We start from the raw sequence: 110,213 nt of genomic DNA, 5'->3' as shown, positions 1-110,213 counted from the left end.
CCGCGCGACGGCGGGCGTCGTGCCGTAGGCGAGGAAGATCAGCAGGCCGACCACCGTCGAGAGCACCGCGACGCCGATGCCGACGCCGGCGAGCTGCTCGGCGCCGAGGTGCCCGACGAGCGCCGTGTCGACCAGCAGGAAGGCCGGCTCGGCGATGAGAGCGCCCAGCGCCGGGACGGCGAGCCCGAGGATCTCCCGATCCAGCGCATCCGCCCGCTTCCGCACCCGCCAACGCTAGCGGCCCGGCGCGCCCTAGGCTGGCGGCATGACGACCCTCCCGTCCGGACTGCCCGTCGACGACTTCAGCGACCGCATCCGGCCACAGGACGACCTGTTCATGCACGTGCACGAGCGCTGGCTCGAGCGAACCGAGATCCCCGATGACCGAGCGCGGTGGGGCTCGTTCGCCGTGCTCGCCGAGGAGGCGGAGCGCGCGGTGCGCGAGATCGTCGCCGAGATGCAGGAGGCGGAGCCGGGCACGGATGCGCGCAAGGTCGGCGACCTGTACGCGTCGTTCCTCGACGAGGGTGCCGCCGACGCGAAGGGCATCGACCCCATCCGGCCGCTGCTCGAGCGCGTCGAGCAGGTGACCGACGTCGACGGCCTGCTGGCGCTCGTCGGTGAGCTCGAGGCGATCGGCGGCCCGAGCATCGCCGGCCAGTGGGTCGACACCGACCCGGGCGACCCGACGCGGTACATCGTGCAGATGGGCCAGGGCGGCCTCGGGATGCCCGACGAGTCGTACTACCGAGAGGACGGCTTCGCGGAGGTGCGCGAGGCCTACCTCGAGCACCTGACGACCATGTTCGGCCACCTCGGCTCGGATCGGGCGGAGGCCGAGGCGGTGACGGTGTTCGCGCTCGAGACCGAGATCGCGACGCACCACTGGGATCGCGTCAGCTCCCGGGACGACGAGAAGACGTACAACCTCCAGCGGCCCGTCGACGCGCACCCGCGGCTCCAGCCGTGGCTGCGCGCCATCCACGCGCCGGAGGGCACCTTCGACGAGGTCGTCGTGCGACAGCCCAGCTACTTCGAGGGGCTCGCGACGATGCTCGTCGACGAGCGGCTCGACGAGTGGAAGGCGTGGCTGCGCATGAGCATCCTGCATGCCTTCGCCCCGTACCTCGCGACCGGCATCTCCCGCGACCAGTTCGCCTTCTACGGCACCGTGCTGACGGGCGCGACGGTGCAGCGCGAGCGCTGGAAGCGCGGCATCGCGCTCGTCGAGGGCATGCTGGGCGATGCGGTGGGGAAGATCTACGTCGAGCGGCACTTCCCGCCGGAGGCGAAGGCCGCGATGGACGTCCTGATCGACCACCTCGTCGCCGCCTACCGGGAGTCGATCTCGCAGCTCGAGTGGATGACCGAGGGCACGCGCAAGCGCGCGCTCGAGAAGCTCGAGCAGTTCACGCCCAAGATCGGCTACCCCGTGCGGTGGCGCGACTACGCCTCGCTCGACATCGGCGCCGACCTCGTCTCGAACGTGCAGGCGGCGACGCGGTTCGAGCACGATCGCGAGCTCGCCAAGATCGGCAAGCCGATCGACCGCGACGAGTGGTTCATGAACCCGCAGACGGTCAACGCCTACTACAACCCGGGCTTCAACGAGATCGTCTTCCCGGCCGCCATCCTGCAGCCGCCCTTCTTCGACGCGACGCGCGACGCCGCATCGAACTTCGGCGCGATCGGCGCGGTGATCGGGCATGAGATCGGCCACGGCTTCGACGATCAGGGATCGAAGTACGACGGCGAGGGACGCCTCATCGACTGGTGGACCGACGAGGACCGCGCCGCGTTCGAGGAGCGCACGGGCTCGCTCATCGCGCAGTACGACGCGCTCGAGCCGGCAGCCGCGCCGGGCTACAAGGTGAACGGCGCGCTCACGATCGGCGAGAACATCGGCGATCTCGGCGGCCTCGGCATCGCGTGGAAGGCCTACGTCGAGTCGCTCGGCGGCGAGGAGCCGCCGGTCATCGACGGGTACACCGGCGCCCAGCGCTTCTTCCTGTCCTGGGCGTTCGCGTGGCAGCTGAAGATCCGTCCCGAGGAGGCCATCCGCCTCGTGTCGCTCGACCCGCACTCCCCGAACGAGCACCGCACCAATCAGGTGGTGAAGAACCTCGACGCGTTCACGGAGGCGTTCGACGTGCGTCCCGGGGACGGGCTGTGGCTCGATCCGGAGGCCCGCGTCACGATCTGGTGACTGCTGCGGTCGGTCAGACCCGCGCGGGCGCTCGGAGCACGGCGCTGAGGTCGTCGAGCGCGCCCGGCACCACCCGGTAGTACGCCCAGCGCCCGCGCTGCTCGCGCTCGAGCAGGCCGGCGGCGACGAGCACCTTCGCGTGGTGGGATGCGGTGGGCTGCGAGACGTCGATCGCGTCGGCCAGATCGCACACGCAGATGTCGCCGTCGGTGGCGGCGAGCATCGAGAGCATGAGCAGCCGGGAGGGGTCCGCGACCGCCTTGAGGCGCGCGGCGATGGCCTCCGCCTCGGCGCGCTCGAGGGCGGGCTCTCCTGGAGTGCAGCAGACGGTCGTGCGCATGTGGCCATCCTGCCACATCGACGTCCATCGATGTGATACACATTGATCGTCATCGATAGGAGAGGAGGTGCGCGATGGACGAGCAGATCCTTCAGGAGGCTCGCCGCGAGTGCTGCGGCGACGGCTGCTGCTGAGCGGTGCGGCGCGAGCGGCGCCGGGCGCGCGCGGCCCCCGGCCGAACTGGGGGCCCACCCGGGCGGGCCCCCGCGGGGGGCGGGGGGGTCGGTGTGGGCGCGACTTCCAGCACGGCTGGACATCCAATGGCAGGAGCGAACATGCGCGGCAGGATCCTCTTCGTGGTCGGTCTCGGCGCGGGCTACGTGCTCGGCGCGAAGGCCGGACGTCAGCGGTACGAGCAGATCGCGAGTGCGGCCGACAAGGTCTGGAACTCGCCCTCGGTGGCGAAGCAGCGCCACGAGGTGCAGCACTTCGTCGAGACGAAGGCGCCGAAGCTCGTCGAGACGGCGAAGGATGCGGCCGGAGATGCGGTGAGCAAGGTCAAGAGCCGCAAGGACGGACGCCGCGGCGGGCACTCCTCCGAGGTCGCGCGCCCCGAGGACGTCTGATGCTGCAGCGGAAGTCGCTCGGCGATCTCCTGGCGGAGACGCCGCAGATGATCGTCGATCTCGCGAAGGCCGAGGTCGAGCACCTCAAGGAGGAGTTCGCGGGCAAGGCGAAGGGCCTCGGCGTGGGCGCCGCACTGCTGGCTGCTGCCGGCTTCTTCGCCATCTTCCTCTTCGCCTGGCTGCTCATCGCCGCCTTCGAGGGGCTCAACGTCGCGCTCCCGCCGTGGCTGTCGGCGCTCATCATCTGCGCCCTGCTGCTCGTGATCGTCGCGATCCTGGCGCTGATCGGCCTCGGCTCGATCAAGAAGAACAAGGACCTCGCCGACCTCGAGGCCGTGGACAGCATCAAGGACGACGTCAACATGGTGCGCGGCCTCGGCCACGCGGCCGATGGCACCGACCCCCTCGATGACCTGCCGGCGCCGACAGGGTCTGGTGCGACCGTCGCCGCGCCGAGGACGCCGGGCGCCACCGCAGCGCGGAGCACGCCGGGCGCCACCGCAGCGCAGAGCACGAACGGAGACATGCGATGACCGAGCAGCGCGAGATCGACCGCAAGCGCGAGGAGCTGCGCCAGCACCTCAACGAGATCGAGGATCGCGTCAACCCGAAGAAGGTCGCGAACCGCTTCGTGGGCAGGGCCCAGGACTCCTACAACGACGACCCGACCCCGTGGATCGCCGGCGCGGCCGGGGTCGCCGTGCTCATCGTCGGCGGCATCGCGCTCGCCATCTTCGGCCGCAAGTAGCCCGGGCGGCTCGGTGCCGAGCGGCGCGACGCAGGCGCGCTCACCGCTCGAGCACGACCGCCAGCCCCTGCCCGACGCCGATGCAGATGGCCGCGACGGCCACGCCGCTCCCACGCCGCGCGAGCTCGTGCGCAGCGTGGCCGATGATCCGGCCGCCCGAGGCGCCGAGTGGATGGCCCATCGCGAGCGCGCCGCCGTGGATGTTGAGCTTCGCGGGATCGAGGTCCGGCCAGCCCTGCAGGTCGCCGAGCGCCTGCGAGGCGAACGCCTCGTTCAGCTCGACGAAGTCGACGTCGGCCCACGTCCTGCCCGCGCGGGCGAGCGCCTTGTTGGCCGCCTCGATCGGCGCGAGCGGGAAGTCGTCCGGGTCGACGCCGTGCGACGCTCGTCCCGCGATCCGCGCGAGCGGCTCCCGGTCGAGCGCTCCTTCGGCGCCGACGAGCACCGCGGCGGCGCCGTCGTTGATCGACGACGAGTTGCCCGCGGTGACGGAGCCGTCCTCCGCGAACAGCGGCCGCAGTCCCGCGAGCTTCTCGATCGACGTGTCGGATCGGATCCCCTCGTCGCGCGCGAGCTCGGCGCCGGGGACCTGGACGATCTCGCTGTCGAAGACGCCCGCCTCCCACGCCTCCGCGGCGAGGCGATGCGACCGCACCGCGAACGCGTCCTGCGCCTCGCGCGAGATCCCGAGCTCGCGAGCCACCTTCTCTGCCGACTCGCCGTTGCTGATCGTCCAGTGCATCGGGAGTGCGCGGTTCACCATGCGCCAGCCGATCGCGGTGTTCCACATGGTCGGGTTGCCGGTCGCGGGCCACGGCTTCGGCGACTTCTCGACCACGAACGGCGCTCGGCTCATCGACTCGACGCCGCCGGCGAGGACGATGTCGGCATCGCCGGCCTCGACGGCACGCGCGGCCTGCACGACGGCCTCGACCGAGGAGGCGCACAGGCGATTGACCGTCACGCCGGTCACCGAGGTGGGGAATCCTGCGAGCAGCGCACCGAAGCGCGCGACGTTGCGATTGTCCTCGCCGGCCTGGTTCGCGTCGCCGAAGATGACATCGGCGATGCGCGCCGGATCGAGCCCGGTGCGCTCGACGGTCGTGCGCATGACGAGCGCTGCGAGGTCGTCGGGACGGACGCCCGCGAGTGCTCCGCCGGCGCGGCCGAAGGGGGTGCGGACGGCGTCGTAGACGAAGGATGCGGTCATCTCACGCCTCCTGCTGCACCGGCTCGGCCACCGGCTCGAGCGGCAGGCCGATGAGCTCGGACAGCGAGGCGAGCGTGTTCTCGCCGAACGCCTCACGGAGCGCGAAGCCGTCGGCCGTGACGTCGAAGACCGCGTGGTCCGTGTAGACGCGGGTGACGCAGCCGACGCCAGTGAGCGGGTAGCTGCACGCGGCGACGAGCTTCGGCTCGCCCTGCTTCGTGAGCAGATCCGTCATGACGTAGACGTCCCTGGCGCCGATCGCCAGGTCCATCGCCCCGCCCACCGCGGGGATCGCGCCGGGCGCACCGGTCGACCAGTTGGCGAGGTCGCCGTGCTGCGAGACCTGGAAGGCGCCCAGCACGCAGACGTCGAGGTGCCCGCCGCGCATCATCGCGAAGGAGTCGGCCTGATGGAAGAAGGCCGCGCCCGGCAGCGCCGTGACGGGCTGCTTGCCGGCGTTGATGAGATCCGGGTCGATCAGGCCAGCTTCGGGCGCGGCTCCCATGCCGAGCAGGCCGTTCTCGGTGTGCAGGATGATCTCCTGATCGGTGGGCAGGAAGTTCGCCACGAGCGTCGGCGCACCGATGCCGAGGTTCACGTACGACCCCTCGGGGATGTCTGCGGCGATGCGCTGGGCGAGCTCGTCGCGGCTGATGCGCGTGGTCACTGGTCCACCTCCACAGGAGCGGGGGCGCCGACGAGCGGTCGCCCTTCGATGTCGACGCCGCCGACGAAGGCGCCGTCACGCAGCCAGGCGCGCCCGCCGACCTCGACGACGCGGTCGACGAAGATGCCGGGGGTCACGACCGCCTCGGGGTCGAGGGCGCCGAGCGGCACGATCTCGTCGACCTGCGCGACGGTGGTCGTCGCCGCGGTCGCCATCAGCGGGCCGAAGTTGCGGGCGGTCTCGCGGAACACCAGGTTGCCCCAACGGTCGCCGCGCAGCGCCGAGATGAGCGCGATGTCGGCGCGGATGGGGTACTCGAGCACGTAGGTGCGCCCGTCGATGACGCGCGACTCCTTGCCGGCGGCGAGCTCGGTGCCGACGCCGGTGGGGGAGAAGAACGCGCCGACGCCGGCTCCGGCGGCTCGGATGCGCTCCGCGAGGTCGCCCTGCGGCACCAGCTCGAGCTCGATCCGACCGGCTCGGTACAGCTCGTCGAAGACGAACGAGTCGTGCTGGCGCGGGAAGGAGCAGATGATCTTCCGCACCCGACCGGTCGCCAGGAGCGCGGCGAGGCCCGTGTCGCCGTTGCCGGCGTTGTTGTTGACGATCGTCAGATCGGTCGCGCGGTGCTCGATGAGCGCGTCGATCAGCTCGACGGGCTGGCCGGCGCGGCCGAACCCGCCGATCATGACGGTCGCGCCATCCGTGATGCCCGCGACGGCCTCATGGACGTCAGGCACGGTCTTGTCGATCAACGCTGGCCCCTTGGTGTTCGCTCTACGAACAGGTGTTCGCAGTACGACACTACCGGTTCGGCGGATGCGGCGCCAGCGTCACGCCTCGTCGCGCAGCACCTCGTTCGCGAGGCGGAAGGCCGTGTTGGCGGCAGGCACCCCGCAGTAGACGGCGGACTGCAGGATGACCTCCTTGATCGCGTCGGGGGTCAGCCCGTTGCGCAGCGCGGCGCGCACGTGCATGACGAACTCCTCGTGATGGCCGAGCGCGATCATCGCGGTGAGCACCGCGACCGACCGCGAACGCCGATCGAGTCCCGGGCGCGACCACACGTCGCCCCACGCGACGCGGGTGATGAAGTCCTGGAAGTCGCCGGTGAACTCGGTTGTGCTCGCGATCGACCGATCGACGTGCGCATCGGAGAGCACCTCCCGCCGCACGACCATGCCCTGCTCGTAGCGCTCCGCGTCGCTGAGGCCCTCGCCCATGGGCCTCTCACCCTTGCGCCCGGTCATCGCGCGCTCCCGTCGAAGAAGTCCCGCAGCAGGCGCGCGGTCGCGTCCGGCTGCTCGGCCGGAGGCAGGTGCGCCGCATCGGCGACCATCGCGGCGGTGCCGTGCCGCACGCCCGATGCCAGCTCGTCGGCCTTGGGCGCGGGCGCGACGGCGTCGTGCTCGCCCCAGATCGCCACGACCGGCCGATCGATCTCGCCGAGCCTGTCTCGCACGTCGAAGCCGGCCAGTGCCTCGCAGCAGTGCGCGTACGACCCGTCGTCGGCGCCCTGCAGCGCGTGCAGCAGTCGGCCGGTGAGCTCGGGCTCGCGCTCGATCGACCCCGGGGCGAACCACCGCTCGGCCGAGCCGCTGATCAGCGACGATGTCGACTGCGCACGCACCTGCGCCGCCCGGTCGTGCCACGCCTGCGGGTCGCCCAGCTGCGCGCCCGACGCGATGATCGCGGCGCGCTCGACCAGCTCGGGGTGCCGCAGCAGCAGCTCGAGCCCGGTCGCGCCGCCGAGCGACACACCCGCGTATCGGATGCGGTCGGTCCCGTCCTCACGCACGGCGTGCGCCACGGCATCCGCGAGCTCTGCGACGGTGAACGGCGCCTGCGACGCGGGGGATGCGCCGTGGCCCGGCAGATCCCACGCGAGCAGGCGGTAGCGCTCGCCGAGCGTCTGGACGGTGTGCTCCCACAGGATCGTGGACGTGCCGAGCGACGGGCCGAGCACGAGCACGGGAGCGTCGTGGGCACCGCCGAGGTGCGTGAGCGTGAGCGTGGGGACGGTCATGGGGCCTCCGTGTCGCCGGGGTCGGTCGCGGTCGCAGCAGCGCCGGCGATCGCATCGTCGACGAGCTCGCCGGCGAGCCCGGTGTAGTCGCGCGGGTCGATGAGGCGCTCGACGTCCACGCCCTCGATCCCGGCGTCGGCGAGCGCCAGTCGGACGGCCTGGGCGAGGTCCGCTCCGTCGCTGACCGACGTGACGATGGCCCGGACGCCGTCCGGGCCGACGAGCGGGCCGAGGACGACCGAGAGCCGCTCGGCGATGATCAGGCCGCGCGTCGCGCCGAGGTTGCGGTCGACCGCATCCGCGTCGACGCGCAGCCCGGCGGCGAGCGCCGCGGCGTGCGCCGCAGCTCCGAGCGCGAGGCGCAGCAGCTCGCGCAGGGTCGGCCACTCGGCGTGCCACGCTCCGTCAGGGCGCTCGTCGCCCGCGAGCCCCGACGCGATGTGGAGCGTCGCCCCCAGCTGCGGTGCGCGGATCGCAGCGGAGCGGATGAGCACCGATGCCGCGGGGTTCCGCTTCTGCGGCATCGCCGACGATCCGCCGCCGGATCCTTCGGCGATCTCGCCGATCTCGGTGCGGCTGAGCGTGGCGACGTCGGTCGCGAGCTTGCCGACGGCGTCGACGGCCTGGACGAGCGCGTCGCCGAGCTCGGTGATCGGCCAGCGCGTGACGTGCCACGGCGCATCCGGCACCGCGAGGCCGACGGCCTCGGCGAACGCGGCGACGAGGTCCCGGACGGTGTCGGCGGCGTCGGCATCGCTCGGCTGCGCGCTGCGCGGGCGCTCGAGACCGCCGGCGAGCTCGGCGAATGCGGCGAGCGTGCCGCCCGCTCCGCCGAGCTGGGCGGGGAGCGCGTCCCTGGTGGTGCCGAGGCGGTCGGCCGCCCGCCGCACGCCGCGGAGCCAGGTGGCGGCGCGCAGGCCCATGGTCGTCGGGACCGCGTGCTGGGTGAGCGTGCGCGCGGCGGCGACGTGGTCGCGGTGCGCGTGAGCCAGCGACCCGAGCGCCGCCTCGGTCGAGCGCAGCGCCCCCAGCACCTCGCCGGTGGCGTGGCGGGCGATGATCATGAGGGCGGTGTCGAGGATGTCCTGGCTCGTCGCGCCGCGGTGCACCCACGTGCGCGCCGGCTCGGGGACCTCGGCGCGCAGCGATGCCACGAGCGGGATCACCGGGTTGCCGCCGGCGACCGCAGCAGCAGCGAGGCCGTCGAGCTCCACGCCGTGGCCGCGGCAGCCGAGCCCGGCCCCCTGCCAACCCAGCGTTTGCGAGACGGCGTCGACCGCGCTCCCGGGCGCGAGCCCGACCGCGCCGTACGCACGCACGAGCGCGACCTCCGCCGTGACCAGCGCGTCGAGCACCGCGGCATCCGTCACCGATGCGTCGGTGCCGACGGTCACCGGTGACAGCAGGCCACCATCGATCGCGGTCACGTTCCTCCTTGCATGCTCCGGCCGAGCGTACCCGGGCGCCGATCGCGTCAGAACCGGATGAAGACGGTCTCGCCCTCGCCCTGCAGCCGGATGTCGTGCCGCAGCGATCCGTCCGGCAGTCGCCTCGCGATGAGCGTCGACCGCTCCTCGGCCGTGAGCGATCCCAGCAGCGGATCGGCGTCGAGCAGGTGCGGGTGCTCCGGCAGGTAGATGCGCGTGTGCAGCTTGTCCGGGAGGCCGCGCGCGTAGATGATCACGGCGAAGAACGGCGCCCTGCCGTCGGTGGGGCCGGGGTTGCGCGTCCAGAACTCGAAGCGGCCCTCGTCGGTCGTGAAGGACCGCCCGAAGCCGGTGAAGGTGTGGTCGTCGCGTCGACGGCTGCCGCGGGCTCGGGGGATGGCGCCGTGCTCGTCGACCTGCCAGATCTCGACGCACGCATCCGGGATCGGAGCGCCCGCCCCGTCGCGGACCGTGCCGCCGAGCACGATCGCGCCGGGGCTGTGCGGGAAGGCGACCTCGTGCATCTTCGGGTACTGCAGGCCGAACGCGAAGAACGGTCCGATCGTCTGCCCGGGCGTGGCCTCGAGCGGAGCGCGCCCGCGGAGCCCGCGGGTCGAAGCGGTGGCGTCGGTCATCAGTGCTCGTCCTCCGGCTCGAACCAGGTGGCGTCCGGGCCGTCGACGACGATGTCCCAGCGGTAGCCCATCGAGAACTCCGGGACGGTGAGGTCGTGGTCGTACGACGCGATCAGCCGATCGCGGTCGCGCTGCGACCGGATCGAGTTGTAGATCGGGTCGAGCGCGAAGAGCGGGTCGCTCGGGAAGTACATCTGGGTGATGATGCGCTGGGTGAACCCCGACCCGAACAGGGAGAAGTGGATGTGCGCCGGTCGCCAGGCGTTGATGTGGTTCTTCCACGGGTAGGGGCCAGGCTTGATGGTCGTGAACGAGTACTCGCCGTCGTCGTTCGTGACGGTGCGGCCTGCGCCCGTGAAGTTGGGGTCGAGCGGCGCGGGATGCTGGTCGCGCTGGTGGATGTAGCGGCCCGCGGCGTTCGCCTGCCAGATCTCGATCAGCTGGTTCCGCAGCGGGCGACCCCAGCTGTCGAGGAGGCGGCCCTGCACGGTGATCCGCTCGCCCAGCGGCTGGCCGGCGTGCTGCAGCGTGAGGTCGGACTCGATCAGGGCCACGTCGCGCTGGCCGTAGGCCGGCGACCACAGCTCGATCGACTCAGGATCGACGAGGCGGGGGTTCTTCGTCGGGTGCCGCAGGATGCTGGAGCGGTACGGCGCGAAGTCCACCATGGTGACCGGGACGTCCTCGCCGGCGGCGATGCGCGCCTCGGCGGCGGCGTGCAGGTCGGCGATCTCGCGCACGATCTCGTGCTGCGACGGCATGTCGGCCGATGCGAGCAGCGACTCAGGCGCCGCGACCGCGGGTTCGACGATGGCCGCGGACGAGAAGGCCTCGTCGTTCGGCTCGATGAGCATGGGCATCTCCTTCGACGCCGGCGATCACGGCGCCGGACCAGGGCCTTCAGCGTCGCACCCTCGAGCGCCGCAGGCCGTCTCGATGCTCACTCACTGAGAGTCGGGCTCGAGCGCGCTGCGCAGGTCGCGGGCGGCCTGCACGACCAGCGGACCGAGTCGATGCGGCTCGGCGCGATCGAGGCGGACGACCACTCCGATGGCGACGGGCGGCAGTCCATCCACTCGGGCGAGCGCAGCGGCGACCGACATGTTGCCGAGCGTCATCTCCTCCCGCGTGATGGCGAAGCCGCGGACGCGGGTGCGCGCCAGGTCGGCCCGCAGCTCGGGCTCCGAGACGATCGACCGCGTCGTCTGCGGCAGGAGCGGGCGCCGGAAGTACTGCCGCAGCCACGGCTCGTCGCGCGTCGCGAGCAGCGCCCTCCCGACGCCGGTGGTGTGCAGCGGGTCGCGGCTGCCCGTCCGGCTGATCGTCGGGATCGAGGCCCGGCCGGTCACCCGTCCGACGAACAGCGCGTCGCTCGTCTCGGGTGTCGGCCCGTCGAGCACGGCCAGATGCACGTTCTCGCCCGTCGCCTCGTACAGGCGCATCATGTGCGGCAGGGCCGTCTCTCGCAGCCGGAGGGAGAGCGGCGACAGCTCGCCGAGCTCCCAGAGCCGCGCGCCGATCGCGTACCGGTGGCCCGGCCTCCGCACCAGCAGGCCGCGCGAGACGAGCGTCGTGAGGAGCCGGTGCAGGCTCGACAGCGCGATGCCGGTCCGCTCTGCCAGCGCCGCGGCAGTGAGCTCGGGGGTGTCCTCGTGGAAGCAGGCCAGCACCCGCAGCGCGCGGTCGAGCAGCCCGTCGGTCACATCGGCACTGTAGTGCTGCCCCTCGCGCACTCCCCGGCTTGACAGTGTCAGACAGCGGCTCGTACCGTTCCGTGGAAGCACACTCGTTCGCAGAGCGACTGCTCGATGTGCGCCGATCCCTCACCTCACCGTCGACGCTCCGGCATGGTGCGAAGGAGAACAGATGTCGACGACGGGCCCCACCGAGCACAGCGGCGAGTTCGTGCAGTCGCTAGACCGCGGGATCGCGGTCATCCGCGCCTTCACGCCCGAGCACCCGCAGCTGACGCTGAGCGAGGTCGCGCGCGAGACCGGCCTCAGCCGGGCGTCGGCGCGCCGATTCCTGCACACGCTCGTCGACCTCGGCTACGTCGGCACCGACGGCCGCAGCTTCCAGCTGCGGCCGCGGCTGCTCGAGCTCGGCTACGCCTATTTGTCGACGCTGGGTCTGCCGGAGGTCGCGCGCTCGCACCTGCAGGCACTGTCTGACCAGACCGGGGAGTCGTCGTCACTCGCGGTGCTCGACGACACGGCGATCGTGTACGTCGCGCGCATCGCGGTCTCGCGGATCATGTCGGCAGCGATCGGCGTCGGCACGCGCCTGCCGGCGTTCGCGACCTCGATGGGCCGGGTGCTGATCGCGTTCGCGCCCGACTCGGTGCGCGAGGAGTTCCTGGAGCGGGTCGAGCTGCCCGCGCTGACGCCGCACACGATCACCGATCGCGATGCACTGCGCTCCGAGCTCGACCGGGTGCGGACGCAGGGCTGGGCGCTCGTCGACCAGGAGCTCGAGGAGGGGCTCCGCTCGATCGCGGCGCCGGTGCGGGATGCATCCGGCCGGGTCGTCGCCGCGGTGAACGTCGCTGCACCGGCTCGGCGCGAGACGGGTTCGGGGCGGTCGGAGTTCCTGGACCCGCTGCTCGCGGCCGCGGCGGGCATCGAGCGCGACCTGGCGCAGACGGGCGTGCGGGTCCGCTGACGCGGGCGCGCAGCGCCTCCGCCTACGCGGCGGCCTCGACGGCCTGCAGCTCCCGGCGGTCCACCGTCAGCTCAGCGAGGTCGACGCGCACGGCCGTCTCGGGCGCCATGCGGTTCCAGCCGTCACCGGTGAGCCCGCTCGACGTCACGGCGATCGACCCGTCCTCGGAGCGCCGCCACGACAGCTGGTAGTAGTGGTCGATGTGATCGGCCGGCAGGTCGTCGCCCAGGCCGGACTCCTCGAAGAGCTCGAGCGGGATCGGCGCGCCGTCGTTCGCGTGCACGGCGATGAGCTCGCGCGGCGAGAGGACGAGCAGGTTGAGCGCCGAGGTCGGGAACTCGCGGCGCAGCTCCGTCACCGTCGCCGTGACGGCGTCGAAGAGCAGCTCGCCGGCATCGTGCCGCCGCAGGATGAGCGCGAACACGACCGCCGTGTCGGTCTCGCCGCCGACGCGCGCGAGCTCCTCATCCGTCACCTTCGCCCGCAGGCGAGAGAAGGGGGTGACCGAGCCGTTGTGCGCGAGCACGATCTCGTCGACGCGGAACGGGTGCGTGTTCTGCACCCGGCTCGCGAAGCCCTCGGTCGCGAGGCGGAGGTGCGTCAGGCGCGCTCGTGACGGGGTGTCGCCGAGCGCGTCGGTGAGATCGGGGTTGTCGAGGCCGCGCACGGGGTCGCGGTACCGCCGCACCTCGTCGCCGTCGAGCCACGCGGTGCCCCAGCCGTCGGTGTGCAGGCGACCGAGCCGCTGCCACTCCGTGGCGGCGCGGGTGCCGATCACGTCCTTCGTCGTGACAGGCGAGGGGGCGACGTGCGCCAGCAGTCTGCACATGGTGGTTCCCCCCTCTCTCCGTCTGATCCATCCTCTCGCATCCCACGGCCCGATGGGCGGATGCGTGTCATACGGGGTAACAGCGCGTCGTCCACAGCTGTTCCAGGTCCGCGGTCGCGCTGCGGCGGCCGCCGCTAGCCTGCGTCGCGTGCGGGCGGATGTCGGGTGCGGGAGAATGGTGGGATGACCGTCGCGCTGACCCCTGAGCAGCTGGCGATCTATGACCGCATCGAGGGCGGCGACGACCACCTGTTCATCACCGGCCGTGCCGGCACGGGCAAGTCGACGCTGCTGCGCCACCTCACCGAGCACTCGAAGAAGCAGATCGTCGTCTGCGCGCCGACCGGCGTGGCCGCGCTGAACGTCGGCGGCCAGACGATCCACTCGCTCCTGAAGCTGCCGCTCGGCGTGATCGCCGACGCGCCGCTGCGGCAGAGCGCCGAGCTCAAGCGCCTGCTCGGCAAGCTCGACCTGCTGGTGATCGACGAGATCTCGATGGTGAACGCCGACCTCATGGATGCGATCGACCGGTCGCTGCGGCAGGCGCGCGGCGTGCGGTCGGTACCGTTCGGCGGTGTGCAGGTGGTCATGTTCGGCGACCCGTACCAGCTCGCGCCGGTGCCGGGCGACGGCGAGGAGCGCGCGTACTTCAGCGACCACTACGAGTCGATGTGGTTCTTCGACGCGCGCGTCTGGCGCGAGGAGTGCGACCTCGCGGTCGTCGAGCTCGTCCACATCCACCGGCAGACCGACCTGGAGTTCAAGCAGGCGCTCAACGCCGTGCGGCACGGCACCGTCACCGCCGACATCGCCCAGCTGCTGAACGACGCGGGCGCGCGCACGCCGCCCGGCGACGACGTGCTCACGCTCGCGACCCGCAACGACACGGTGAACCGCATCAATTCGCGCGAGCTCGCCCGGCTCCCCGGCCGGCCGAAGACGGCGACGGCCGAGATCACCGGCGACTTCGGCGGCCGCCAGTACCCGGCCGACGCCGAGCTGCAGCTGAAGCTCGGCGCGCAGGTGATGTTCCTGCGCAACGACGCCGAGGGGCGCTGGGTCAACGGGTCGCTCGGGAAGGTCGTCGATATCGGCGGGACCGTGTGGGTCGAGGTCGACGGCGAGCAGCACGAGGTCGAGCCGGCCGTCTGGGAGCAGTACCGCTACTCCTACTCGCCGACGACGAAGGAGATCAAGCGCAACGTCGTCGCCGAGTTCACCCAGTTCCCGCTGCGGCTCGCGTGGGCAGTGACGATCCACAAGTCGCAGGGCAAGACCTTCGATCGCGCGGTCGTCGACCTCGGCACGCGCGCGTTCGCCCCGGGTCAGACGTACGTCGCGCTGTCGCGGCTGACCTCGCTCGAGGGCCTGTACCTCTCGCGGCCGCTCCGACCCGCCGACATCATCGTCGACCAGCGCGTGCGCCGCTTCATCCATGAGGTGCGCGAGCGCGACGCCGCTCGAGCTGCCCGTGACGACCTGCGGCGCGAGCGCGCGTCGGCCACCGATGCGCCGCCGGCCGAGACGGCCGCCGAGGAGGACCGCCGCGATCGCGTCGACGCCGGCTTCGCCTCCGACGCGCCCCCGCCGTTCTGACGGCGACGGTGCGCGTCAGCCGATGACGGTCGGCTGGCTGTAGTCGAGCACCGGCAGGTCGGCGAGCTCGCGCAGGAAGCGCGTCGCAGCTCGCCGCTCGGCGCTCGTCATCGCGGCCGCGACGGCGAAGCGGCGCGAGTGGTCGCGGCCGACCGACGACGTCGCCGTGTCGCGGGTCTCGTCGGTGACGACGATCGACAGCGCCCGGCGATCGGTCGGGTGCGCCTCGCGGCGGATGTGCCCGGCGTGCTCGAGCCGGTCCAGCAGCTTCGTCACGGAGGGCCCGGTGATCCCGAGGTGCTCGGCGAGCATCGTCGAGGTGACGATGCGACCCTCGCGCCGCGCGATCATGAGGTAGCGGATCGCGCGCATGTCGTTCTCGCCCAGCTTCATGAAGCGGCGGCTCGCCTCGCTGTGCGCCTCAGACGCCTGATGCCAGCGACGCAGGGCGTGGAACAGGTCCATGACCTCCTCGACGTCGGCATCGGTCAGCCCCAGCTCGCGCACGAGCTCGGCGGATGCGTCCAGTCGCCGGGGGTCGAGCACGCCCCGCTGGTCGGCGGGGTCCTTCTCCTGGCGCATCATGGCTCCATACTACGACGAAAGACTCATAGTTGCGTAGGCTCATTATTTGCTACGCTCGGCACATGACGACCCATGCGCACGCGGAGCGGGAGCTCGTGGTCCTCCTGGACGAGCGGCGGCAGCCCATCGGCACCGCCCCGAAGGCGACGGTGCACACGCAGTCCACCGCACTGCACCTGGCGTTCTCCTGCCACCTCGTCGATCGTGACGGGCGGATGCTCGTGACCCGTCGCGCGCTGAGCAAGATCGCGTGGCCTGGCGTGTGGACGAACGCGTGCTGCGGCCACCCCGCCCCCGGCGAGCCGATGGAGGCCGCGGTGCGCCGCCGTCTCGCGCACGAGCTGGGCGTCGACGTCGAGGGCCTCGAGCTCGCGCTGCCCGACTTCGCGTACCGCGCGGTCGATGCGAGCGGCATCGTCGAGAACGAGGTCTGCCCGGTGTTCGTGGGCCGCATCGTCGGCGACCTGCAGCCCGACCCGACGGAGGTCGCGGAGTGGCGGTGGGTCGAGCCCGATCGCCTGCAGGCCGGCATCCGCGCCACGCCGTGGGCCTTCAGCCCCTGGCTCGTGCTGCAGGCCGAGCAGCTGCCCGTCCTGACGAGCGCCGCATGACCGCCGTGGACGCGCCGAGCCTGCTCGCCGAGGTCGAGCAGCGCATCGCCCTGCTCGCTGCCCCGACCGGTCAGCACCCCGTGCAGGTCGCCGCGCAGCACGCGGTCGGCGGTGGCAAGCTGCTCCGCCCGCGACTCGTCGTCGCGGCAGCCGGCGAGAGCGCCGACCGCGACGCCGTCATCGCGGTCGCAGCGGTCGTCGAGCTGCTGCACGCGGCGCTGCTCGTGCACGACGACGTGATCGACGCCGACGACGAGCGCCGCGGCATGCCGTCCGTCGCGCGCGCGGCCGCGGATACCGCGGCCGCCGCCGGCATCCCGGCGCCCGCAGCCCAGCGCATCGGCATGACCACCGCCATCGTCGCCGGCGACGCGCTGCTCGTGCGCGCCATCGCGGCGCTCGCGAGGCTCGACGTGCCCACCCCGGTGCGCGCGCGGCTCGCCGACATCGTCGAGCGGGCCATGGTGAGGGCGGCCGAGGGCGAGCACGACGACGTGCTCTTCGCGGGCGCCGTCCCCGACGAAACGGCGATCGACCGCATCCTCGAGGGCAAGACCGCCGACTACTCCTTCCGCGCGCCGCTCGAGCTCGGCGCCGTGCTGGGCGGGCGCGACGAAGCGGCGATCACGGCGCTCGGCGCCATCGGGCTGCGGATGGGCGTGCTCTACCAGCTGCGCGACGACGTGCTGGGGGTCTTCGGCGACGAGGCGCAGACCGGCAAGAGCGTGCTGAGCGACATCCGCGCCGGCGCTCCGACGCTGCTCTCGGCGCTCGCGAGCCGCGATCCCTCGTGGGAGCGCGTCGGTCACCACTACGGCGACCCGACGGCCGACGAGGGTGCCGCGGCACGCATCCGGGCCGTGATGCGGGGCAGCGGCGCGCTCGCCGAGGTCGAGCGGCGGATCGAGGCCGAGTGCGAGACGGTGCGCGCGATGCTCGCCGTGGCGCCGGTGGAGGAGCGCTTGCGCGCCGAGCTCACGGCCATACTGGAGCGATGCGCGGAGCGCGGGCGATGACCGGACTCGACCTCTACACGGCCACTGCGCGCCGAGCGAGCTCGGCCGTGATCGAGGCGTACTCGACGTCGTTCGGCATGGCGAGCCGGCTGCTGCCGCCCGCGATGCGCGGCGACATCCAGACGGTCTACGCGCTCGTGCGGGTCGCCGACGAGATCGTCGACGGGCCGGGCGCCGAGTCCGGTCTCGACCCTGCGGCGTGCCGCCGTGTGCTCGACAGTCTCGAGCAGGAGGTCGAGCGCGCCATCGCGACCGGCTTCAGCGCCGATCTCGTGGTGCACGCGTTCGCCGAGACGGCCCGCCGCGTGGGCATCGACAGCGGCCAGACCGCCCCGTTCTTCGCCGCCATGCGACGCGACCTCGACCCCGTCGCGTTCGCCGACGACCGCGAGCTGCGCCAGTACGTCTACGGCTCGGCCGAGGTCGTCGGCATCATGTGCGTGCGCTGCTTCACCGTCGGGCATGCGCTGCCAGACGCTGAGGCCCGGCGCATCGCACGCGGCGCCCGCGCGCTCGGCAGCGCCTTCCAGGTCGTCAACTTCCTCCGCGACCTCGGCGCCGACGCGCAGGGCCTCGGCCGCACCTACCTGCCGGGCCTCGACCCCGCGCATCCCACCGACGAGTCGGTCGGGCGGGTGCTCGACCGCCTCGAGGGCGAGCTGCGCATCGCCCGGGGCACGATCGCGAGCCTGCCGCGCGAGGCCCGCCCGGCCGTGACGGCCGCGCACGACCTCTTCGCCGCCCTCGCCCGGCGCATCCGCGCGACCCCGGCTGCCGAGCTGCCGCATCGGCGCATCAGCGTGCCCCGTACCGAGAAGGCGGCGATCATTGCCCGCGCCGCGCTCGGCGCCGGACTCGCGCGCGCCTCGGCAGGCTCGCCGCGCACCGCGCGGCCGGAGCCCGCTCGATGAGTCGCATCGTCGTCATCGGCGGCGGCATCGCCGGGCTGGCGAGCGCCGGCCTGCTGGCCCGCGACGGTCACGAGGTGACGCTCGTCGAGCAGTCGGCGGCGCTCGGCGGCCGCGCCGGCGTCTGGCGCTCGAAGGGCTTCACGTTCGACACCGGTCCGTCCTGGATGCTCATGCGCGAGCCCTACGAGCACACGTTCCGGCTGCTCGGCTCGAGCCTCGATGCAGAGCTGGAGGTCGTGCGCCTCGACCCCGCCTACAAGGTGCTGTTCGAGGGCGAGCCGGAGGCGCTCGAGATCTCGGGCGACCTGGCGACCACCATCGAGCGCGTCGAGGCGATCGAGCCGGGCGCGGGCGCGCGGCTGCGCGCCTACCTCGACTCGGCGAGCGAGACCGCGGCGCTCGCGACCGGTGGGCTGCTGTCGAACCGCTTCGACTCGCTCGGCGCCTTCGCGGGTCTCGGTCTCGGCCGGCGCTTCCCGACCCTCGCCCGGCTGCTGGTCGAGTCGCTCGAGTCGCGCATCGCCCGCTCCTTCCGCGACCGGCGGCTGCGGCAGGCGCTCGGCTATCCCGCGGTCTTCCTCGGCACCGAGCCGAAGTCGGCGCCATCGATGTACCACCTCATGAGCCACTTCGACCTCGTCGAGGGTGTCTGGTACCCGCAGGGCGGCTTCGTCAGGATCGTGGATGCGCTGGCTCGGCTCGCGTCGGAGGCCGGCGCGACGCTCCGCACCGATGCGCGCGTGCGCCGGATCCTCGTCGACGGCGACGCCGCGCGCGGCGTCGAGCTCGCCAGCGGGGAGCGCATCGCCGCCGACCTGGTCGTCTCGGCGGCCGACGGGCACGCGACCGACACGAAGCTGCTTGCGCACGTGCCGGGCGTCGCCGAGCGCGCCCGTCGACGCTGGTCGCGGGGCGTCGCCGGACCGTCAGCCGTGCTCGTCATGCTCGGCGTCGAGGGTCAGGTCCCTGAGCTCGAGCACCACACGCTGCTGTTCACGCGCGACTGGGAGGAGGGGTTCGGGCGCATCTTCGGCAAGGCCGCCCACGACCCGGCCGACGGCGTCACGGACCCCGCCTCGCTCTACGTGAGCCGCACATCCGCCACCGATCCCTCCGTGGCGCCGGCGGGCCACGAGGCGCTGTTCGTGCTCGTGCCGGTGCCCGCCGACGTGCGGCTGGGGAGCGGCGGTGTCGACGGCGCGGGCGACCCGGCCGTCGAGGCGATCGCCGACCGCGCCATCGCCCAGATCGCCGGCTGGGCAGGCATCGACGACCTCGCGGGCAGGATCGTCACGCGCCGCACCATCGGCCCCGCCGACTTCGCGAACGACTTCGACGCCTGGCGCGGCACGGCGCTCGGCCCCGCGCACACCCTGCGGCAGAGCGCCTTCCTGCGCGGCTCGACGAAGCACCCGAAGGTGCGCGACCTGCTGCTCGCCGGCTCGACCACGGTGCCCGGCATCGGTGTGCCGATGTGCCTCATCTCGGCCGAGCTGGTGGTGAAGCACGTGCGAGGTGAGCGCTCGGTCGGACCGCTGCAGCCGCTCGCCGGCGCCGTGGAGGACGCCCGATGAGCCTCGCGTACCTCGCCGCGATCGCCTTCGCGGCCCTCGGCACGGGCGCGATCGACGCGCACTACCGGCTGGCGATCTTCCGCGACGCCCGGCGCACGCTCATCGCCGTCGTGATCACCGCCGCAGTGATGCTCGCGTTCGACCTCACCGCGATCGCCACCGGCAACTTCCGGCTCGGCGCCTCGCCGTGGATGACGGGCATCGAGGTGCTGCCGCACCTGCCGATCGAGGAGATCGCCTTCCTGCTGTTCCTCGCGTACGTCTCGCTCGTCGCCTTCGCGGGCGCCGAGCGGCTGCTCGGGTCGCGGCGCGCGAAGGAGGCGTCATGACGTACGCCCTGCTGCTCGCGCCGCTGCTCGCGGCGGCCGTCATCGCGGTCGTCGTCGCGCTCCGCCGTCGGCGGCGCAACTGGGCGGCGCTTGCGATCGCCGCGGGCGCCCTGCTCGTGCTGACGATCGTGTTCGACACCGTCATGATCGCCGTCGACCTCTTCCGCTACGACGAGGCGCTGCTGCTCGGCCCGCGCATCGGCCTCGCACCGGTCGAGGACCTCGCGTACGCGCTCATCGCCCTGTTCGTCGTCGTAGCGCTGTGGCGGCTGCTGCCGTCGCGCATCCGCGTCTCGTCGGCCGCTCGGCAGCGGGCGGGCGGCCACCCCGGAGAGCCGGCGGATGCCTGACGTCGCCCGCGACGCCCGGCTCGGCCGCCGACTGCTGCTGGCCTCGCGCCCGGTCAGCTGGATCAACACCGCCTTCCCCTTCGCCGCGCCGATGCTGCTCACGAACGCCGAGATCGACGCTCGGCTCGTGATCGGCACCGTCTTCTTCCTCGTGCCGTACAACCTCGCCATGTACGGCATCAACGACGTGTTCGACTACGAGTCCGACGCGAACAACCCGCGCAAGGGCGGCATGGAGGGCGCGCTGCTGCCGCCGTCGACGCACCGCGCGACGCTGCTGTGGTCCGTCGGCCTCGCGCTGCCGTTCGTCGTGGCGCTCGTGGCGCTCGGCGGGCCGGGGTCGTGGGCCGTGCTCGCGGTGAGCCTGTTCGCCGTCGTGGCGTACTCCGCGAAGGGACTGCGGTTCAAGGAGGTGCCGGTGCTCGACTCGATCACCTCGAGCACCCACTTCGTCAGCCCCGCCGTCTACGGCCTCGTGCTCGCCGGCGCCGACTGGACGCCGCAGCTCGTCGCCGTGCTCGCCGCCTTCTTCTGCTGGGGAATGGCGAGCCACGCCTTCGGTGCGGTGCAGGACGTCGTGCCCGACCGCGAGGCCGCCATCGGCTCGATCGCGACGGCGCTCGGCGCTCGTGCGACCGTGCGGCTCGCGATCGCGCTGTGGGCCACGGCCGGCGCGCTCATGCTGCTCGCGCCATGGCCGGCGTGGCTCGCCGCGGTCGTCGCCGTGCCGTACATCGCGCTCGCGGCGCCGTTCTGGAGCGTGACCGACGGCGAGAGCGCCGAGGCGAACCGGGGCTGGCGACGCTTCCTCTGGGTCAACTACGCGGCGGGCTTCGTCGTGACGATGGTGTGCATCGCCTGGGCGATGCCAGGGCGATGAAGACGGTGCGGTAGGGGCAATGCGATGAGCGGCAGGCGGGTGCTGGTCACCGGCGCGACAGGCTACGTCGGCGGCCGGCTCGCGCCGCGCCTCGTCGAGGCGGGGCACACCGTGCGCGCGCTGGCCCGCGACCCCAGGCGGCTGCGCGACGCCGCGTGGGCGGCCGAGGTCGAGATCGTCAAGGGCGACCTCGAGGAGCCAGGCGACGTGCGTCGTGCGGTCGAGGGTGTCGACGTCGTCTACCACCTCGTGCACGCGATGAGCGCCGGTGGCGACTTCGCCGCCGCCGAGCTCGTGCAGGCGCAGCACGTCGCGGCGGCCGCGAGGGACGCCGGCGTGCAGCGCATCGTCTACCTCTCCGGCCTGCACCCCGAGGGGGAGCGGCTCTCGAAGCACCTCGCGTCGCGCGTCGCCGTCGGCGAGGCACTGCTCGCCTCCGGCGTGCCGACGATCGTGCTCGAGGCGGGCATCGTCATCGGCTCGGGCTCCGCGTCCTTCGAGATGATCCGCCACCTGACCGACGTGCTGCCCTACATGCCGGCGCCGCGCTGGGTGCGCAACTTCGTGCAGCCGATCGCGGTGCGCGACGTGCTGCACTACCTCGTCGCCGCCGCATCCGTGCCCGGCGACGTGCACGGCACGTTCGACATCGGCGGGCCCGACGTGCTCCGCTACGGCCAGACGATGAACGGCTACGCCGTCGAGGCGGGGCTGCCGCAGCGGCCGATCGCACCGCTGCCCGTGCTCACGCCCTGGCTCGCGTCGCAGTGGGTGAACCTCGTGACGCCCGTGCCGCGCGCCATCGCGATCCCGCTCATCGGCTCGCTGCTGCACGACTGCGTCGTCGAGGAGCGGCGCATCGACGCCGTCATCCCGCCGCCCGAGGGCGGCCTCACGGGCTACCGTCGCGCGGTGCGGCTCGCGCTCTCGCGGGAGCGCTCCGGCGACATCGAGTCGAGCTGGCGCTCTGCCTCGGCGGCCGGAGCGCCGTCCGACCCGCTGCCGAGCGACCCGCGCTGGTCGGGCTCGACGGTGTTCGAGGATGCGCGCGAGCGCACGACCTCGGCGTCGCCCGAGGCAGTGTGGACGGTGGTCGAGGCCATCGGCGGCGACCGCGGCTGGTACTCCGTGCCGCTGCTGTGGAGCCTGCGCGGCCTCGCGGACCGCCTGGTCGGCGGCGTTGGGCTGCGCCGCGGCAGGCGCGACCCAGACCGGCTGCGCGAGGGCGACACCGTCGACTGGTGGCGCGTCGAGCGCATCGACCGGGGACGGATGCTGCGGCTGCGCGCCGAGATGAAGGTGCCGGGACGCGCGTGGATCGAGTTCACGGTCGAGCCGGTCGAGCTCGACTCCGGGGCTCGGGGATCGCACTACCGCCAGCGCGCCGTCTTCCTGCCCAGCGGCTTGAGCGGCCGGCTCTACTGGTGGTCGCTCGTGCCGGCGCACCAGGTCATCTTCGAGATGATGGCCGGCCGCATCGTCGCGGTCGCCGAGCGTGACGGCGCGCGCGGATAGCATCGAGTCGATGAGGATCTGGTCGCTGCACCCGGCACTGCTCGACCGCCAGGGGCTCACCGCCTGCTGGCGCGAGGGGCTGCTCGCGCAGGCCGTGCTGGCCGGCCGCACGCGCGGCTACAAGCAGCATCCGCAGCTCGAGCGGTTCCGCGCGGAGTCCGATCCCGTCGCGAGCATCGGGGCGTACCTCGCGGGCGTCGCCGACGAGGCGGATGCCCGCGGCTACCGCTACGACCGCTCGCGGATCGACCGCCCGGGACCCGCCGCGCTGATGCCGGTGACGGTCGGCCAGCTCGAGCACGAGTTGCTGCACCTGCGGGCGAAGCTCGCGGTGCGGAGCCCCGACCGGCTGCCGCTCGCGGCGCGCGCCGAGCCGCATCCGCTCTTCGTCGTCGAGCCGGGCGAGATCGCGTCGTGGGAGCGGGTCACGGACGCGAGCGGCTAGCTTCCGAAGGGCACCTCGATCACCAGGCGAGGTGCGCGCACCTGGCAAGGCGAAATGGACCTGCGTGCGTGGCCGGGCGCCAGAATCGCCTCGGCCTGGGAGCGGGTGAGCAGCTGCTGGATCCGGCATCGGGCTAGCGACCGAGGCGTCGCGCGAGGCGTGTCCAACGGTTGCTGAGGCTCCGACGGTCTGACGTGAGGTGCAGCGCGTGGCAGGCAGCGCACGGATGCACGGCGATCTCACGACGCGCCTCGCGGGAACGGCGTCGCTCGAGGGCACGCAGAGCGCGTCCTGCAGACGCAGGCGTGGAGAACGGGATCTTGGAGCACGGGCGGGACATGAGGACCTCACGGAGTCGCGGAAACAACCTGCGACCCGCTCCGTCTCGATGTACGACCGGTGTCTGAGCAGCGCGTCCTGATGAACCGTGCCCGCGAGCGCCCGACCGAGGGGTGTGCTGCGACGATTCTTGCGGTGATGGACGGTCACCGTAAGCGAGAGCTACCGGTGCTCGAACCGCCAGGGGAGCGAGCCGACGTGCAGCCGGTGGCGAGGACCGTCCTCGGTGTCGGGCGCGCCCTCGTACGCCTCGTCGCCCTCCCAGATCGCGAGCCCGCGCTCGGGCACCTGGACGGTGGCGTAGCGCTGCAGCTCGCGGCCGCCGATGCTGCGCCGCGCCGCCTCGACGGTCGGGTAGGCCATGAGGGTGTCGAGCGTGACCCACGTGGGCGGGAACAGCTTGAGCGTGCCCGCGCCGTGCTGCTTCAGCGCGTCCGCCGGCCGGATCCACTGCGATGCCACCGCCTCCGCCTCCTGCAGCGTGACGTCGCCGGGCGGTGCCTCGGCGATGAAGAACCAGGTGATGAACTTCGTCGCGAGCTGCTCGGGCGGCGACCAGTGCGACAGCGGCAGCAGCGCGTCGGGAGCGACGATCAGGCCGCACTCCTCGGCGGTCTCGCGCACGGCGGCGTTGCGCGCCGTCGCCTCCTCGTCGTCGACGCGGTCGACCGGATCGACGCGGCCGCCGGGGAAGACCCAGCCGCCCGCGAAGGAGCCGCGGTTCGGCCGCTGCAGCAGCAGCACCTCGATCGCGCCCGCGCCATCGCGCATGAGGACGAGCGTGGCGGCGGTCGGGATGACGGTCACGGGGTCACGCTATCGCTGAGGCGCCCTCATCCGCGTCTGCCATGCCCGATTCCTCCCGCAACGGAGCCATCGGCACGGCGTGCAGGTCGGGCTTCTGCGCCGGCACGGCCAGCACCTCGAGCGGCGGGGTGCGATCGAGCGACGGCTCGAGGCCCTGCAGGCTCGAGAAGCGCCGCGCCTGCGTGACGACGTTGCGGTCGAGGGATGCGTTGAACGCGTTGTACGCCTCGACGGTGCTGTTGAGGCGCTTGCCGAGGGTCGCGAGGTGCCCACCCATCGTGCCGAGCCGCTTGTGCAGCTCGCGCCCCACCTCGAACACCTGCATCGCCTCGCCCGCGAGCTGCTCCTGCCGCCACGTGTAGCCGACGGTGCGCAGCAGCGCGACGAGCGTCGCCGGCGTCGCAAGGATCACGTTGCGCTCGAACGCGCGCTCGAAGAGCGTCGGGTCGCGCTCGAGCGCCGCGTTGAGGAACGGCTCGGCGGGCACGAACATCACCACGAACTCGGGCGTGCCGGGCACCGCCTCCCAGTAGGCCTTCGAGCCGAGCTGGTCGATGTGGTCGCGCATGTGGCGAGCATGCGCGTCGAGCCGCTTGTCGCGCGTCGAGTCGTCGCGCGCCTCCATCGCCTCGAGGTAGCCGCTGAAGGCGACCTTCGCGTCGACGATCACCTGCTTGTCGCCGGGCAGGTGCACGAGCATGTCGGGGCGCAGGGCGCCGTCGTCGGTCGCGTGGTGCGCCTGCTCGGTGAAGTCGACGTGCTCGAGCATGCCGGCCGACTCGACCACCCGTCGCAGCTGCAGCTCGCCCCAGCGGCCGCGCACCTGGGGGGCGCGCAGCGCCGTCACGAGTTGGCGCGTCTCGACCGTGAGCTGCTCGGACGAGGTGCGCATGGCGTGCAGCTGCTCGGCGAGCGCCGCATTGGCCTCGGCGCGCGCCTTCTCGGCCGCCGTCACCTCTCCGCGCACCGAGTCGAGCGACTTCGACAGCGGGTCGACGAGCTGCCGGACGGCGGCCTCCCGCTTCGCCAGCTCGGCCGCGCCCTCCGTCTGCGACCGGCGCAGCCGCTCCTCCGCCTGCTCGAGGAAGACCGCCGAGTTGCGCTCGAGCGCCGCGCTGCTGAGCGCCGCGAACTCGTCGGCGCGCCGCTGTGCATCCTGCTGCAGCTCGGCGAGCGCCTCGCGGCCGCGCTCCCGCTCCTCGGCGACGCGGCGCTGAGCCTCGGCACGCACCTCCTCGAGCTGCGCCGCATGGCGGCGCTCGGCGATGTCGCGCTCCCGCGCCCGCTCCGCCTCGAGCACCTCGAGCCGCCCGTGCGCCGCCTGCAGCTCGCCGGCCGTCGCACCCCGCTCGGCAGTGGCGCGCGCGTGCCCGACGCGCACGCCGAGCATCGCTCCGAGCGCGCCGGCGAGCAGCACGGCCACGAGAGCGGCGATCAGCAGGAGCGGTTCCATGCCTCCATGGGACCAGAGGCCGGTGACATCCGCGCGCGGGCGCGCCCACCCGGCCCGAGGGCTAGGGTCGGGGCATGGTCGAGATCGAGCGCATCCTGGCACCCAACCCCGGCCCCATGACCCTCGACGGCACGAACACGTACGTGCTGGGCGGGCAGGTCGTGGTCGATCCCGGCCCCGCCGACGCCGGCCACATCGAGCGGCTGGTCGCGCTGCGGCCGCGGCTCATCCTGGTGACGCACCGCCATCCCGACCACACGGAGGGCGCGGCCGAGCTCGCACGGTCGACGGGCGCCGTGCTGCGGGGCCTCGATCCCGACGAGTGCCTCGGCGGCGAGCCGCTCGTCGACGGCGAGTGGATCCCGGTCGACGACGTCGAGCTCCAGATCGTCGCGACGCCCGGCCACACGGCCGACTCCGTCTGCATCGTCGTGCCTGGGCAGGCGGTGCTCACGGGCGACACGGTGCTGGGCCGGGGCTCGACCGTGATCATGCATCCCGACGGCTCGGTCGCCGCCTTCTTCGGCACGCTCGACAAGCTCGAGGCGCTCGGCGATCTCGAGGTGCTGCCGGGGCACGGCGAGCCGCGGCCATCGATCGCGGAGGCTGCCCGCGAGTATCGCGCGCACCGCACGGAGCGGCTGGCCGAGGTGCGCGAAGCGCTCCGCGAGCTCGGTATGAGCGCCGCCGCGGCGCGGGTCGCCGAGGTCACCGACCGCGTCTACCCGGACGTCGACGAGAGCATCCGATTCGCCGCCGAGGCCTCGATGGCGGCGCAGCTGGCCTACTTGGCGGCCACGGCCTGACGCTGCCGCGTCGGCTGTGCAGATCGCACATCCGGGCGCGGAAAATCGACGATGCGCACATAGTGCCGCTCGCTACCCGGCTCTAGCGTGGCGCCATCGATTGCAAGCGCTCCGGAAGGGCAGCTCATGGCCACCACGCCGAACGACGACTACTCGCTGCAACGCGTCCCGATCGGCGAGCGGCGCCGCTGGTTCCCCATCGCCGTCCAGCGGTTCGGTCAGGTCTCCGCGCTCTCGCAGTTCCTTCTCGGAGCCACGCTCGGCTACGCCATGAGCTTCTGGGACGCTGCGCTCGCGTTCCTGCTCGGCGCGATCATCCTCGAGGTCGTGATCACGATCGTGGGCATCATCGGCCAGAAGGAGGGGATGCAGACCTCGCTGCTGACCCGCTGGACCGGGTTCGGTGAGATCGGCTCCTCGCTCGTGGGCCTCGCGATCGCGATGAGCCTGATCGGCTGGTTCGGCATCCAGAGCGCCATCTCGGCAGAGTCGCTCGACGCGCTCATGCCGGGCGTCATGCCGATCGAGGTTTGGGCCATCATCTTCGGCCTCGCGGTCACCGGTGTGGTCGCATTCGGCTTCAAGGGCATGCAGGTGCTCGCGAACATCACGGTGCCGCTGTTCCTCGTGCTGGTCGGATGGTCGGTCATCAGCGAGCTGAGCCAGCACTCGATCGTCGATCTCATGACTCAGGCCCCTGCGGGGGAGCCGATGTCGGTCTTCGCCGGCGCGGGCATCGTCGCGGGCGGCTTCATCGTGGGCGCGATCATCACCAGCGACATGACGCGCTTCAACCGGAGCGCCGGCGACGTCGTGAAGGTGACCGTGGTGGGCGTCACGCTGGGCGAGTTCGTCATCGGCCTGGCGGGCGTGCTCCTCGCGCATGCGGCGCAGTCGGGCAACATCGTCGCGATCGTGACATCGGCCGTGGGCTGGGTCGGGCTGCTGATCATCGTCACCGGCACGCTGAAGATCAACGACTGGAACCTGTACTCCTCGGTGCTCGGACTCGTGAACTTCGTCTCGACGGCGTTCAACAAGGCGCTGCCGCACGTGCTCACGACGGTCACCATCGGCGTCGTCGGCACCCTCCTCGCAGCCTTCGGGATCCTCCAGGGCTTCGTGCCGTTCCTCAATGTGCTGGCGGCGGCCTTCCCGCCAATCGCGGGCATCATGATCGCCGAGTACTTCATCGTGAAGAAGTTCCGGCCGGCGCTGGACGCCACCCGCGCTGCGGATGCGCTGCCGGAGACCGCGCCGCGCATCGTGCCGGCAACTCTCGTGATCTGGCTGATCGCGAGCCTCGTCGGCTACTTCTTCACGTGGGGCATCCCGTCGATCACCGCGCTCGTGCTCTCGTTCGTGCTGTACGTGATCGCCGGCAAGCTCGGCCTCGTCCGAGGCGTCGGCGAAGTGCCGACCGACAACGACGACGCCATCGGCGGGGCCGTCGGTCCAGCTGTGGCGCACACCGAGAAGCGCTGATCCACGCCAGCACACTGCGCGGCGCCGGCCCTCGGCGCGGCGACGACGTCGCGCGAGACGGCGCCTTCAACAACTGACCCGAACAGGAAGAGGAAGCGGATGCACATCGGAATCGATGTCGGTGGGACGAACACGGACGCCGTGCTCATGGATGGCACCAGCGTGCTCGCGACGGTGAAGCAGTCGACGACTGCGGACGTGACCGGCGGGATCGTCGCGGCCATCGAGGTGCTGCGCGCCGATCGGCCGTTCGAGGGCAGCGAGATCAGCGCGGTGATGATCGGCACCACGCACTTCATCAACGCGCTCGTACAGGCACGCGGGTTGGCGCCGACGGCTGCGCTGCGGCTCGGGCTCCCGGCCACCCGTGCGCTGCCCCCGCTGATCGACTGGCCGGCCGAGCTCCGCGACGCGATCCGTGGGCGCACCTACCTGGCGCACGGAGGGTACGAGTTCGACGGGCGGCCCATCTCTCCCCTCGACCCGGAGGAGCTCGTGCGGCACGCCGCCGACATGGCCGCCCACGGGATCCGCTCCGTCGCCATCTCCAGCGTGTTCAGCCCCGTGAACCACGACCTCGAGCAGCAGGCCGCTGACATCGTCCGGCGGGAGCTCGGTGCCGACGTGGCCATCTCGCTGAGCCACGAGATCGGCCGCATCGGTCTCCTCGAGCGAGAGAACGCCACGGTGATCAACGCGGCGCTCCGCGAGCTCGCGGTCGAGATCGTCGACGGCCTGAGCGCGGCCGTGCGAGCGCAGGGCATCGCCGCCCCCATCTTCCTGAGCCAGAACGACGGCACCCTGATGGACGAGGACTTCGTGCGCCGCTACCCGGTCGCGACGTTCGCGTCCGGTCCGACGAACTCGATGCGAGGGGCCGCCGCGACCAGCGGTCTCGCTGACTGCGCCGTCGTCGACATCGGTGGGACCACTGCCGACATCGGTCTGCTGGTCAACGGCTTCCCTCGCGAGACGTCGACGGAGGTGGAGGTCGCCGGCATCCGCACGAACTTCCGCATGCCCGACGTCCTGTCGATCGGAATCGGCGGCGGCAGCCATGTGCACGAGGACACGCGTGAGGTCGGACCCTCATCGGTGGGATTCCGCCTCACGAGCGAGGCGCTCGTCTTCGGCGGCTCCACGCTCACCGCGACCGACATCGCGGTCGCGGCCGGGCGGGCCGACATCGGCGACGCCGATCGCGTGGGACACATCGACAAGGTGTTCGCGACCGCGGTGATCGATCGCATCGCCGAGCGTGTGGCCGAAGCCGTCGATCGCATGCGCACGTCGCCCGATCCCATCCCCGTGGTCGTGGTGGGTGGCGGTTCGATCCTGCTGCCCGACGAGCTGCCCATCTTCGGCGAGGTGCGGCGCCCCGAGAACTACTCGGTCGCGAACGCCATCGGCGCCTCGATCGCACAGGTCGGCGGAGAGATCGACAAGGTCGTCGCCGTCGACCCTGGCCGCCGGGACTCGATCCTCGACGACGTGAAGCAGCAGGCAGTGGACAAGGCGATCGCGGCAGGCGCGTCGCCGAGGAGCGTGCAGATCGTCGACTTCGACGAGGTGCCGCTCCCATACCTCCCCGGCAACGCGACGCGTGTCCGAGCGAAGGCCGTCGGCGACCTCGACATGAGCAAGTGATGACCTGGCAGATCACCGCGGACTCGATCCGCGACCTCGCCCGAGGTGCTGCGGTGCTCGGCACCGGTGGCGGTGGGGACCCGTACATCGGCGCGCTCCTCGCGCGGCAGGCCATCGGCGACGGTGCTGTGGAGGTCGTCCCTCTCGGCGAGCTGTCGGACGACGCGTGCGTCGTGACCGCGGCGATGATGGGTGCGCCCACCGTGATGGTGGAGAAGCTGCCGAGCCTCGATGAAGTCGTGGCGCCCATCCGGGCGCTCGAGGCGAGTCTCGGCCGCCCGGTGACCCACATCGCATGCGCCGAGGCAGGCGGCGTCAATTCGACCATCCCGGTGGCCGCCGCCGCTGCCCTCGGGCTGCCGCTGGTCGACGGCGACGGGATGGGGCGCGCGTTCCCGGAGCTGCAGATGGTGCTGCCGACGCTCTACGGCATCACCGCCTCGCCGCTGGGCATCGCGGATGAGAAGGGCAACACCGCCCTGCTCGAGACCGTCGACAACCACTGGACCGAGCGGATCGCACGCGTTGCAGCAGTGGAGATGGGCTGCTCGGTGATGATCTCGGGCTTCGCCATGACGGGAGCCCAAGCGCGCGAAGCGCTGGTCGACGGCTCCCTGTCCCTGTGCGTGGAGCTGGGCGCGCGCATCGCGGAGGCTCGGGCTCGTAACGCTGATCCCGTCGAAGCGGTCGTCAGCAGGCTCGGCGGACGCGAGCTGTTCGCGGGCAAGGTGGTCGACGTCGCCAGGGCGACGACGGCGGGGTTCGCGCGCGGCAGCGCGCGCATCGACGGCGAGTTGGGACGGATCGAGCTCTCCTTCCAGAACGAGCACCTCGTCGCGCGCCTGGACGGACGGGTGCTCGTCACCACGCCGGACCTGATCATCGTGCTCGAGCACGACACCGGCGAGCCGATCACCACCGAGGGGCTCCGCTACGGGCAGCGCGTGCGAGTGGTGGCTGCGCCCGCGGACGAGCGCTGGCACTCGCCGGGCGGACTGCGGCTCGCGGGTCCCGCCTACTTCGGCTATGACTACGCGACGACGCGATACGACGGGACGACAAGGGAGACGGCATGAGCTTCGAGCTTCGCGCAGCAGATCTGAGCGACCTGGCGCGGGGAGCGACCCTGCTCGGGACGGGAGGGGGCGGCGACCCCTACATCGGTCGCCGGCTCGTCGAGCGCGTGCTGGGAGACGGTGCGATCACCGTGCTCGATCCTGACGAGATCGCCGACGACCTGTTCGTCATCCCCACCGCGCAGATGGGCGCACCGACGGTCATGGTGGAGAAGATCCCGGCGGGGACAGAGCCGACGCTCTCGCTCCGGATCCTCGAGGAGCATCTCGGGAGGACGGCGGATGCGACGATGCCGATCGAGTGCGGTGGGATCAACTCGATGATCCCGCTCGTCGTCGCGGCCGAGACCGGACTGCCCGTCATCGACGCCGATGGCATGGGGAGAGCGTTCCCGGAGCTCTCGATGGAGACCTTCGCCGTCTATGGCGTGCACGGGTCGCCTCTCGCGCTGGCGGGAGAGCGAGGCGAGCGGGTGATCATCGACACGGGCGACGACGACCGTCAGATGGAGTGGCTCGCTCGCGCGATCACCATCCGGCTCGGCGGTGTCGGTCACATCGCGGAATACGCCATGACCGGCGCCGACGTGCGTCGCACAGCCATCCCGCGGACCCTGTCGATGGCGCTCGCGCTCGGGCGCGCGATCCGGGAGGCCAGGGAGGCGCACCGCTCACCCTTCGACGCCATCGCGGAGTCGCTGTCGACGACGCTGTACAGCCATGTCCGGGAGCTCTTCCACGGCAAGGTCGCTGACGTCGAGCGCAGGACGACGGACGGCTTCGCGAAGGGAAGCGCCCGGATCGTCGCGCTCGACGGCGGCGGTGATGCGCTCGAGATCCGATTCCAGAACGAGAACCTCGTCGCGACGCGAGGGGGCGAGACGGTCGCGATCGTGCCGGACCTGATCTGCGTCCTGGACGCTGAGACCGCCGAACCCATCACGACCGAGGGCCTGCGCTACGGTCAGCGGGTCCGCGTGCTCGGAATCTCGACCCCCGACATGATGCGCACGCCGGAGGCGCTCCGGGCCTTCGGGCCCTCGGCCTTCGGGCTCGACGAGCCGTTCGTGCCGGTCGAGTCCAGGGCATAGATCGCGGACCTAGGCTTGGCGCATGCCGTGGACGCTCGATCGAGGTGACCTCGCGGCGCTGAGCCGAGGTGCGGCTCTCCTCAGCGGGGGCGGCGGCGGACACACCCGGATCGCGGAGCTCACCGCGGCCCAGGCGATCGTCTGGCCGATCGTGGTGCACACCGTCGACGAGGTCGACCAAGAGCTTCCGTGCGTGGCCGTGGGAGTCGGCGGATCTACGATGGTCTTCCGCGAGCGGCTGGCGGCCGGGGAGCTGTTCGCCGAAGCGATCCAGGCGGTCGATCGTTGGACAGGCGCTCCGGCGCGAGCGGTGTGCCTGACTGAGATCGGCGGCATGAACGCGCTGACCGCCCTGCCCCATGCGGGAACCTTGACGCTCGTCGACGCGGATCTCATGGGCCGCGCCCTGCCGGGCATCGACCAGGTCACGCTGCTGGTCGATGACCTGCCGGGCCTGGTCATCGCGGTCTCGCCAGGACCGCGCGGCGCGATGCTCGTGGCCGATGCTCGTCCCGCGGATGCGGAGCACGTGCTCCGGGCGGCGTTCGAGGCCGCTGGTGGCTGGGCCGGCATGGTGGTCGGCGGATTCCTCGCGGGGGCCCTCGCTGAGCACGCCGTCGTCGGGAGCCTGCGGCGCGCCTTCGAGATGGGCACCGCGTGGGGGGACGACGACGCCTTGCCGCTCGAGCGGCGCACGGCGGCCGCCGGTGGACGGTACTTCGGTGCCGGCCGCGTCACCGCCGTCGAGCTGCACCGGGAAGACGCGCGCGTCCGGATCATCGACGTCGAGATCGCGGACGGCTCGGTCCTCCGTCTCGTGGCGAGATCCGAGGTGCTGGCGTGCGTGGCCGACGGTCTGGTGGTCGCGCGAGCTCCCGACGTCATCGACGTCGTCGATCCACAGACCGGCACCGTGCAGCAGGTCGAGGACATCGTTGCGGGCACGAGTGCAGCCGTGATCGCGTTCGAGGCGCCCTCGTGGTGGTCGGAGCACCCGCACCGCCTTCGACGTGTCCTGCCGTCCCACTACGGGCTGCGGGAGCTCGACGAGGTCAGCGGATGAGCGGCCTGGAGCTCGACGCACTGCTCGAGCAGCCGGGTTGCGGCGAGATCGAGGTCATCGCGCGGGTCGGGGACGCATGGGAGTCGGTTGCGGTCGAGCCCGACGAGCGCACGCTCGAGATCGTCGATGTGCCCGTGCTGGCGGTGCTCATCGCGGCCCGGTCCCCCTCGTCGTGGCAGCTCGACGCGATGCTCCGACGGATCCGCGACCGCGGGTACACCGGGCTTGCGCTGCCCGCGGAGGTCGAGGTGTCCTCGGGCACCGCGGCCCTCGCGACTCGACTCGGCCTGACGCTGCTCCGCTCGAACCGGCCGACCGCGCTGGCTCGAGCCTGCTGGGAGCTCACGGTCGGCGGCGATGCGCTGAAGCTCGCGATGATCCGCAAGGTGGCGCAGACCATCCAATACGCGGCGAACGGCGTCGGCGACCAGTTGCGCCACCTCGCCGCCAACATCGGCTACGGGGTGGCCCTCATCGCGCCGCACGGCGTGATCCATCAGGCCGGGCCCGCCCTCGCGCCCGCCCTCATCGAGCGGATCGACTTCGAATCATGGGTTGGGCATCTCCAGGATCCGCTCGGCTCGGTCGCATCGGTCCGAGTGGACAGCAAGGGGTCGCAGAGGCTGCGGCTCGCCTTCCACGGCAAGGCTCTCAGCATGTCGCAGCTCTTCGCCCTCGCCGCCGCAGCCGAGATCGCCATGCCCGCCGTGGCCGCGCGGCTGCTGATCGACGAGGTCGCGGACATGAACGACGCGTCGCGGTCGTCGTCTCTGCTGAGCGAGCTGCTCGACCCGGCAGCCGCGTACGACACAGAGCTCGACCGTCGTGTGGTGGAGCGCGGCTGGCAGGCCTCGGGATGGCACCTCGGCTTCAGCGCGCAGGCACGCGGACGGACGGAGCCGCTCGAGCTGCTGCGGTTGCTGCAGCCCTGGCTGACAGAGCTCCCGGTCCCAGCCCACGCTGCGACGCGCGGTGCAGGCGTCGCCGGATGGGTGACGTTCTCCCATGCGCCCACTCGGCAGGACTTGGCCAGGACGGTCGACCACGTGCGGCGCTTGCACGACCGCGCTCTGCTGCACCTCGCGATCGCGACTGGCGTCGGCACGCTGCAACGGGACCTTCCCGGCCTCGCGCAGACGATCCAGGAAGCGACGGATGCCGCGAGGCTCGCGGCCGACCGTTCAGCCGCAGGGTGGTTCCTGCACGTCGATCGGCTGGGCGTCGAGCAGCTGCTGCTCGCGTGGACGGGCAGTGACGCCTTCCGCTCCGCCGCCGACGGCATGCTGGACGCGCTCCGGCCCGAGGACCGCCGAACGCTCGAGGCCTATCTCGATCGCGAGTCATCGCTGGCCGCGACCGCCGGCGACCTGGGCATCCACCGCAATACGGTCGCGCAGCGCGTGGCACGGGCCGAGTCGGTGCTGGGCATGGACTTGCACGACTCCGAGGTGCGGCTCGCCGTCCGGCTGGCGCTCCGCGCGTCGCAGGGTGGATGAGGAGCACTGCTCCGCTCGATGCGGCCTTCGCCGAGCCGTCTCCCGGCCCGACTCAGCCCGACTTGCGGCGGTGCACCCGCTTCTGCACGGCCGGGCCGGAGTGCGCGCCCTGCACGCTGCCCGGCGAGGCCATGCCCTGCCCGTGGTGGCCAAGCTTCTTCTTGTCCAGCGCCTCGCGGAACTTGCGGCGCTGCGCGTCCTCGGGCGTCTCGGTGCCCTCGCGGGTGTCCTGCGGCGTCTCAGGCTCGGCCGGATCGTGACTCGTCATGCACCAACCTTGCCCCCTGCGCGCACTGATGTCGAGTCGGCCCGACGGCCCGGCCGCGGGGACGCATCCGCCCGGTCGGCCTTCGCCGCCGCGATCGCCCGCACGAACGCGCTGAGCCACACGAAGATGAGACCGCACGCGGCGAACTCGAAGCCGGTGAAGTTGTAGTAGCCGACCGGCACCCACAGCAGCAGCGCCACGACGGTGCCGACCACCATCGCACCCGAGACGAGGTGGATGGCCCGCGGCAGCCGCGGTGCGAGGCGCGGCAGCGCGGCGCAGAGCCCGCAGAAGATGACCACCATGCTCGACGCGAACGCGATGTGCAGCCACTCCGCCACGTCGACGCGCACCAGCCCCGTCAGCACCATGCAGAGCCCGATGATCGCGAGCAGCCGGCCGACCCAGCGGCTGCTCGACCCGCGCTCCCCGTCGGTGACCTCCTCGAGGTCGCCGCGCACGTAGGCGCCCATCGTCGCCACGAGCAGCCCAGAGAGGATGAGCGTGACGTTGAACGCGAAGCCCGAGATGCCGCCGCCGGCGCCCAGCTGCGAGAAGTGCCGCTGCCACCAGTCCTCGTCGGACGCCGTGAGCATCGAGAAGAGCACGCCGACCACGAGGAACGTCGGCACCAGGGCGCCGAGGGTGCGGGTGCCGATGTCGTGGCCCAGCGGATGCGCGAGGTACGCGGCCGCGCCGCTCGCGATCGCGCACGCGAGCGCACCGGCGAAGGCGTCGACCTCGAGCCCGATGAAGCCGGCCTGGAACACCTCGCCCGCGGAGAGCGCGGCGAGGTAGCCGAGGCCGAAGCAGACGAGGGCGATCGAGCAGGTGGCCGTGACGCGCAGGGTGCCCTCGAGCCGTCGACCGAGCCGAGGCAGCGGTGCCTCGGAGCGCAGGTTGGCCACGGCGAACGAGGCGGCGGCGGCAGCGCCGGTGGTGAATGCGGCGACGCGCGCGACCGAGCCGACCCCGCCGATCGGCCGCGGCTCGCCCTGCAGGAGCACGAGCCCGAGCAGGAACGCAGCCACGCCGGCGGCCCCCGCCGTGACGACGGCCTCGAGCTCGAGGCGGGAGCGCGACCCATCGCCTCGCGCGGAGGCGACGGGCGTCGGGGAGGCGTTCACGCCGCCATCCGTGGGTCGACGCGGTGGCGCAGCGGCGACGGCGACCTCGACGGCAGGCTCTCCTGCGGCACGAGGGCGGCGAGCGTGCGCACCAGGGTGGTGAGCCACACGAAGAGGATGCCGACGGCGAGCGCCTCGAGCGCCGTCGCGCCGTAGACGCCGAACGGCCACCACAGCAGCAGCGCGACGACGAGCGCGACCGCCGTGCCCGCGGTCGTCAGCAGCAGTGCCCTCGGCGGACCGGGCATGACGATCGTGACCACGATCGCGCTGAGCACGAACAGCCCGAGCGCGCCGAACGCGGCGATGTCGTGCAGCAGCTGCGCCCGGTGCACCGGGAACAGCCCGACGCCCGCGAGCGCGACGCCGGTGGCGGCGAAGAGGGCGACGACCACGGCGATGCGACGGAGCGCCCCGTCGCCGAGCCAGCGGTGCAGGTCGCGGCCGATGTAGGCGCCGATCGTGGCGACGAGCAGGCCCGCGACGATGATGGTGGCGTTGAAGGCCCAACCGGTGCCGAGGCCCGAGAAGTGGCGCTCCCACCAGCGCGGGTCGGCGGCGGTGATCATCGCGAACACCGTGCCGATCGTGAGGAACGCGAACAGCAGCGTGGCGAGGTCGCGAGTGCGCAGCTCGACCCCGGCCTGGAAGGCGAGCCAGCCGCCGGCCGCGCTCGCGACACCCGTCAGCAGCGCCCCGCCGACCGCGGGCGCCTCGAGGCCCTGCAGCCCGAGCGCGAGGATCTCGCCGCCGGTCAGCACACCGAGGTGGGCGACGGCGGCGAAGGCGAGCGTGATGGCGACGGTCGAGGCGTGCGCGACGGTCGTCTGCCAGCGTGGCATCGGCGTCGTCTCCGCCCGTCGGTGGATGCCGGTGCTGAGCACGAACGCCGCTGCCGTGATGATGGCGGCGATGCCCGCGGCCGCCATCGCGACGGAGTCCTCACCGGCGATCGGACGGGGTGGGCCTGCGAGCGCGATCAGCCCGAAGGCGATGCCGACGCCGAAGCACGCCCAGGCGGCGACGATCGCGCGCGACTCGCGACGCGCCTCGGCCTGCCCGGGTGCCTCCACGCATCCGATGGAAGCACGTCGCGCGACTGCGCGGATGCCCGACACGGATCCGTCCGACCCATGAGAGCGACCCGCCCCGCGGGTGCGGAACGGGTCGCTCTCGTCGATATGGTCGGTCGGCTCAGCGGCGGATGTCGCCGTCCCGGTCGATGTCGGCGATGCCGCCGTCGCGGTCGACGTCGATCTCCTCCTTCGAGATGTCGGCCGAGACGCGCTCCTGGTCGGTGACGGTGCGCTTCTCCACACCGATCCGCTCCGCGTCGACGACCTCCTTGTCGACCACGGGGCGCTCCTCGTGCGTCGTCACGGCGATCTCGTCCTCGCCCAGCGACCCGCTGGAGCTCGTGCCGTCCAGCGGCTCGCGCACGACCTCGAACTCCTCGCGCTCCACCGGCACGGTGACGGTCTGCTGCTCCGTCACGACGTGCTTGCGGATGCGCAAGCGGCCGCTCTCGACGCGCTCGGTGCCGACCCGCAGCTGCTCCTCGCGGCGCACGATCGAGTCGTCGTCGCCGCGGTCGAGGTCGACGTCGCGGTCACGGGTCGTGTCGCCCAGGCCTCCCACGCCCGTCGAGACATCGCGGTCGCTGTCGAGGGTCGGGTCCCCCACGCCGCCAACGCCCGTCGAGACGTCACGGTCGCCCGTGCCGGCCGAGTAGCCGCCGCTGTAGTCGTAGTAGCGGAACAGCTGGTCCTGCTCGCTCTCCTCCATGTGTCCGTCTGCGTCGATGTTCGGCGCATCCTTCACGAAGTCCTTCGTGTACGGCACGTGGATGTCGTCGCCGCGCGCCGTCGCGCCGCGCACGGGCACGAAGCTCTCGCGCGTGCCGAAGAGTCCGGTGTTCACCGTCACGAACTGGGGCTCGCCCGTGGTGTCGTCCGTGTAGACCTGCTTGACGCTGCCGATCTTGTCGCCGTTGGAGTCGTACACGGTGCCGCGGTAGAGCTCGTCGATGCTGAAGGTGTGATCCGTCATGGTTCTCCCTCTTCTTGATCGCACCCCTGTCTGGGGTACAACGCGTTGGGGGACCACCATCGCAGACGCCTGAGTGCGGCGCACCAAGCCCGCACTCAGCATTCAACCAATTGACTTTCGATAGATATCGCGCGAGACTCGATCCATGTTGCAGTCACGTCTCGCCGTCTTCGCTCTCCGCGTCGTCCTCGTCGTCGCCGCCCTCTGGCTGCTCGTGCTGCTGGCGTTCGCGCTCCCCGGTGAGCTCTCCGACGGCACGCCGGAGCCCGGCGTGCGCCTGCCCGTGCAGCTCGTCCTCTCGCTCGTGCTGGTGTGCGTGCTCGCCGTCATCGTCTGCATCTGGCGGCTGCTGACGCTGATCAGCCGCGACCGGCTCTTCAGCGACGCGTCACGGCGCTGGGTCGATGCGATCGTCTGGTCGCTCGCGATCGGCTGGGCGCTGCTCGCGGGCTTCGCCCTGGTCGTGACCGCGATCATCTACTTCACGCCCGAGATCCGCGACCCCGGCATCCCGATGCTCCTGTTCGGCATCGTCGTGCTCTCGTCGCTGCCGCTCCTGCTGATGATCGTGATGCGCGGGCTGCTGCGGCAGGCGACGGGCTACCGCGCCGAGCTCGAGGAGGTCATCTGATGCCCATCGTGGTGCGGATCGACGTCGAGCTCGCGAAGCGCAAGCTGAGCGTCGGCGAGTTCGCCGACCGGGTGGGCCTGACGCCGGCGAACGTCGCGGTGCTGAAGAACGGTCGCGCGAAGGCGGTGCGCTTCTCGACGCTCGACGCGATGTGCCGGGTGCTCGAGTGTCAGCCCGGCGACCTGCTCGAGTGGGTCGACGAGCCGACGGATGTGTCCGGCTGAGCGTCAGAGCGGCGTCTCCTCCGCGGCCACGTACGGCACGGACGCATCCAGCTCGATGCGCGAGTAGCCCAGCGGGCCGCCACCGCTCGGGGCGCCGCCGTTCGTCTCGAGCCACGCGTAGACGTAGATCCCGTACCGCCGTCCGGGCACGGCGACGAAGCTCAACTGCAGCCCGGAGCTCGGGATGCCCGTGCCGCTCGTCTCGCTGTCGAGCAGGTAGCCCTCGGCCGACGACCGTGTGAGCACGCGGACGGGGTGGTCGTGCTCCTGCCGGAAGTCGCCGCCGCCAGGCAGCCAGCTGTCGATGGCGATGCCGATGTCGCACAGGACCGAGGCGTTCACCGCGTGGTGGTTGAACGACGTCAGCGCGAGCCACGGCATGTATGGCCGCACCGAGACGCTCGCCGCGCCGTGCTCGGCGATGAACAGCATCCCCGCGCCGCCGACGCTGAACGCCCACTGGCCGCCGTACACGCCGCAGCTGCCGGCGAGGCGGCCGGAGCGGACGATGGCCTGGGCGGTCGTGGTGAACGCGGGGACGTAGTCGCTGTGGTCGAGCCAGGCGTAGCGGTAGTAGCGCCGCTCGCCGGTGCCGTCACGGTCGGGGCCGTAGACGTGCAGCAGGTCGCGAGCCTCGGGCTTCGGCTCCGGCCGCAGGTAGCCGCCGATCGTCATGTCGAGCTCGTCGACGACGGTGTGGAAGATCGCGTCGTGCAGCTCGTGGTGCGCGTGCAGCGCGGGGCTGACCGACTCGCGGAACCGGTCGAGCCGCTGGGCGACGAACGTCGGCAGGGGCCGCCCGTCGTGCTGCCGCTCCTCCACGGACGGGCCGGCGTGGGCGTTGATGATCGCCCGTCGCCGGAACGCCGTCTTGTCCTTCGACGCCAGGAGCATCTCGATCTCGTGATCGTCGATGCGCTCTTCGCCACGGTCGCCGTCGACCATCGCCATCTCCCCAGTCGCAGCCTCGATCCGTCCGGGCCCTGAGCGCCCGGCGCGTCGGGACGATCCGAGGATGGCACCGGGCGTCGGCCCGCAACAGCCCCCACCTCCCCGGCGCACGCACAGTGCGCGTCGCTAGCCTCACCGGATGCGCAACCCGGTGCCCGACCTGCTCGACGAGCTGCGACGCGAGTGCGCCGGCGCGGATGGCGGCGAGGTGCTCGACACGATCCCCGAGCTCGCCGACGAGGATCCGGACCGCTTCGGCATCGCCCTGTGCACCATCGACGGCACGGTGTACGGTACCGGCGACGCCGACCACCGCTTCACGATCCAGTCGATCTCGAAGCCGTTCGCGTACGCGCTCGCGCTCGCCGACCGCGGCCGCGACACCGTGCTCGAGCACGTCGGGGTCGAGCCGTCGGGCGACGCGTTCAACGAGATCTCGCTCGAGCAGAACGGCCGGCCCCGCAATCCCATGATCAATATCGGCGCCATCACGACGCACGCGCTGATCGGCGATCCCCGCTGGACGCTCGAGGAGCGAGACGCGCGGGTGCTGGCAGGGCTGTCCGCCTTCGCTGGCCGGACGCTCGAGCTGGACGAGGCGGTGTTCGAGTCGGAGCGCTCCGAGGCGAGCCGCAACCTCGCGCTCGCCTACCTCGTGCACTCGCAGGGCAAGCTCGACGGCGAGCCGCACGACGCGGTCGACGGCTACACCCGGCAGTGCTCGCTGCTCGTCGACGTGCGCGACCTCGCGGTGATGGCGATGACCCTCGCTGCGGGCGGCCGGAACTCGGTGACGGGGGAGCAGGTCGTGCCGACCTGGGTCTGCACGCAGGTGCTCAGCGTGATGGCGACGTGCGGCATGTACGACGCGGCCGGCGACTGGATGAGCACGGTCGGCATCCCGGCGAAGAGCGGTGTCTCGGGCGGCGTGCTGGGCTCGCTTCCCGGCCAGGTGGGCATCGGCGCGTTCTCGCCTCGGCTCGACGAGATCGGCAGCAGCGTGCGCGGCGTCGCGGCGTTCGAGCGGCTGTCGGCCGAGCTGGGCCTCCACCTGATGCACGCGCCCGAGGTGGCCTCCCACGTGCTCTACGGCGTCGTGGAGCCGGACGCCGACGGTGACGAGCTGCGCGAGGTGCAGCTGCAGGGCACGATGCACTTCGCCGCCGTCGAGGTTGCGCTGCGCCAGCTCGAGGCGCTCCCCGACGGCGAGCCGCTCGTGCTCGACCTGTCGCGCGTCGCCTCCGCGACCGCGGTCGGCCGCAGCCTCCTCAACGAGGCGGTCGAGCGGATGCGCGCGGATGGCCGCGAGGTGCGGGTCACCGATCCCGACGGCGTGCTGGAGGGCTGAGACGACGAAGAGGGGCGGCCCGCTCGCGCGCGCCGCCCCTCTTCGTCGTGGTTGCTCTGTGGGTCAGAAGTCCCAGTCCTCGTCGGCCGTGGCCTCGGCCTTGCCGATGACGTACGACGAGCCGGACCCGGAGAAGAAGTCGTGGTTCTCGTCGGCGTTCGGCGACAGGGCCGAGAGGATCGCCGGGCTGACGTCGGCCACCGTCGACGGGAACAGCGGCTCGAACCCGAGGTTCATGAGCGCCTTGTTCGCGTTGTAGTGGAGGAACTTCTTCACGTCCTCGGTGAGGCCCACCGGGTCGTAGAGGTCGGCGGTGTACTTCGCCTCGTTCTCGTAGAGCTCGTAGAGCAGCGAGTACGTGTAGTCCTTGATCTCGGCCTGTTCAGCAGGGCTCAGCTTCTCGTAGCCCTTCTGGAACTTGTAGCCGATGTAGTACCCGTGCACGGCCTCGTCGCGGATGATGAGGCGGATGAGGTCGGCCGTGTTCGTGAGCTTCGCGCGGCTCGACCAGTACATCGGCAGGTAGAAGCCCGAGTAGAACAGGAACGACTCGAGCAGCGTCGAGGCGACCTTGCGCTTCAGCGGGTCGTCGCCCTCGTAGTAGTCGATGATGATCTCGGCCTTGCGCTGCAGGTAGACGTTCTCGGTCGACCAGCGGAACGCGTCGTCGATCTCGGGCGTCGACGCGAGCGTCGAGAAGATCGACGAGTACGACTTCGCGTGCACCGACTCCATGAACGCGATGTTCGTGTAGACGGCCTCCTCGTGCGGCGTGATCGCATCCGGGATGAGCGAGACGGCGCCGACGGTGCCCTGGATCGTGTCGAGCAGCGTCAGGCCGGTGAAGACGCGCATCGTGAGCGTCTTCTCCTCCGGCGTCAGCGTGCCCCACGACTGCACGTCGTTCGACAGCGGCACCTTCTCGGGCAGCCAGAAGTTGTTCACGAGGCGGTTCCACACCTCGAGGTCCTTGTCGTCCTCGATGCGGTTCCAGTTGATCGCCCGCACCAGCTGGTTGTGGCGGTGCTGACGCTGCTGCGCCTCGGTCTGCGGCTTGCCGGCGCCGAGCGCCGCCTCGACCTCGAGCCGCTCGGCGGCGATGGCGTCGAGCGCCTCGGCCGCGACCGGCGCGTCGGCGATCTCGTCGAAGGCGGATGCCTGCGTGTCCTGGGGGTTCATGGTCAAAGTCCTTCAGCAGATCGCGAGATGTAGTGAGAGATGCTCAAAGCATGCATGAGACGCAACCGTCCACCTCCGTGCCCTCCAGCGCGAGCTGGCGGAGACGGATGTAGTAGATGGTCTTGATGCCCTTGCGCCATGCGTAGATCTGCGCCCGGTTGATGTCGCGGGTCGTCGCCGTGTCCTTGAAGAACAGCGTGAGCGACAGGCCCTGGTCGACGTGCTGCGTCGCCGCGGCGTAGGTGTCGATGATCTTCTCGGGGCCGATCTCGTACGCGTCCTGGAAGTACTCCAGGTTGTCGTTCGTCATGAACGGCGCCGGGTAGTAGACGCGACCGAGCTTGCCCTCCTTGCGGATCTCGATCTTCGACGCGATCGGGTGGATCGACGACGTCGAGTTGTTGATGTACGAGATCGAGCCGGTCGGGGGCACCGCCTGCAGGTTCTGGTTGTAGATGCCGTGCTGCTGCACGAGCGCCTGCAGCGCGCGCCAGTCGTCCTGCGTCGGGATGTGGATGTTCGAGGTGTCGAACAGCTCCTGCACGCGGGCGGTCGCCGGCTTCCACTCCTGCTGCGTGTACTTGTCGAAGAACTCGCCCGACGCGTACTTCGAGCGCTCGAAGCCCTCGAACGTCTGGCCCTTCTCCTGCGCGAGCAGGTTCGACGCCCGCAGGGCGTGGAACAGCACCGTGTAGAAGTAGATGTTCGTGAAGTCGAGCCCCTCCTCGGAGCCGTAGTGGATGCGCTCGCGACCGAGGTAGCCGTGCAGGTTCATCTGGCCGAGGCCGATCGCGTGGCTCATCGAGTTGCCGCGGGCGATCGAGGGCACGGAGCCGATGTTCGACTGGTCGGAGACAGCGGTGAGAGCGCGGATGGCCGTCTCGACCGTCTTGCCGAAGTCGGGCGAGTCCATCGACAGCGCGATGTTCATCGAGCCCAGGTTGCAGGAGATGTCCTTGCCGACCGTCTCGTAGTCGAGGTCGTCGTCGTAGGTCGACGGGGTGTTGACCTGCAGGATCTCGCTGCACAGGTTCGACATGTTGATGCGGCCGTCGATCGGGTTGGCCCGATTCACCGTGTCCTCGAACATGATGTACGGGTAGCCCGACTCGAACTGGATCTCGGCGAGCGTCTGGAAGAACTCGCGCGCGTTGATCTTCGTCTTCGTGATGCGGGCGTCGTCGACCATCTCGTGGTACTTCTCGGTGACCGAGATGTCGCTGAACGGCACGCCGTACACGCGCTCGACGTCGTACGGCGAGAAGAGGTACATGTCCTCGCCCTTCTTCGCGAGGTCGAACGTGATGTCGGGCACCACGACGCCCAGCGAGAGCGTCTTGATGCGGATCTTCTCGTCGGCGTTCTCGCGCTTCGTGTCGAGGAACCGCATGATGTCGGGGTGGTGCGCCTGCAGGTACACCGCGCCCGCGCCCTGACGAGCACCGAGCTGGTTCGCGTAGGAGAAGCTGTCTTCGAACAGCTTCATCACGGGGATCACGCCGGACGACTGGTTCTGGATCTGCTTGATCGGAGCGCCGTACTCACGGATGTTCGTGAGGTTGAACGCCACACCGCCGCCGCGCTTCGACAGCTGCAGCGCGGAGTTGATCGAGCGGCCGATCGACTCCATGTTGTCCTCGATGCGGAGGAGGAAGCACGAGACGAGCTCGCCGCGCTGCTTCTTGCCCGCGTTGAGGAACGTGGGGGTGGCCGGCTGGAAGCGGCCGTTGACCATCTCGTCGACGTAGGCCTCGGCGAGCTGCTCGCTGCCCTCGGCGAGCGCGAGCGCGACGTTCACGACGCGGTCCTCGTAGCGCTCGAGGTAGCGCTTCCCGTCGAACGTCTTGAGCGTGTACGACGTGTAGTACTTGAACGCGCCGAGGAACGTGGGGAAGCGGAACTTGTAGCCGTAGGCGCGCTTCATGAGCGACTTGATGAACTCGAAGGAGTACTGGTCGAGCACCTCCTGCTCGTAGTACTCGTTCTCCACCAGGTAGTCGAGCTTCTCCTTCAGCGAGTGGAAGAAGACCGTGTTCTGGTTGACGTGCTGCAGGAAGTACTGGTTCGCAGCCTCGCGGTCCTTCTCGAACTGGATCTTGCCGTCCGGTCCATACAGGTTGAGCATCGCGTTCAGCGAGTGGTAGTCCATCGCTGACGTCTTGCCCGACGTCATCTCGGGCGTCACCGTTGCCATAGTGCATCCAATCCATCATTGACGACGCGCACGTCGTCGGCTGTTCCGAAGAGTTCGAAGCGGTAGAGGTGGGGCACCTGGCACTTCTTGGCGATGATGTCGCCCGCCAGTCCGTAGCCCGCACCGAAGTTCGTGTTCCCTGCGCTGATCACGCCCCGCAGGTGCTTGCGGTTCTGCTCGACGTTGAGGAACCGGATGACCTGCTTGGGCACTGCGCCCTTGCCGTCGCCGCCGCCGTAGGTCGGCACGATGAGCACGTAGGGCTCGTCCTGCACGAGGGGCGGCTCGGTCGCGTAGAGCGGGATGCGCGAAGCCGGTCGCCCGAGCTTCTCGACGAACCGGGCGGTGTTGCCCGAGACGCTCGAGAAGTAGACGACCTCGCTCACGACGGCCCCCATCGACGCGCTGCCCGGCTCAGGCCGCGAGGATCGCCTTGATGCGGTCGGGCTGGAAGCCCGACCAGTGCTGCTCGTCGGCGATGACGACGGGCGCCTGCAGGTAGCCGAGCTCCTTGACGGTCTGCAGCGCCTTGTCGTCGGCGGTGACGTCGAAGATCTCGTACTCGATGCCCTGCGCGTCGAGTGCGCGGGTGGTCATCGTGCACTGGACGCAAGCCGGCTTGGAGTAGACGGTGACGGTCATGAGCGGCACTCCTCGTGTGTGGTTCGTGTGCTGGGGAAGCGGTCCGGCGTTGGCCGGGCTCCCACTATATGTGGGGTCTGACGCGAAGCAGCGACACAAGATGGTGTGTTTCTCCACACCTGTTTCAACAACCATCCCCAGGTTGTGATTCCCTCCGCGGAACGACGCGGAAAAGCCTGTGGAGAGACGCGGCCGCGCCCTGTGCAGGACTCGGAAACTCGATCCGCGACACGCCGAGCAGGAGTTACAACGGTGTCGTTCGTGTGCCGCATGAGGCCCTCCCGATCGGCTCGTGAGGGCCACGCTACGGCGGGCCACCCACATGAGATCGGCCCGTTGACGTCGCGGCGAAGTGGGCTATACCATCCCGCCATCCGGCGGCAAGGGAGCTCTGATGGACGTCTTCGAAGGCATCGTCCGACTCATCGCGGACAACCTGTTCAGCCAGGTCGCCGTGCTCATCGGCATCATCGCCGCAGTCGGCCTCGTGCTGCAGCGCAAGCCGTTCGACGAGGTGGTCGCGGGCGCCCTGCGCGCCACGATCGGCGTCGTCATCCTCAACATCGGCGTCGAGATCTTCGTCGGCGGGCTCGTGAGCTTCCAGGCGATCGTCTCGAGCGCCGTCGGCCTCGAGGCCCCGACCGCGTCGTCGAGCCTGACCGACTTCAACGCCGGACCGGGCTCCGTCGTGCCGCTCATGATCGCCGGCGGCTTCGTGGTGCACCTCGCGCTCGTGCGGATCTTCCCCGCCGCGCGCTACGTCTACCTGACCGGCCACCTCATGTACTGGATGAGCGTGGTCGTCGCCGCGAGCCTCGTCGAGGCGTTCGGCGAGGTCGATCGCTGGCTGCTCGCCGGCGTGGGCTCGATCCTGCTCGGGTGCTACTGGGTCCTGCAGCCGCTCTGGATCGCTCCGCTCATGCGTCGGGTGATGGGCAACGACGAGGTGGCGCTCGCGCACACGACGTCGACGCTCGCGCTCGCGACCGGCTACGGCGCCCGAGCGATGCGGCTCGGCGACCCCGACCGGCACGACAGCGAACGGCTGCGACTGCCCAAGGCGCTGTCGTTCTTCAAGGACATCAACGTCTCGACGGCCTTCATCATCGGCGTGGTCATGCTCGTCGCGATCCTCTTCGCCGATCCGGCGGTCGTCGCGGAGCAGATGGCGGGCGCCACGGTGCTCCCGTGGGTCTGGGCGATATTGCAGGCACTGCGCTTCGCCGCCGGCATCGCGATCCTGCTGTTCGGCGTGCGCATGTTCCTGACCGAGATCGTGCCCGCGTTCCGCGGCCTCAGCGAGCGGGCGCTGCCCGGCACCCGGCCGGCACTCGACATCCCGGTCACGTTCACGAAGGCCCCGACCGCGGTCATGGTCGGCTTCGTCGTGTCGACCATCGTCTTCCTCATCCTCATGGGCGTGTTCGCGGCGGCCGGCTGGTTCGTGCTCGTGCCGCCGATGATCATGCTGTTCTTCGGCGGCGGCGCCGGCGGCGTGTTCGGCAACGCCGTCGCCGGCTGGCGAGGCGCCGTGTTCGGCGGCGCGCTCAACGGCGTCGTGCTGGCCTTCGGGCAGTGGATCGGCTGGGGGCTCTACGCCGGCACCGCCCCGGAGCTCGCGACGCTCGCCGACCCGGACTGGTTCGCCGTCGGCTGGCTCGTGCTGGGCGTCGGTCAGGTGCTAGCGCCGCTCGGCGCATCGGCCATGTGGCTGCTCGCGGGTGCGGCGCTCGTCGTCACCGTGCTCGTGCTCGTGGCCGTCGGACGTCGTGCGCGCGCTCGCGGCGTGGACCTCGAAGCCGCGCCGGAACCGCTCGACGCCGACGACCTGGTCGGGGCGCGAGCCGCGCCCGGCCGCAGCGGGGCGGCGGCCGCGAGTCCCACGGCCGCCGCCGCCGAGGCCGCCAGCGCCGAGCGCGCTCCTGCTGCCGCGGGCGCGGCGACGGGAGGCCGGCCCGGCCGGCTCGAGGTGCTCGCTGTCTGCGGCGCTGGGATGGGCTCGAGCCTGATCCTGCGGCGCACGGTGGAGCAGGCGCTCGAGCGGATCGGCGTGGAGGCCGACGTCACCCACACCGACCTGAGCTCGGCGCGCGGGGCCACGCCCGACGTGGTCGTCGCCCAGCCGACCTACCTCGAGTCGATCCCCGGGCTCGCGCCGGTGATGGTGCCGATCGAGAGCTTCGTCGACGTCAAGGAGACCGAGCGCCGCCTGCGCGGGGCGCTCGAGGAGCGGGGCTGGCTGTGACGACCGGGACGGACGCCATCGCGAGGATCGTCACCGACGCGTGCGAGCGCAACGAGGCGAGCACGCGTGAGGCGGCCCACCGCATCCTCGACTCCCTGCGAGCCGGTGGACTGGTGCGCCCCGCAGGCGCGGGCCACTCGCTCGCGACGGTGCTCGAGCTGTTCTTCCGGGCCGGGGGACTGGCGGCGGTCAGGCCGATGTGGCACCCCCGCGTGATGCCGCTGCAGAGCGCTTCCGGCTCGACGGCCGCGGAGCGCGAGCCCGGCTTGGGCCGCTCGGTCGCGGAGCAGGCCGACATCGCGCCGGAGGACGTCGTGCTCGTCGTCTCGACGTCGGGCATCAACCCCTATCCGATCGAGATCGCCCAGGTGGCGCGGGAGCGCGGGGCGCCGGTGATCGCGATGACCTCCGTGGCGGCGTCCACCGCGGCGACGCCGCGCGCGGGTGTCCGGCTGCTCGAGCTCGCCGACGTCGTCCTCGACACCGGCGCGCCCCCGGGCGACGTGACGTGGCCGCAGGAGGCGCCGGTGACGGCGGCAGGGTCGAGCCTCGCCGCGACGGCGCTGTGGCTCCGCGTGCAGCAGGAGATCGTGTCGATCGAGCCCGGTGTCGAGCTGTGGCGCAGCGCAAACGTCGAGGGCAACGACGCGCTCAACCGCGACGTCGCAGCGCGCTGGGCAGCGCGGATCCCCGAGCTCTGACGGGCACGATCTCGGCGCGCAGCTCGAAGCGATCGGCCGGGTAGGTCGAGACCGTGTGCTCGATCACCCGACCGGCGGCGCTCGAGTTGCGGACGAACTCGATCACCGCTCCGCCGGGCTCCATGGCGAGGGCGTCGACGTCGGCGTCGCGCACGATCGCCGCTCGGATCGTCTGCTCGCCCGCGTCGAACCGCAGGCCGTAGCGCTCGTCGAGCGCGCGGTAGAGCGAATCGTTCACCGGGTCGAACCCCTCGAGCAGGTCCGGCACCGCCGCGGCCACGAGCCGCGCGCGCTCGATCGCCATGGGTCGGCCGTCCGCGAGCCGGACCCGGTCGAGCCGCACGAGCGGCGTGTCCGCGTCGACGCCGAGCGCCGCAGCGGCACCGGGGTCGACAGCGACCTCCGCATGGAGCACGCGCGATCCGGGCGAGAGCCCTCGCGCCCGCATGTCGTCGCTGAACGACGTCAGCCGCAGCGGCAGGCTGACCGCGGGCCGAGCGACGAAGGAGCCGCGGCCCACCTCGCGGACGAGCCTGCCCTCGCGCTCGAGCACGATGAGCGCACGGCGCGCCGTCATGCGCGACACGCCCTCCTCGTCGGCGAGCTGCCGCTCGCTCGGCACCACGGAGCCCTCGGGCAGGGTCTCGGTGAGCTCGCGCAATCGGTCGACGAGGCGCCGGTACTTCGGCTCTGCACGCGGCTGCATGCCGTCATCTTGGCACCCGGGCGCGGGCGGGGGCAGTCGCGTCTGAGCCTCCACCCACCGTCCGTTCGGACGTGGCGCTCCCGTCGCCGACGCGGCATGGTGGAGTCCTCGGAAGCCGATGCCGCGGAGGAGACCGATGGAGATCGTGATCGCTGATGCCGACGCCGTCGGCGCGCTCGTCGCCGACGAGTTGCACGCGCTGCTCGAGCGGCGTCCGGATGCGGTGCTGGGACTCGCGACCGGCTCGAGCCCGCTGAGCGTCTACGACGAGCTGGCGCGCCGAGTGCAGGACGGCCGGCTCTCGTTCGCCCGGGCGCGCGGCTTCACGCTCGACGAGTACGTCGGCCTGCCGGCCGACGACCCGCGCTCCTATCGCGCCGTCATCGACGCCGACCTCGTCTCCCGGGTCGACTTCGCGCCGGGCGCCGTCCGGGGGCCCGACGGGACCGCTGAAGACCTGGTCGCCGCATGCCTCGAGTACGAGCGGGCCATCGCCGACGCCGGCGGCATCGACCTGCAGATCCTCGGCGTCGGCACCGCCGGGCATATCGCGTTCAACGAGCCGTCGTCGTCTCTGACGTCGCGCACGCGCATCAAGACGCTCACGCTGCAGACCCGCCAGGACAACGCGCGCTTCTTCGGCGGCGACGTCGACGCCGTGCCGCGCCATTGCCTCACGCAGGGCCTCGGCACCATCCTCGACTCCCGCCATGCCATCGTCATCGCGACCGGCACGAGGAAGGCCGCCGCGGTGCGCGAGATGGTCGAGGGCGCGATCTCGGCGCGCTGGCCGTGCACCGCGCTGCAGCTGCACCCCCGGGCGACGGTGGTCATCGACGAGGCGGCGGCCTCGGAGCTCGAGCTCGCGGACTACTACCGCGAGGTGCAGGAGCACCGCGACGCGGTGGAATGACGCGCGCGACCGCGACGACGCACGGGGCTACGCGACGCGACCGGCGCGCAGCCTCGCACGCTCGCCGGGGTCCAGCCTCTCGGTCGCGAACCGCAGGGCGATCGCTGTCATGCGCGGCGCCTCACGCTCGAGGACGGCGACGAGCAGTGACTCGTCGACCTTGCCGACCTCGCGGAGCAGGGCCCCGACCGTGCGCTGCAGCTGCTCGGCGGGCGACGCGAGCATCCCGGTCGCGAGCCGCACCGCATCCGACGTCTCACGGTGCCGCACGAGCGTGAGGGTCGCCATCAGCGCGCTGCGCTGTCGGAGCGGATCGGCCGACGCGGTCAGCTCGTCGAGCACACGCCGGTCGCTCTCGAGCACCGCACGACCCAGCACGTACAGCGCCGCGAGATCGACGAGGTCCCACGAGACGATCCGGTCGTGCTCCTCGAGGTAGAGGGCCAGCGCGGCGTCGAGCCACGGATCACCGGCTCGCGACCGCTTCGCGCGACGGCCGAGCACGCTGAGCGCGAGCACCCGCGCCTCGTGCTCGGGTCGCCGGAGCAGAGCTCGCACAGCGTCGAGCGGCAGGTCGAGGTGCTCGTCGGCGAGCGCGAACACCTCGCCCATGCGGACGCCGAGGATCTCGGTCTCGGTGCGGTCGGCGAGCGCCCGCTCGAAGTCGGCGCGCCGATCGGCGGTCGCCATCCCGGCCAGCCGCTCGACCAGCGCCTCGACCAGCGACTCCTGGGGCACCGTCACGCAGGCATCGTGCACCGGTGGGGAGCCGACGCACAAGGGACGCAGATCCGGCGGGGGTATGGTCCTCGTCGTACCCCAACTGGAAGGAGCACAGCCATGGCTGACATCACCGGCAAGAAGGTCGCGTTCGTCCTGACGGACGGCTTCGAGGACTCCGAGCTCACCAGCCCCTGGGAGGCGGTGCAGGCCGCCGGCGCGCTGCCCACCCTCGTCGCGCCGAAGGACGGCCAGGTCGAGGGCAAGAAGGGTCACACGCAGGCGGTCGACGCGCTCGCGAAGGACACGCAGGCATCCGACTTCGACGCCCTGGTGCTGCCGGGCGGCGTCGTGAACGCCGACCACCTGCGCATGGACGACGACGCGGTCGCGCTCGTCAAGGGCTTCGTCGATGCGGGCAAGCCGATCGGCGTCATCTGCCACGGCGCCTGGATCCTCATCGAGGCGGGCGGCGTCGATGGGCGGCGGATCACGAGCTACCCGAGCCTCAGGACCGACCTGCGCAACGCCGGCGCCGACTGGGTCGACGAGGAGGTCGTGACGGACAACGGCCTCGTCTCGAGCCGCACGCCCGACGACCTGCCCGCGTTCAACGCGAAGATCGTCGAGGAGTTCGCGGAGGGCGTGCACGAGGGCTGACGGATTCAGGGCGACGCTGCGGGGCGCTCGCTCCGCAGCGTCGCCCAGATCTCCAGGTCGTGGAACGCGCCGTCGTTGTACCAGCAGCGCCGCATGCGTCCCTCGAGCGCGTAGCCCGACTTCTCGGCCACCCGGCGGGATGCCGCGTTGTCGGGGTGGATCGCGAGCTGCACCCGCTCGATCTGCCAGCGGGAGAAGAGGTACGCGGTGAGCAGCCGCACGGCCTCGGTCGTGTAGCCCTTGCCGTGGTGCTCGCGCCCGAAGAGCAGGTACGAGAGCTCGAAGCCCGTGAGGTAGCTCGCGATGGGGTAGAACTCGATCTCGCCGACGACCGCGCCGTCGCAGCTGGTCATCAGCAGCATCCCCTCGTCCTTGCCCCAGAAGCCGGTCTCGTCGAACGACCTGCGGAAGACGGGCTCCGCCCGCAGGCCGACGGGGAAGTAGGCGCCGCGATGCTCGAGCGCCCCGAGGCGCTCGTAGAGCTCGTCGAGGTCGCGCGCCCGCACCGGCCGGAGCCGGATCAGGTCGCCGCGGAGGGGCGCGGCGCGCTCGGGAGAGGTCGTCGCCACAGCACCGACGGTAGTGCCGCGGCCGGTCCGGCGGGAGCCCGCAGTTCAGTCCTCGAGCCACCCCAGCTCGCGCGCGACCGCGGCGAGCGAGGTGAAGAGGTGGGCGTTGTAGTCGAGCCCCAGCTGGCTCGGCAGCGCGAACAGCACGGTGTCGGCCGCCTGCACCGCCTCGTCCGCGAGCAGCCGTCGCGCGACGTGCTCCGGTTCGCCGGCGTACGTCGGACCGCCGCGCACCGCGCCGCCCTCGATCCTCCCGATTCCGTCGTGCCGCTCGTCGGCGAGGCCGAAGTAGCGTCGGTCGTCGTCGCTCATGATCGGGAAGGCGCTGCGCGTCACGGCGGTGCGGGGTCGGATGCGATGGCCCGCCGCCGCGTGCGCGTCGAGGTAGGCGCGCACCTGGTCGGCCTGCTGCACGTGGAAGGGCCGCCCGTCGTCCTGCGTCAGCAGCGTCGACGACAGCAGGTGGTAGCCGTGCTCGGCGGCCCACAGGCCCGAGGCGTGATTGCCGGCGCCCCACCAGAGACGGTCCGAGAGTCCGGGGGAGTGCGGCTCCACGGGCAGGTCCGGGCCTTGGCCCAGTTCGACGGCGCGCTGGGAGCGCGCGACCGGCTCACCACGCAGCGCCCGCCGCAACCGGTCGGCGCGGTCGCGCGCCTCGACCGACCAGCTGCCGCCCGCTGCCAGGCCGAGCCCGAACCGCTCCTGGCCGTCGACGGCGCGCTCGGGCGAGCCGCGCGAGACGCCCAGCTGCAGCCGCCCGCCCGAGAGCAGGTCGGTGGCCGAGGCGAGCTCGGTCATCGCGAGCGGCTGCTCGTAGCGCATGTCGACGACCCCGGTGCCGAGCTCGAGCGTGCTCGTGCGCGCCGCCATCGCGGCGAGCAGCGGATAGGGCGTCGCGAGCGACTCGTCGAAGTGGTGCACCCGCACCCAGGCGCCGTCGAGGCCGGCCTCCTCCGCCGCGATCGCGAGCTCGACGTGCATGCGCAGGCTGTCACCGGCCGTCGGCACGCGCGATCCGGGCACGTCCCGGTAGTGGCCGAAGGAGAGGAAGCCGATCCGTTTGCGCACGAGAGAGGGAACCGGCGGGCGCGGCGCCCGATTCCCGGTCAGGATCGGAGAAGCGCCGCCGGTGCCGAGCGACCATGATCGGTACCAGCGTGCGAGCCGCGCGCGACGCATCCGACCGATCCGACCACGGAGGACCCGATGGCAGACGACGACAAGCTCTCCGACGTCGAGCGCGAGGCAGTCAAGCAGCGCGCCGCAGAGCTGAAGAAGCAGGCGGGCCGCAAGGGCGGCAGCAAGAAGGAGAAGGACCGGCAGGATGTGCTCGAGACGATCGAGGGCCTGCCCGAGCCGGACAAGGCGATCGCGCAGATGATCCACGAGGTGGTGTCGGAGATCGCGCCCGACCTCGACCCGAAGACGTTCTACGGGTTCCCCGCCTACGCCCGCGACGGCAAGGTGGTGGTGTTCTACCAGCAGGCCTCGAAGTTCAAGACGCGCTACGGCACGCTCAACTTCGACGAGCCCGCGAACCTCGACGACGGCGAGATGTGGCCGACGTCGTTCGCGGTCACGAGCACGGCGGATGCGGTCCGAAAGCGGGTCACGGAGCTCGTGCAACGGGCGATCAGCTGACGCCGCGAGGACGTTCGCGCGAGCCGGGAATGCCAACCCCCTCACAGATCGTTCATACTTGAGTCGAGCAGACTCAAGTTCGACGGATCAGCTTTCGAGGGGATGCAATGGCAGCCATCTACGGACCGGTCTACGGGGCCGGCGACGGATCGTTCGACGACTTCATCGCGAGGATCCTGCAGGGACAGCGCGTGCCCGCACAGCGCGCGATCGACCTCTCGCGGCTCGTCTCGCGGCGCACGAGCTCGGTCATGGCGAGCGCGGTCGAGTACGCGCGAGAGCACAAGCACGCCGAGGTCGACGCGCTGCACCTCCTCCACGCGCTGCTCGAGGTGCCGCAGGTCGCGACCGCGGCGCACGGCACCGGCGCCGACGTCGACGCGCTGCGGGCGGCGATCCACGGCCGCATGCCGGCCGACGGCGACCGCGAGGTCGGCGGCCCGCCGAGCCTGACCGCATCCGCCCAGCGCGCCCTGCGCGACGCGTACCAGATCGCGCGCGCGAACGGCTCGAGCTACATCGACCCCGAGCACCTGTTCTTCGCGTTCCTCGTCGCCGGCGACACGGCCGCGGGCGGGCTGCTGCAGGAGGCCGGCATCACGCCCGAGGCGCTGCAGCGCGCTGCCGCGCAAGCGCAGCGCGAGGCGATCGAGGAGCAGCAGGGCCGCTCGCCGGGCAAGGCGGTCGACCCCAACTCGACGACGCCGACGCTCGACGAGTTCGGCATCGACCTCACCGCCCGGGCGCGCGAGGGCAAGGTCGACCCCGTGATCGGCCGCGCCGACGAGATCGAGCAGACCATCGAGATCCTCTCCCGCCGCACCAAGAACAACCCCGTGCTCATCGGCGAGGCCGGCGTGGGCAAGACGGCGATCGTCGAGGGGCTCGCCCGCGCGATCGTCGAGGGCGGCGTGCCGAAGTCGCTCGTCGGCAAGCGCGTCGTCGCGCTCGACCTCACCGCCATGGTCGCCGGCACGCGCTACCGCGGCGACTTCGAGGAGCGCATCACGAAGGCGATGGACGAGATCACCGCGCACCGCGACGAGCTCATCGTCTTCATCGACGAGCTGCACACCATCCTCGGCGCCGGCGGTGGCGCGGAGGGCGGCATGGATGCGGCGAACATCCTCAAGCCGCGGCTCGCGCGGGGCGACCTCCACATGATCGGCGCCACCACGCTCGCGGAGTTCCGCCGCATCGAGAAGGACGCGGCGCTGACGCGGCGGTTCCAGTCGGTCATGGTCGCCGAGCCGAGCGTCGAGGACGCCGTGCTCATCCTCGAGGGCCTCGCGTCGGCCTACCAGGAGCACCACCGCGTCACCTACACGCCGGCCGCCCTGCGCGCCGCCGTCGAGCTCTCGCACCGCTACATCAGCGACCGCTTCCTGCCCGACAAGGCGATCGACCTCATCGACCAGGCCGGCGCGCGACTGCGGCTGCGGCTCGGCGCGAAGGTCGACGTGGATGCGCTCACGAAGGAGCGCGAGCACCTCGAGGACGAGAAGCGGCAAGCCGTCGCCGCGGAGGAGTTCGAGGAGGCCACCCGCCTCCGCGACCGCATCGCGGCGATCCAGGCGTCGATCGACTCGGGCTCGGGCGAGGACGGCGTCGTCGACGAGGAGGAGATCGCCGAGGTCGTCTCCCGCGCGACCGGCATCCCCGCATCCCGGCTCACCGAGGGCGACCGCACGCGGCTCGCCCGCCTCGAGGAGGAGCTGCACGAGCGGGTCATCGGGCAGGAGGATGCCGTCAGCGCGGTCGCGAAGGCCGTGCGGCGCTCGCGATCGGGGCTCGGCGACACCGGCCGGCCGATCGGCTCCTTCCTGTTCCTCGGACCCACCGGCGTCGGCAAGACCGAGCTCGCGAAGGCGCTGGCGTCGAGCCTGTTCGGCGCCGAGTCGGCGCTCGTGCGCTTCGACATGTCTGAGTTCGGCGAGAAGCACACGGTCGCGCGCCTCATCGGCGCCCCTCCCGGCTACGTCGGCTACGACGAGGCCGGCCAGCTGACCGAGCGGGTGCGGCGCCAGCCGTACTCGGTGGTGCTGCTCGACGAGATCGAGAAGGCCCACCCGGATGTCTTCAACCTGCTGCTGCAGGTGCTCGAGGACGGCCGCCTCACCGACGGCCAGGGCCGCACGGTCGACTTCCGCAACACGGTCGTCATCATGACCTCGAACCTGGGCGGCGAGTTCCTGGCATCGAAGTCGGGGCCGATCGGCTTCCAGGCCGGCGACGGCACCGGCTCTGCCGACGAGCTGCGCGCGAAGGTCATGGGACGGCTGCGCGAGCAGATGCGCCCGGAGCTCATCAACCGCATCGACGAGATCGTGCTGTTCCACAAGCTCGAGCCGGCGCAGCTGCGGCAGATCGTCACGCTGCTGCTCGACCGCGTCGGCGAGCGGCTCGCGTCGCAGCACCTGCGGCTCGAGGTGTCGGACGCGGCGCTCACGTGGCTCGCGGAGCACGGGTACGAGCCGCAGTACGGCGCGCGGCCGCTCCGCAGGCTCATCCAGCGCGAGGTCGAGGATCGCGTCGCCGACCTGATCGTCGGCGGCCTCGAGTCGGGCACCGTGCGCGTCGACGTCGCCGGGGACGAGCTCACCGTCACCGCGACCGACGACGAGCCGGCGACCGCTGCGATGTAGCGCCGGTCAGGGCGCCCGGAGCACGCCGGCGCAGGCCGGCTGCCGATCGGCCAGCCACGACAGGTAGGTCTGCCACTCCTCGTCGGTCAGCTCGCGGCCGGCGAGGCGGCAGGCTGCCTCGTAGTGCGACTGCGCGCGCGCGTCCCAGAGCTGCACGCCGTCGGCGACGTTCACGATGAATGCCTCGCCGTCCGGGCGGAGGAAGCCCTGCCCGATGAGCGGGACGTCCGCGGGGATCGGATCGCCGAGCCGACGACCGGACGCGACGTCGTAGAGCGTGACGGTCTCGTCGTTCGATGTCGCGAACAGGGTGGCGCCCGCGGCGTCGACCTGCAGGCCGTTGACCTCGCCCCTCGCGCCCGGCAGCGTGCCTGTGAGCGCGAGGGTTCCCAGATCGTGGCGGGTGATGCGGTTGTCCTCGGCGGCGAACAGCTCGTCGTCGCCGAACGCGGTCGTGCCCGGACCGACGAGACCGTCGACGATAGGAGCCCCCGTCGCGCCGTCGAAGATGCTCGTTCTGAAGTCGCCGTCCCGCAGACGTGTGATGGCGATCATGGAGTCGTCCTCGTTCGCCGAGATCCAGCGCACCCGCTCGCCCTCGAGCGCGTTGGGGAGCGGGATGGGGATGCCGGTCTGCCCGTCGAAGACGGCGACCTCGCCGTCCTCCATCGCCATGTACGAGCGAGCACCGGAGGGGCTTGGCCAGCTGCGCTCGCTTGTCGTCGGGACCGGGCCGCCGTCGACCGGCTCGCCCGTCGACGCGCGCAGGAAGCGGAAGCTGCCGTCCACGGGCTGGAAGGCGGTGACCAGGTCGTCGCCGAACCATCCCGCGCCCCAGACCGCTTCGTCGATCACGAACGTCGGCTCGTCGCGCACGGGGTCCCAGATCGAGAACGCCGACATGTCGGTGTCGTACACAGCGTCCGCGGGTCGCTCGGCGACGACGATCCGCGAGCCGCCCAGGCCGAACCCGTCGAACGCGACCTGCCCGGCCGCGATCATCCTCGAGACCGCACCGCCGCCATCCGTCTGGAAGACCGAGAGTGTCGGCGTCGCGGCGCCGACCACGAGCAGCCGCGCGCCGTCTTCCGAGAGGCCGATGCCCGCCATCTGACCGAGCTGCGGATCGAACGCACGGCCCGTCGGGAGGCCGTCTTCGAGTCGATGCTCGGAGACACCCCCGAAGGCGTCGGCACAGTAGTGGCGGCCGGATGCCGCCGAGGCGGCGAGGAAGAGGCAAGCGGTGGGCTTCGAGGATTCCAGATCACGGGTCCACAGCAGCCGGCCGCTCTCGAGGTCGACGCCGAAGGTTGCGAGCTCACCGCTGCCGACGACGGTGCCGGCGGCCGTGCGCGCCAGTGCATTGTGCGCCGAACGCTCGGGCACCGCGATGCGCCGCTCGACCTCGAGCGTCTGCCCGTCGATGACCTGGAGCTCTGGTCGAGTGGTGCCGAGCACGACATCGCCGGACGTCGAGAAGACAAGGGCGGAGGCGAAGCTGTTGGACGGCAGGACCTCCGGGCCGAGCGGCGCGGTCGTGCGCGCCGTCCCAGCGGCGACGTCCACGAGCGTGACGGCGCCGGCCTCCGACGCGGTCGCGATCGTCGCGCCCGCGACATCGATCGCGAGCGATCGCGCTGCCGCCGGCAGGAGGACGGGCGCCCCGACCGGTGCGAGCGCCGGCAGCGCGTAGGCGGTCGCGGTGAACGTCTCGAACTCGTCCGTCGTGCTGAGCACCGCCGCTCGTGCCCCGTCCCCGCTGACGGCGACCCCGAGGGGCACGCCCTCGGACGGGATGCGGGTCGCGATGATCGCGCCCGTCAGGGGGTCGCGCAGGACGAGTCGCTCGTCATCCTCGATGGTCAGGACGTCTCCGGTGGGGGTCGCCGAACCGGTCATCCGCTCGACGTCGAGGTAGCGCGTGCCCAGCAGGCCGCCGCTCGCCGTGACGACGCCCATGAGTGCGGAGCGCGCGCGAGGATCCTCGGGCCATCGGCGCCACAGCTCCGCAGCCAGCAGGGCCGACACATCGCGCTCGGAGCCACGCAGGGCGAGCGAGGTTCCGAGGAGCGCCTCGATGCCCGCGTCCTCGCGCGCGGCGCTCGCCGAGTCCGCGCTGCGAGCGGCCTCCTCGCCGCGGACGAGCGCGACGCCCCCGGCGGCGAGGGTGACGACGAGCAGGGCCGCCGCGCCGGCGAGCGCGATGCCGAGCCGATGGCTCTGGCGTCGGTCGCGCGCCGACCGCGCGACGAGCTCGGCGGCCTCAGCGCGCTCCCTGCTCACGGAGGCGTCCAGGAAGCGCCGCTCGGCAGCGGTGAGCGCCGGATCCACTCGAGCTCGCCAGCCCTCCGCCGCAGCCAAGCGGGCGCCGCGCAGCAGATCCTCTTCGCGCTCGCCTTCGGTCGCCCAGGTGTGGGCGGCGAGGGCGAGCTGGCGCATCGTGCGCGCGTCCTCGGCATCGCCCTCGAGCCACGCCTGCAGCTGCGGCCACGCGGTCGCGATCGCCTCGTGCGTGATCACGAGCGCGTCCTCCTCAGCGCTCACGAGCCGCGCCCCGGTCAGCCGAGCCACGACCGCGCGTCGCGCTGGGTCGTCGATGAGCACGTCGGCGCCGATGCGCCGTCGCACGGGGTGCCCGTCGAACCCGGGCTCGACCAGCCGCAGCATGATGTCCCGGCAGAGCCGGCGGTCCGAGTCGTCGAGCCCGCGGTACAGCGCGTCGGCCGATCGAGCGACGGCCCCGGCGATCCCGCCCGACTCCTCGTACCCCGACACGGTCAGCACCGACCCCTCGCGCCGCCTCCATGTCTCGACCAACGCGTGCGACAGGAGGGGGAGGGCACTGCGCTCACCGTCCGCATCGCGGAGGAGCAGCTCGGTGAGGCCCGCCTCAAGCCGGAGCCCCGCCTCGAGCGCCGGGGTCTCGATCGCCTCGCGGAGCTCAGCGCGGGACATCGTCGGGACCACGAGCACCTCGGCCGCGATGCGCGCGCCGACGTGCTCGAGCGTCGCGGCGCGATCCAGGAAGTCCGACCGCAGCGTCAGCAGCACCGGGACGTCCGCGTCCGCCAGCTGCCCGACGAGCGAGCACAGCAGCGCGCGCTCTGCCTCGGCGAGCTGGAAGACCTCCTCGAACTGGTCCACAATGACGAGCCGCTGCCCGCCACTGCCGGACCGAGCGATCTGCTCGAGCGCCCCGGCCGCGCCCGCCGCAGGTCGGACGGTCGCGATGGTCCAGCCGCGCGCGCTCAGCGCGGCGCCGACACCGGCGAGCGCGAGCGAGGACTTGCCGCAGCCGGAGGCGCCGATGAGCGCCACGAACCCGGTGCGCTCGAGGCGAGCCGTCGCGGATCCGGTGATCGATCGCCGGCCGTGGAAGGCCGCGGCATCGTCGATGTCGAACGCTGCGAGCCCGCGGTATGGACAATCAGGGCTCGTAGGGGCCGTGCGGCGCGGAGGGAGGAGATCAGGGTCCTGCCGCAGGATGCCCGACTCCAGCGCGATCAGATCGGCGCCGGGCTCGATGCCGAGCTCATCTGCCAGGTGGCGGCGTGCGGAGCGGAGCGTCTCCAGGGCCTCCGCCTGGCGTCCGCTGCGGTAGTTGGCCAGTGCCAGCAGGTGCCAGCGGGACTCGCGCAGCGGAGCTTCGCGCACGAGCTGCTCGGCGGCCGTGCGGACGCTGCGATGCTCGCCGCACGCGAGGTGCGCCTCCTGCAGCTCCTCCTCGCCGCTGCGGTGCAGCTCCTCGAGCATCGCGGCAACGCTGCGGGCCGGTGGCCACTCGGGAAGGTCGACGAACGGCGGACCGCGCCAGAGCGCGAGGGTGCGCCGGTAGGTCTCCACCGCTCGTTCGGGCTCACCCGCAGCGAGGTGCAGTCGCGCCGACGCCAGCCCGTGCTCGAACTGCAGCCAGTCCACGGCCGCTGACCCGTCGAGGGCGTAGCCGTCCGGCGCGGTGGCGATCGTGCGCCGACCGAGGACGCGGCGGAGTCGGCTGATCGTCGCCTGCAGCTGCTTCGGCCAGGTCTCCGGCAGGCGGCCTGCCCACGTCGCCTCCGCGAGCTCGGCACTCGCGACAGCATGGCCGGGACGCACGGCGAGGACGGCCAGGACGGCCCGATCGCGAGGACTCAGCGCACCGTCGTCGACCACGGTGGAGCCGAGCACTCGGATGGTCACGGTCGCATTGTCTGCCCGGGCTGCGGGCGGGTCAACAGCAGGACTCCGCGGCGCATACCCGATGCATACCGGCGCGGGCCCGAGCGGTACCGCTCGCGATCACGATGAGCGCATGAACACGAACCAGCACATGAATCGTCACTGCGGTCTGCGCGCGATGGCGGTCGCCGCGAGCCTGCTGCTCGTCGCATCGGGCTGCGCCGCCTCGTCGTCCGCCGATGATGCCGCGGTCGATGGATGGACGTACCTGGCGGGCGACACGGACGCATCCGTGACGCTCCAAGGCGGCGCCGAGCTCGCCGATGGCGTGCTCGTCCTCGACGGACTCACCGGCTTCGCCACTGCACCAGCACCGCCGGACTTCGATACGAGGGAGAGCTTCACGGTCTCGTCCTGGGTCGCGCTCGCCACGGAGGGCGCATTCGTCGCTGCCGTGTCGCAGATGGGCGACGTCGCCGGGAGCTTCTTCCTGGGGCTCGCCGATGGCAGCTTCGCGTTCAGCATGAAGGACGCCGACACCAACGAGGAGGGCCACACCGTGCGCGCGCTCGGCGACACGGCCGTCGCTGACGGGGACCGCTGGGTGCACCTCGCCGGCGGGTTCGACGCCGGTGCCGGCACCCTCACGCTCTATGTCGACGGCGCTCAAGCCGCGGTAACGAGCTTCAACGCCCCGATCAGGGTCGGCGGCGACCTCGTGCTCGGTGGTGCCCAAGCGCACGCCGAACCCGCCGACTTCTGGCCGGGCGCCGTCACGGCGGTGCGGATCGTGCAGGCGAGCCTGGACGGCAGCGCCGTCGTCACGGAGATGGAGGCCACCCGCCCGACCACCGATCCGCCGGTCGCAGCGGGCCCCGACCCCGCGAGCTACGGCGACGGCGTGCTCGACGGCACCTGGGACTACGTCTACACGCCCGACGAGGTCGCCTTCCTCACCGACGTCTTCACGCCGGAGGACATGGCCGAGCTCGGCGACCTGACCGCCATGCGGCTTGGCTTCGACGGCCCGGAGTGGTGGCAGGGGTTCATCGGAGACGCTGAGCTGTGGTTGGTCGACGGCGTCCCGGAGGGTGATGGCGGCGTGCTCACCATCGACGGCGAGACACTGACGATGGGGGACGACACCAATGGCGCCACCTTCGACTGGAGCCTCGACGGTGACGCCCTGACGCTCATGCTCGTGGAGTGCCGAGCGGACGGCAGCCCGTGCGCCGACGAGGAGATGGTCCGCTTCATGACCGAGCGCACGTGGACGCGCACCAGCACGGATCCCTCGTACTGAGCGTCGGGAGCGAGGAGCGGAGGCTTCGGTCGACCGCTCCTCGCCGGCGTGCTCGGCCGCAGAGGCTTGTGCCGCCCGCCCGGCACCGCCATGCTCGGTGCCCTGGAGGCGACATGACGGCCGATCTCTCGCCGCGGCTCGCGGCAGTGCTGAAGGCGCTGCCGCTGCGTCCCGGCATGCGCGTGCTCGAGGTGGGGTGCGGACCGGGCGCGCTCGCGCGCGCGATCGCCGAGCGGGTCGGGCCCGAGGGTCACGTGCTCGGCATCGACCGCTCGCCGCTCGCAGTCGCGGCGGCGCAGAGCGCGCCTGACCGCGGCAGCCTCGAGTTCCGCGTCTCCTCCGCCGGAGAGTTCCGGCTGCGCCGCGATGAGCAGCCGTTCGACCTCGTCGTAGCGATCCGCGTCGGCGCGCTCGACGGCCGGCATCCCGAGCTCGAGGCCGCGGCGATGGAGCGGCTCGCGGCGGCGACGACGCCCGACGCATCCGTCTACATCGACCGCGGCGACCCCCTCGAGGCGGTCCCCCTCCATTGATCTCAACGTCGCCGGTGGTCGTTCAGCGCGATAATGCGGCTGAACGACCATCGGCGACGTCGAGGAGTGGGAAGTGATGCAGCGGATCGCCGTGATCGGGGCAGGCGTGATCGGGCTGTCGGTCGCGCACGAGCTCGCGGCGAGCGGTCGCGACGTGACCGTGCTGGCAGACCTCGACCCGCTCGAGACCACCTCGGCGATCGCCGGTGCCGTCTGGTTCCCGTACGCGGCCGAGGGCTCGCCGGCGGTCGACGCGATGCTCGCGAGCACCCTGCGGCGGTTCACCGCGATCGCCGGGGAGCGTCCCGAGGCCGGCATCGACCTGCGCAGCGGCACGATCGTCGAGCGCACGCCCTACCCGGACCGCTCCTGGGCCGCCCATCTGTCGTCGAGCGACGCGATCGAGCTGCCCGCATCCGCACTGCCGGCCGGCGCGACGGGCATGCGCATCACCGTGCCGCTCGCGACCATGTCGCTGTACCTGCCTTGGCTGCGGCAGCAGTGCGAGGCGCTCGGCGTGCGCTTCGAGCACCGTGCCGTCGATGACGTGGATGCGCTCGCCGACGACTTCGATGTCGCGGTCGTGGCCGCCGGGGCGCGTGGGGGATCGCTGCTCGGCGACGACGCGAGCGTCGTGCCCGTGCGGGGGCAGGTCGTGCGGGTCGAGAACCCGGGCATCTCCGAGTTCGTCATCGACGACGACAACCCGGCCGGGCTCACCTACGTGCTGCCGCGCCGCGACTGCGTCGTGCTCGGCGGCACGTATGAGGAGGGCGCGACGTCGCTCGAGCCGGATCCGGCGACCGAGGCGGCCATCCTCGAGCGGTGCGCCGCGCTCGTGCCGGCCGTCGCCGGGCAGCGGATCCTGTCGCGCGCGGTCGGCCTGAGGCCTGGCCGAGCTCGCCTCCGCATCGAGGACGTGCCCGGCCGAGCGCTGCGCGTCATCGCCGCGTACGGGCACGGCGGCTCGGGCATGACGCTCTCGTGGGGGACCGCCGAGCGGGTCGCGGCGCTGCTCGAAGGCCGCCGCGATGCGGCTGACGGTCGGTCGACCACCACATAGCAAGCCTGGCTAACATATCGAGGTCGAGTTGCCTCCGGACTGCATGAGCGGCCCGCGCATCCGTGCCAGAAGGAGCACCGTGAGCCGCAGTCCCGAGCCCGCCGTCAGCGCCGACCGCTTCGTGCGATACCGCTGGTGGGGACTGCTGGCCATCAGCCTCGGTGTCGCGCTCATCATCATGGACTCGACGATCGTCTCGGTGGCGATCCCGGCGATCGTCGACGACCTGGCGATCTCGAGCACTGAGATCCAGTGGGTGCAGGAGATCTACACGCTCCTGTTCGCCGCGCTGCTGCTGACGTGGGGCAGGCTCGCCGATCGCGCGGGCAGGCGCCGCATCATGCTCGTCGGCGTCGTGATCTTCGTCGTGGCGAGCGTGCTGTGCGCCGTCGCCGACAGCGGGGCGCTCCTCATCGGCGGGCGTGCGCTGCAGGGCCTCGGCGGCTCGATGATCCTGCCCACGTCGCTCGCGCTCCTCAACGCGAACTTCCACGGCCGCGAGCGGGGCATCGCGTTCGCGGTCTGGGGCTCGACGATCGGCGGCATGGCGGCCATCGGACCGCTCGTCGGCGGCTGGCTGATCGAGAACGCCAGCTGGCGATGGGCGTTCGGCATCAACGTCCCGGTCGGCGTGCTCATCGTCGCGGGCCTGCTGCTGTTCGTCGCGGAGTCGCGCGAGCGCGTCACCGGCGTCGCGCAGCGGCTCGACCTCGGCGGCGCGGTGCTGTCGATCATCGGATTCGGCGCCCTCGTCTTCGCGCTCATCGAGGGCCGCAGCTACGGCTGGTGGTTCGCCGAGGACAAGGCGCCGTTCCGCGTCGGCGACCTCTCGCCCGTGCCGGTCGCGTTCCTCGTCGCGGTGGCCGCGCTCGTCGCGTTCTTCTTCTGGGAGCGCGCGCGGACGGCCGCCGGCAAGGGAGTCATCCTCGACCTGTCGCTGTTCCGCATCCCCTCGTTCGCGAACGGCAACATCACCGCCCTCATCGTCAGCTTCGGCGAGTTCGGGCTGATCCTGTCGCTGCCGCTGTGGTTCCAGAACGTGCTGGGATTCACCGCCTTGGAGGCAGGCCTCGCGCTCGTGCCGCTCGCGGCCGGCTCGTTCCTCGCCAGCGGTGCGGTCGCGCAGCTCGCGCGTCGCCTCACGCCCGTCGTCGTCGTGCGCATCGGCCTCGTGCTCGAGATCACCGCGATCGCGGCGCTCGCGCTGCTGATCCGGCCCGACAGCACCGCATGGCTCACCTCACCGGTGCTGTTCGTGTACGGCATGGGCGTGGGGCTCGCGACCGCGCAGCTCACGAGCGTGGTGCTGGCGGATGTGCCGGTCGAGCGCAGCGGGCAGGGCTCGGCCACGCAGAGCACAGCCAGGCTGACCGGCTCTGCGCTGGGCATCGCGGTGCTGGGCACCGCGTTCTTCACGACGCTGCAGGTGGGCACCGAGGACCGGCTCGCCGGCGCGGTGGCAGGCAACCCCGCGCTGCAGGGGCTCGTCGACTCGGTGAACGCGAGCTCGGGCGGCAGCATCGCGGCGCTCGCGGCCGACCCGCAGACGGCGTTCATCGCCGACGCGGCGCGTGCGGCGATGACGGACGGCACTTCGCTCGCCGGATGGATCGCGGCCGCCGCGCTCGTCGTCGGCCTGCTGTCGAGCCTGCGCATCCGCCCCGCCGCCGACGCCCGCGAGTCCGAGCGCACCGAGGCTGCTTGAACGCCGCCATGACCGCCGCCATGACCGCCGTGACGTCCGTCGACGAGCTGGCCGAGCGCATCCGAGCGCGCTTGGCCGAGCGGCGCGTGGTGGTGGTCGGCATCGCGGGCTTCGGCGGCGCCGGCAAGTCGACGCTCGCGCGAGCCCTCGCCGATCGGCTGCCAGCGGCCCGTCGCGTGCGCGGCGACGACTTCCTCGACCCGCTCGGCAGCCGGGCGCCCAGCGACGACTGGTCCGCACTGCTGCGGGATGAGCTGGGCGCGGTCCTCGACGAGCTCCGCGCCGGCCGTGCGGCCGAGTTCCACCCCGTCGACTGGGCGACCGGCGGCCGGCAGCCGCCGCGCGTCGCCCCCGTCGCGCGCGTGCAGCTCGTCGACGCCGTCGGGCTGCTGCACCCGCGGCTCCTTCCGCGGCTCGACGTCACCGTCTGGGTCGACGTGCCGCTCGAGGAGGCGATGGAGCGCGGGATGCGTCGCGACCGCCACGCCGGCGCCGACCATGACGCGCTGTGGCGCGAGGTGTGGGCGCCGACGGATCGGGCGTTCGAGGAGCGCTTCCGACCGCGGGAAGCGGCGGACATCCGGTTCGTTCCGGCGTGACCGCTGCGCTCGGCGCGGCCGCGACGCCGGCTACGCCTGCACGGCGAGGCTGAACGGCAGCACGGCGGATGCTCCGGCTGCGCGGAGCAGGCGGCCGGCGACCGTGATCGTCCATCGGCTGTCGACCAGATCGTCGACGAGCAGCACGGGGCGGCCCGCATGGGCTTGGACCGCGGTCGCGAGCTCGGGTCCGAGGCCGAACCGGTCCCAGACGCTCGCCAGGCGGTAGGCGCTGTTGCCGCCCGGCTCGCCCGACGGGCCACCGTCGACGAGGCTCAGCGTGCCGAGGTACGGCAATCGGCCGGCGTCGGAGAGCGCGCGGGCGACCGAGTCGATCAGCTGCGGTCGGCGCCGTGACGGCAGGCTGACGACTGCCGCTGGGCGCTCGTCCCAGCCCCACTCGGCCAGCACGCGGATGCACGCCTGGACGAGGGCGGGACTCGCGGGCGCGTCCGGAGTGGCTCGAGCGAGCAGGTCGCGGAGGGTGCCGCCCCAGCCGAGGTCGGTGAGCCGCGCGAGGGCACGCCCCTCTTCGACACGCTCCGCCGGCGCGATCCTGCCCTTGACCGGCACGCCGAGCTTCTCGGCTCCCGTCGGCCACTGCGCGCGCGGCTCGATGGCGACACCGACGCGGCTGAGCGACTGCTTCGCCCGACCGGACGCCTCCTCGCGCACATCGCTCGGGTACCAGGCCGGCTGCCCTGCCGCGGCCGCGCAGTTGTCGCACCGGCCGCAAGGCACGGCCGTGTCGTCGTCGAGGGTGCGCTGGAGGAACTCCATGCGGCAACCGCTCGTGCGCTCGTACTCGAGCATCGAGGCCTGCTCCTGCAGGCGAGCGGCGGCGATGCGGCCGTACCGGTCCGCGTCGTAGACCCACGGTCTCCCGGTGGCGACCCATCCGCCCGTGACTCGCTGCACGGCGCCGTCGACGTCGAGCACCTTGAGCAGCAGCTCGAGCGGTGTGCGCTTGAGGTTGACTCGTGCCTCGAGGGCCGGGGTGGAGAGCGGCGCACCCTCGAAGGCGAGTTCGTCGATCACGGCGAGCGCCTTCTGCTCGTCGGGCATCGACGACGTCGCGAAGTACTGCCAGATCGCTTCGTCCTCGGGTCCGGGCAGCAGCAGCACATCGGCGCTGGCCGCCTTGCCCGCGATCATCGCGGCACGGCCGGCTCGGCCGACCTGCTGGTAGTACGCGACGGGTGACGAGGGAGCGCCGAGGTGGATGACGAAGCCGAGGTCGGGCTTGTCGAAGCCCATGCCGAGCGCACTCGTCGCGACGAGCGCCTTGACCCGGTTGTCCTTGAGCGCCTGCTCGAGCCCTTCGCGGTCACCGGCATCCGTTCGGCCGGTGTACGCCTGCACCTCGTGCCCCGCCTCGCGCAGCAGCCGGGCGGTGTCCTCGGCTGCCGAGACGGTGAGCGCGTAGATGATGCCGGAACCGGGCAGCGCGTCGAGGTGGCTGAGCAGCCAGCCGAGGCGGGCGCCGGCGTCGGGCAGCCGCAGCACGCCCAGGCGAAGGGATGCGCGCGCGAGCGGGCCGCGGATCGTCACGACGGGTCGGCCGCCGGCGTGCTCGAGCTGCTCGGCGACGTCAGTGACGACGCGGGCGTTGGCGGTCGCGGTCGTCGCCAGCACCGGCACCCCCTGCGGCATGTCGGCGATCAGGTCGCGAAGGCGGCGGTAGTCGGGACGGAAGTCGTGGCCCCAGTCGGAGATGCAGTGCGCTTCGTCGACGACGAGGAGCCCCGTGCGCGGGATCAGCTTCGGCAGCTGCTCCTCGCGGAACCGCGGGTTGTTGAGCCGCTCGGGCGAGACGAGCAGCACGTCGACCTCGTCGTCGTCCAGCTGCCGCAGCACATCCGCCCACTCGTGCGCGTTGGCCGAGTTGATCGCCACGGCGCGGACGCCGGCGCGGGCGGCGGCCGCGACCTGGTCGCGCATGAGGGCGAGGAGCGGCGAGACGAGCAGCGTGGGGCCGGCGCCCTGGCGGCGGAGCAGCAGGGTGGCGACGAAGTAGACGGCCGATTTGCCCCAGCCGGTGCGCTGGACGACGAGCGCGCGCTCGCGGTCGGCGACCAGCGTCTCGATCGCCTCGAACTGGCCCTCGTGGAAGTCGGCGTCGGGGGAGCCGACGAGCGTTCGCAGGATCTCGAGGGCCGCGTCGCGGAGCTCGGCGCGGGGGTTCGTCACAGGATCAGCCTCGCAGGTGCCGCTGACAGGAGGCGGTCCTCGGGGTTCGGCGCGGTGCGGTGGCGGCGCGGCCGCCGCCTCTACTGCTGCTGCGAGCCGTCGCCGGCCGGCTGGCCGTAGGGCGTGCCGCCGTAGGACTGGCCGCCGTAGGACTGGCCGCCGTACGTCTGCGGGATCGGCGACGTCGCCCCCTGCTGGTAGCCCTGGCTGTAGGGCTGCGACGGCTGCCCGTACGGCTGCTGGCCGTAAGGCTGCTGGCCATACGCGGGCGACGAGGCCGCCGGTCCGTAGAGCACGGGCTGCCCGTACGCGGGGGAGGCGGCGGGCTGGTAGCCGTAGGCGATCTGACCCGAGTACGCGGGGTCGAAGCGCACCCCCTCGGGGTTGGACGGCAGCGCGCACATGACGAGCGGCACGATGCCGAGCCCGACGAGCGACAGCAGCATGAAGGCGCCGTGGAAGTTCGCGTCCTGCAGGCGCCGCCACATCACCGCGTACGTCGGCAGCACGATCGCGAGGGAGACGACAGCCATCACCGCGATGACGGCCAGCATCCCGCCGGAGAGCGCGAGCAAGCCGCTGTCGCTGACCGGCGTGCTCGCCGTCTCCGCGGCAACGGCCTGCGTCATGAACGCCACCCACACGACCCAGAACGGGATCTGGACGACGAGCGCGAGGAGGAAGGTGAACAGCATCGCCCACCAGAACTCGCTGCGGCTCGCACGGCCCGAGAACTTCACGTAGCCCTGGAAGAAGCGCTGGATCGACTGGCCGAACGACGCCCCGTACAGGGGTTGACCGACCGGGACGGTGCTGGCGATGCTCACTCGCTCAGTGTCCCCCATCCAGCACCCTCACAGGTACCGCTGGGCGAAAAAAGATGAACGAAGCGCATCGGATGTGGCGCCCGGATGCGTGCTCGTACTGACCTGCGGGTGACCGGCGCGCGCACCCGCCGATCCGTACCGGAAGCCGGTCGGCCGGATCGCCCCATTTGGCTTCTGGTACCGATCTGCGGGTGTCTGGCCCGGCGCACCCACAGATCCGCGCGGGAACCCGGATGGAGTGCGGCAACCGCGGAGCGTGCCAGCGGAGCGCACGCGCGGCTACGGGGTCAGGCCGGCGGCCAGCAGCGCTTCCGCAGCGCCGCGGTCGCCGCGCACCTCCACGCCGTCGGCATCGAGGCCGAGTCGGCCCCAGACGATGAGCGCGAGGGCCTCGACCGGCCCGGCGACGACCGCCTCGGTCGCATCGGCGGGTGCGCCTCGAACTTCCAGCATCGCATCCGTCCCGGCCGACGCGAACGACACCCGTGCAGTGGGAGCGGTGACCCGGCCGAGCCGCACCTGCCGGGGATGCATGACCGTCACGGCCTCATCGAGGCAGTCGAGCCACAGCACGTCGTCGACCTCGAGCCGCTCGCCGATCGCCGTGCGCAGGTCCCACAGGTGCACGAGCGTCTCGAGCACCTGCCGGCCGTGCCAGAAGGCGACGGTGCCGACCTGCTCGCTCCGCGGCACGCCGTCGTCGAGCAGCGTCCACGCGCGAGCGCCCGGGTCGAGCTCTGCGAGCGTCTCGCGCAGCTCTCGCGCGCACTCCTCGTAGAGCACCGGCAGGTCGAACGGGCCGCGCCCGAGCGGCGTCTCCTGCTCGCGTCGCGCCTGCGCGGCGGCCCAGTGGTGGATGCGGGAGAGGTGCACGACGAGCGACCGCACGGTCCAGCGCCCTAGCCACGGGATGCGCACGTCAGGATCGGCGCGTCGGGTGGTCTCGAGGAACTCCGACTGCAGGTCGCCGAGCACGGCCAGGTGGTCCATGGCCGAACGCTACCGGCGGCGACCGACTACGCGCGGCCCGTGAAGGTGGGCGTGCGCTTCTGCTGGAAGGCGGCGAAGCCCTCGCGGAAGTCGGCGGTCTGCGCGAGCGCCGCCTGCGCGATGTTCTCGGCGTCGACCGACTGCCACAGCCCCATCCGCTCGTCGCGGAGGCCGCGGATGATCTCCTTCGAGGCGAAGTAGGCGAGCGTGGGGCCGACCGCGGCGTGGGCGGCGGCGGCACGGGTCGCGTCGAGCACGTCGTCGTCGGGGAACGACTGCGAGAAGAGACCGAGCGCGACGGCCTCGGCACCCGACATGAGCCGCCCGGAGTAGATCAGGTCGAGCGTGCGGTGGGCGCCGAGCCGCTCGTAGAAGAGCGCGTGGCCGCCCGAGTCGAGCGTCGCGCCGAGCGCCGCGAACGGGCTGCCGACCTTCGCCGACTCGGCGACGTAGACGACGTCGGTCGCCACCAGGAGTCCCAGCCCGATGCCGAGGCACGCGCCGTGCGCGGCCGCGAAGGTCGGAGCGGGGAACGCGGCCATCCGCTGCAGCAGCGGCTGCAGCGTGTCGCGCAGGAAGCCGATCGCGTCGTCGGTGCGCGGGTCGACCTCCGAGATGTCGCGGCCGGCGCAGAAGGCGCGGCCCTCGCCGCGCAGCACGAGCGCGCGCACGCCTGCGCGCTCGGCCTCGGCGTACGCATCCGACAACTCCCCGAGCGCGGTCGCGTCGACCGCGTTGCGCTTCTCGGGCGCGTTCAGCACGACCTCGGCGATGTCGTCGGTGATGGTGAGGTCGATCATCGGGGACTCCTTCGTCTGCGTCCTTCGCACGCTAGCCGCTCGATCGGCCAGGTCGTGGATCTCGATACGCGGCCTTCGGCTGCTACTCGATCGACGGGGGCGGCTGCTGCTCGATCGGCCGGGGCTAGACGTCGTAGTCGACGACCAGCTGCTTCGTGTCTGGCTGCGGATGCGACTGGCACGTGAGCACGTAGCCGCGCTCAATCTCGTCGGGCTCGAGCGCGTAGTTCTCGGTCATGCTCACGCTGCCCGAGACGACCTTCGCCCGGCAGGTGCCGCACACGCCGCCGGCGCACGCGAACGGCACGTCGGGTCGCACGCGGAGCGCCGCGTTGAGGATCGACTCGCGCGCCGCGACGGGCGACTCCACCTGCGTCGACTGGCCGTCGAGCGTGAAGTCGAGCGTCCAGGTCTCCTCGCCCGCGTCGACCTGCACGGGTCGGCCGCGATCGCCGCCCGCGTCGACCGGCTTGCCGGTGGTGAAGAGCTCGAAGCGCACGTGCGCCGGGTCGACGCCCTTGCGCTCGAGCACGTCGCGGCACAGCTGCACGAGCTCGAAGGGCCCGCAGAGGAACCACTCGTCGACCGAGTCCGGGCGGATGAGCTCGGTGAGGATGCGGTCGAGCCGCTCCTCGTCGATGCGGCCGGACATGAGGGGCGCGGCGCGCTGCTCGCGCGAGAGCACGTGGTGCAGGGCGAGACGCGACGGGTAGCGGTCCTTCAGGTCGGCGAGCTCCTCGATGAACATCACGTCGAGCGTCGACCGGTTCGAGAACAGCAGCGAGAACGTCGAGGTGTCCGAGCGCGACAGCACCTCGTGGGCGAGCGCCATCATCGGTGTGATGCCGCTGCCGGCGGCGATGCCGACGACGTGCGCGCCGTCCACCCGCTCGAGCGCCGAGGTGAACGTGCCCTGCGGCACCATCACGTCGATGCGGGCGCCGGGCTGCAGCTCCTCGTTCGCCCAGGTGGAGAAGCGGCCGCCCAGGTCGCGCTTGATGGCGACCGAGATCGAACCGGGGGTCGGCGGGCGGCAGATCGAGTAGGAGCGGCGCACCTCATGGCCGTCGATCGTCGCTCGCAGCGCGAGGTGCTGGCCGGCGACGTAGCCGAAGTCGTCGTGCAGCTCCTCGGGCACCGCGAAGGTGACCTCGACGGCGTGCTCGGTGAGCGGCCGCACGTTCGCGACCTCGAGCTCGTGGAAGCGGGCTCGCTTGCGCGACGTGCTGCTCCCCAGATTGATGGCGGCCATCAGTGCACCTTGAAGTGGTCGAAGGGCTCGAGGCACGCGAGGCACTCGAAGTGGCTCTTGCATGCCGTGGAGCCGAAGCGCGACACCTCGCGGGTGCGCAGGCTCCCGCAGCGCGGGCACTTCACGCCCAGCGAGAGCGGGATCGGCCCCTGCCGCTCGCCCGCGCGGTGCGTGGGCGGCGCGATGCCGTACTGCTCGAGCTTCGCCTTGCCGGCCTCGCTCATCCAGTCGGTCGTCCAGGCGGGCGAGAGCGTGAAGTCGACGCGCACCTCGCGGAAGCCCTCGGCGGTGAGCGCGAGCAGCACGTCGTCGCGCATCTGGTCGATCGCCGGGCAGCCGGAGTAGGTGGGCGTGAGCGTCACGACCGTCGTCTCGCCGTCGATCCGCACGCCGCGGAGCACGCCGAGGTCCTCGATCGTCAGCACCGGCACCTCGGGGTCGACGACGGCGGCCGCGACCTGCCAGGCGCGGTCACGCAGGTCGGAGGGGGCGGATGCGGTGGCCATCACCACGTCGCTCCGGGGTGGCGGCGCGCCAGCACCTGCATCTCGGCGAGCAGCGGCCCGAGGTGGGTCGAGTGGTTGCCGTGGCGGCCGCCGCCGGAGGACTGGCCGATGCGCGGATGCGTGAAGTCGGCCTCGGTGATCTCGGCCTCGGCGAGCACCGCGTTCCAGATCTCGTCGAAGCCCGCGCGCAGGCTGGACGGGCGCGGCACGATGTCGCCGAGCCGCTCGTGCAGCTCGTCGTCGCGGAACAGCTCGTCGGTGTACGGCCAGGTGTCGGTGAGCGCGACGAGCAGGCGGCGGCGGGACTCCTCGGTGCCGCCAGCGAGCCGCAGCGTCCACTGCACGGCGTGGTCGCGGTGGTACGCGACCTCCTTGACCGACTTCGCCGCGATCGCGGCGAGCGACGCATCCGTCGACTGCGACAGCGCCGTGTACAGCTCCTGCATCCAGATCGCGGCGATCAGGCCGCGGGCGATCGTGTGGGCGAAGTCGCCGTTCGGCTGCTCGAACAGCCATGCGCAGCGAAACTCGTGCTCGTCGCGCCAGTAAGCGAGGTCGTCCTCGCTGCGGCCGGAGGCGGTGCCCGCGTAGTGCAGCAGCGAGCGCGCGTGCCCGAGCAGGTCGAGCGCGATGTTGCCGAGCGCCATGTCCTCCTCGAGCTCCGGCGCGCGCGAGATCCACCAGCCGAGACGCTGCGAGAGGATCAGCGCGTCGTCGCCGAGCCGCAGCGCGTACTCCGCGACGTCCGGGCTCGCGACCGCGGACGCATCCGCCCCCGTCAGCTCGGCCGTCAGGTGCAGCTCGTCGACGCTGACGTCGCCGTGCACGTCGGCCGCCTCGGCGTCGTGCATGGCGGCGATGGCGGCGGCGTCGCGCGGTGCCGTGCGCTGGGCCTCGGTCACGGTCGGCTCGGCGCTGCTCGCGGTCGCCTCGGCGGCGGCGAGGTCGGCCTCGTTCAGCTCCGCGTCGTTCAGCTGGGCGTTCACAGGTGGGGGACCTCCGCGCTCTTCTCGTAGTACTTGGCGTGGCGGTAGTTCTTGCCCGCCGGGCTCTCGAAGAACGCGCCCTTCTGGTCGGGGTCGCTCGTCGTGATGGCGGTCGAGCGCGCGACCCACACGGAGACGCCCTCATTGCGTCGCGTGTAGAGGTCGCGCGCGTTGCGCAGCGCCATGTCGTCGTCGGGCGCGTGCAGCGAGCCGACGTGCACGTGGCTCAGTCCGCGGTTGGCGCGCACGAACACCTCGTACAGCGGCCAGCCCTCGCCGGCGACGTCTCCGGGTGTCGACATCTTCGTCTCCTCGTTCTGCTCCATCGAACTTCCCTGAAGTCCGGGCTTTCTTCGTCGAGACCCGGAGTTCGGGGAAGTTCGACGCTCGTGTCGGGTGGGGGGGGTCAGGCGGCGACGCGCTCGCGCGCCGCGCGCTTCTCGGCGTACGCGGCAGCCGCCTCACGCACCCACGCACCGTCCTCGTGCGCGTCTCGGCGGTGCTGGATGCGCTGGGCGTTGGCGGGGCCGCGGCCGGCGAGCACCTCGTTGAACTCGGTCCAGTCGATCTCGGACATGTCCCACTTGCCCTCGGCCTCGTTCCAGCGCAGGTTCGGGTCGGGCAGCGTGAGCCCGAGCACCTCGACCTGCGGCACGAGCATGCCGACGAAGCGCTGACGCAGCTCGTCGTTCGAGAAGCGCTTGATCTTCCACGCCATCGACTGCGCCGAGTTGGGCGACTCGTCGTCGGGCGGGCCGAACATCATGAGGCTCGGCCAGTACCAGCGGTCCACGGCTTCCTGCGCCATCCGGTGCTGCTCGGGGGTGCCCTGGCTCAGCTCGAGCAGGATCTCGAAGCCCTGCCGCTGGTGGAACGACTCCTCCTTGCAGATGCGCACCATCGCGCGGCCGTACGGGCCGTAGGAGGCGCGGCACAGCGGCACCTGGTTGCAGATCGCGGCGCCGTCGACGAGCCAGCCGATCGCGCCCATGTCGGCCCACGTCGGCGTCGGGTAGTTGAAGATCGACGAGTAGCGCGCGCGAGAGGTGATGAGCTGCTCGGTCATCTCGTCGCGGCTGATGCCGAGCGTCTGCGCGGCGGAGTAGAGGTAGAGCCCGTGGCCCGCCTCGTCCTGCACCTTGGCCATCAGGATGGCCTTGCGCTTGAGGCTCGGTGCCCGCGAGATCCAGTTGCCCTCCGGCTGCATGCCGATGATCTCGGAGTGCGCGTGCTGCGAGATCTGGCGGATGAGCGTCTTCCGGTACGCGTCGGGCATCCAGTCGCGCGGTTCGATGCGCTGGTCGGCCTCGATGAGCGCATCGAAGCGCGCCTGCAGCTCCGCCTCGTCGGGCGTGCCGGTCGCGGATGCGTCGGGTGCGGTGAGCGTCATCGTCGACTCCCTCTCCTTCGGTTCGGAATTAGTGACCGAACGTTCAGTAAGTATAGACTCGCACCGAGCGCACCCGCAACGGTCGCTCGAGCAAGGCCCACGGGCACGACGATGCTGTCACCTGAAGGCGTGTCACCCGCACGCAGATGTCACCTGAACGCAATGGAGCGCGGATGCGAGACGAGAGCTGGCTGGCCACGATCATGGCCGAGACCGACAGGGCCAAGGAGGCCTTCGGCATCGAGATCGCCGAGCTCGAGCGCGGTCGCGCCGTGCTCACCATGCCGATCACCGACGCGATGGTGAACGGCTTCGGCATCACGCACGGTGGGCTCGTCTTCACGCTCGCCGACACGGCGTTCGCGTACGCGTGCAACGAGGACGCCACGGTGACCGTCGCATCCGGCGCCGACATCACGTTCGCGAAGGCGACGCACGCCGGGCAGACGCTCACCGCGACCGCCGAGCGGCGCTGGAGATCCGGCCGCAACGGCATCTACGACGTCTCGATCGTCGACGAGACGGGCGACACGGTGGCCGAGTTCCGCGGCCGCTCCTTCTCCACCAACCGCACCGCGCCATCCATCGACGCCGCAGCGACGCCCGCGGGCGCCGGCGGCCCCGCCTGACCCACCGCCCGAAGTCGAACTTCCCCCAACAGCCGGTTCCCGGATCGGAATTCGGCAGTTCAGGGAAGTTCGACAAGATTCAAGAACGAGGGAAGAGAGCAACGATGCTCGAACAGTCCACCGCACCCGATGACCTCCGCGACGCCGGCGAGCGCCTCTCGCCCGACGAGCTGCGAGCGCTGCAGCTCGAGCGGCTGCAGCAGACCGTGCGCCACGCCTACGCGAACGTGCCGACCTACACGCGCAAGCTCGACGAGGCAGGCGTGCACCCGGATGACATCCGCTCGCTCGACGACCTGCAGCGCCTGCCCTTCACGACCAAGGAGGATCTGCGCGAGTCGTACCCGTTCGGCATGTTCGCGGTGCCGATGGAGCAGGTCGCGCGGATCCACGCCTCCTCCGGCACCACCGGCCGGCCGACGGTCGTCGGCTACACGAAGGCCGACCTGGAGGTCTGGGCCGAGGTCGTCGCCCGCTCGCTGCGCGCCGCGGGCGTGCGCCCGGGCATGAAGGTGCACAACGCCTACGGCTACGGCCTCTTCACCGGCGGGCAGGGCGCGCACGCGGGCATCGAGCGGCTCGGCGCCACGGTCATCCCCGTCTCTGGCGGGCAGACGGCGCGGCAGGTGCAGCTGATCCGCGACTTCGAGCCTGACGCGATCATGTGCACGCCGTCGTACCTGCTGACGATCGCGGATGCGTTCGAGGAGGCCGGTCTCGACCCGCGCGAGACGTCGCTCAAGGTCGCGATCTGCGGCGCGGAGCCGTGGACGAACGAGATGCGGCACGAGCTCGAGCGGCGGATGGGCATCGACGCGGTCGACATCTACGGCCTCTCGGAGGTCATGGGGCCGGGCGTCGGCAGCGAGTTCGCGTCGACGAAGGACGGCCCGACCATCTGGGAGGACCACTTCCTGCCCGAGATCATCGACGGTGAGACCGGCGAGCAGCTGGCCGACGGCGAGATGGGCGAGCTCGTCTTCACGTCGCTCACGAAGCAGGCGTTCCCGGTGATCCGGTACCGCACGCGCGACCTGACGCGGCTGCTGCCGGGCTCGGCGCAGCCGACGATGCGCCGCATCGAGAAGATCACCGGCCGCAACGACGACATGCTCATCGTGCGCGGCGTCAACGTCTTCCCGACGCAGATCGAGGAGATCGTGCTCGAGATCGAGCACCTGACGCCGCACTTCATCCTCGAGCTCGTCAACCGAGGGCGCATGGACGGGCTGGTCGTGAAGATCGAGTGCACGCCGGGCGTGAAGCCCGTCGTCTCGACCGCCGCCGCCGAGATCCTGAAGCTGCGGGTGAAGGAGCGCATCGGCACGACCGTCGACGTCGAGGTCGTGCCGACCGGCTCGCTGCCGCGCTCGGAGGGCAAGTACAAGCGCGTCTACGACCTCCGCGCGGCGTCCCCGGTGGTCGAGTAGCAGTCGGGCGGAGCCCGGCCGCGTATCGAGACCACGCCCATGCTGGAGGATGGATCGATGACCACCTCGCCCATCGTCGCCCGTCGCGGCCGCCCCGGCTACGACCGTGACTCGATGCTCGAGGTGGTCGTCGCGGCGTTCAACGAGCGCGGCTACGACGCCACGTCGCTCGGCGTGATCGCCGACCGGCTCGGCCTGTCGAAGTCGGCGATCTACCACCACTTCGCGTCGAAGGAGCAGATGCTCGAGGTCGCCCTCGGCAAGGCGCTCGACGCGCTGGAGGCGGTGTTCGACGCACCGGAGGCGACGTCCGGGCCGGTCGTGAGCCGCATCCGCTACGTCGTGCGGGGCGCCGTGCTCGTGCTGTGCGAGCAGATGCCGTTCGTGACGCTGCTGCTGCGGCTGCGCGGCAACACCCCGATCGAGCTCGAGGCGATGCGTCGCCGGCGCGAGATCGACCGCAAGCTGGGGGCGCTGTTCGAGCTGTCGCGCGAGGAGGGCACGCTGCGCGCCGACATGGATCCGCGCATCGCCGAGCGGCTCACCTTCGGCATGGTCAACTCGATCGTCGAGTGGTACCGCCCGGACGGGCCGGTCAGCCCCGAGCAGCTCGCCGATTCGGTGCTCGAGCTCGTCCGCACGGGACTGCGGGAGCCGACCTCGCTCTGAGGTGCACGACACGCCCAAAGCTGATCTGCACGACACGCCGGTTGTTATCGAATCGTGATCTTCGCTAGGGTCGGGACTCTGAACCCGCGAAGGACGGCCGTCGCATCCGCCCCGAGAGTCCTCCGCGCCATCGAATCCAACTCTTCCGGTCGGGCGGCCGAGCGCGCAGCGCGCGTCCGAGGCGGGGCCGTGGAGTTCAATTGTGAGCAAGCACCACACCATCAACCGTGCCCGCCGATCGAAGCGCGCCGTCGCGGGCATCGTCGCCACCGGCATCGCGACCGTCGCCGGAGCCGTGCTCGTGCCGACGGCCGCGCACGCGGCATCCGACTCGACCTGGGACGCCCTCGCGCAGTGCGAGTCGAGCGGCAACTGGGCTATCAACACCGGCAACGGCTACTACGGCGGCCTGCAGTTCTCGCTGTCGACGTGGCAGGCGTTCGGCGGCAGCGGCAACCCCGCCGACGCCTCGCGCGAGGAGCAGATCCGCGTCGCCGAGAACACGCTGGCCGTGCAGGGCTGGGGCGCATGGCCCACGTGCTCGGTGAAGATCGGCGCCACCGGGGCGGCTGAGCCGCGCGCGGCAGCGCCGGCACCCGCACCGGCGCCCGCACCCGCACCCGCACCCGCGCCGGCACCGGCACAGCAGGCCGCGCCCGCGCCCGCGCCGGCACCGGCCGAGCAGGCCGCGCCCGCGCAGCAGGCCGCGCCCGTGCAGCAGGCCGCGCCGGCCGCGCTGCAGCTGCCCGACGTCCAGCCGGGTGACGTGACCTACACGGTCGTGCCGGGCGACACGCTCTTCGAGATCGCGCAGGCGCAGGGCGTCGACAGCGGCTGGCTCGGCATCTTCGCCGTGAACCAGGCGACGGTCTCGAACCCCGACCTGATCATGGCCGGCCAGCAGCTGGTGCTGCCCGCCGAGTAGATCGGCTCACGCACGGAAAGGCCCCTCCCAGCGACTGGGAGGGGCCTTTCCGTGCCGCAGAAGGCGCCGGCTACTGCTCCTTCGCGACGTACGTCAGCAGGTCGTACTGCGCAACCGTCTCGTCGTCCTGGTTCGTGAGCACCGCATCCCACCGCACCTCGCCGTACGGGTCGGTCTCGCGCGGCGTGATCTGCTTCGCCGTCAGCGTCACCCGCAGCGAGTCACCGGGGGAGACCGGCGTCATGAAGCGCAGGTTGTCGAGGCCGGTGTTCGCGAGCACGGGGCCCGGCGCCGGCTCCACGAAGAGCCCAGCGGCGAACGACAGCAGCAGGTAGCCGTGCGCGACGCGGCCCGGGAAGAACGGGTTCGCCTCGGCCGCCTCCTGATCCATGTGCGCGTAGAACGTGTCGCCCGTGAACTCGGCGAAGTGCTCGATGTCGTCGAGCGTGATCACGCGGCGCTCCGAGACGACCTGGTCGCCGATCCGCAGCTCGGCGAGCGACTTCCGGAACGGATGCGGTGCCTCGGTCGACGAGGCGGCGCCCTGGTGCCACACCCCGGTGAGGGCCGTGAGCATCGACGGCGATCCCTGGATGGCGGTGCGCTGCATGTGGTGGAGCACCGAGCGGATGCCGCCGAGCTCCTCGCCGCCGCCCGCGCGGCCGGGGCCGCCGTGCACGAGCATCGGCAGCGGCGAGCCGTGGCCGGTGGATGCGCGCATGTCGTCGCGGTCGAGCAGCAGGATGCGGCCGTTGTGCGGCGCGATGCGGCGGGTGAGCTCGCTCACGAACGCCCCGTCGTGCGAGGCGATCGAGGTGACGAGCGAGCCGCCGCCGCGCGCGACGATCTCGGCCGCCTGCTCGGCGCTGCCGTACTCGACGAGCGACGCGACCGGGCCGAACGCCTCGACCTGGTGCAGCGCATCCGACTCGGGGTCGGCGAACGAGAGCAGCGTCGGCGCGACGAACGCGCCGTCCGCGGCCTCGCCGAGCGAGCCGTCGGCGAGGGTCACGTGCCCCGCGTCGCCGCCCACGACGATCTGGCCGCCGCCCTCGCGCAGCTTCATCAGCTGCTTGAGCACCTCGTCGCGCTGCCCGGTGGAGGCGAGCGGCCCCATCGTGACGCCCTCCGCGCGGGGGTCGCCGACGACCACCTTCGCGGCGATCCGGTCGCGCACGGCGTCGGCCACGGCATCCGTCATGCCGCTCGGCACCAGCGCACGGCGGATGGCGGTGCACTTCTGCCCGGCCTTCGAGGTCATCTCGGTGACGAGCCCGCGCACGAATGCGTCGAACTCGGGGGTGCCGGGGGTGGCGTCCGGGCCGAGCACGGATGCGTTGATCGAGTCGGTCTCGACGGTGAAGCGCACGCCGCCCGTCTGCACGGCGTCGTGGAGGCGCAGGCCCTCGGCGGTCGACGCGGAGCCGGTGAAGCTCACGGTGTCGCCGAGCCGCAGGTGGTCGAGCAGGTCGCGCGCGGAGCCCGAGACGAGCTGCACGGCACCGGCCGGCAGCAGGCCCGACTCGGCGAGGATGCGCACCATGTGCTCGGCGACGTAGCCGGTCGGCGTCGCCGGCTTGATGACCGTCGGCATGCCGGCGAGGAACGCGGGCGCGAGCTTCTCGAGCGCGCCCCAGACGGGGAAGTTGAACGCGTTGATCTGCACCGCGACGCCCGGCAGGGTCGTGCAGATGTGGCGCGCGAGGAACGAGCCGTCCTTCGACAGCTGCTCGACGGGGCCGTCGAGGTAGATCGTCGACTGCGGCATCTCGCGACGGCCCTTCGACGAGTACGTGAAGAGCACGCCGATGCCGCCGTCGATGTCGACCCACGAGTCGTTCTTCGTCGCGCCCGTGCGGCTCGACAGCTCGTACAGCTCGCTCTTGCGCTCGGTGAGCGCGAGCGCCATCTGCTTCAGCAGGATCGCGCGCTGGTGGAAGGTGAGCGGCGCGAGGCTGTGCTGGCCGACCGTGCGGGCGTGCTCGAGCGCCGCCGCGAGGTCGAGGCCGGAGGTCGAGACGCGCACGACCTCCTCGCCGGTCGAGGCGTCGCGCACGACGGTCGCGTCGTCGGCGGCGCCCTCGGCGGGCTGCCACCAGCCGTCCTGCACGTAGCTGGGCAGGATGCGCGTGCGGGTCATGAGGTCGGACATCGTCGTCTCCATCTGTCTGTCATTCGTGCTGTGTCGTCGAACTTCCCTGAACTTCGGTGTTTCGCAGGCAAGACCGGCGGTTCGGGGAAGTTCGGTGGTCAGTCCCAGTCGTAGAAGCCGCGGCCGCTCTTCTTGCCGAGCCGGCCCTCCGCGACCATCTGGCGCAGCAGCTCGGGCGGCCGGAACCGCTCGCCCAGCTCGCGGTGCAGCTGCTCGGCGATGCCGAGTCGCACGTCGAGCCCGACGATGTCGGTCGTGCGCAGCGGGCCGGTGGGGTGCTTGTAGCCGAGCTCCATCGCGAGGTCGATGTCGCCGGGGCTCGCGACGCCCTCCTCGACCATGCGGATCGCCTCGAGCCCGATCGCGACGCCGAGCCTCGAGCTCGCGAAGCCAGGGGCGTCGTGCACGGTCACGGGCGCCTTGCCGATCGCCTCCACCCACGCGCGCGCGTCGTTCGCGAGCCGGGGCTCGGTGGCGTCGCCGAGCACGATCTCGACGAGCGCGGATGCGGGAACCGGGTTGAAGAAGTGCAGCCCGAGGAAGCGGGCGGGCCGGGCGAGGTTGGCGGCCAGCGCGTCGATGGAGATCGACGACGTGTTGCTGGCGAGCGCCGCGCGGTCGGTGAGGACGGCCTCGACGCGCGCGAGCGCATCCGCCTTGAGCGTCCCGTCCTCGGGCACGGCCTCGATCACGAGGTCGGCGTCGGCGAACGCTGCGACGTCGGTCGCGACGCGCAGCCGGCCGGTGAGCTCGTCGATGGGCTCGGCCCAGCCGCGCTCGACGCTCTTCGCGAGGCTTGCGCGCACGCGCTCCTCCGCGGCCTCCGCGGCCTCGTGGTCGCGCTCGACGACCACCACCTGGCTGCCGGCGAGCACGAACGCGTGGGCGATGCCCGCGCCCATGCGGCCGCCGCCGAGCACGCCGACGCGCTCGGGCGCGCCCGCGCCGACCGCTGCGTCTGTGTCGTCGATCATCGCTTGCTTCTCCGCTCGAGGAACTCGGTCATCCGTCGCTGCTTCTCGGGGCTCTCGAAGAGCACCGCCTGCTCGGCGAGGTCGATCTCGGGGTGCGCGCTCAGCGGCGCGAGCAGCGCGCGCTTGGTCGCCTGGGTCGCCGCGGGGTCGAGCTCGGCGATGCGATCGGCGATGTCGATGGCCCGCGCGAGCGCGGCTCCGGGCTCGAGCACCGCCGAGACGAGGCCTGCGGCGAGCGCCTCGTCGGCGCCGAGGATGCGACCGGTCAGCAGCATCTCGTTGGCGAGCGCCTCGCCGACGATCGCCTGCAGTCGCCAGGTGGCGCCCGCGGCCGCGATGATGCCGAGGCCGGTCTCGGGATTGCCGATCTTGAGCGTCGGGGTGCCGATGCGGATGTCGGCCGCGTAGGCGAGCTCGGCACCGCCGCCGAGCGCGTAGCCGTCGAGGACGGCGATCACCGGCATCGGCAGGGCGCGGATGCGCTGGAAGCAGCGGGTGTTGATGCCCGCGAGCGCGTCGGTCGCCCGGCGCTCGCGCAGCTGCGCGATGTCGGCGCCGGCGGCGAAGGTGCCGCCCGAGCCGGTGAGCACCAGCGTTCGGCGCTCGACCTCGAGCCGCGCGCAGAGCCGGTGGAGCGCGTCGACGAGCTCCTGGTCGATCGCGTTGCGCTTCTCGGGACGGTCGAGCGTCGCGAGCACGAAGCTGTCGCGATCCTCGATCCGCAGCGTCTCGCTCATCCGCGCACCGCCCATGCACCGGTCGTCGAGCAGCACCCGGAGGGCGCGTATCGAGACGAGAGGGCTCTCAGGTCTCGATACGGGCGGCTCCGCCGACCTCCTCGACCAGCGGGGGATGGGATCTCGGTCACGGGCGCTCCAGCACGATCGCGGTGCCCTGGCCGACGCCGACGCACATCGTCGCGAGGCCGCGCTGAGCGCCCTCGCGCTCCATGCGGCCGAGCAGCGTCACGACCAATCGCGTGCCGGAGGAGCCGAGCGCGTGCCCGAGCGCGATCGCGCCGCCGTCGGCGTTCACGATCTCGGGGTCGAGCCCCAATCGCCGGATCGTCGCGAGCGACTGCGTCGCGAAGGCCTCGTTGAGCTCGACGGCGCCGATGTCGCCGATCGACAGTCCCGTGCGCGCGAGCACCTTCTCGGTCGCGGGCACGGGGCCGAGCCCCATCACCTCGGGCGCAACACCGGCGCTCGCGCCGCTCACGACGCGGGCGCGCGGCGTCAGCCCGAGGCGACGCACCGCATCCTCGCTCGCGACGACGATCGCCGACGCCCCGTCGTTGAGGGAGGAGCTGTTGCCGGCCGTGACGACCGACCCGCCGCCGACGACCGGGCGCAGCGAGGCGAGCTTCTCGAGGGTCGTGTCGCGGCGGGGCTGCTCGTCGACGGTCACCTCGGTGCCGCGCGTCTGCACCGCCACGATCTCATCGGCGAAGCGGCCGCCGTCGATCGCGGCGATCGCGCGCTCGTGCGAGCGCAGCGCGAACGCGTCGGCGTCCTCGCGCGAGATGCCATCGACGCGCGCGACCTCCTCCGCCGTCTCCGGCATCGAGAAGGTCGCCTTGTCGCGGGCGGCGAGCTTCGGGTTGGCGAAGCGCCACCCGATCGACGTGTCGAAGGCCTCGCCCGGCTTCGCCCACGCCTTCTCGGGCTTCGCCTGCACCCAGGGCGCGCGCGTCATCGACTCGACGCCACCGGCGACGACGATGTCGGCGTCGCCCGAGCGGATCATCTGCGACGCCATGATGATGGCCGACATGCCGGATGCGCACAGGCGGTTCACGGTGATGCCCGGGATCGCGTCGGGCAGGCCCGCCAGCAGCACGGCCATGCGCGCGACGTTGCGGTTGTCCTCGCCCGCCTGGTTCGCGCCGCCGAGGATCACCTCGTCGATCAGCGCCGGGTCGATGCCCGCGCGCGACACCGCTTCGCCGAGCACGAGCGCGGCGAGATCGTCAGGGCGGACGCTCGCGAGCGCGCCGCCGTAGCGACCGACCGCTGTGCGTGCACCACCGATGAGGAAGGCCTCGGGGGGCATGGGACTCCTGACTCCGTCGTCGCTGTGTGAAGACCACCGTGCGAGGACCACTGCGTGGACCACCGACCGGGAATTAGTGACCGATCGTTCAGGAACAACCGTATGCCCCGTCGGAGACGCTCGCAAGCGCGGCGAGCCGCGGCCGGGATGCCGCGTCAGCCGCGGCGCGGTGCGCGCGCCGGGCGCGACCCCGACAGCCAGACCGTGAGGCCGACGAGCAGGCCGAGCACCAGGATCGTGCCCGCCGCGATCGCGAGCGCGGCGAGCGCGGTGGTGGCGAGCGTCTCGAGCAGGGCGAGCATCGACATGGGGGCTCCTCTCCGTCTCCTCCGACGCTACGAAGCCGCGCCGATCGCCGCGTCCTCCCGGGGTCGTGCGCACCTCATCCCCGAGGATGATCGAGCCGCGTGCGGCAGGCCGTGCCATGCTCGGCTCATGCCGATCGAGCCGGACACCAAGGATTGGACGTGGGTGCTGCGCGAGCGCTGCCCCGAGTGCGGCTTCGACCCCGCGGCGGTCGATCAGGGCGACCTGAGCCAGCGCATCCGCGACGCCGCGGCCGCGATGCACGCGCGCCTGCACGGCGAGGCGGTGCGCGAGCGCCCCGACGAGGACACCTGGTCGCCGCTCGAGTACGCCGCGCACGTGCGCGAGGTCTGCAGCGTCATGCGGGCCCGGCTCGACCAGATGCTCACCGAGGACGATCCGGAGTTCGCGAACTGGGACCAGGACCAGGCGGCGATCGACGGCGACTACGCGGGGCAGGAGCCCGAGCACGTGGCCGTCGAGCTCGACCTCGCCGCCGCGGAGCTGGCCAACGCGGCGGATGCGGTGCCGTCCGATGCGTGGGACCGCCCGGGCCGGCGCTCGAACGGCTCCGTCTTCACCGTCGAGTCCCTGCTGGTCTACGCGCTGCACGACCTCGAGCACCACGTGTGGGATGTGCGCGCGAGCTGACGCCCGGGGTCGAGCTGACGGACCGAGGTTTTCCCAAGGCTCGCCGCGCACGGTGAGCGCATGGCCCTTCCTGCCGCTGGACAGACGCTTCCAGGCCACTCGGACGCTGGCGGGCGCCACCGAGCGCCGGAGCCCCGGCCGTCCCTGATCGAGCGGCTCCGGCGGCCTCGGACGCTGCTCGCCGTCGCGCTCATGGTGCTCATCGGCACAGGGCTGGCCGTCTACGCCGAGCTCGCGGCCAGGAGCGAGCCCATCGCTCCGCTCGGAGCCGCCGCTGCGTTCGAGGGCGGCCTGGCACGCGTGAACGGAGTCATCCCGCTCGAGAACGACGGCTGGCTCCCGAGCGACGCCCCCGCGGTGCTCACGGAGCCTCCCGCGGATGGTGCGCACCGGATCCGCATCCTGCTGGAGCTCACGGCGATGGACGAGGACGGGATCCGGTTCTCGGCCGACGACTACACGATCCTCGGCCTCGGGTCAGGGCGCGTCGGCGCGCTGTGGGCCTCGCCGGACGTGGACGAGGCCCAGCAGGGCGAGGTCGTCGGCGCGACCCTCGTGTTCGAGATCCCCAACCAGGCGATCGCCCTGACCCTGGAGGGAGCGGCCGGCGGCCGACTGGCGCTCGGCGTCGGCCATCACACCGCCGATCGTTGACCCAAGTCCTGCGGAGCGGTCGCGCTCGGGACTGAGGATCTCTTGACGGCCAGCGGCTTCGCGGTGCAGGAGCGGCGCACGACAATTGGGCCATCAGACCTCACCCCAGGGGGCACGATGCACACCCGACCCAGGGACGAACCGGCGCAGCTGTCGGTGAACATCATCGGCCCGCTCGTGGTGCGCCGCGACGGCGTGGTGCTGGGCACGCACCTCGGTGGGCCGAAGCCGCGTCAGATCCTGCAGGTCCTGCTGCTGCGACGTGGCATCCCTGTCTCCAAGGACGCGCTGATCGATGTGCTCTGGGGCGACCGGCCGCCGAGGGAGGCGCGCGCGACGCTCGAGAGCTACGTCTGCCTCCTGCGCAGGCACTTGCAGCCCGCGTGCGGCAAGTCCGGGCCCCTGCGGACCACCACCGGTGGCTACATGATCGACGACTCGGCCGTCGACCTGGACCTGGCACGCTTCGAGGCGCTGCTCCACCGCGCACAGCGAGCCGAGGCGGCTGCCGCCTATCCGCTCGTCGTGCAGGCGCTCGCCCTCGCGACCGGTCCGCTGCTCGGCGACGAGCTCGGGCTCGCGTGGGCGGCTGAGGAGCGCGATCGTCATGCGGATGCCGTCACCGCGGCGCGCGTGCTGGCGGCGGAGTGCGCATCCGCCCTCGGGACGGACTCCGAGGCGATCGACTGGGCGAACCAGGCGCTCGTCGGAGACCCGCTGCATGAGGGTGCCTGGACGGCGCTGATCCTCGCGCTCGAGCGGAGCGGTCAGTGCGCCGAGGGCCTGCGCGCGTACGACCGCTGCCGACAGGTCCTGCGCCACGAGCTCGGCTGCGAGCCCAGCCCGGCGCTGCGCGCGGCGCAGGCGCGGCTGCTGCAGGCCACGGCCGCCGGCTGCGGCGAGCTGTCCCACGCGGTCTCTGCACTGCTCGTGCTCAACGACCAGCTGGTCCGCAGCACCGAGGCGGCGACCGATGCGGACGCTGCGGAGGCCCGCATCGGTGAAGCGGTGCGGCAGGCGGGGGATGTGCTGTCGTCGTTCCTCCGCCGCGCCATGCAGGCCGCATGATCGGGGTGCCGCCGTCGAGGCGCGTCCGCCGATCGGCCGCCGGCGCTTCGTCGCACCGCAGGGTTTTTGCAAGGACGGGTCGTCACGCTCGGGTCGATCCCGGTATGAGGAGGCGTCCATGACCGTTTCGCGACGAGACTTCCTGCTGCTCGGCGGAGTCGGCGTGCTCGGCGCGGCGGCCGCCATGACCGTGCCGCTCAGCAGCGTCGACGCGAGGTCGGCGAGCCGCTTGAGCGATCGGAACATGCCTCGGCCGTTCCAGTCGGCCTTCACGCAGGCGCCCGTGCTGCAGCCGTATGCGACGGGGCGAGACCCGGTGGACGGCAGCCCCGTGCACTCCTACTCCGTGACGGCGATGGCGGCGAGCGCGGCCATCCTGCCGCGGCTCATGACGCCGATCCTGTCGTACAACGGCATCTTCCCCGGCCCGACGATCAGCCTCGACCGGGGCACGAAGGCTGTCCTGCGGGTCCGGAACCAGCTTCCCGCGAGGCACCCGATCGACGATCACCTGCTGTCGATCTCGACGCACCTGCACGGCTCTGCGTCGCTCCCGCAGTTCGACGGCTATGCCAGCGACGTGACGAACCAGGGGTTCAAGAAGTACTACCAGTACCCCAACGCCCAGCCCGCGAGGACGCTCTGGTACCACGACCACGGCGTCCACAACACGGCGCTGAACGTCTATGCGGGGCTCGCCGGGCAGTACCACATCCACGACCCGCTGGAGCGGCAGCTGCTGCCGCAGGGCGAGTTCGACGTCGGCCTCACCATCAGCGACGCCATGTTCGCATCGAACGGCGCCCTCGCCTACGACGACGAGGACCACTCCGGGCTGTGGGGCGACGTGATGCTGGTCAACGGCAAGCCGTGGCCGGTGATGAAGGTGCAGAAGCGCGTCTACCGCTTTCGCATCCTCAACGCCTGCATCTCGCGCTCCCTGCGGCCGGCGCTCAGCACGGGCGACCCGATCACCGTCGTGGCGACGGACGGCGGCCTCATGCCGACCGCGCGCAGCGTCTCGAACTACCGGCATGCCGGCGCGGAGCGCTACGAGGTGCTCATCGACTTCCGCAAGTACGCGCCAGGTCAGCGCATCGTGCTGCGCAACCTGTCGAACGAGAACAACCGTGACTACGACCACACGAACAAGATCATGGCGTTCGACGTCGTCGACACCCCGGTGAACACCGGGGATCCGACCTGGAACACCATCCCGACGGTGCTGACGGGCAGCGAGGTCATGTCGCTGACCCCGGCGCAGTCCACCAGGACCCGCAGGTTCCGAGTCAAGCGGAACGATCGGACGAACGTCTGGACGATCGGCGACGACGGCACGTGGGCGGCCGTCGTCGCGAGCGGCTTCCGCAAGGTGGTCGCGAACCCCGGCCTCAACGCGACGGAGATCTGGGAGTTCGAGAACAGCTCGGGCGGCTGGTTCCATCCCATCCACATGCACCTGGTCGACTTCCAGATCCTGAGCCGGAACGGCAGGGCGCCCTTCCCCTACGAGCTCGGCCCGAAGGACACCGTCTATGTGGGCGAGGACGAGACGGTGCGGGTGCTGGTGAAGTTCGGCCCCCATCGCGGCAAGTACATGCTGCACTGCCACAACCTGCCGCACGAGGACCACGACATGATGGTGCAGTTCAGCGTCGGGCTGCCTGACGGCGCGGTCGACGTGAACGACCCGATCACGGCGGCTCCGGCCTCATGGGACGACGGAAGCTGACCGGTTCGGCGCTCGTCCGGGTCGCCGCGGCGCTGCTGCTGGGCGCCGTCGTCGTGGTCGGCATGCGCCTCTGGGTCGTGGAGCCGATCACCGTCGCCTCCGACAGCATGGAGCCGACGGTCATGCAGGGCAGCACGCTGCTGGTCGCGCGGTGGCAGTCGCCCCCCGACGCATCCGACGTCGGCGGGCTGGTGGTGTTCCGCAGCCCCGACGACGGGCACAGCATGCTCAAGCGCCTCGTCGCGGTGGCCGGCCAGACCGTGGCCATCCGCGACGGCGTGCTGCACGTGGACGGTGCCGCGGTGCACGAGCCATGGGTCGAGCCGCGCCACGTCGACGGCACGTTCTTCGGCCTCATGGAGGTTCCCGCCGGCCGGGTCTTCGTGCTCGGCGACAACCGGGCGGCCTCCATCGACTCCCGCGACTTCGGCGCCGTGCCCGTCGAGGACCTCATCGGTTCGGTCCTCTGGCTGCCCTGACGTACCACGTGCGGAACGTGCGCTGACGCCGCTCAGCCCGGAGGCTGCACCGGCGTGAGCACCGCGACCGATCGGCGCCCGGCCTTCTGACGGGCCGAGACGCGTATCGTCACGCCGTCGAGGAAGCGCTCCCACACCGCGGCACCCTCGGCCTCGTCGGCGATGCGCACATCGACGGTCCGCGTCTCCTTGCCGAGGTCGACCGACGCCGTTCCCGCTGCGCGGAGGTTGCGGAACCATTGCGGCTCCTGGCCGCCGACGAAGGTGCCGACGACGGCGATCCCGCCGTCGTGCTCGACGTACGCGATGGGCGTCGTGAACCGCTTGCCGCTGCTTCGACCGGCGACGGTGAGCAGCAGCACGGGCAATCCGGCGGAACGCCGGGCGAGCGGGAAGCGACGGAAGAGGGCGGTGTGAACGTCCGCGCCGATGCGCCTCAAGCGCTGCTTGACTCCCATGCCCCGAGTATCGCGGCCAGGGTCGGCGGAAGTCAGCCCCGGAAGGCGGCTAGCCCCGTGAGTGCCTGGCCGATCACGAGCATGTGCACCTCGTCGGTGCCCTCGTACGTGCGCACGCTCTCGAGGTTCGCCGCGTGGCGCATGGGGGAGAGGTCGAGTGTGATGCCGTTGCCGCCGAGCAGCGCTCGCGCCTCGCGGCAGATCTCGATCGCGGCGCGGCACGAGGCGAGCTTGCCCATCGAGATCTCGTGCGGCCGCAGCAGCCCGGCGTCCTTGCGCCGCCCGAGGTGCAGGGCGAGCAGCTGCGCCTGCTGCAGCGCGAGCACCATCTCGGCGAGCCGAGCCTGCGTCAGCTGCATGCCGGCGAGCGGCCTGCCGAACACCTCGCGGTCGCCGACGTACGCGAGGGTCGTCTCGAGCGCGTCGCGAGCGGCGCCGAGCGCGCCCCACGCGATGCCGAAGCGCGCCTCGTTCAGGCACTCGAACGGCGCGCGCAGCCCCCGCGCATCCGGCAGCCGCGTCGACTCGGGCACGCGCACGCCGTCGAGCGCGATGTCGCACTGGATCGACGCGCGCATCGACAGCTTCGGCGCGATCGGCGTCGCGGTGAAACCGGGCGAGGAGGTGTCGACGAGGAAGCCGCGCACGCCCTCGTCGGTCTGGGCCCAGACGACCGCGACGTCGGCGATCGAGGCCAGACCGATCCACCGCTTCGCACCGTCGATGATCCAGTCGCCGCCATCGCGTCGCGCCGTCGCGCGCATCGCGCCCGGGTCGCTGCCCGCATCCGGCTCGGTCAGGGCGAAGCAGCCGATCGCCTCGCCCGCGGCCATGCGCGGCAGCCACGCGGCGCGCTGCTCGTCGGAGCCGTGCTTCGCGATCGCCGACATCGCGAGCGACCCCTGCACGCTCACGAAGGTGCGGATGCCGCTGTCGCCGGCCTCGAGCTCCTGCATCGCGATGCCGTACTCCACGGCCGACCTGCCGGCGCAGCCGTAGCCGGTCAGGTGCATGCCGAGCAGGCCCTCCGCCGCGAGCGCCGGCACGAGCTCGCGCGGGAAGACGGCGCGCTCGAACCAGTCGGCGATGTGTGGGCGGATGTCGCGGTCCACGAGCGCGCGCACGCGCGATTGCACGGCGCGCTCCTCGTCGCTGAGGAGCGATGCGATGTCGAGGAGGTCGGAGGTCATGAGGGCGAGTCTGCCAGCGAGCGACGCCCGCTCGTCGAGTAGCAGCGCCGAGGGCGCCGTCCTTCCCGCTCGTCGAGTAGCAGCGCCGCAGGCGCCGCGTATCGAGACGACATCCCGCCGGGTCGAGGCGGTCTCGATACGCGGCCGGCTGCGCCGGCAGCTACTCGACCAGCGGAAGGAGGAGCCGGCAGCTACTCGACCAGCGCAGGAAGGCCGGCCGCTGGGGCCGTTCTTCCCGCTCGTCGAGTAGCAGCGCCGCAGGCGCCGCGTATCGAGACGACATCCCGCCGGGCCGTGGTGGTCTCGATACGCGGCCGGCTCCGCCGGCTGCTACTCGACCAGCGGGGAGGCCGGCTGCGCCGGCAGCTACTCGACCAGCGGAAGGAGGAGCCGGCAGCTACTCGACCAGCGGGAGGGGCGGCAGCCGGGGGTCAGGCGGCGTTCAGGTCGGCGACCGTCTTGTCGTGGCGCAGGCCGCGCCACACCGGGTGCCGCAGCGCGCCCGACGTCGTCCGCTCGGTGTGCTCGACCTCGCCGACGGCCGCGCGCACCCAGTGCACCTTGCGCGCGACGTCGGTCGGCAGGCCCTCGATCGCCGGCGCCGTCCGCCGCGGCCGCAGCTGGTCGCGCAGCCGGTCGCGCTCCGCTCCCGAGAACCCCGAGCCCACCCGGCCGGCGTAGCGGAGCCGCCCGTCGTCGCCGGGCAGCGCGAGCACGAGCGAGCCGACCGTGCCGGCGAGCGAGCCGTTGCCCTCGAGCCAGCCCACCACGACGACCTCCTGCATCTGCTGGTGCTTGAGCTTCCGCCAGTCGTCGCTGCGCTTGCCCGGGCGGTAGCGGCTGTTGTGCCGCTTCGCCATCACGCCCTCGATGCCGCGCTCTGCGGTCACCTCGAGGATGCGCTCGAGCGACCCGCGCAGCGGCTTCGAGATCTTCACCCGCGCGCTCTCGTGCACGAGCTCGTCGAGCCGCGACTGTCGGTCGTCGAGCCGCTCGTCGTTCAGCCGCTCGCCGTCGAGCTCGAGCAGGTCGAAGAGCACGAGCGTGGCGGGCGTGGCCTTCGCGGCTCGCGCGGCCTGCCGCCCGCTCAGCCCGCCCCGGTCCTGCAGCGCCTCGAAGTCGGCCGCGCCGCGCTTGAGCATGACGATCTCGCCGTCGAGCACCGCGTCGGCCGCGAAGGCCGACGGCACCGCTTCGACGAGCTCCGGGAACGCATCCGAGAGGTCGCGCCCGTTGCGGCTCAGCAGGTGCACCGCCGTGCCGACGCGCTCGACGAGCACCCGCCAACCGTCCCACTTGACCTCGAACGACCACTCGCGCTCGTCGTCGATGGCGGATGGGTCGCCGAGCGACGCGAGCATCGGCCGCAGGTCGGTCGGTCGGTCGCCCTTCGCGCGCGGCGTCGCGGCTCGCGGTGAGGCGAGCTTGCGCCCCAGCTTGCGCCGGGGAGCGGGCGCATCCTCCGCCTCCGTCTCGCCCTGCGCCTCCCGCGCCATCTCGGCTTTCGACGGCGCGTAGCCCTTGAGTCGCGCATCGCGCGCGGCATCCTGCTCCTTCATGCGATGCACGAGCCACTGGCGCTTGTCGGCATCGGTGCGGATGAGCGCGAACCGGTACGGGTCGCCGCCGAGCCCGCCGTCGGGCCGGCCGTGGAGGGTCGCGATCACCTCGTCGTCCCGCCACTTCTCGAGCTCGTACGTGCCGGCATCCCAGATCTTCACGACGCCGGCGCCGTACTCGCCCTTCGGGATGGTGCCCTCGAACGAGCCGTACTCGAGCGGGTGGTCCTCGGTCTGCACGCCGAGCCGGTTCTGCTTCGGGGTCGACGGCAGCCCCTTGGGCACCGCCCACGACACGAGCACGCCATCCTGCTCGAGCCGGAAGTCGTAGTGCAGCCGGCTCGCCTGGTGCTTCTGGATGACGAACGAGCGGCCGTCGGTCGGCGTGGGCGGCTCAGCCGGCACCGGCTCAGGCGTGCGGTGCGCCGAGCGCATGCCGCGGTACTTCGCGAGCCGGTCCGGGGGCGGATCGAGCGAGACGATCAGGTCGCCGTCGCGCTCGAGCCGCTCGAGCACCTCGGTGAACTCGAGCTGCTGCAGCCCGCCCGCCTCGACCTCCTCCCACGTGCGCGGTGCCGCGACGGTGGGCCGCAGCCGGCCGCGCAGCGAGTATGGCGCGATGGTCGTCTTCGAGCCGGAGTTCTGGCTCCAGTCGAGCAGCACCTTGTTGGTGCGCAGCGCCTTCTTCATGTCGCTGACGATGAGATCGGGATGCATCGCCTCGAGCGAGCGGGCCAGCGTGTGCGCGACCTCGCTCGCCTGCTCGCTCGTGACGGTGCCGTCGAGCCGGGCGTACATGTGGATGCCCTTCGATCCGCTCGTGAGCGGCACGGGGTGCAGGCCGATGTCCTCGAGCAGCTCGCGCACCGACAGCGCCACGCGCGCGCAGTCGTCGAGGTCGGCGCCTTCGCCCGGGTCGAGGTCGAGCACGAGCCGGTCGGGGTTCTGCCGCTCGCCGTCGAGCATCCGCCACTGCGGCACGTGCAGCTCGAGGGCGCCCATCTGCGTCATCCAGGCGAGCGCAGCGGGCTCCGACAGCACCGGGTACTGCTTCGGCCCGGTCGAGTGCTGCAGCTCGACCGTCTCGATCCAGTCGGGCGCCCCGCGCTCGAGCGTCTTCTGGAAGAACACCTGGCCGGGCTTCTGCTCCGTGCCGACGCCCTCGACCCAGCGCTTGCGGGTGACCGGGCGACCGCCCGCGTGGGCGATGAGGGGCTCGGATGCGCGCAGCACGTACTCGAGCACGTCGCGCTTCGTCGTCCCGGTCGACGGGTAGAGCACCTTGTCGGGGTTCGAGAAGCGCAGGCTCCGCCCGCCGACGACGATGCGATCGGCGGCCGCCACCTCAGGCGGACTTCCGCTTGCTCGCCGTCGCCTTGCTCGGCGTCGTCTTGCTCTGCGCGGTCGACTTGGCGGCGGGCTTCTTCGCGGCAGCCGTCTTCGTCGCCGTCGACTTCGCGGGCGACGACTTCGCGGCGGGCTTCTTCGCCGTCGTCGACTTCGCGGCGGCCGACTTCGCCGCTGGCTTGTTCGCCGCCCTCGACCGGGTCGCGGTCGACTCCTCGTCCGCCGCGGCCGTCCTCGACTTCGACGCGGTGCTCTTCGACGCCGTGCTCTTCGACGACTCCTCGGTCTCACCGGACGCATCCGACCCCTTGCGCTTCTCGACCGAGCGCTGCAGCGCCTCGAGCAGGTCGATGACCTCGGCGCCCTCGTCGTCATCGGTCTCGCCGAAGGTCGCCGCGGTGTCGAGGGCGTCGCCCTGCTCGAGCTTCGCCTCCACGAGCGTGCGCAGCTGCTCCTGGTACTCGTCGACGTACTGCTCCGGCTCGAAGTCGGCCTCGAGGTCGCGCACGATCGAGCGCGCGAGATCCATCTCGCGCTTGCCGACCGAGACGTCGTCGTCGAGCGACGAGAAGTCGGCGGCCCGCACCTCGTCGGACCAGCGGATCGTCTGCACGAGCAGCACGTCGTCGCGCACGCGCATGGTGGCGAGCCGGGTGCGCTGCCGCAGCGAGATGCGCACGACCGCGGTGCGCTCGGTCTCCTCGAGCACGCGGCGCAGCAGCACGTAGGCCTTCGGGCTCTTCGAGTCGGGCTCGAGGTAGTAGCTGCGCTCGAACAGGATCGGATCGATCTGCTCGTTGGGCACGAACTCGAGCACCTCGATCTCGCGGCTGCGCTCGGCGGGCAGCGCCTCGAGGTCCTCGCCGGTCAGCACGACGGTCTGCTCGCCGTCGTCGTAGGCCTTGTCGATGTGCGCGTACTCGACCTTCTTGCCGCACACCTCGCACTTGCGCTCGTACCGGATGCGACCGCCGTCTGCGTCGTGCACCTGATGCAGCTGCAGGTCGTGCTCCTCGGTGGCCGAGTACAGCTTCACGGGCACATTGACGAGCCCGAATGTGATCGAGCCCTTCCAGATCGCGCGCATGTGCTCACTTTCCACGATCCACCTGGGCTTCCGCCAGCCCCCGCGGCTGAGAGTCGGCAGGGCCGCTCACCCTGGCGGGATCCAGCCTGCGGGGGGACAATCCGGGCATGACCCTGCAGCAGCCGGCGCGGCGCGCGCACCGCACGTTCGGCATCGAGGAGGAGGTCATCCTGCTCGAGCCGGGCACGCTCGCGCCCGTCGACGTCGCCGACGAGGTGATCGCCGAGCTCGAGCACTCCGACGCCGACGTGCACTGGATCACGCACGAGTACCTGCGCGCGCAGGTGGAGTTCTCGTCGCCCGTGCTGGCCGATGCGGATGCGGCCGACCGGGTGGTGCGCGAGTTCCGGCGCGCGGTAGCCGGCGCGGTGGCGCGGCGAGGGCTGCTGGCCGGGAGCGCCGGCACCGCGTTCGGCGCGGGCCGGTCGGCCACCGCCGCGGGGGAGCGGTACACGCGCTTCGCGCAAGTGCTGGGCGCGATCCATCCCGACCACCGCATCCAGGGGCTGCACGTGCACGTCGCGGTCGCGTCGCGCGACGAGGGGGTCGAGGTGATGCGCGCGCTGCGGCCATGGCTCGCGCCGCTGCTGGCGCTCACCGCGAACTCGCCGTGCTTCGGCGGCGTCGACACCGGCTTCGCGAGCTGGCGGACGATCGTGGGGCGCCGGTTCACGACGGCGTCCGTGCCGCCCGAGTTCGCCGACGGCGCCGACTACGAGCGCCGGGTGCGGGCGCTCGTCGGCCTCGGCGCGACGCTCGACACGGCGTCGATCTTCTGGATGATGCGGCTCGCCGAGCGATACCCGACCATCGAGCTGCGCGTGTTCGACGCGCAGCTGAGCGCCGACGAGACCGTCGGCGCGGCGCTGCTCACCCGCGCGCTCGTCGAGGCCGCCGCCGCGGGCGAGCTGCCCCACGCGAAGGCGGCCGCCCACGCCGAGCACCTGGATGCGGCCGTGTGGCACGCCGCGCGGCACGGTCTCGACGACGTGCTCGTCGACCCGGTCACCGCATCCATCGCACCGGCCCGGCACGTGATCGAGCGCATGATGGATTCGGTCCGCCCGGCGCTGGACGCCTCGGGAGACCGCGACCGGGTCGAGGCGCTCGTGCAGCGGATCCGCGAGGAGGGCAACGGCGCCGCGCGGCAGCGAGCGGCGCTCGCGGAGGGCGTGCCGGCGCTCGAGCGGCTGCTGCGCACGACGTTCGCGGCGCCTCCGGTGGCGGCGCCGCTCGGGGAGTAGGGGGGAGGCGGGTCTCGATACGCGGCCGGCTGCGCCGGCAGCTGCTCGACCAGCGGGGGAGCGGCCGGCTGCGCCGGCAGCTGCTCGACCAGCGGGGGAGCGGCCGGCTGCGCCGGCAGCTGCTCGACCAGCGAGAAGAGCGAGCGTCAGCCGTCGGCGCGGAGGTGCTCGCGCAGGAACGCGAGCGTCGTCTGCCAGGCCTCCGCCGACGCATCCGCGTCGAACTTCTGCGGGATCTGCTCGTTCTGGAAGCCGTGCACCGCGCCGTCGTAGTGCAGCACCTCGATGCCGTCGAAGCCCTCGGCCGCCATGCGTGCCTGCAGCTCCTCCGGCGACTCGCGCCCCGACCAGTCGTCGGTCTCGGCGAGCTGGAACAGCACCGGCACGCGCGGGGCGACCGGTCCGCGCGCCGTGCCGTAGTAGGCGACGACCGCGTCGAGCGATCCCTGGGTGGCGTAGGCGAGCGCGATCGACGCGCCCATCGAGAAGCCGACGACCGCCGCGCGGTGGCTGCCGAGCGCGCGAGCCTCGCCGATCGCCTCGCTCACGAGGTGCAGCGCACCGGGCATGTCGGCGAGGCGTCGGCGCAGCAGCACGGCGGCATCCCTGCCGACGGTGGCGGTGCGCCCGTCGAAGAAGTCGGGCACCGCCACGCGGTAGCCCTCGGCGGCGAGCCTCCCGGCGAATCCCTCGATCCAGGGGAGGCGACCGTTCCAGTCGTGGGCGAGCACGACGATCGGGTCGCCCTCGCGCCCGTGCCAGCTCGTCGCGGCGGTGCCGGTGGCGCCTGGCTGTCGGCTGGTGTCGCTCATGCTGCCCCCTCGCTCGGTCCGGCCACGGTAGCCGAGCCACCGGGCGGGCCGCCCGAGAGCGCCACTCGGGCGGCCTCGAAGGAGCCCAGCTCGCGGCCGCGCGCCTCCGCGGCCCGCAGCAGCTCGGCGTCGCCGCGCTCGGCGAGCTCGTCGAGGTAGCGGGTGTGGAAGACGAACGCCGGCGCGTCGAAGACGGCGGTGCGGGCTCGGATCGCGGCCGCAGCTCCCGCGAGCACGCCCGCTCGCTCGACCTCGCCGCGGGCGGCGGCGACCGCGGAGAGGCCCTCGATGCCGTAGGCGATCCCCTCCTCGTGGCGCAGCCCGACCGAGCCCTCGACGGCGCCGCGCATCAGCCGCTCCGCCTCCTCGAGGTCACCGGAGAGCACGCGGGCCCGGCCGAGGTGGTGCGTCGCCACGGTCGCCGTGAACCGGTCGCCGCTGCCGACCGCGGCATCCGTCGCCCGGCGGAACTGCGAGGTCGCCGCCTCAAGGTCGCCGGTGAGCACCGAGATGCGACCGAGTGCCACGAGCGCGAGCGCCTCGCCCCAACCGGCGCCCAGCTCGCGGAAGCGCCGAGCCCCCTCGTGCAGCCACGCGGAGGCGCGCGGGATGTCGGGATCGGCCGTGTTGATCTCGGCGAGCCCGGCGGTGGCGGCGGCCATCGTCGCGCCGAGCTGGTCGCCCGCATCGGCGAAGGCAGCCGACGCTCGCAGGAGCGCCTCGGGGATGTCGTGGGAGGGCGCGAGCCACATGTCGCGCCAGGAGACGTAGAACGTCGCGATGGCGAGCGCGCGCGGCGAGAGCGACTCGGGCGGCTGGGCGAGCACCTCGTCCATCCACAGCGCGACCTCCATGATGTACTCGCCCACCCACCAGTAGAGGAAGAGCCGCCACGCCATATCGGCGGCCGTCTCGACGTCGCCCTCGTTCGTCAGGTGCCGCACCGCAGTGCGCAGGTTGCCGCGCTCGAGGTTGAGGCGCGCGACCGCGTTCACCTGCTGGCTGAAGCCGAGCCCGCGGCCCTCCCGCTTGGCGAGGTCGAGGTAGACCGCGGCGTGCGCATCCCGTGCTGCCTGCTCCTCGCCGTCCTCGCGCAGCCGCTCGACGCCGTGCTCACGCACGGTCGCGAGCATCGAGAACAGCGGCTCCCCGCCCACCTCCGACTGCTGCAGCAGCGAGCTGTCGACGAGCGTCTCGAGTGCGGCGAACACGTCGACCGTCCAGGCGCGCTCCTCGGCGAACGCCTCGATCGACTCGATCGTGAAGCCGGGCGAGAAGACCGAGAGTTCGCGCAGCGCGCGCCGCTCGGGCTCCTGGAGCAGGGTCGTCGACCACTCGATCGTCGAGCGCAGCGTCCGCTGCCGCGGCGGCAGGTCGCGGGAGGCGTCGACGAGCAGCGGCAGCTGGCGGTCGAGCCGCTGCAGGATCGCGGCGGGCGTCAGCACCCGCATGCGGGCCGCGGCCAGCTCGATCGCGAGCGGGATGCCCTCGAGCACCCGGCAGATGCCGACGATCGCGCCCAGGTTGGCATCCGTCACCTCGAAGTCGGGCTTGACCGCCCGCGCACGCTCCACGAGCAGCTCGACCGCGGCGGTCGCCCTCGCCCGCGACACCGAGTCGGGCGACGCCGCGTCGTGGGTCGCGAGCGGCGGCACCTCGACGACCCGCTCGCCTCGCACTCGCAGCACCGACCTGCTCGTGACCAGGAACGACGCATCCGGTGCGATCGTGAAGAGTCGCACGAGGATCGGCGCGGCGGCGAGCAGCTGCTCGAAGTTGTCGAGCACGAAGAGCATGCGGCGGCCCGCGAGGGCGATCGCGAGCCGCTCCTCGAGCGGCAGCTCGCCGGTGTCGCGCACGCCGACGGCCGCGCCGATCGTCGGCAGCAGCAGCGCCGGCTCGAGCACGTTCTCCAGGGTGACGAACGCGGTCCCGCCCGGGAAGGCGCCCGCCGCGGCCTGCGCGACGGCGATCGCGAGGCGGCTCTTGCCGATGCCGCCGGGTCCGAGCAGCGTCACGAGGCGCGTGCCGGGATCTTGGAGCAGCGCGAGCACGTCGGCGACCTCGCGCTGCCGGCCGATCAGCCGCGTGTACGGCGAGGGGATGCGCGCGGCCAGCAGGTCGGGCGACGCGGCGTCGGGCACGGCAGCGCCGGCCGCGTCGAAGCGCTCGGCCAGCAGGGTCGCGAGGTCGGCCTCCACGAGCTCGGCGAGCTCCTCGACCGAGCGGAACCCCTTGTAGGAGGCGGTGTCGTCGGCCTGGATCCGCGCGATGAGCGCGTCGAGCCGCGGCTCGCGCACGACATTGCGGCCCTCCGCGCCCTCGCGCAGGTAGATGAGCCTCGGCATGCCCGGCGGCGCGAGCCGGTACTCGTCCTCGAGCCCCGAGATCTCCTCGCCGGGCGCGACCCAGCCGTAGCGCTCGCCGTAGATGCCGACGAACACGTCGCTCTGCTCGAGGTACGCGCGGTAGAGGTCGCGCGGTGGGTGCGGCCGCGCGCCGAGCTCGAACATGACCGGCGCGAGACGCAGTCGCTCGATCGCGCCGCGGACGGCCGTCCGCTCCGCTTCGAGCTCGCGCAGCGTCGACGAGACGAACACCCGCAGGCGCTGGTCGGGGGTGCGGATGCGTGCGCGCGCGTCGGTGCTCGCCGTCGCACGCTCGTCGGTGCTCGTCATCGTGCGCGTCGCTCGATCACCAGTGCGCCAGCGCCGACGCGATGTGCTCGCGCTCCTGCTCAGGCAGGGCGATGGCGATCGCCTCCGGCACGCTCAGATCCTCGCCGCGCCGCTCGCCGGCGGCGACCCCCGTCGGATCGGCGGCTCGGATGGCGTCGAGCTGCGGCATGTGCACCGTGAAGGCCTCGGCGTCGAACACGCCGATGCGCTGCCGGATCGCGTGTGCGACGGCCGAGAGCATCCCCGCCCGCTCTGCCTCGCCCCGCGCGGCCGCGACCGCGCAGAGGCCCTCGAGCGCGTACGCGACGCCCTCCTCGAAGTGCAGCCGGACCGACACGAGCAGCGTGCGCACGCAACCGGCGGCCGCCGTGTCGATGTCGCCGCGCACGAGCTGGAGGCGTGCCTGGTGGTTGCCCGCGACCGAGAGCGTGAAGAGGTCGCCGACCGACTCGGCGACGTGCGTCGCGCGGTCGAAGCACGTCTGCGCGTCGTCGGTGAGGCCGCGCAGCCAGGCGAGGCGGCCGCGCGAGACCTCGGTGATCGCCTCCGCCCACGGGTTGCCGAGCGCTCGGAGCCGCTCCACCGCCTCCTTCAGCTCGCGCTCGGCGGTGTCGAGGTCCGGGAGCGGCAGCTGCAGCCGCGCCGTCGCGCGGGCAGCGACGGCCATCGCGGCGGCGTCGCCGTCGCCGCTCTCGGTGAAGAGCCGCACGCACTCGCCGAGGCCGGCGACCACCTCCTCGGTCGGGTGCTGCCACATCTCGCTCCAGAGCGCGAAGAACCACGCGACCGCGCGCGTGTGCGGCGTGATCGGCTTGTCCTTGCCCAGCAGCTCGAGCATCCACACCCGCACCTCGCCGAAGAAGCCGGCGATCCACCAGTAGACGAGCAGCCGCCAGGCGAAGTCGCCGGCGTCGTCGAGCCGGTCGATGTGCACGAGGTGGCGCACCGCGGCGCGGAGGTTCGGCAGCTCGAGGCCGAGCTGCACAACCGCGTCGCCCTGGCCGGCGCCGCGCAGGCCAGGCGCGACCGAGGCGACGAGGGCGCTGTAGTAGTCGGCGTGCGCGGCGCGCATCCGCCCGGACTCGCCGTGCTCCTTGAGCCGGCCGACCGCGTACTCCCGCACGACCGCGAGCAGCGACAGCACCGAGCGCCCGCCGATCTCGGCCTGCTTCACGAGCGACGCGTCGACGAGCGCCGAGATGCCGTCCATCGCCTGCCCCTCCCACGCGCGACCGGCGCCCAGCGCCTCCACCGCCTCGAGCGTGAACTGGCGGGCGAAGACGCCGAGGTCCTCGAGCATCGCGCGCTGCTCGGGTGGCAGCAGGCTCACGCTCCAGTCGATGGTCGCGCGCATCGTGCGATGCCGGTCGGGCAGGTCGCGCGCGGCGGCGGTGAGCAGCGGCAGGCTCTGCTCGAGTCGCTGCGCGATGCCGCGCGGCGTCAGCAGCCGCACCTTCGCGGCGGCGAGCTCGATCGCGAGCGGGAGCCCCTCGAGCCGTCGGCAGATGTCGGCGACCGCTGGCGCGTTCTCGTCGGTGAGCTCGAAGTCGGGCTTCACGGCCTGTGCGCGGTCGACGAACAGCGCCCCGGCGGGCGAGCGTCGCACGCGGTCCGGCGTGCCGTGCGCCACCGCATCCGGCACGCCCAGCGCACCCACCTCGTAGACGCGCTCGCCGCGGATCCGCAGCACGGTGCGGCTCGTGACGAGCAGCGTCACCGACGGGGCGACGTCGAACAGCCGCACGAGCAGCGGCGCGGCCTCGACGATCTGCTCGAAGTTGTCGAGCACGAGCAGCACCCGCCTGCCCGCGAGGGCGCGCGAGATGCGCTCCTCGAGCGCGGCCTCGCCGTTGTCGCGGATGCCGAGCACGTACGCGATGGTCGGCAGCAGCAGCCCCGGCTCGAAGACGCCCTCGAGCGGCAGGAAGTAGCGCCCGTCGGGGAAGAGATCGGCCGTCTCCTGGGCGATCTCGATCGCGAGCCTGCTCTTGCCGATGCCGCCGGGGCCGATGAGGCTCACGAGCTTCGTGCCTTGCTCGAGCAGCGCCCGCACGTCGGCCATCTCGCGCTCGCGGCCGATCGTGATGGTCGGCGGTACGGGGATCCGCGACTCGGGGGTCGGCGGTATCTCCTCGGCCCCGCCCTCCGGCTGCAGCCGCGACTCGTCGAACCGCTCGGCGAGCAGCGTCGCGAGGTCGTTCGACACCCGCTCCTCGAGCTCGTCCGCGGTCGAGAACGGCAGGTAGGCCGCGGTGTCGTCCTGCTGGATGCGGGTGATGAGCTCCTTGAGTCGCGGCTCGCGCTGCTCCGATGCGCGGATGTAGATGAGCTTGGGCATCTCCGGCGGGGCGAGGTTGTACTCGTCCTCGAGCCCTGAGACCTGCTCGTCGGGCGCGACCCAGCCGTAGCTGTCGGCGTAGATGCCGACGAAGATGTCGCTCTGCGCGAGGTACGAGCGGTAGAGGGCGCGCGGCGGGTGGGGCCTCGCGCCCAGCTCGAACATCACGGGCGCGAGCCGCATGCGCTCGATGGCTGCGCGGGCGGCGCGGCGCTCCTCGGCGAGCTCGCGCAGTGTCGAGCTCACGAACACCCGGATCCGCTGATCAGGGGTGCGGATCACGGGCCGGTGGGCGCCGGTCATGGCGACATCCTCTACCGCGGCGAGCCCGAGCGCCAGACGGTCCTGAGAAACCATCGACACTCTTGAGCGTTAGCGTGGCCCCATGACGAGCGATGGACGGTCGGACGCTGCGGCGTCGGCGAAGGATGCGGCGGGTCGGGCGACCGGCAAGGCGCAGGACGCGGCGGCGGGCGCCGAGCGGCACCCCGCGGCGAAGTGGGTCAAGGGCGCGGGGCAGATCGCGAACGGGGTCGTCCACTTCGTGATCGGCGCCATCGCGCTCGGCGTCGCGTTCGGCGGCGGCGGTTCTGCGGATCAGTCCGGCGCGATGCAGGCGATCCAGGAGTCGCCGCTCGGCAGCGTCGCGCTCTGGGCGGTCGGCCTCGCGCTGCTCGCGCTCGCGCTGCTCGCCTTCGTCACCGCCGTCGCCGAGTCGCGCCGCGACTGGAAGGACGCGCTCAAGGAGGCGGGACGCGGCATCGCCTACGCCGCGGTCGGCACGACGGCGCTCATCGCCGCGAACGGCGGCAGCTCCGACGGCGAGGCGCAGACGCAGTCGTTCTCGGCGCAGCTGATGGCGAACCCGTTCGGCGCGCTGCTCGTGGGGCTCGTCGGCGCCGGGATCGCGGCGATCGGTGTCTACTTCATCGTCAAGGGCGCGAAGCGCAAGTTCCGCGAGGACGTCGCCCCGCCCTCCCGCTGGCGCCACCTCGTCGACATCCTCGGCACCGCGGGCTACATCGCCAAGGGTGTCGCCGTCGTCATCGTCGGTTCGCTCTTCGTGATCGCGGCCGTGCGGCACGACCCGCAGGAGGCCGGTGGGCTCGACGGCGCGCTCCAGTCGCTCACGACCGTGCCCGGCGGGGTGATCGCGCTCATCGCGATCGCGGTCGGCCTCATGCTCTACGGCGTCTACTGCTTCGCCCGCGGCCTCTGGTCGCGCTGAACCGGTCGCTCGTGAGCGGCGACGGGCCGGACGGGGCGCTGTCCGACGCCGCCCACGGCGCGCATCGGGCGGCGCACAAGGCGCAGCATGCGGCGGCCGAGGTCGAGCAGCACCGCGCGGCGTCGTGGGTCGAGGCGCTCGGGCAGTCGGCGAACGGACTCGTCCACATCGTCATCGGCGCCATCGCGCTCGGCGTCGCGTTCGGCGCCGGCGGCTCGGCCGACCAGTCCGGCGCGATGCGCGCGCTGCGCGAGACGCCGATCGGCGGCGTCGCGCTCTGGGTCGTCGGCGTCGCGCTCGTCGCGCTCGCCCTGCACGCCTTCGTGATCGCCGTCGCCGCATCGCGTCGGCACCGGCGCGACGCGGTGCGCGCCGCCGGCCGCGGCATCGGCCACGTGGTCGTCGGCACCACCGCGCTCGTGTTCGCGCTCGGCGGCTCGATCGACGGAGAGGAGGCGACGGAGTCGGTCTCGACCACGGTGCTGCAGCATCCGGTCGGTCCGTGGCTGCTCGCCGTCACCGGTCTCGTGATCGCCGGCGTCGGTGTCGCCTTCGTGGCCCGCGGGGTGCGGCGGAAGTTCTTCGACGACGTCGCCCCGCCTCGCCGCTTTCGCCGGCTCGTGGAGGCGCTCGGGACGCCGGGCTTCGTGGCGAAGGGCATCGCCGTCACGATCGTCGGCGGCCTCTTCGTCGTCGCGGCGGTGAGCCACGATGCGGGGGAGGCAGGTGGCCTCGATGGCGCGCTGCAGTCGCTCACGACCGTGCCGGGCGGCGTCGTCGCGCTCGTGGCGATCGCCGTCGGGCTGATGGTCTACGGCGTCTACTGCGTCACCCGCGGTGTCTGGGCGCGCTGAGCGCCGAGCGACCGCCGCCTACTTCGCGCGGCCCTGCCGCGGATGGGGCAGGATCGGGTTCCGCAGCCGAGCGAGCCGCTTCGCGAGCTCGGCGGGCCGCATCGGCGCGCCCCGCTCGCTCGGTGGCAGGTCGTCGAGCGTCGCCTGCGGGCCGCGGTCGAGGCGCGTGGCGCTCGCGTCTGCCCCGCTCGTCGAGTCCGCCTCCGTCGCGTCCGCGCCGACGGGCGGCACCGCATCCGTCGCATCCTCGGGCGCCTCGGGCACGTGCGGGGCGTGCTCGGCGTGGCCGCGCAGGCGCGCGTCCAGCGCGCTGAAGTCGGTGCTCGTCGCCTGCAGGTCCCGGCCCAGCGTGCGCAGCACGCGGACGGTGGTCTCGTAGTCCTCGTCCGAGACCGACGCCTCGGTGCGGCGGGCGACCTCCGCGTCGCCGAGCGACCTGCGAGCGCGCTCGACCGCGGCTGCCGCGAGCTCGATCCAGTCTTCGAGCCGTCGATTGCGATGCACAGCCATGGTCACCTCCTCGGCGCCCGTCGTCCTACCGCTATCTTGCCCCTTCGGGCTGTGTGCCGCATGGGCGAGATTGCGGCGGGGCCGGGCGATACGCTCGGCGCGTGCTGCTCAGCGACCGCGACATCCGCGCCCGACTCGCCTCGGGCGACCTCGGCCTCGACCCCCTCGACCTCGCCATGGTGCAGCCCTCGAGCGTCGACGTGCGGCTCGACCGGGGCTTCCGGCTCTTCGACAACCACAAGTATCCGTACATCGACCCGGCCGAGGACCAGCCGGACCTGACGCGGCTCGTCGAGGTCGGTCCGGACGAGGCGTTCATCCTGCACCCGGGCGAGTTCGTGCTCGGCGCGACCTACGAGCGCGTGACGCTGCCCGACGACGTCGCGGCGCGGCTCGAGGGCAAGTCGTCGCTCGGGCGGCTCGGGCTCCTGACGCACTCGACGGCGGGATTCATCGACCCGGGCTTCTCGGGCCACGTGACGCTGGAGCTGTCGAACGTCTCGACGCTCCCGATCAAGCTGTGGCCGGGCATGAAGATCGGGCAGGTCTGCTACTTCCAGCTCTCGTCGCCGTCGGAGTCGCCGTACGGCAAGGGCGCGAACCTCAACCGCTACCAGGGGCAGCGCGGCCCGACCGCGTCGCGCTCGTTCCAGAGCTTCCACCGCACCCGGATCGACGCGCCCGAGACTCGCGCCGAGACGGACTGATGGCCGGCGCGCTGCGCGTCGAGCACGACGTCGAGGTCGCGCGCTGGGTGCAGCAGGGGCTCGCCGACTTCGGCTCGGTGGCCGCGAACATCCCGCCGATCTTCGACGCGTACGCGCGCATCCTGCACCCCGCGACGCGCAGCGTGCCGACGGGCGAGACGGATGCGTGGGGCAACCCGGAGCTCGCCACGCACGAGATCACGTGGGCGGAGGCGGCCGAGCTGATCGGCGACCGCGGCGGGAGACGGCAGCCGTTCACCGCGTGGTCGGCGCGCTTCGGCGACCAGCAGGTCGCGATGCCGGACGGCGGCTGGATCAACGAGCCGCACTCGGGCGACATCCCGCTGCCGTTGCTGACCGTGCTCGCCGAGCTGCTGGTCGCCGAGCACGGCGACGCGGAGGTGCTCGCGGCGGTCTGGGAGGGCAGCGGGCTCTCCACGCAAGGGACCGCCCACATGTTCTTCTGGCCCGACGACGATGCCCTGACCCAGCAGGAGCGCGAGCTGCGCGAGGCCGAGGCGCAGGCCGAGGCGCGCGCCGCGCAGATCGCGTCGATCGACCCGGAGCTGCGCTCGGCGATGGAGCGCGGCGAGGTGCTCGGGCTGCCGCGCGAGCATCAGGGGCGCGGGCATGTGCTGCTGCGCGGCCGGCTCGCCGCCCTCACCGACTCCGGATGGGTGCACGGCGCCGGCCTCGGGTGGAGGGGCGACTTCGGGCGCACGCCCAATCTGCTGTGGCCAGCCGAGCCGCGCGCATCCCCCGCGTGGATGGTCGCGACCGACCTCGACCTCGACGTCACGCTCATCGGAGGCAGCGGCCACCTCATCGGCCGCGTGCTCGCCCACCCGTCGATGGAGGCTCACCGGGTGCGGCCCGGCGACGCAGTCATCTGACGACGAAAGGGCGCCCCCGCGGGAGCAGGAGCGCCTTTCGCTGGTTCGGGGATCAGCGCTGGTGGCGCAGACCCATGCCGATGCGCCGCAGCGTGCGCATCGTGGTCACGTAGTCGGCGTGGCTGACGGTCGCCGCGATGCGGTGCTGCAGCTGCTCGGGGCTGAGGCCCGACCGGCGGATGCGCCGCGCCGACTTCACGATGCTGCGAGCGAGCGTGGGGCGGTCGCCGGTGTCCGTGCCGGGAGTGTGGCCGAAGCCGCGCCCGAAGCCGCGGCCGTGCAAGTGGGACCCGCCGTGGAAGCCGTGGCCGAGGTCGGAACCGGCGCCGTGGTCGTGGCGTCGGCCGCGACGGCCGTGACCGTGCCCGTGGCCCGTGCCGCGTCCGTGCGGGTGCCCCTCGTGGTGGAGCTGGCCGCAGTGCGAGTGGCTGTGGGCTTGCTCGTGCCGGCAGTGCGACTGGCTGTCGTGCATGGCGCTCTGCTCCTGCTCGTCGGTGTGCTGGTCATGGGTGCGCTGCTCGGCGTCGGGCGTCGGAGCATGCTGCTCGGTCGCGGCCGGGGCGCTCTCGTGCTCGGGGTGGTCGTGGGTGACGTGCTCGTCGGATCGCATCGCGATCTCCTCTCGATGGTGGGGCAGCCCTGGGGCTGCGAGTGCGGCAGGCTCCCCAGCCTCCGCAACTCCATGTCATTGTGCATGTACATGTAGAGTGACATACATGTCGGATGAACGTCAAGAGCCGGGTCCTGACGAGGCCGAGATCGCCCGCATCGCCGAGGCGCTCGACCGGATAGTGATGCGCCGTCCGCCCAGACCCGCACACGAGCCGTCCGGGTTCGGCCACGGCGGCCCTCATGGCGCGGAGCAGGCGCACGAGGGCGGGCACGGCCACGAGCACCAGCACGGCATGCGCGGTGGCGGTCGTCTCGGTCGCTGCGGCGACGCGGGGGAGATGGGCGAGCCGATCGGCGCGCCCGAGCGGCGTGGAGGCATGTTCCGCGGCGGTCCGCGCGGTGCGATGGGCGCGCGCCGGATGCTGCACGCGATCGTCCGCTCGACGGCACCCCGCTCGATCACCGACCTGGGTCACGCGATCGGCGTCGACCAGCCGCGCGCATCCCGGCTCGTGCAATCGCTCGCCGACGCCGGCCTCGTGCGGCGCATCCCGGACCCCGCCGATGGGCGGCGCGTCGTCATCGAGGCGACGAGGGCCGGGCGGGCGCACATCGCCGCGCATGCCGAGGCCCGAGCTGCGGAGGTGGCGATCGCTGCGGAGTCGCTGACCGCGGACGAGCGTGCCGAGCTCGCGCGCCTGCTCGCGAAGCTCGCCGACGCCTGGCCGGCCTAGCGAGTCGCGTCGGCGCCCGCGGCGTGAGAGACGGTCGCGGTCGCCGCATCCCAGCGCCGCACGGCCACACCCTGCGCGTCGATCGGTGGACCGAGCAGCTCGAGCGCGGCAGGCACGTCGGCAAGGCGGATGCGCCGCGCGAGCGTGACGTGCGGCAGCCAGCGTCCGGGCAGCAGGTGCGCGGGATCGTCGCCGGGACCCGCCGAGAGCAGCACCTCCGCATGCAGCGCGAGGAGTGCCGCGGATGCGACGACGACGCGCGCGAGCACGCGACGGTCGCCCTCGCCGAGCAGCACGGGCGGCCCGACGACGAGTGGCAGCGGCAGCGCCGCGGCGTCGATGCCGAGCGGATGCGCGACCGGCGTCGAGCGCGCCAGCAGCGTCACGTGCGGCCGATTGCTGGGCGCATCGTGGCGCGCGAGGCTCGACATGCCGGCGGCGGCGAGCGCCTCCCACTCGACGCGGACCCGCCCCTCCGCTGCGCTGTCGAGCAGCAGCTCGATGCTCGTCATGCCGCTCGCTCCAGCTCGCATGGGCCCATGCTCCCGCACCCGCCCGGGCGCCCGCGCTACTCGCACTCACACCCGCTCGAGCGCCGCCCGCCCGGCTGGGGTTCGCGGGTCTGCCCGTTTCCGGTACTGGTTTGCGAGGACGCGCGCGCAGCACCCGCGAATCCGTACCGGAACCTCCGACGCCTCGCGCGCGGTTGCACCGATCTGCAGGTGAGCGGAGCGGGCATCCGCCGATCCGTACCGGAAGCCGTCAGGCCGCGATTTCTCGTCGCACCAGGGCCGCGCGCACGCGCTCGATGAGTCCCCGCGCGTCGCGCTGCAGGTCGGCCTTCGTCACCCGGATGACGATCCAGCCCAGCGACTCGAGCAGCTCCTGGCGACGGATGTCCTTCGCCCACTGCACAGGATCGGTGAGGTGATGCTCGCCCTCGTACTCGATCGCGATCTTCCAGTCGGGATAGGCGAGGTCGATCTCGGCGCGGAGCACCCCGTCGACCCACACTTCGAACTGCACGACCGGTTCCGGCAGCCCCGCCGCGACGATCGCGAGCCGGCAGCGCGTCTCCTGCGGCGAGTCTGCGCCGACGCGCGCGTCTGCGACGGCTGCGGCGAATGCGGAGGCGCCATGCAGTCCGCGGCACCGCTCGGCGAACGCCGCGAGCGCTGCAAGGTCGGTGAACGGTCGGCGCGTCAGCCGCAGGTCGCGATACCGCTCCGAGGGCGTCACGAGCGCGTCGATGAGCACCACCAGATCGACGTGGGGCGTCTCCCTCGCGAGCGACATGACGGTCGAGGCCGGACCGAGCAGCGGGAGCCCGTCGAGGGTGCCCGACTCCAATCTCGTCGCGTCGAACTCCCTCGAGCGCACACCGCGCGCTCGCGTCCGAGTCGTCCCGGCCGGCACGCCGACGACGAGCGGTTCGGAGCGCTGCCAGACGGCGGTGATCGGGAGGCCCCACAGGCGACCGGCCGTGACGCCGATGTACACGTGACCGGGCCGCATGCGCGGCGCGAACGCGGCGGCGAGCTCGGCGACATCGGCCGGTTCGCGCGCTGTGCGGACGCCGTGGAACGGGGCCACGAGGTCCTTGCAGCGCAGCCGGCCCGGCGGGACGCCGCCGTCGAGCGCGGCCGCGACCGAGAATGGGCCGTCGGCGAAGGCGTCGGGAAGCGGTGCGCGACGAGTCACAGGCGCATGGTGACCCGGTCAGCGTGGTGCGCGTGGCGCATCCGACGGCGCCTGTGGATGCGTGGCCTCGGGTGCGTCTGGTAGGAAGCCGTCCGGTGCCGCAGGAGAGCGCGACGGTCGACGCTTGCTGTTGCGAATCTGCTGGTCCCCGGCTCTCGGACCAGCAACTCGGTACCGCAATCCACGCGGCCCCGCGAGATCCCGTACGGACCTGCGGATGCGGCCGGACCGCACCCGCAGATCCGTACCGGAAAGCAGACCCTGGCTACCGCGTGCGCACCGGCCGATCGTCGTCGATCACCGTCGGCTTCGGGTGCACCGGCAGCACGAGGGCGAGGCCAGCGAGCAGCACGATCACGATGCCGAGGATGCCGAAGCGCGTGTCGCCCGTGACCGACACGAAGATGCCGAACAGCGTCGGCGCGAGGAACGACACCGCGCGGCCGGTCGTCGCATAGAGGCCGAACATCTCGCCCTCTCGCCCCTCTGGCGTGATGCGCGCCATGAACGAGCGCGATGCCGACTGCACGGGGCCGACGAACGTTGACAGCGCGAGGCCGAACACCCAGAACATGCCCTTGCCCTCGACGAAGAGCACCGCGAGGCCGGAGAGCGACAGCACGACGAGCGAGATGACGATGACCGCCTTCGGCCCGAAGCGGTCATCCGCCCAGCCGCCGACGAACGTGCCGATGCCCGCCGTCACGTTGGCGGCGATGGCGAAGAGGATGACCTCGGTCGCGCTGAAGCCGAACACCGATGACGCGATGATGGCGCCGAACGTGAAGACGCCGGAGAGCCCGTCGCGGAAGACCGCGGAGGCGATCAGGAAGAGCAGCGTCTTGGGGGCGGTGCGCGCGATGCGGGCGATCGTGCGGAAGAGGATGCGGTACGACTCGATGATGCCGATGCGGTCCGGCACCGCGCCGGTCGGCGGCAGCTCGGGCACGCGCAGCATCAGCGGCAGCGCGAAGACGAGGAACCAGGCGGCACTCGCGAGCACCGCGAGCCGCACGTCGAGCGCGCCTCCCTCGAGACCGTTGGGGATGCCGAGCACACCGCCCGCATCCTCCGACGCGATCGGGAAGATGAACAGCACGAGCAGCAGTGCCAGCAGCACGATGCCGCCGACGTAGCCCATGCCCCAGCCGTAGCCCGAGGTGCGGCCGAGCGACGCCTTCGTCGCCACCTGGTGCAGCATCGCGTTGTAGTTCACCGACGCGAACTCGAAGAAGAGGTTGCCGGCCGCGAGCAGCCCGGCGCCGAGCCACAGGTACTGCGGCGCGGGCGTGACGAAGAACATGCCGACCATCGCCAGGATCGTCACGCCGGTGTTCACGCCGACCCAGAGCTTGCGACGGCCGCCGCCGTCGGACCGCTGCCCGATGATCGGCGCGAGCAGTGCCACGAGGATGCCGGCGATGGCGATCGCCGACGCGACCACCGACGCGTTGCCGGCGAGCGCCCGGGTGAGCCCCTCGCCGTTCGCGCCCACGGCATCCGGATCGACGAAGAGGTCGGAGGCGATGTAGCGGCTGAAGACGAAGGTGGTGACGACCGCGTTGAACGACGCGGAGCCCCAGTCCCACATCGCCCACGCGGTCGCGCGTCGGCGCAGCTCGCGCTGGGTCACGGGGGCGACGCCCGCCTGCGACGGCTGGACCATCGCGTGGGGAGACGTGCGGGCGGTGACGGAAGCCTCGTGCGGCTCCTGAGGGACGCTCATGCTGCGAGCGTAGGCCGCGAAGGCGAGCGCGCGGTGACCCGCGGCTGCGGCGTGCCGGTCCTGCCGCGGGTGCCCCGTCGCACCGGCAGCGAGACTGCGGCGGCAACCCGTCGCGTCGCGCGCCCCGGCCGGTGCGACAATGCCCCCGTGAACATCACGCAGACGCTGCTCCCGGGGGTCGGGATGCGCTACGACATGACGACGACCAGGGGCGTGCCGCTCTCGATCGTCGTGCATCGCGAGGGGCAGGCCGACGTGTGCGTGCTCAGCCGGGACGACCCCGACGACGTGCGCGTGCAGCTGTCGCTCGACGAGGACGAGGTGGATGCGCTGGCCGAGCTGCTCGGCGCGGCCAGGATCGCTGAGGGCATGCTCGACGTCACGCGCGAGATCCCCGGCCTCGAGTCGGCGCGGCTCTCGATCGACCCTGGCTCGCCGTTCGCGGGACATCCGCTCGGCAGCACCAAGGCGCGCACGCTCACGGGCTGCTCGATCGTCGCGATCGTGCGCGAGCACGAGGTGCTCGCGGCACCGGGACCGGACGAGCCGCTCGCCGCCGGCGACTCGCTCGTGGTGGTCGGCTCGTCGGCCGGCATCGACCAGCTGCGCGTCCGGCTGCAGCCGGTCTAGATCATGCACGACGTCGCCCCCCTCCTGCTCGAGCTGGGGGCCGTCGTGCTCGGGGTGTCGCTGCTCGGCCTGCTCGCGC

108 protein-coding genes (2 of these 108 running past the window's edge) are annotated in these 110,213 nt (G+C 72.0%); 53 read left to right on the top strand and 55 right to left on the bottom strand.

Going from position 1 to position 110,213, the window contains the following annotated elements; genetic code table 11:
* Positions 1–225 carry the beginning of an MATE family efflux transporter gene (locus tag ACLQ21_RS04620; RefSeq protein ID WP_425661944.1) on the bottom strand. It extends 1,095 nt beyond the left edge of the window, so 225 of the gene's 1,320 nt are visible here — the first part of the coding sequence; the start codon lies at positions 223–225; its stop codon lies off the left edge, out of view.
* Positions 226–265: 40 nt separating this feature from the next.
* On the opposite strand from ACLQ21_RS04620, the gene ACLQ21_RS04615 reads away from it, so the two are divergent.
* On the top strand, positions 266–2,206 hold the full coding sequence (locus ACLQ21_RS04615) for a M13 family metallopeptidase (RefSeq protein ID WP_425661942.1): 1,941 nt from the start codon (positions 266–268) through the stop codon (positions 2,204–2,206).
* A gap of 13 nt (positions 2,207–2,219) precedes the next feature.
* On the opposite strand, the gene ACLQ21_RS04610 is transcribed toward ACLQ21_RS04615, so the two are convergent.
* Positions 2,220–2,546: an ArsR/SmtB family transcription factor gene (locus tag ACLQ21_RS04610; RefSeq protein WP_425661940.1), complete on the bottom strand. Its 327-nt coding sequence runs from the start codon at positions 2,544–2,546 to the stop codon at positions 2,220–2,222.
* A gap of 275 nt (positions 2,547–2,821) precedes the next feature.
* Here ACLQ21_RS04610 and ACLQ21_RS04605 point away from each other — a divergent pair, with 275 nt between their 5' ends.
* The 3 genes from ACLQ21_RS04605 to ACLQ21_RS04595 are packed head-to-tail and all read left to right on the top strand — an operon-like array spanning position 2,822 to position 3,860.
* Complete coding sequence (locus tag ACLQ21_RS04605) at positions 2,822–3,112, top strand: hypothetical protein (RefSeq protein ID WP_425661938.1); 291 nt, start codon at positions 2,822–2,824, stop codon at positions 3,110–3,112.
* Positions 3,112–3,645, top strand: a complete 534-nt coding sequence (locus ACLQ21_RS04600) for a phage holin family protein (RefSeq protein ID WP_425661936.1) — start codon at positions 3,112–3,114, stop codon at positions 3,643–3,645. Before ACLQ21_RS04605 ends, ACLQ21_RS04600 begins: the two co-directional genes overlap by 1 nt.
* On the top strand, positions 3,642–3,860 hold the full coding sequence (locus tag ACLQ21_RS04595; protein ID WP_425661934.1) for a DUF3618 domain-containing protein: 219 nt from the start codon (positions 3,642–3,644) through the stop codon (positions 3,858–3,860). The genes ACLQ21_RS04600 and ACLQ21_RS04595 overlap by 4 nt, the downstream gene beginning before the upstream one ends.
* Before the next feature lie 40 nt (positions 3,861–3,900).
* On the opposite strand, the gene ACLQ21_RS04590 is transcribed toward ACLQ21_RS04595, so the two are convergent.
* From ACLQ21_RS04590 to ACLQ21_RS04550, 9 genes are all read right to left on the bottom strand, one after another.
* On the bottom strand, positions 3,901–5,070 hold the full coding sequence (locus tag ACLQ21_RS04590; RefSeq protein ID WP_425661932.1) for a thiolase family protein: 1,170 nt from the start codon (positions 5,068–5,070) through the stop codon (positions 3,901–3,903).
* Position 5,071: 1 nt separating this feature from the next.
* The gene (locus ACLQ21_RS04585) at positions 5,072–5,737 is read right to left on the bottom strand and encodes a 3-oxoacid CoA-transferase subunit B (RefSeq protein ID WP_425661931.1); all 666 of its coding nucleotides are present in this window, start codon (positions 5,735–5,737) and stop codon (positions 5,072–5,074) included.
* Positions 5,734–6,492: a 3-oxoacid CoA-transferase subunit A gene (locus ACLQ21_RS04580; protein ID WP_425661928.1), complete on the bottom strand. Its 759-nt coding sequence runs from the start codon at positions 6,490–6,492 to the stop codon at positions 5,734–5,736. Before ACLQ21_RS04580 ends, ACLQ21_RS04585 begins: the two co-directional genes overlap by 4 nt.
* Before the next feature lie 78 nt (positions 6,493–6,570).
* A complete protein-coding gene (gene pcaC, locus ACLQ21_RS04575; protein ID WP_425661926.1) occupies positions 6,571–6,987 on the bottom strand; it encodes a 4-carboxymuconolactone decarboxylase in 417 nt (138 codons plus the stop codon).
* Positions 6,984–7,763 carry an alpha/beta fold hydrolase gene (locus tag ACLQ21_RS04570; protein ID WP_425661924.1) on the bottom strand — a complete coding sequence of 260 codons (780 nt, stop codon included), beginning with the start codon at positions 7,761–7,763 and terminating at the stop codon, positions 6,984–6,986. Before ACLQ21_RS04570 ends, pcaC begins: the two co-directional genes overlap by 4 nt.
* The gene (locus tag ACLQ21_RS04565) at positions 7,760–9,190 is read right to left on the bottom strand and encodes a lyase family protein (protein ID WP_425661922.1); all 1,431 of its coding nucleotides are present in this window, start codon (positions 9,188–9,190) and stop codon (positions 7,760–7,762) included. The genes ACLQ21_RS04570 and ACLQ21_RS04565 overlap by 4 nt, the downstream gene beginning before the upstream one ends.
* Positions 9,191–9,237: 47 nt before the next feature.
* A complete protein-coding gene (gene pcaG / locus ACLQ21_RS04560; protein ID WP_425661920.1) occupies positions 9,238–9,825 on the bottom strand; it encodes a protocatechuate 3,4-dioxygenase subunit alpha in 588 nt (195 codons plus the stop codon).
* Complete coding sequence (gene pcaH, locus ACLQ21_RS04555) at positions 9,825–10,679, bottom strand: protocatechuate 3,4-dioxygenase subunit beta (RefSeq protein ID WP_425661918.1); 855 nt, start codon at positions 10,677–10,679, stop codon at positions 9,825–9,827. The genes pcaG and pcaH overlap by 1 nt, the downstream gene beginning before the upstream one ends.
* A 90-nt stretch (positions 10,680–10,769) precedes the next feature.
* Positions 10,770–11,528: an IclR family transcriptional regulator gene (locus ACLQ21_RS04550; protein WP_425661916.1), complete on the bottom strand. Its 759-nt coding sequence runs from the start codon at positions 11,526–11,528 to the stop codon at positions 10,770–10,772.
* A 163-nt stretch (positions 11,529–11,691) separates the two neighbouring features.
* On the opposite strand from ACLQ21_RS04550, the gene ACLQ21_RS04545 reads away from it, so the two are divergent.
* Positions 11,692–12,486, top strand: a complete 795-nt coding sequence (locus ACLQ21_RS04545) for an IclR family transcriptional regulator domain-containing protein (RefSeq protein ID WP_425661914.1) — start codon at positions 11,692–11,694, stop codon at positions 12,484–12,486.
* A gap of 22 nt (positions 12,487–12,508) precedes the next feature.
* On the opposite strand, the gene ACLQ21_RS04540 is transcribed toward ACLQ21_RS04545, so the two are convergent.
* Positions 12,509–13,315, bottom strand: a complete 807-nt coding sequence (locus ACLQ21_RS04540; RefSeq protein ID WP_425661912.1) for a class II glutamine amidotransferase — start codon at positions 13,313–13,315, stop codon at positions 12,509–12,511.
* Between the two features lie 183 nt (positions 13,316–13,498).
* On the opposite strand from ACLQ21_RS04540, the gene ACLQ21_RS04535 reads away from it, so the two are divergent.
* Entirely contained in the window at positions 13,499–14,911 is a 1,413-nt protein-coding gene (locus ACLQ21_RS04535) for an ATP-dependent DNA helicase (protein WP_425661910.1), read from the top strand.
* A 15-nt stretch (positions 14,912–14,926) separates the two neighbouring features.
* On the opposite strand, the gene ACLQ21_RS04530 is transcribed toward ACLQ21_RS04535, so the two are convergent.
* Positions 14,927–15,496, bottom strand: coding sequence for a MarR family winged helix-turn-helix transcriptional regulator (locus ACLQ21_RS04530; RefSeq protein WP_425661908.1), 570 nt, complete (start codon positions 15,494–15,496; stop codon positions 14,927–14,929).
* A gap of 62 nt (positions 15,497–15,558) precedes the next feature.
* On the opposite strand from ACLQ21_RS04530, the gene idi reads away from it, so the two are divergent.
* From idi to ACLQ21_RS04485, 9 genes are read left to right on the top strand one after another with little or no spacing between them, the layout of a single operon-like run.
* Positions 15,559–16,107 (top strand): isopentenyl-diphosphate Delta-isomerase, encoded by a 549-nt coding sequence (gene idi, locus ACLQ21_RS04525; RefSeq protein ID WP_425661906.1) that lies wholly within the window; start codon positions 15,559–15,561, stop codon positions 16,105–16,107.
* Positions 16,104–17,123 carry a polyprenyl synthetase family protein gene (locus ACLQ21_RS04520; protein WP_425661904.1) on the top strand — a complete coding sequence of 340 codons (1,020 nt, stop codon included), beginning with the start codon at positions 16,104–16,106 and terminating at the stop codon, positions 17,121–17,123. The genes idi and ACLQ21_RS04520 overlap by 4 nt, the downstream gene beginning before the upstream one ends.
* Positions 17,120–18,034 (top strand): phytoene/squalene synthase family protein, encoded by a 915-nt coding sequence (locus tag ACLQ21_RS04515; protein ID WP_425661902.1) that lies wholly within the window; start codon positions 17,120–17,122, stop codon positions 18,032–18,034. Before ACLQ21_RS04520 ends, ACLQ21_RS04515 begins: the two co-directional genes overlap by 4 nt.
* Complete coding sequence (gene crtI, locus ACLQ21_RS04510) at positions 18,031–19,608, top strand: phytoene desaturase family protein (RefSeq protein ID WP_425661900.1); 1,578 nt, start codon at positions 18,031–18,033, stop codon at positions 19,606–19,608. Before ACLQ21_RS04515 ends, crtI begins: the two co-directional genes overlap by 4 nt.
* Positions 19,605–19,937, top strand: coding sequence for a lycopene cyclase domain-containing protein (locus tag ACLQ21_RS04505; RefSeq protein WP_425661898.1), 333 nt, complete (start codon positions 19,605–19,607; stop codon positions 19,935–19,937). Before crtI ends, ACLQ21_RS04505 begins: the two co-directional genes overlap by 4 nt.
* Entirely contained in the window at positions 19,934–20,287 is a 354-nt protein-coding gene (locus tag ACLQ21_RS04500) for a lycopene cyclase domain-containing protein (RefSeq protein WP_425661897.1), read from the top strand. Before ACLQ21_RS04505 ends, ACLQ21_RS04500 begins: the two co-directional genes overlap by 4 nt.
* Positions 20,280–21,167, top strand: coding sequence for a prenyltransferase (locus ACLQ21_RS04495; RefSeq protein WP_425661895.1), 888 nt, complete (start codon positions 20,280–20,282; stop codon positions 21,165–21,167). Before ACLQ21_RS04500 ends, ACLQ21_RS04495 begins: the two co-directional genes overlap by 8 nt.
* 24 nt (positions 21,168–21,191) lie before the next feature.
* Positions 21,192–22,682, top strand: coding sequence for an SDR family oxidoreductase (locus ACLQ21_RS04490; protein WP_425661893.1), 1,491 nt, complete (start codon positions 21,192–21,194; stop codon positions 22,680–22,682).
* A gap of 10 nt (positions 22,683–22,692) precedes the next feature.
* On the top strand, positions 22,693–23,127 hold the full coding sequence (locus ACLQ21_RS04485) for a pyrimidine dimer DNA glycosylase/endonuclease V (protein WP_425661891.1): 435 nt from the start codon (positions 22,693–22,695) through the stop codon (positions 23,125–23,127).
* Between the two features lie 501 nt (positions 23,128–23,628).
* Here ACLQ21_RS04485 and ACLQ21_RS04480 read toward each other — a convergent pair.
* Both ACLQ21_RS04480 and rmuC read right to left on the bottom strand, forming a co-directional pair.
* Entirely contained in the window at positions 23,629–24,273 is a 645-nt protein-coding gene (locus tag ACLQ21_RS04480; RefSeq protein WP_425661889.1) for an NUDIX hydrolase, read from the bottom strand.
* A 4-nt stretch (positions 24,274–24,277) separates the two neighbouring features.
* A complete protein-coding gene (gene rmuC, locus ACLQ21_RS04475; RefSeq protein WP_425661887.1) occupies positions 24,278–25,726 on the bottom strand; it encodes a DNA recombination protein RmuC in 1,449 nt (482 codons plus the stop codon).
* A 74-nt stretch (positions 25,727–25,800) separates the two neighbouring features.
* Here rmuC and ACLQ21_RS04470 point away from each other — a divergent pair, with 74 nt between their 5' ends.
* The 7 genes from ACLQ21_RS04470 to ACLQ21_RS04440 all read left to right on the top strand — a co-directional run bounded on the left by ACLQ21_RS04470 (position 25,801) and on the right by ACLQ21_RS04440 (position 34,390).
* Positions 25,801–26,532 (top strand): MBL fold metallo-hydrolase, encoded by a 732-nt coding sequence (locus ACLQ21_RS04470; protein WP_425661885.1) that lies wholly within the window; start codon positions 25,801–25,803, stop codon positions 26,530–26,532.
* Positions 26,533–26,658: 126 nt separating this feature from the next.
* On the top strand, positions 26,659–28,017 hold the full coding sequence (locus tag ACLQ21_RS04465) for a purine-cytosine permease family protein (protein WP_425661883.1): 1,359 nt from the start codon (positions 26,659–26,661) through the stop codon (positions 28,015–28,017).
* Between the two features lie 99 nt (positions 28,018–28,116).
* A complete protein-coding gene (locus tag ACLQ21_RS04460) occupies positions 28,117–29,664 on the top strand; it encodes a hydantoinase/oxoprolinase N-terminal domain-containing protein (RefSeq protein ID WP_425661881.1) in 1,548 nt (515 codons plus the stop codon).
* Positions 29,664–30,740 (top strand): DUF917 domain-containing protein, encoded by a 1,077-nt coding sequence (locus tag ACLQ21_RS04455; RefSeq protein WP_425661879.1) that lies wholly within the window; start codon positions 29,664–29,666, stop codon positions 30,738–30,740. Before ACLQ21_RS04460 ends, ACLQ21_RS04455 begins: the two co-directional genes overlap by 1 nt.
* Entirely contained in the window at positions 30,737–31,831 is a 1,095-nt protein-coding gene (locus tag ACLQ21_RS04450; RefSeq protein ID WP_425661877.1) for a DUF917 domain-containing protein, read from the top strand. The genes ACLQ21_RS04455 and ACLQ21_RS04450 overlap by 4 nt, the downstream gene beginning before the upstream one ends.
* A gap of 22 nt (positions 31,832–31,853) precedes the next feature.
* The gene (locus tag ACLQ21_RS04445) at positions 31,854–32,894 is read left to right on the top strand and encodes a DUF917 family protein (protein WP_425661875.1); all 1,041 of its coding nucleotides are present in this window, start codon (positions 31,854–31,856) and stop codon (positions 32,892–32,894) included.
* Positions 32,891–34,390 (top strand): PucR family transcriptional regulator, encoded by a 1,500-nt coding sequence (locus tag ACLQ21_RS04440; RefSeq protein WP_425661873.1) that lies wholly within the window; start codon positions 32,891–32,893, stop codon positions 34,388–34,390. The genes ACLQ21_RS04445 and ACLQ21_RS04440 overlap by 4 nt, the downstream gene beginning before the upstream one ends.
* 52 nt (positions 34,391–34,442) lie before the next feature.
* Here the strand turns inward: ACLQ21_RS04440 and ACLQ21_RS04435 are convergent, their stop codons facing one another.
* The 4 genes from ACLQ21_RS04435 to ACLQ21_RS04420 all read right to left on the bottom strand — a co-directional run bounded on the left by ACLQ21_RS04435 (position 34,443) and on the right by ACLQ21_RS04420 (position 37,834).
* Entirely contained in the window at positions 34,443–34,658 is a 216-nt protein-coding gene (locus ACLQ21_RS04435) for a DUF5302 domain-containing protein (protein ID WP_425661871.1), read from the bottom strand.
* Positions 34,655–35,785, bottom strand: coding sequence for a DUF998 domain-containing protein (locus ACLQ21_RS04430; RefSeq protein WP_425661869.1), 1,131 nt, complete (start codon positions 35,783–35,785; stop codon positions 34,655–34,657). Before ACLQ21_RS04430 ends, ACLQ21_RS04435 begins: the two co-directional genes overlap by 4 nt.
* Entirely contained in the window at positions 35,782–36,858 is a 1,077-nt protein-coding gene (locus ACLQ21_RS04425; RefSeq protein WP_425661867.1) for a DUF998 domain-containing protein, read from the bottom strand. The genes ACLQ21_RS04430 and ACLQ21_RS04425 overlap by 4 nt, the downstream gene beginning before the upstream one ends.
* A gap of 121 nt (positions 36,859–36,979) precedes the next feature.
* The gene (locus tag ACLQ21_RS04420; protein ID WP_425661865.1) at positions 36,980–37,834 is read right to left on the bottom strand and encodes a DUF2382 domain-containing protein; all 855 of its coding nucleotides are present in this window, start codon (positions 37,832–37,834) and stop codon (positions 36,980–36,982) included.
* A 145-nt stretch (positions 37,835–37,979) separates the two neighbouring features.
* Here ACLQ21_RS04420 and ACLQ21_RS04415 point away from each other — a divergent pair, with 145 nt between their 5' ends.
* Entirely contained in the window at positions 37,980–38,465 is a 486-nt protein-coding gene (locus ACLQ21_RS04415; RefSeq protein WP_425661863.1) for a DUF2975 domain-containing protein, read from the top strand.
* Complete coding sequence (locus ACLQ21_RS04410; RefSeq protein WP_425661861.1) at positions 38,465–38,689, top strand: helix-turn-helix domain-containing protein; 225 nt, start codon at positions 38,465–38,467, stop codon at positions 38,687–38,689. The genes ACLQ21_RS04415 and ACLQ21_RS04410 overlap by 1 nt, the downstream gene beginning before the upstream one ends.
* 3 nt (positions 38,690–38,692) lie before the next feature.
* Here the strand turns inward: ACLQ21_RS04410 and ACLQ21_RS04405 are convergent, their stop codons facing one another.
* A complete protein-coding gene (locus ACLQ21_RS04405; protein WP_425661859.1) occupies positions 38,693–39,640 on the bottom strand; it encodes a hypothetical protein in 948 nt (315 codons plus the stop codon).
* Between the two features lie 139 nt (positions 39,641–39,779).
* On the opposite strand from ACLQ21_RS04405, the gene glsA reads away from it, so the two are divergent.
* On the top strand, positions 39,780–40,988 hold the full coding sequence (gene glsA, locus ACLQ21_RS04400; RefSeq protein ID WP_425661857.1) for a glutaminase A: 1,209 nt from the start codon (positions 39,780–39,782) through the stop codon (positions 40,986–40,988).
* 63 nt (positions 40,989–41,051) lie between these two features.
* On the opposite strand, the gene nrdF is transcribed toward glsA, so the two are convergent.
* From nrdF to nrdH, 4 genes are read right to left on the bottom strand one after another with little or no spacing between them, the layout of a single operon-like run.
* The gene (nrdF, locus tag ACLQ21_RS04395) at positions 41,052–42,167 is read right to left on the bottom strand and encodes a class 1b ribonucleoside-diphosphate reductase subunit beta (RefSeq protein WP_425661856.1); all 1,116 of its coding nucleotides are present in this window, start codon (positions 42,165–42,167) and stop codon (positions 41,052–41,054) included.
* Between the two features lie 43 nt (positions 42,168–42,210).
* The gene (nrdE, locus tag ACLQ21_RS04390) at positions 42,211–44,361 is read right to left on the bottom strand and encodes a class 1b ribonucleoside-diphosphate reductase subunit alpha (RefSeq protein WP_425661854.1); all 2,151 of its coding nucleotides are present in this window, start codon (positions 44,359–44,361) and stop codon (positions 42,211–42,213) included.
* Positions 44,349–44,759: a class Ib ribonucleoside-diphosphate reductase assembly flavoprotein NrdI gene (gene nrdI, locus ACLQ21_RS04385; RefSeq protein ID WP_425661853.1), complete on the bottom strand. Its 411-nt coding sequence runs from the start codon at positions 44,757–44,759 to the stop codon at positions 44,349–44,351. The genes nrdE and nrdI overlap by 13 nt, the downstream gene beginning before the upstream one ends.
* A gap of 16 nt (positions 44,760–44,775) precedes the next feature.
* A complete protein-coding gene (nrdH, locus tag ACLQ21_RS04380) occupies positions 44,776–45,003 on the bottom strand; it encodes a glutaredoxin-like protein NrdH (RefSeq protein WP_425661851.1) in 228 nt (75 codons plus the stop codon).
* Positions 45,004–45,397: 394 nt separating this feature from the next.
* Between nrdH and ACLQ21_RS04375 the strand changes: the two genes are divergently transcribed.
* The gene (locus tag ACLQ21_RS04375) at positions 45,398–47,248 is read left to right on the top strand and encodes a PTS transporter subunit IIC (RefSeq protein WP_425661849.1); all 1,851 of its coding nucleotides are present in this window, start codon (positions 45,398–45,400) and stop codon (positions 47,246–47,248) included.
* Complete coding sequence (locus tag ACLQ21_RS04370; protein WP_425661848.1) at positions 47,245–47,949, top strand: sugar isomerase domain-containing protein; 705 nt, start codon at positions 47,245–47,247, stop codon at positions 47,947–47,949. The genes ACLQ21_RS04375 and ACLQ21_RS04370 overlap by 4 nt, the downstream gene beginning before the upstream one ends.
* Here ACLQ21_RS04370 and ACLQ21_RS04365 read toward each other — a convergent pair.
* Positions 47,900–48,655, bottom strand: a complete 756-nt coding sequence (locus tag ACLQ21_RS04365; RefSeq protein ID WP_425661846.1) for a GntR family transcriptional regulator — start codon at positions 48,653–48,655, stop codon at positions 47,900–47,902. The genes ACLQ21_RS04370 and ACLQ21_RS04365 overlap by 50 nt on opposite strands.
* Before the next feature lie 136 nt (positions 48,656–48,791).
* On the opposite strand from ACLQ21_RS04365, the gene nagB reads away from it, so the two are divergent.
* A complete protein-coding gene (gene nagB, locus ACLQ21_RS04360) occupies positions 48,792–49,568 on the top strand; it encodes a glucosamine-6-phosphate deaminase (protein ID WP_425661844.1) in 777 nt (258 codons plus the stop codon).
* A gap of 27 nt (positions 49,569–49,595) precedes the next feature.
* On the opposite strand, the gene ACLQ21_RS04355 is transcribed toward nagB, so the two are convergent.
* Positions 49,596–50,312, bottom strand: a complete 717-nt coding sequence (locus ACLQ21_RS04355) for a DNA alkylation repair protein (protein ID WP_425661842.1) — start codon at positions 50,310–50,312, stop codon at positions 49,596–49,598.
* 96 nt (positions 50,313–50,408) lie between these two features.
* Between ACLQ21_RS04355 and ACLQ21_RS04350 the strand changes: the two genes are divergently transcribed.
* Positions 50,409–50,948, top strand: coding sequence for a type 1 glutamine amidotransferase domain-containing protein (locus ACLQ21_RS04350; RefSeq protein ID WP_425661840.1), 540 nt, complete (start codon positions 50,409–50,411; stop codon positions 50,946–50,948).
* Between the two features lie 5 nt (positions 50,949–50,953).
* On the opposite strand, the gene ACLQ21_RS04345 is transcribed toward ACLQ21_RS04350, so the two are convergent.
* The gene (locus ACLQ21_RS04345; RefSeq protein WP_425661838.1) at positions 50,954–51,517 is read right to left on the bottom strand and encodes a GNAT family N-acetyltransferase; all 564 of its coding nucleotides are present in this window, start codon (positions 51,515–51,517) and stop codon (positions 50,954–50,956) included.
* A gap of 45 nt (positions 51,518–51,562) precedes the next feature.
* A complete protein-coding gene (locus ACLQ21_RS04340; protein WP_425661836.1) occupies positions 51,563–52,585 on the bottom strand; it encodes an LLM class flavin-dependent oxidoreductase in 1,023 nt (340 codons plus the stop codon).
* 138 nt (positions 52,586–52,723) lie between these two features.
* Between ACLQ21_RS04340 and ACLQ21_RS04335 the strand changes: the two genes are divergently transcribed.
* Together ACLQ21_RS04335 and ACLQ21_RS04330 are read left to right on the top strand one after the other, a co-directional pair.
* Positions 52,724–53,158, top strand: coding sequence for an iron chaperone (locus tag ACLQ21_RS04335; RefSeq protein WP_425661834.1), 435 nt, complete (start codon positions 52,724–52,726; stop codon positions 53,156–53,158).
* 107 nt (positions 53,159–53,265) lie between these two features.
* On the top strand, positions 53,266–55,803 hold the full coding sequence (locus ACLQ21_RS04330) for an ATP-dependent Clp protease ATP-binding subunit (RefSeq protein WP_425661832.1): 2,538 nt from the start codon (positions 53,266–53,268) through the stop codon (positions 55,801–55,803).
* 6 nt (positions 55,804–55,809) lie between these two features.
* On the opposite strand, the gene ACLQ21_RS04325 is transcribed toward ACLQ21_RS04330, so the two are convergent.
* A complete protein-coding gene (locus ACLQ21_RS04325; protein ID WP_425661830.1) occupies positions 55,810–59,982 on the bottom strand; it encodes a BTAD domain-containing putative transcriptional regulator in 4,173 nt (1,390 codons plus the stop codon).
* A 112-nt stretch (positions 59,983–60,094) separates the two neighbouring features.
* Between ACLQ21_RS04325 and ACLQ21_RS04320 the strand changes: the two genes are divergently transcribed.
* From ACLQ21_RS04320 to ACLQ21_RS04300, 5 genes are all read left to right on the top strand, one after another.
* A complete protein-coding gene (locus tag ACLQ21_RS04320) occupies positions 60,095–61,264 on the top strand; it encodes a LamG-like jellyroll fold domain-containing protein (RefSeq protein WP_425661828.1) in 1,170 nt (389 codons plus the stop codon).
* Positions 61,265–61,377: 113 nt separating this feature from the next.
* Positions 61,378–61,797: a methyltransferase domain-containing protein gene (locus ACLQ21_RS04315; protein WP_425661826.1), complete on the top strand. Its 420-nt coding sequence runs from the start codon at positions 61,378–61,380 to the stop codon at positions 61,795–61,797.
* A 76-nt stretch (positions 61,798–61,873) separates the two neighbouring features.
* The gene (locus tag ACLQ21_RS04310; protein ID WP_425662408.1) at positions 61,874–62,860 is read left to right on the top strand and encodes an NAD(P)/FAD-dependent oxidoreductase; all 987 of its coding nucleotides are present in this window, start codon (positions 61,874–61,876) and stop codon (positions 62,858–62,860) included.
* A 79-nt stretch (positions 62,861–62,939) separates the two neighbouring features.
* Positions 62,940–64,565 carry a DHA2 family efflux MFS transporter permease subunit gene (locus tag ACLQ21_RS04305; protein WP_425661824.1) on the top strand — a complete coding sequence of 542 codons (1,626 nt, stop codon included), beginning with the start codon at positions 62,940–62,942 and terminating at the stop codon, positions 64,563–64,565.
* Positions 64,566–64,573: 8 nt separating this feature from the next.
* Positions 64,574–65,164, top strand: a complete 591-nt coding sequence (locus tag ACLQ21_RS04300) for a uridine kinase family protein (RefSeq protein ID WP_425661823.1) — start codon at positions 64,574–64,576, stop codon at positions 65,162–65,164.
* A gap of 30 nt (positions 65,165–65,194) precedes the next feature.
* Here the strand turns inward: ACLQ21_RS04300 and ACLQ21_RS04295 are convergent, their stop codons facing one another.
* The 9 genes from ACLQ21_RS04295 to paaA all read right to left on the bottom strand — a co-directional run bounded on the left by ACLQ21_RS04295 (position 65,195) and on the right by paaA (position 74,105).
* Positions 65,195–67,354, bottom strand: coding sequence for a DEAD/DEAH box helicase (locus ACLQ21_RS04295; RefSeq protein ID WP_425661821.1), 2,160 nt, complete (start codon positions 67,352–67,354; stop codon positions 65,195–65,197).
* 80 nt (positions 67,355–67,434) lie between these two features.
* The gene (locus ACLQ21_RS04290) at positions 67,435–68,181 is read right to left on the bottom strand and encodes a DUF805 domain-containing protein (protein WP_425661819.1); all 747 of its coding nucleotides are present in this window, start codon (positions 68,179–68,181) and stop codon (positions 67,435–67,437) included.
* 279 nt (positions 68,182–68,460) lie between these two features.
* On the bottom strand, positions 68,461–69,171 hold the full coding sequence (locus ACLQ21_RS04285; protein ID WP_425661817.1) for a maleylpyruvate isomerase family mycothiol-dependent enzyme: 711 nt from the start codon (positions 69,169–69,171) through the stop codon (positions 68,461–68,463).
* 26 nt (positions 69,172–69,197) lie between these two features.
* On the bottom strand, positions 69,198–69,971 hold the full coding sequence (locus ACLQ21_RS04280) for an enoyl-CoA hydratase/isomerase family protein (protein ID WP_425661815.1): 774 nt from the start codon (positions 69,969–69,971) through the stop codon (positions 69,198–69,200).
* Between the two features lie 124 nt (positions 69,972–70,095).
* Entirely contained in the window at positions 70,096–71,223 is a 1,128-nt protein-coding gene (gene paaE / locus ACLQ21_RS04275; RefSeq protein WP_425661813.1) for a 1,2-phenylacetyl-CoA epoxidase subunit PaaE, read from the bottom strand.
* Complete coding sequence (gene paaD / locus ACLQ21_RS04270) at positions 71,223–71,729, bottom strand: 1,2-phenylacetyl-CoA epoxidase subunit PaaD (RefSeq protein ID WP_425661811.1); 507 nt, start codon at positions 71,727–71,729, stop codon at positions 71,223–71,225. Before paaD ends, paaE begins: the two co-directional genes overlap by 1 nt.
* Positions 71,729–72,580, bottom strand: coding sequence for a 1,2-phenylacetyl-CoA epoxidase subunit PaaC (gene paaC, locus ACLQ21_RS04265; protein WP_425662407.1), 852 nt, complete (start codon positions 72,578–72,580; stop codon positions 71,729–71,731). The genes paaD and paaC overlap by 1 nt, the downstream gene beginning before the upstream one ends.
* Before the next feature lie 131 nt (positions 72,581–72,711).
* A complete protein-coding gene (gene paaB, locus ACLQ21_RS04260; RefSeq protein ID WP_425662406.1) occupies positions 72,712–73,017 on the bottom strand; it encodes a 1,2-phenylacetyl-CoA epoxidase subunit PaaB in 306 nt (101 codons plus the stop codon).
* A 104-nt stretch (positions 73,018–73,121) separates the two neighbouring features.
* Positions 73,122–74,105: a 1,2-phenylacetyl-CoA epoxidase subunit PaaA gene (gene paaA, locus ACLQ21_RS04255; protein WP_425661809.1), complete on the bottom strand. Its 984-nt coding sequence runs from the start codon at positions 74,103–74,105 to the stop codon at positions 73,122–73,124.
* A gap of 173 nt (positions 74,106–74,278) precedes the next feature.
* Between paaA and paaI the strand changes: the two genes are divergently transcribed.
* The 4 genes from paaI to ACLQ21_RS04235 all read left to right on the top strand — a co-directional run bounded on the left by paaI (position 74,279) and on the right by ACLQ21_RS04235 (position 77,758).
* Complete coding sequence (paaI, locus tag ACLQ21_RS04250) at positions 74,279–74,734, top strand: hydroxyphenylacetyl-CoA thioesterase PaaI (RefSeq protein WP_425661807.1); 456 nt, start codon at positions 74,279–74,281, stop codon at positions 74,732–74,734.
* 104 nt (positions 74,735–74,838) lie between these two features.
* Entirely contained in the window at positions 74,839–76,164 is a 1,326-nt protein-coding gene (paaK, locus tag ACLQ21_RS04245; protein WP_425661806.1) for a phenylacetate--CoA ligase PaaK, read from the top strand.
* Positions 76,165–76,221: 57 nt separating this feature from the next.
* Entirely contained in the window at positions 76,222–76,833 is a 612-nt protein-coding gene (locus tag ACLQ21_RS04240) for a TetR/AcrR family transcriptional regulator (RefSeq protein WP_425661804.1), read from the top strand.
* A gap of 202 nt (positions 76,834–77,035) precedes the next feature.
* Complete coding sequence (locus ACLQ21_RS04235) at positions 77,036–77,758, top strand: transglycosylase family protein (protein WP_425661802.1); 723 nt, start codon at positions 77,036–77,038, stop codon at positions 77,756–77,758.
* A gap of 70 nt (positions 77,759–77,828) precedes the next feature.
* Here the strand turns inward: ACLQ21_RS04235 and paaZ are convergent, their stop codons facing one another.
* The 5 genes from paaZ to ACLQ21_RS04210 form a co-directional block, all read right to left on the bottom strand.
* Positions 77,829–79,922: a phenylacetic acid degradation bifunctional protein PaaZ gene (gene paaZ / locus ACLQ21_RS04230; RefSeq protein WP_425661800.1), complete on the bottom strand. Its 2,094-nt coding sequence runs from the start codon at positions 79,920–79,922 to the stop codon at positions 77,829–77,831.
* An 86-nt stretch (positions 79,923–80,008) separates the two neighbouring features.
* The gene (locus ACLQ21_RS04225) at positions 80,009–80,884 is read right to left on the bottom strand and encodes a 3-hydroxyacyl-CoA dehydrogenase family protein (RefSeq protein WP_425661798.1); all 876 of its coding nucleotides are present in this window, start codon (positions 80,882–80,884) and stop codon (positions 80,009–80,011) included.
* Positions 80,881–81,621: an enoyl-CoA hydratase/isomerase family protein gene (locus tag ACLQ21_RS04220; protein ID WP_425661796.1), complete on the bottom strand. Its 741-nt coding sequence runs from the start codon at positions 81,619–81,621 to the stop codon at positions 80,881–80,883. The genes ACLQ21_RS04225 and ACLQ21_RS04220 overlap by 4 nt, the downstream gene beginning before the upstream one ends.
* A gap of 127 nt (positions 81,622–81,748) precedes the next feature.
* Entirely contained in the window at positions 81,749–82,936 is a 1,188-nt protein-coding gene (locus ACLQ21_RS04215; protein ID WP_425661794.1) for a thiolase family protein, read from the bottom strand.
* 155 nt (positions 82,937–83,091) lie between these two features.
* Positions 83,092–83,244, bottom strand: a complete 153-nt coding sequence (locus tag ACLQ21_RS04210; protein ID WP_425661792.1) for a hypothetical protein — start codon at positions 83,242–83,244, stop codon at positions 83,092–83,094.
* Between the two features lie 127 nt (positions 83,245–83,371).
* On the opposite strand from ACLQ21_RS04210, the gene ACLQ21_RS04205 reads away from it, so the two are divergent.
* The 5 genes from ACLQ21_RS04205 to lepB all read left to right on the top strand — a co-directional run bounded on the left by ACLQ21_RS04205 (position 83,372) and on the right by lepB (position 87,826).
* Positions 83,372–83,893: a DinB family protein gene (locus ACLQ21_RS04205; RefSeq protein WP_425661790.1), complete on the top strand. Its 522-nt coding sequence runs from the start codon at positions 83,372–83,374 to the stop codon at positions 83,891–83,893.
* Positions 83,894–83,953: 60 nt separating this feature from the next.
* Complete coding sequence (locus ACLQ21_RS04200; RefSeq protein ID WP_425661788.1) at positions 83,954–84,547, top strand: hypothetical protein; 594 nt, start codon at positions 83,954–83,956, stop codon at positions 84,545–84,547.
* 117 nt (positions 84,548–84,664) lie between these two features.
* Positions 84,665–85,615 (top strand): AfsR/SARP family transcriptional regulator, encoded by a 951-nt coding sequence (locus ACLQ21_RS04195; protein ID WP_425661786.1) that lies wholly within the window; start codon positions 84,665–84,667, stop codon positions 85,613–85,615.
* Between the two features lie 118 nt (positions 85,616–85,733).
* Positions 85,734–87,347, top strand: a complete 1,614-nt coding sequence (locus ACLQ21_RS04190) for a multicopper oxidase family protein (RefSeq protein WP_425661784.1) — start codon at positions 85,734–85,736, stop codon at positions 87,345–87,347.
* The gene (gene lepB, locus ACLQ21_RS04185; protein WP_425661782.1) at positions 87,329–87,826 is read left to right on the top strand and encodes a signal peptidase I; all 498 of its coding nucleotides are present in this window, start codon (positions 87,329–87,331) and stop codon (positions 87,824–87,826) included. The genes ACLQ21_RS04190 and lepB overlap by 19 nt, the downstream gene beginning before the upstream one ends.
* A 32-nt stretch (positions 87,827–87,858) precedes the next feature.
* Here lepB and ACLQ21_RS04180 read toward each other — a convergent pair whose 3' ends face one another.
* The 4 genes from ACLQ21_RS04180 to ACLQ21_RS04165 form a co-directional block, all read right to left on the bottom strand.
* Entirely contained in the window at positions 87,859–88,284 is a 426-nt protein-coding gene (locus ACLQ21_RS04180; RefSeq protein ID WP_425661780.1) for a nitroreductase family deazaflavin-dependent oxidoreductase, read from the bottom strand.
* Positions 88,285–88,316: 32 nt separating this feature from the next.
* A complete protein-coding gene (locus tag ACLQ21_RS04175) occupies positions 88,317–89,474 on the bottom strand; it encodes an acyl-CoA dehydrogenase family protein (RefSeq protein WP_425661778.1) in 1,158 nt (385 codons plus the stop codon).
* A gap of 431 nt (positions 89,475–89,905) precedes the next feature.
* Positions 89,906–92,377 (bottom strand): ATP-dependent DNA ligase, encoded by a 2,472-nt coding sequence (locus ACLQ21_RS04170; RefSeq protein WP_425661776.1) that lies wholly within the window; start codon positions 92,375–92,377, stop codon positions 89,906–89,908.
* A 1-nt stretch (position 92,378) separates the two neighbouring features.
* A complete protein-coding gene (locus ACLQ21_RS04165; protein WP_425661774.1) occupies positions 92,379–93,467 on the bottom strand; it encodes a Ku protein in 1,089 nt (362 codons plus the stop codon).
* A 107-nt stretch (positions 93,468–93,574) separates the two neighbouring features.
* Here ACLQ21_RS04165 and ACLQ21_RS04160 point away from each other — a divergent pair, with 107 nt between their 5' ends.
* Positions 93,575–94,711, top strand: coding sequence for a carboxylate-amine ligase (locus tag ACLQ21_RS04160; protein ID WP_425661773.1), 1,137 nt, complete (start codon positions 93,575–93,577; stop codon positions 94,709–94,711).
* 146 nt (positions 94,712–94,857) lie between these two features.
* On the opposite strand, the gene ACLQ21_RS04155 is transcribed toward ACLQ21_RS04160, so the two are convergent.
* From ACLQ21_RS04155 to ACLQ21_RS04145, 3 genes are read right to left on the bottom strand one after another with little or no spacing between them, the layout of a single operon-like run.
* The gene (locus ACLQ21_RS04155) at positions 94,858–95,523 is read right to left on the bottom strand and encodes a dienelactone hydrolase family protein (RefSeq protein ID WP_425661771.1); all 666 of its coding nucleotides are present in this window, start codon (positions 95,521–95,523) and stop codon (positions 94,858–94,860) included.
* Positions 95,520–98,201, bottom strand: coding sequence for a DUF4062 domain-containing protein (locus ACLQ21_RS04150; RefSeq protein WP_425661770.1), 2,682 nt, complete (start codon positions 98,199–98,201; stop codon positions 95,520–95,522). Before ACLQ21_RS04150 ends, ACLQ21_RS04155 begins: the two co-directional genes overlap by 4 nt.
* 16 nt (positions 98,202–98,217) lie before the next feature.
* On the bottom strand, positions 98,218–100,842 hold the full coding sequence (locus tag ACLQ21_RS04145; RefSeq protein WP_425661768.1) for a DUF4062 domain-containing protein: 2,625 nt from the start codon (positions 100,840–100,842) through the stop codon (positions 98,218–98,220).
* 82 nt (positions 100,843–100,924) lie between these two features.
* On the opposite strand from ACLQ21_RS04145, the gene ACLQ21_RS04140 reads away from it, so the two are divergent.
* Positions 100,925–101,767 (top strand): DUF1206 domain-containing protein, encoded by an 843-nt coding sequence (locus ACLQ21_RS04140; protein ID WP_425661766.1) that lies wholly within the window; start codon positions 100,925–100,927, stop codon positions 101,765–101,767.
* A gap of 11 nt (positions 101,768–101,778) precedes the next feature.
* Positions 101,779–102,621, top strand: a complete 843-nt coding sequence (locus ACLQ21_RS04135; RefSeq protein ID WP_425661764.1) for a DUF1206 domain-containing protein — start codon at positions 101,779–101,781, stop codon at positions 102,619–102,621.
* Between the two features lie 18 nt (positions 102,622–102,639).
* On the opposite strand, the gene ACLQ21_RS04130 is transcribed toward ACLQ21_RS04135, so the two are convergent.
* Positions 102,640–103,131, bottom strand: a complete 492-nt coding sequence (locus tag ACLQ21_RS04130; protein WP_425661762.1) for a hypothetical protein — start codon at positions 103,129–103,131, stop codon at positions 102,640–102,642.
* Positions 103,132–103,232: 101 nt separating this feature from the next.
* Between ACLQ21_RS04130 and dcd the strand changes: the two genes are divergently transcribed.
* Together dcd and ACLQ21_RS04120 are read left to right on the top strand one after the other, a co-directional pair.
* A complete protein-coding gene (dcd, locus tag ACLQ21_RS04125) occupies positions 103,233–103,838 on the top strand; it encodes a dCTP deaminase (protein WP_425661760.1) in 606 nt (201 codons plus the stop codon).
* Positions 103,838–104,731: a hypothetical protein gene (locus tag ACLQ21_RS04120; RefSeq protein ID WP_425661758.1), complete on the top strand. Its 894-nt coding sequence runs from the start codon at positions 103,838–103,840 to the stop codon at positions 104,729–104,731. The genes dcd and ACLQ21_RS04120 overlap by 1 nt, the downstream gene beginning before the upstream one ends.
* Before the next feature lie 52 nt (positions 104,732–104,783).
* On the opposite strand, the gene ACLQ21_RS04115 is transcribed toward ACLQ21_RS04120, so the two are convergent.
* On the bottom strand, positions 104,784–105,341 hold the full coding sequence (locus ACLQ21_RS04115; RefSeq protein WP_425661756.1) for a hypothetical protein: 558 nt from the start codon (positions 105,339–105,341) through the stop codon (positions 104,784–104,786).
* Between the two features lie 106 nt (positions 105,342–105,447).
* Between ACLQ21_RS04115 and ACLQ21_RS04110 the strand changes: the two genes are divergently transcribed.
* Positions 105,448–106,077, top strand: coding sequence for a MarR family winged helix-turn-helix transcriptional regulator (locus ACLQ21_RS04110; RefSeq protein WP_425661754.1), 630 nt, complete (start codon positions 105,448–105,450; stop codon positions 106,075–106,077).
* Here the strand turns inward: ACLQ21_RS04110 and ACLQ21_RS04105 are convergent.
* From ACLQ21_RS04105 to ACLQ21_RS04095, 3 genes are all read right to left on the bottom strand, one after another.
* A complete protein-coding gene (locus ACLQ21_RS04105; RefSeq protein ID WP_425661752.1) occupies positions 106,074–106,610 on the bottom strand; it encodes a 2'-5' RNA ligase family protein in 537 nt (178 codons plus the stop codon). The genes ACLQ21_RS04110 and ACLQ21_RS04105 overlap by 4 nt on opposite strands.
* A gap of 229 nt (positions 106,611–106,839) precedes the next feature.
* Positions 106,840–107,778 (bottom strand): endonuclease domain-containing protein, encoded by a 939-nt coding sequence (locus tag ACLQ21_RS04100; RefSeq protein ID WP_425661750.1) that lies wholly within the window; start codon positions 107,776–107,778, stop codon positions 106,840–106,842.
* A gap of 265 nt (positions 107,779–108,043) precedes the next feature.
* Entirely contained in the window at positions 108,044–109,504 is a 1,461-nt protein-coding gene (locus ACLQ21_RS04095) for an MFS transporter (RefSeq protein WP_425661748.1), read from the bottom strand.
* A 147-nt stretch (positions 109,505–109,651) separates the two neighbouring features.
* Here ACLQ21_RS04095 and ACLQ21_RS04090 point away from each other — a divergent pair, with 147 nt between their 5' ends.
* Both ACLQ21_RS04090 and ACLQ21_RS04085 read left to right on the top strand, forming a co-directional pair.
* The gene (locus tag ACLQ21_RS04090) at positions 109,652–110,134 is read left to right on the top strand and encodes a cation:proton antiporter regulatory subunit (protein WP_425661746.1); all 483 of its coding nucleotides are present in this window, start codon (positions 109,652–109,654) and stop codon (positions 110,132–110,134) included.
* 3 nt (positions 110,135–110,137) lie between these two features.
* On the top strand, positions 110,138–110,213 hold the 5' end (the start) of the coding sequence (locus ACLQ21_RS04085; RefSeq protein WP_425661744.1) for a cation:proton antiporter. The gene runs 1,076 nt beyond the window's last position; the window shows 76 of its 1,152 coding nt (coding positions 1–76); its start codon is at positions 110,138–110,140; its stop codon lies off the right edge, out of view.

It is taken from the genome of Agrococcus sp. DT81.2 (genome assembly GCF_049844935.1).
Taxonomy (GTDB): domain Bacteria; phylum Actinomycetota; class Actinomycetes; order Actinomycetales; family Microbacteriaceae; genus Agrococcus.
Note: the sequence above shows the minus strand (reverse complement) of the source record. Positions and strands in the feature narration are given on the sequence as shown.

What these genes read in the sequence shown, in the direction of transcription:
- ACLQ21_RS04615 (WP_425661942.1), top strand. Translation starts at nt 266, where the DNA reads ATGACGACCCTCCCGTCCGGACTGCCCGTCGACGACTTCAGCGACCGC.
- ACLQ21_RS04610 (WP_425661940.1), bottom strand. Translation starts at nt 2,546, where the DNA reads ATGCGCACGACCGTCTGCTGCACTCCAGGAGAGCCCGCCCTCGAGCGC.
- ACLQ21_RS04605 (WP_425661938.1), top strand. Translation starts at nt 2,822, where the DNA reads ATGCGCGGCAGGATCCTCTTCGTGGTCGGTCTCGGCGCGGGCTACGTG.
- ACLQ21_RS04600 (WP_425661936.1), top strand. Translation starts at nt 3,112, where the DNA reads ATGCTGCAGCGGAAGTCGCTCGGCGATCTCCTGGCGGAGACGCCGCAG.
- ACLQ21_RS04595 (WP_425661934.1), top strand. Translation starts at nt 3,642, where the DNA reads ATGACCGAGCAGCGCGAGATCGACCGCAAGCGCGAGGAGCTGCGCCAG.
- ACLQ21_RS04590 (WP_425661932.1), bottom strand. Translation starts at nt 5,070, where the DNA reads ATGACCGCATCCTTCGTCTACGACGCCGTCCGCACCCCCTTCGGCCGC.
- pcaC (WP_425661926.1), bottom strand. Translation starts at nt 6,987, where the DNA reads ATGACCGGGCGCAAGGGTGAGAGGCCCATGGGCGAGGGCCTCAGCGAC.
- ACLQ21_RS04570 (WP_425661924.1), bottom strand. Translation starts at nt 7,763, where the DNA reads ATGACCGTCCCCACGCTCACGCTCACGCACCTCGGCGGTGCCCACGAC.
- pcaG (WP_425661920.1), bottom strand. Translation starts at nt 9,825, where the DNA reads ATGACCGACGCCACCGCTTCGACCCGCGGGCTCCGCGGGCGCGCTCCG.
- pcaH (WP_425661918.1), bottom strand. Translation starts at nt 10,679, where the DNA reads ATGCTCATCGAGCCGAACGACGAGGCCTTCTCGTCCGCGGCCATCGTC.
- ACLQ21_RS04545 (WP_425661914.1), top strand. Translation starts at nt 11,692, where the DNA reads ATGTCGACGACGGGCCCCACCGAGCACAGCGGCGAGTTCGTGCAGTCG.
- ACLQ21_RS04540 (WP_425661912.1), bottom strand. Translation starts at nt 13,315, where the DNA reads ATGTGCAGACTGCTGGCGCACGTCGCCCCCTCGCCTGTCACGACGAAG.
- ACLQ21_RS04535 (WP_425661910.1), top strand. Translation starts at nt 13,499, where the DNA reads ATGACCGTCGCGCTGACCCCTGAGCAGCTGGCGATCTATGACCGCATC.
- ACLQ21_RS04530 (WP_425661908.1), bottom strand. Translation starts at nt 15,496, where the DNA reads ATGATGCGCCAGGAGAAGGACCCCGCCGACCAGCGGGGCGTGCTCGAC.
- idi (WP_425661906.1), top strand. Translation starts at nt 15,559, where the DNA reads ATGACGACCCATGCGCACGCGGAGCGGGAGCTCGTGGTCCTCCTGGAC.
- ACLQ21_RS04520 (WP_425661904.1), top strand. Translation starts at nt 16,104, where the DNA reads ATGACCGCCGTGGACGCGCCGAGCCTGCTCGCCGAGGTCGAGCAGCGC.
- ACLQ21_RS04515 (WP_425661902.1), top strand. Translation starts at nt 17,120, where the DNA reads ATGACCGGACTCGACCTCTACACGGCCACTGCGCGCCGAGCGAGCTCG.
- crtI (WP_425661900.1), top strand. Translation starts at nt 18,031, where the DNA reads ATGAGTCGCATCGTCGTCATCGGCGGCGGCATCGCCGGGCTGGCGAGC.
- ACLQ21_RS04505 (WP_425661898.1), top strand. Translation starts at nt 19,605, where the DNA reads ATGAGCCTCGCGTACCTCGCCGCGATCGCCTTCGCGGCCCTCGGCACG.
- ACLQ21_RS04500 (WP_425661897.1), top strand. Translation starts at nt 19,934, where the DNA reads ATGACGTACGCCCTGCTGCTCGCGCCGCTGCTCGCGGCGGCCGTCATC.
- ACLQ21_RS04495 (WP_425661895.1), top strand. Translation starts at nt 20,280, where the DNA reads ATGCCTGACGTCGCCCGCGACGCCCGGCTCGGCCGCCGACTGCTGCTG.
- ACLQ21_RS04490 (WP_425661893.1), top strand. Translation starts at nt 21,192, where the DNA reads ATGAGCGGCAGGCGGGTGCTGGTCACCGGCGCGACAGGCTACGTCGGC.
- ACLQ21_RS04485 (WP_425661891.1), top strand. Translation starts at nt 22,693, where the DNA reads ATGAGGATCTGGTCGCTGCACCCGGCACTGCTCGACCGCCAGGGGCTC.
- rmuC (WP_425661887.1), bottom strand. Translation starts at nt 25,726, where the DNA reads ATGGAACCGCTCCTGCTGATCGCCGCTCTCGTGGCCGTGCTGCTCGCC.
- ACLQ21_RS04470 (WP_425661885.1), top strand. Translation starts at nt 25,801, where the DNA reads ATGGTCGAGATCGAGCGCATCCTGGCACCCAACCCCGGCCCCATGACC.
- ACLQ21_RS04465 (WP_425661883.1), top strand. Translation starts at nt 26,659, where the DNA reads ATGGCCACCACGCCGAACGACGACTACTCGCTGCAACGCGTCCCGATC.
- ACLQ21_RS04460 (WP_425661881.1), top strand. Translation starts at nt 28,117, where the DNA reads ATGCACATCGGAATCGATGTCGGTGGGACGAACACGGACGCCGTGCTC.
- ACLQ21_RS04455 (WP_425661879.1), top strand. Translation starts at nt 29,664, where the DNA reads ATGACCTGGCAGATCACCGCGGACTCGATCCGCGACCTCGCCCGAGGT.
- ACLQ21_RS04450 (WP_425661877.1), top strand. Translation starts at nt 30,737, where the DNA reads ATGAGCTTCGAGCTTCGCGCAGCAGATCTGAGCGACCTGGCGCGGGGA.
- ACLQ21_RS04445 (WP_425661875.1), top strand. Translation starts at nt 31,854, where the DNA reads ATGCCGTGGACGCTCGATCGAGGTGACCTCGCGGCGCTGAGCCGAGGT.
- ACLQ21_RS04440 (WP_425661873.1), top strand. Translation starts at nt 32,891, where the DNA reads ATGAGCGGCCTGGAGCTCGACGCACTGCTCGAGCAGCCGGGTTGCGGC.
- ACLQ21_RS04435 (WP_425661871.1), bottom strand. Translation starts at nt 34,658, where the DNA reads ATGACGAGTCACGATCCGGCCGAGCCTGAGACGCCGCAGGACACCCGC.
- ACLQ21_RS04420 (WP_425661865.1), bottom strand. Translation starts at nt 37,834, where the DNA reads ATGACGGATCACACCTTCAGCATCGACGAGCTCTACCGCGGCACCGTG.
- ACLQ21_RS04415 (WP_425661863.1), top strand. Translation starts at nt 37,980, where the DNA reads ATGTTGCAGTCACGTCTCGCCGTCTTCGCTCTCCGCGTCGTCCTCGTC.
- ACLQ21_RS04410 (WP_425661861.1), top strand. Translation starts at nt 38,465, where the DNA reads ATGCCCATCGTGGTGCGGATCGACGTCGAGCTCGCGAAGCGCAAGCTG.
- ACLQ21_RS04405 (WP_425661859.1), bottom strand. Translation starts at nt 39,640, where the DNA reads ATGGCGATGGTCGACGGCGACCGTGGCGAAGAGCGCATCGACGATCAC.
- glsA (WP_425661857.1), top strand. Translation starts at nt 39,780, where the DNA reads ATGCGCAACCCGGTGCCCGACCTGCTCGACGAGCTGCGACGCGAGTGC.
- nrdF (WP_425661856.1), bottom strand. Translation starts at nt 42,167, where the DNA reads ATGAACCCCCAGGACACGCAGGCATCCGCCTTCGACGAGATCGCCGAC.
- nrdE (WP_425661854.1), bottom strand. Translation starts at nt 44,361, where the DNA reads ATGGCAACGGTGACGCCCGAGATGACGTCGGGCAAGACGTCAGCGATG.
- nrdI (WP_425661853.1), bottom strand. Translation starts at nt 44,759, where the DNA reads ATGGGGGCCGTCGTGAGCGAGGTCGTCTACTTCTCGAGCGTCTCGGGC.
- nrdH (WP_425661851.1), bottom strand. Translation starts at nt 45,003, where the DNA reads ATGACCGTCACCGTCTACTCCAAGCCGGCTTGCGTCCAGTGCACGATG.
- ACLQ21_RS04375 (WP_425661849.1), top strand. Translation starts at nt 45,398, where the DNA reads ATGGACGTCTTCGAAGGCATCGTCCGACTCATCGCGGACAACCTGTTC.
- ACLQ21_RS04365 (WP_425661846.1), bottom strand. Translation starts at nt 48,655, where the DNA reads ATGCAGCCGCGTGCAGAGCCGAAGTACCGGCGCCTCGTCGACCGATTG.
- nagB (WP_425661844.1), top strand. Translation starts at nt 48,792, where the DNA reads ATGGAGATCGTGATCGCTGATGCCGACGCCGTCGGCGCGCTCGTCGCC.
- ACLQ21_RS04350 (WP_425661840.1), top strand. Translation starts at nt 50,409, where the DNA reads ATGGCTGACATCACCGGCAAGAAGGTCGCGTTCGTCCTGACGGACGGC.
- ACLQ21_RS04335 (WP_425661834.1), top strand. Translation starts at nt 52,724, where the DNA reads ATGGCAGACGACGACAAGCTCTCCGACGTCGAGCGCGAGGCAGTCAAG.
- ACLQ21_RS04330 (WP_425661832.1), top strand. Translation starts at nt 53,266, where the DNA reads ATGGCAGCCATCTACGGACCGGTCTACGGGGCCGGCGACGGATCGTTC.
- ACLQ21_RS04320 (WP_425661828.1), top strand. Translation starts at nt 60,095, where the DNA reads ATGAACACGAACCAGCACATGAATCGTCACTGCGGTCTGCGCGCGATG.
- ACLQ21_RS04315 (WP_425661826.1), top strand. Translation starts at nt 61,378, where the DNA reads ATGACGGCCGATCTCTCGCCGCGGCTCGCGGCAGTGCTGAAGGCGCTG.
- ACLQ21_RS04310 (WP_425662408.1), top strand. Translation starts at nt 61,874, where the DNA reads ATGCAGCGGATCGCCGTGATCGGGGCAGGCGTGATCGGGCTGTCGGTC.
- ACLQ21_RS04300 (WP_425661823.1), top strand. Translation starts at nt 64,574, where the DNA reads ATGACCGCCGCCATGACCGCCGTGACGTCCGTCGACGAGCTGGCCGAG.
- ACLQ21_RS04285 (WP_425661817.1), bottom strand. Translation starts at nt 69,171, where the DNA reads ATGGACCACCTGGCCGTGCTCGGCGACCTGCAGTCGGAGTTCCTCGAG.
- ACLQ21_RS04280 (WP_425661815.1), bottom strand. Translation starts at nt 69,971, where the DNA reads ATGATCGACCTCACCATCACCGACGACATCGCCGAGGTCGTGCTGAAC.
- paaE (WP_425661813.1), bottom strand. Translation starts at nt 71,223, where the DNA reads ATGGCCGCCATCAATCTGGGGAGCAGCACGTCGCGCAAGCGAGCCCGC.
- paaD (WP_425661811.1), bottom strand. Translation starts at nt 71,729, where the DNA reads ATGGCCACCGCATCCGCCCCCTCCGACCTGCGTGACCGCGCCTGGCAG.
- paaC (WP_425662407.1), bottom strand. Translation starts at nt 72,580, where the DNA reads ATGCACGACGCCGAGGCGGCCGACGTGCACGGCGACGTCAGCGTCGAC.
- paaB (WP_425662406.1), bottom strand. Translation starts at nt 73,017, where the DNA reads ATGTCGACACCCGGAGACGTCGCCGGCGAGGGCTGGCCGCTGTACGAG.
- paaA (WP_425661809.1), bottom strand. Translation starts at nt 74,105, where the DNA reads ATGACGCTCACCGCACCCGACGCATCCGCGACCGGCACGCCCGACGAG.
- paaI (WP_425661807.1), top strand. Translation starts at nt 74,279, where the DNA reads ATGCGAGACGAGAGCTGGCTGGCCACGATCATGGCCGAGACCGACAGG.
- paaK (WP_425661806.1), top strand. Translation starts at nt 74,839, where the DNA reads ATGCTCGAACAGTCCACCGCACCCGATGACCTCCGCGACGCCGGCGAG.
- ACLQ21_RS04240 (WP_425661804.1), top strand. Translation starts at nt 76,222, where the DNA reads ATGACCACCTCGCCCATCGTCGCCCGTCGCGGCCGCCCCGGCTACGAC.
- paaZ (WP_425661800.1), bottom strand. Translation starts at nt 79,922, where the DNA reads ATGGAGACGACGATGTCCGACCTCATGACCCGCACGCGCATCCTGCCC.
- ACLQ21_RS04225 (WP_425661798.1), bottom strand. Translation starts at nt 80,884, where the DNA reads ATGATCGACGACACAGACGCAGCGGTCGGCGCGGGCGCGCCCGAGCGC.
- ACLQ21_RS04220 (WP_425661796.1), bottom strand. Translation starts at nt 81,621, where the DNA reads ATGAGCGAGACGCTGCGGATCGAGGATCGCGACAGCTTCGTGCTCGCG.
- ACLQ21_RS04215 (WP_425661794.1), bottom strand. Translation starts at nt 82,936, where the DNA reads ATGCCCCCCGAGGCCTTCCTCATCGGTGGTGCACGCACAGCGGTCGGT.
- ACLQ21_RS04210 (WP_425661792.1), bottom strand. Translation starts at nt 83,244, where the DNA reads ATGTCGATGCTCGCCCTGCTCGAGACGCTCGCCACCACCGCGCTCGCC.
- ACLQ21_RS04205 (WP_425661790.1), top strand. Translation starts at nt 83,372, where the DNA reads ATGCCGATCGAGCCGGACACCAAGGATTGGACGTGGGTGCTGCGCGAG.
- ACLQ21_RS04200 (WP_425661788.1), top strand. Translation starts at nt 83,954, where the DNA reads ATGGCCCTTCCTGCCGCTGGACAGACGCTTCCAGGCCACTCGGACGCT.
- ACLQ21_RS04195 (WP_425661786.1), top strand. Translation starts at nt 84,665, where the DNA reads ATGCACACCCGACCCAGGGACGAACCGGCGCAGCTGTCGGTGAACATC.
- ACLQ21_RS04190 (WP_425661784.1), top strand. Translation starts at nt 85,734, where the DNA reads ATGACCGTTTCGCGACGAGACTTCCTGCTGCTCGGCGGAGTCGGCGTG.
- lepB (WP_425661782.1), top strand. Translation starts at nt 87,329, where the DNA reads ATGGGACGACGGAAGCTGACCGGTTCGGCGCTCGTCCGGGTCGCCGCG.
- ACLQ21_RS04180 (WP_425661780.1), bottom strand. Translation starts at nt 88,284, where the DNA reads ATGGGAGTCAAGCAGCGCTTGAGGCGCATCGGCGCGGACGTTCACACC.
- ACLQ21_RS04175 (WP_425661778.1), bottom strand. Translation starts at nt 89,474, where the DNA reads ATGACCTCCGACCTCCTCGACATCGCATCGCTCCTCAGCGACGAGGAG.
- ACLQ21_RS04165 (WP_425661774.1), bottom strand. Translation starts at nt 93,467, where the DNA reads ATGCGCGCGATCTGGAAGGGCTCGATCACATTCGGGCTCGTCAATGTG.
- ACLQ21_RS04160 (WP_425661773.1), top strand. Translation starts at nt 93,575, where the DNA reads ATGACCCTGCAGCAGCCGGCGCGGCGCGCGCACCGCACGTTCGGCATC.
- ACLQ21_RS04155 (WP_425661771.1), bottom strand. Translation starts at nt 95,523, where the DNA reads ATGAGCGACACCAGCCGACAGCCAGGCGCCACCGGCACCGCCGCGACG.
- ACLQ21_RS04150 (WP_425661770.1), bottom strand. Translation starts at nt 98,201, where the DNA reads ATGACGAGCACCGACGAGCGTGCGACGGCGAGCACCGACGCGCGCGCA.
- ACLQ21_RS04145 (WP_425661768.1), bottom strand. Translation starts at nt 100,842, where the DNA reads ATGACCGGCGCCCACCGGCCCGTGATCCGCACCCCTGATCAGCGGATC.
- ACLQ21_RS04140 (WP_425661766.1), top strand. Translation starts at nt 100,925, where the DNA reads ATGACGAGCGATGGACGGTCGGACGCTGCGGCGTCGGCGAAGGATGCG.
- ACLQ21_RS04130 (WP_425661762.1), bottom strand. Translation starts at nt 103,131, where the DNA reads ATGGCTGTGCATCGCAATCGACGGCTCGAAGACTGGATCGAGCTCGCG.
- ACLQ21_RS04120 (WP_425661758.1), top strand. Translation starts at nt 103,838, where the DNA reads ATGGCCGGCGCGCTGCGCGTCGAGCACGACGTCGAGGTCGCGCGCTGG.
- ACLQ21_RS04115 (WP_425661756.1), bottom strand. Translation starts at nt 105,341, where the DNA reads ATGCGATCCGACGAGCACGTCACCCACGACCACCCCGAGCACGAGAGC.
- ACLQ21_RS04110 (WP_425661754.1), top strand. Translation starts at nt 105,448, where the DNA reads ATGTCGGATGAACGTCAAGAGCCGGGTCCTGACGAGGCCGAGATCGCC.
- ACLQ21_RS04105 (WP_425661752.1), bottom strand. Translation starts at nt 106,610, where the DNA reads ATGCGAGCTGGAGCGAGCGGCATGACGAGCATCGAGCTGCTGCTCGAC.
- ACLQ21_RS04095 (WP_425661748.1), bottom strand. Translation starts at nt 109,504, where the DNA reads ATGAGCGTCCCTCAGGAGCCGCACGAGGCTTCCGTCACCGCCCGCACG.